An 89,512-nucleotide genomic window follows, 5' to 3' on the forward strand; every position below is an offset into this window, starting at 1 on the left:
TGTTAGATGTCATGATGCCGGGAATGGATGGCTTTGAAGTTACTAAGCGCCTCCGTGAAAATACTAAGCTGCCTTTTATTCCCATCCTCTTGATTACCGCTCACGATAAACCCAGTGTCGCCCAGGGCTTAGACATGGGAGCCGATGATTTTATCCGCAAGCCTGTAGAAGTAGATGAGTTATTGGCACGAGTACGAAGTTTACTGCGTCTCAAACACAGTGTAGACGAGCGCGACAGCATTGCCCGTCAAAGAGAAGATTATGTCTCTCGTCTTACTCACGACTTGCGTACTCCCTTAGTAGCCGCCGACCGGATGTTGATGCTATTTCAGCAAGGTGCTTTGGGAGAGCTTTCGTCTACTATGTTAGAAGCGATCGCTACTATGCAAAGGAGCAATCAAAACCTTTTGCAAATGGTCAATACTTTACTTGAAGTTTACCGCTTTGAAGCTGGGCGCAAAACTCTTAGCTTTTTCCCCATCGATTTACGTGCGTTGCTGCAAGAAGTTATCAATGAACTCACTCCCCTCGCTGCGGAGAAAAAATTAGCCATAATTGCCGAATTTAACCAACAAACACAGATTAACAAAGTTATGGGCGATCGCTTAGAACTTCATCGCTTATTTACTAATTTAGTTGGCAATGCTATTAAGTTTACCGATACAGGTTCTATTACTGTTCGTTTCAATCCGATTATTGAGCCGAAAAATCTTCCCCCCAGACAGCAAGCTACAGCTTACGTTGCCATTGAAATTGAAGATACAGGCGTAGGTATTGCAATTGGCGAACAAGCAACTATGTTTGAGCGCTTTCGCCAAGGCAGTCACAAGCGTTCGGGCAGTGGATTAGGTTTATACCTGTCTCGGCGCATTGTTGAAGCCCATCAAGGTACAATTCAACTTAGTTCAGAACTAGGCAAAGGTAGTATATTTACTGTTTATCTCCCTGCTTAGTAACTTGAAATAAGTATTTTTATTCTTTTTATAAAAAAAATATTTGATTAGGGGGGTTTTGGGTAGACAAATAGAACTATTTTTGTTAAAATGTTATAATGGGAGTGGTAATAAAAATAATATTTTAGTTAAACTTTCCAGTATAAATATACTACCAAAAAAGTCAAGACATTGCAAGGGTTTTCGTAAAATAAATTAATAAAATTTTCATCTCAAAATGCTTGCTCAAACAGAAGTCGCTCAAATTATTTCTAAACAACGCGAGTATTTCGGCAGTGGCAAAACAAAAGAAATAGATTTTAGGATTCATCAACTCAAAAAGTTAAAGAGCGCGATCGCCGAGAACTTTGAAACAATTACTCAATCTCTAAAAGCAGACTTAAATAAGCCCCAGTTTGAAGCATATCTGACCGAGCTTATAGTTACAAAAGAAATCGACTACGCCCTAAAAAAGATTAAATCATGGACTAAGCCCAAAAAAGTCTCAGTTTCTTTAGAGCAATTTCCAAGTTACGGCAGTATTTGCGCCGAACCTTTGGGAGTAGTGTTAATAATTGGCGCGTGGAATTATCCCCTGCAACTAATAATATCGCCTTTAGTAGGTGCGATCGCAGCAGGCAATTGCGTAGTAGTGAAACCGTCAGAAAATGCGCCCTACACATCTAAATTACTAGCAAAGATTATTCAACAATATTTTGACGAATCTTACATAGCCTTAGTAGAAGGAGATCGAGAGATAAGTCAGCAGCTATTGGCTCAAAAATGGGATCGAATCTTTTTTACAGGTAGTACCGCCATCGGCAAAATTGTCATGACAGCCGCCGCCAAACACTTAACGCCTGTGACTCTAGAACTTGGTGGCAAAAGCCCTTGTATTGTTGATAGTGATATTGATTTAGACTGTACTGCTAGGCGCATTGTGTGGGGAAAATTTGTGAATGCGGGGCAAACTTGCATTGCTCCCGATTATCTATTAGTAAATAGGGCAATTAGGCAAGAATTGTTAGCGGCTATTGCTAGGTACATCAAAGAATTTTTTGGTGATCGCCCCCAAAATAGCCCCGACTACGCCAGAATTATCGACGACAAGCAATTTTTTAGGTTAACTAACCTACTTGAAGAAAGTGAAATAGTTATTGGTGGCGAAACTAACGCTTTTGACCGATACATCGCGCCGACAGTGATAGACAATGTATCGTTAGAAGATGGGGTAATGCAAACTGAGATTTTTGGCCCAATTTTACCGATTATTGCCTACGATAATTTAATTGATGCGATCGCACTTATCAACAAGCTGCCCAAACCTCTAGCTATATACATTTTTTCTAGAAATAAAAGTTTGCAACGGCAAGTATGCAGTCAAACCTCGTCGGGGGGCGTTTGTATCAACGATACACTAATGCAATTTGGAGTTTCATCCTTACCTTTTGGTGGTGTCGGCGATAGTGGAATTGGTAGCTATCATGGCAAAGCAAGTTTTGACACCTTTTCTCACTACAAAAGTATTTTAAATAAATTCTTCCGCCTTGACTTCAACTTGCGCTACCCTCCCTACCGAGACAAACTAGCACTGCTTAAGAAAATACTTTTTAATTAAAGCGGTTTATTTAGTAACTGCTACAAGCTTGTTAAGCCTGTCCCCGTGCAAGAGATGAGCAAATAGAAAAAATGCAACTACAGCCCTCTCTCACCAATTACCAATTACCAATTCCCAATTCTAGTTAGTCACCGTACAACAGGGAACTAAAGGTTCTCTGGCAACAGTGTCTAAGCCAACAGAATCTAATAAATCTGCCCATTGGTTGACTAAAGCAGAATTATTTGGGCTAGATTTGCGGGTTTCAAATAGCGCTGTGAGGCTGTCATACCAAATACCATTGACTGCATATAGCGCGGCGCGGCTTTCTAGGGATGCTTGTTTTAATTCGCTTTGTAAGGCGGGATCGGGATTAATTCTTTGCACCCAACTATCGACAAATATATCTGCGGAGCGGTCTTGAGCATTACACACAATCGACAAATACCAGTGGTAACTTTTACCTACTTGCAAAGGTTTTAAACCCGGCAAATCACGGAAATTTATACTAGCTACACCACCAGTTTTAATTGGTTTGAGGTTTTTTTGATAAATCTCGTTATCGTTCTCATCTACTAAAGATAGTTCGAGGATATCTGCGGAAGTTTGCGGTACATAAAAGAAAATTACCGGATACTGCGAGGTTGTCATGCCTAAATTATTAGCGGGAACTAATGCTGTTAAAGTGCGATCGCTACTAGAACACCCTCCCCTAGTTGCACCTCCTTGTCTTGTCCCTGGTGCGCCTCGGTTTGAAGCTATAAAGATAGTTTTTGATGAGCCGCGACGAGCGTATTTACTCACGTTATTAATTGCGGCGGTAGCATAGCCATCGCCGGGACGCACGCTTAAAGCTCGTCTAAAATTAACCAAAGCGTTGCGATAATCTCTTTTAGCGGTAGCTGAATAGCCCCTCCGCATATATGTGTTGTACGCAGTGGTAGCTTGAGCAATAACTGTTGGCGTTTGGGGAGCAGCTATTATTGGCATTACAGGCGTTAAAAAAGTTGCAGCTATTATTGCAGGTAAGTATTTCAACCAAATATTGCATTTCATTAGAACCACTTTGTTTATTATTTTTGCTAGTTTTAGTAAAATTATCAGTAATAGTTATTAGTTAGATTGGTATCAAACTTTACCTTAATTTCATTATATCTTCTATCTAAACTTAGAATTGAGTCCGCTTAAGAGCGTGATATTTAATTAAACATGGTTGTTAAGGCAAATTTCGGATAAATAATAAATCTAGTTAAATATTATTTATCTGCTACTTGACTGTTAACAATTCTCTGATTTGTCAACAATAGCGCAACGGCAGCCTTTATAACCCAGTTTTATCGATATTTAGGTAGGGATCAATTAAGGCGGATCCAATGCGACAGGCGCAAGTAGCGATCACTAAAAGACAAATTTTGATTAAAGACGGACGTTTGCAAGGCTTAGGATTGTTGAATGGTTTACCTTTCTCTCAAGCAATGGTTGGCAATCCTTGGTAGTAGCGCTTTTTATTATTAACAGCTAAATTTTTAACATTAACTCAATATTTATGCAACTATATAGCAGTATATTTTTATTTTGTATGCTGTTGTACTTTGCTAGTGGTAGTAAACCTTTAGGAGCTGAGCAAATTGGCTAAAACAACCTTATAATCAGATTTTTTAAAGCAGCGCGCTCTGCATTTTTGGGTTGATTTCAGGAATTGCCGCCGATTTAGTTGAATAAGTTAAATAACGAACAATCAATCATCTCTATTGCATCGCCTAAATAAAAACACTTTCGGGAGCATCCCACACTATGCACAAAATAACATTGGAATGGGTGGAAGAAGGTCGCAACCGTTCTCAAACCTTTTCTTTTGACAAACCAAACGAGCCACCAATCCGTATTGGTAGAGATGAAAGTCAGTGCGATGTCATTGTCAAAGATCCAGCAAAAACTATTTCAGGCTTACACGTAGAAATAGTTTTTGACGTAGCAAGACATATTTTTTACCTGCGTAATCTTACTAAAAATAGGGACAAACCAAACCCTGCTTGGGTAAACGGGCAAAAAGTTGTGGGAAAAGACGTTGTTCTCTCTCGTCGCGCCATGATTCAACTGGGCAAGATCACACTGACAGCAAATGTTACTTCCGATGCGCCGGAAGATGTACCTGTAAACGGATTAAAATGCCATGTCTGCAATCATATTTCTCCCCAGGCAAGTTTGTCTCTAGTGTGTCAGTGGTGCGGAACTTCCTTAGCTTCAGCGCCAACGGCTGTTTACTTTCCCAACGAAAAACCCTAGTTAAATCTTTGCACTAAATACAGAAGCCTGATGGAAATTCAATTAAGCTGGGAAGACCCCACTTCCGGGGAGTTATTTGAACCACGTTTATCTGCGCCGATCGCTTTTGGTAGAGAAGCAGGTCAAATTCCGCCAACGATTAACGATGAGCAAGTCTCGCCGATTATTCTTGCTAGTAAGCAAGTTTCACGCTTTCATGCCTTAATTACCGTCAATAACGGGCAACTAACCATTGAAGATCGTAGCGCCAACGGTACTTTAATAAATGGACTTCGCATCACGCAATCAAGTCGTCCCCTAAATAGTGGCGATACCATTAAACTAGGCGCTTACGAAATTACCGTTACTATTGAGTCGATGGTAAATAATGTTGAGGCGACAGAAGTTGTCCTCACCGACCCTTCGGCAACAGAATTTATAGTTCCGTCTTCAACCATTGTCTTTAATCCAGAAACAGACATTTTAGAAGCTCAAGCTAGTATCCCGCAGGAAATAAGCATTCCTGGTCGTGCTTTTCCCCCAGCGTGTTTTGCTGCTGAGAGAGTATCTATTGCCGATATAAATGCCGCCGGATTGCCTATTGAAGAAAGCGACTATGTAGGCTTGGGCGCGGGGATGGGTAGTTTTACTTGGGCTGATACAATGCGCTGCTTCGGCGTAAAAGCCGAGCAAATTGTGATTTTAGGGATTGAGAAAAAGCCCTACGGTCGCTATCAACGTTTATGCCAAAACTCGCAAATTCCCTCCCACGAACGGCTGCGCTCCGGTTCTGACTCTTGCCCAGACAATATTTGGGGTTGGCCGGGCTATGCTTGGCGAGAGTCGTTTAAAGAGTTTTTTAGAGGACAAGTTAGTTCGTCAATTAAGCATCTGTGGCAAGTATTTTCTGAGCCAGTGTTAGCCGATACTTATACGCCCAAATCCGGCGATGTATTTGCCTCGGTAGACCGAGAAGCGGCGCGAATTGGCTGGGAAAAAATGTTACGTTACGGTCGCTTTCGGGCAATTCGTAAAACTGAAGATGGGCGTTATGTTATTGCTTATTCTCGCACTCAAGGCGATCGCCAAGATCACCGCTTTTTAATTACTCGTTACATCCACATGGCTCCCGGCTATCCAGCAATTAAGTTTTTACCAGACTTGCAAGCCTACCGGGAAAAGTACCGCGATTTTAAATCAGTAGTCAATGCTTACGAAGAACACGAACACGTCTACAAGCAATTAATTAGCAAAGGTGGGAGCATTATTGTCAGAGGTAGAGGCATTGTTGCTTCTCGAATTATTCAGCGCGTATCAGAAATTCGCCGCCAAAACCCTAAAGTAACAGTTTTGCATTTAATGCGATCTCCCAAACCTGAAGGTAACAAATTTGGAGTCGCCCAACGTAAAACCGAAAATCAGTGGGAATTTCAGCCCTACAACTGGCCCAAAGGTACGTGGGGGGGTGATATGAAGAAACGCTTAGAAGAAGGCAGTCCCGTCGAACGCCAGCGCTTGCTCACCGATTGGGGCGGCACTACTACCGCCGACCGCTCCGACTGGAAGCAAATTGTTAGTAAAGGATTACAAGAAGGGTGGTATGCGATCGCATTTGGGAAAGTAAATAGAGTCGAGCAAGACGATCAAGGGCGTTTAGTTACTTACTTAGAAAGCAGCAATATCAAGGGCGAAAGCAAGCTCAATGCCGACTTTATTATCGACTCTACAGGACTTGAAGCCAAACCCTCAGAAAGTCCTTTTCTCAACGATTTAGTTACTCATTACAGCTTACCGCTCAACCCCCTCGGACGGCTTTCCGTCGCTAATGACTTTGAGCTTGTAGAGATGCGAAACGATCGCGCGCGGATGTATGCAGCCGGGGTAATGACTCTCGGCGGCCCCTATGCTCCCGTAGATACATTTTTAGGGTTGCAGTACGCGGCGCAGTGCGCGGCGGATGGTTTAGCGAGAAATCGCGCGCCAAAAGCAAGCCGTCTCAATGGTTTGGGTTCTTTCATTCAATGGATCAAGTGGGCAACTAATCAAACACCATGACACCTATTTTATTTGGACGTTGGCAAACTCGGATATTTCTCCTTGCTACAATTGGATTAATTGTCAGCTTACCTTTTGCTTTGGGCATTATTGGGCCCACTCCCGACGGTAATTTTCACCCGATTTTCTTTTGGGTAGTATTTTGGGTAGGGGTTTTAGGCTTGCTGTGGGACATCCTGTACAACTATTTGCAACAGTATTTGTGGGATCACGATTGGCCCGGTGCGTTTCAATTTTTTGCCTGCATTGCCGAAGGTATTGTTTTAGGGTTGCTACTTAAGTTTGTTGGCTTACCTTTTGTAGTCCGCGATGTATTTAACCTGCCTTGGTTTATCGTTCATTATACGGCGGTTTCTATAGTCGCTTATTTCTTATCTTGGACTGTTATGCGAATATTATTTCCCCGGTGGCGCTTTAGAGGCGGTAAATGGGTTTGAAAGTTTATTTTTGATCTTCTTTGTAGAGACGTTGCAGTGCAACGTCTTTATTTTTTCGCTGATATGTTAAGAAACCTTAACTATATTAAAGTTTTTAGACTTTTATGTGTAGAGCTGCAAGCAACCTGATAAATTTAATGTTATCAGTACATTTACTTAAAAGTCTTTTATGAAACCTACACAACAATCAACTAACTTAGGCTCCACAATAGCTATGGGCGTTGCAGTGGCTTTAACAAGTGTCAGTATTATTACAATCATGTCCGCTTTTTAGGACTAAATCAATCTAATAGTTTTAATATTACTTTACAATACCTTCTCATGAATGAGAAGGTATATTTTTTGGAGAAATCCAAGCATGATTAAAGACGCTGAAGTAAGTTGCGTCCGTGAGTATCTGTTCCGCAGGTACTTAACAAATTATGAATAGCAGCAAGGTTTTGTACTTGTTGCGTTTCGGTGGGGCTAGGTTTCCAAGGATTGGGATTATTGTAGGCATAGTAAGTTTCTACCCCATCAATACCTAATTGGGCTACAGCCGGGATCAAATCGAAGTGAGACTTCTTATAACGTGCTGGGTGAGCGAGGACTGCAAGCCCTCCCGCTTGGTGAATAGAATCAATAACATTCTCCGCTTGATAACCCTCTCCTTTGACAGCGCCTCTTTGCAAATAAGGTTGTAAGCTAGGGTGTGATGGTTCAAAGCCATAGCCCAGAATATGTACTTCAACATTCAAAATCCGGGCATTAATTTCTACCCCACTCCAAAGTTGTGGCGCGGGTTTGTCGGTTTGGGGGTGACTCCATTTCCAATCTTCTAAATAACGTTGCGCCGTTTTATAGCCTAAAATAGTATGGTGATCGGTAATGGCTAAAGCTTGTAAACCAATAGCAATAGCGCGATCTATTAATTCTTCCGGCTGAAATTTGCCATCAGAATATACCGTGTGCATATGAAAGTTAAACCTGTAAGGACAACTTTCAGCATCAATAGTTGTAAAAACTTGCTGCAAACATTGAATTGAAGTAGAAGTTCGGGCAAAATTCACCGCCATAACCGCCTCTGAAGGAATAAATACCTCCCTCTACTAGCTCTAACACTCTGCTTTTGAGCAAAGATTGGTGGGGTAATTAGCCGCCACCCAACAAGTGCATTGCAAACCTTTGTGGCAAAGGCTAAATACAAATAACTAAGTTATCTGAAAACGCGAAGTCAAGTATTAGGGTAAAGGTTTATATATTTTAATAACTATATCTATTCTAAGAGGTTTCGTAAGCAACTTCTGAGGATAGATGCAAAAAATTGTCAGCCCCAATACTCTGCTCTCGTTATAGGGAGGAGTTTTAAGCTAAATAAAAATATGAAAATATTAGTATTAAACGCAGGTTCTAGCAGTCAAAAAAGTTGTTTGTATCAAATAGACGATAATTTACCAGATTTGCCTTTAAAGCCATTATGGTCAGCAAAAATTGACTGGACTTACTCCAAAGGGATAGCAAAGCTTAAAGTTAAAAGTAATAAAGGAGAATTGATAGAAGAATTATCAAGTAGCGATCGCATGGCGGTAATGTCTTGTCTGCTCGATAGTTTATACAAAGGCGAGACGCAAGTAATTGATAATTTATCAGAAATTAATATTGTCGGTCATCGGGTAGTACACGGCGGCGAACATTACCGAGAAGCTACGATAATTACACAAGCAGTAATTGATGCAATTTCTCGTCTTGCTAGTTTTGCACCTGTCCACAATCCGGTTAATTTAGAAGGAATTACCGCTATTGAACAAATATTACCCGATGTGCCGCAAGTAGCAGTATTTGATACAGCTTTTCATAGCCAATTACCAGCAATGGCGGCGGTTTATCCAATACCTTATGTATTTTTTGAGCAAGGTATTCGCCGCTATGGGTTTCACGGGATTAATCATGAATATTGCGCCCATCGTACTGCTCAATTGTTGAATAAAGATATAGAGTCATTGCGATTAATTACTTGTCATTTGGGTAATGGCTGCTCAATTGCGGCGATTCGCGGTGGAATTAGTATTGATACAACAATGGGGTTTACGCCTTTAGATGGGTTAATGATGGGTAGCCGCTCCGGTAGTGTCGATCCAGGGATTTTAATTCATCTACTGCGACAAGGTTATGACGCGGATAAGTTAGACGAAATGCTAAATATTGCTTCTGGATTAAAGGGTATTTCTGGTTTGTCTAACGATATGCGCCAGATTATTACAGCTAAAAAAGATAATTATCGCGCGGGGTTAGCTTTTGATATGTACGTGAAGTCGCTTTGTCAGCATATAGGCGCTATGTTAGTTACTTTAGGGGGCGTAGACGCGATCGCATTTACGGGCGGTGTGGGAGAATATCAGCCGCCGATAAGAGCCGCCGCTTGCGAAGCACTGGCATTTATGGGCATAAAAATTGACCCTGATAAAAATGCCGATTCGCCAATTGATACAGATATCGCTACCAATGATTCTAATGCAAGGGTTTTAGTTATTGAAGCTCAAGAAGATTGGGCGATCGCAAGTCAATGTTGGCAACTAGCTAAAGGGCAATAAATTATAGTTATTACCGATGCTTTCATTGTTTCTAACCACTATCTAAGCAGCACGGAAAAGATAATTGCTAGGCTATTTACTAACGTTGCCAAAATAAACTCATGTGTACTCAAGAGTTGTTAAAGCTAGAGTTGTTTCAAGTATTGCCCCCAGAACGGCTAAATTGGGTGTGCGATCACGCTGAAGCTATTGACTTGAAAGCGCAAGAAGTATTAGTCCGCGAAGGTGACGCAGCGCTAGGCTTTTTGATTTTGACCAAGGGACGAATTGGGGTAACTCGCTACAGTGACGGTGTGGAAATGCCCATCGGACAGCACGAAGCACCAGCATTTTTTGGCGAAACGCAGATTCTTACAGGTGAAGTTGTCCCTGTGACGCTGCGAAGTTTTACTGATTGTCGGTTGTATCGACTCAAAGAGGAGGATTTTTTAAGCTTATTGCACGAGTGTCGCGCCTTTGAAAAAATTATCTTTCAAACTGTAACAGTGAGATCGCGCGGTTTAGAATCTTTTATCCGCAGCCGAGAAAAAATGGCAGCATTGGGAACTTTGGCGGCGGGACTTGCTCACGAACTCAACAACCCCGCCGCCGCCCTTGTCCGCGCCCTTAAAGACGTAACTCCGGCTTTGATCGAGTTGCAACGCATGAATTTGGTAACAGGACAAGCAGGGCTTAGGGAAGCAGAAATTGAGCAATGGATCGGGGAGCGCGATCGCGGTTATGAGGCAATTGTTAATAAGCTTGTCGATCCTGTAACAATAGGAGATCGTGAAGATGAGCTTTTAACTTGGCTTGAAGACTACGGGATTGAAGATGCTTGGAATTTGGCAACACCTTTAGCGGAGGCGGGAGTTGAGATTAAAACTTTAGAACAATTAACTTCTCCTTGGCGCAACGACTCTGGCGAACTGCGAGAAATGGGCGTGCGTTGGTTGGGGTTATCCTTTGAAGTCATGTCAACAATTAAAGGCGGTTTACGCAGTGCAGAACGAATTTCTGAACTGGTGCAGTCGATGAAATCTTACTCTTATCTCGACCAAGGAGCGCAACAACTTGTAGATGTACATCAAGGAATTGAAGATACAATTCGGCTGTTTTCCGGCAAGTTAAAACAAGGCATTACAGTAAAAAGGTCGTATGACGACACAGTTCCCCAAATTTTGGTGTATGGGAGTGAACTAAATCAAGTATGGACAAATCTAATTGATAATGCCATTGATGCTATGGATAACAAAGGTATTCTCGAACTAACAACCAAAAATAAAGGCGATCGCCTAGTTGTAACTATTACCGATTCAGGATCGGGAATTTCGGTGGAGATGCGATCGCGGATTTTTGAGCCATTTTTTACTACAAAACCCGTAGGTAAAGGTACAGGACTAGGTTTAGATATGGTACGGCGCATTGTCGAAAATCGACATCATGGTTCAATTTCTCTAGACTCTAACCCTGGTAGAACTACCTTTAGCGTGTGTCTGCCTTTGCATTAATAAATTTAGCTTGACACTTTTACTTAAAATTTATTAATATCAAGTTAACGTTAACGTCAATGTTGTTGACGAAGTAAAGTGACTGACAAAATGCGGATTGGAGAACTATCACAAATTGCTGGGGTAACTCCTCGAACAATTCGCTACTACGAAAACTTAGGGCTATTAAGTCCTAACGAGCGGGAAGGTAAGGGCTTTAGATATTACAGCCAAACTGAGCTTGCCAAACTGCAAAAAATTGATTGTTTAAAGTCATTAGGGCTGACACTAGAAGAAATTACCACCTTTATTGACTTGTATTTTCAAGATTCTACAGATATAAGAGGTAAACAAAAGGTACTAGAAATCCTGCAATTTCATCTCAAAGAAACCGATGAAAAGATTGCCGCCTTAGAAGATTTTCGCTCAGACTTAAAAGCAAATATCTTAAAAATTCAACAGCAAATTCAAGAACTTAGCAGCCAGTAATTTTTTTAAAAGCAAATTGACGTTAACGTTAAGATTAACAAAAGGTAAAGGATCAATGAAGGCATTTGAGATTCAAAATAGCTTTGGGTTAGATGCTCTAAAGCTAATAGAACGACCCGATCCGAGTCCAAGATACGGACAAGTGTTAATTAAATTGCGGGTAGTTTCCTTAAATTACCGAGATTTGATGGTAGTAAAGGGTTTATACAATCCCAACATACCTTTGCCTTTAATTTCTTTTTCGGACGAGGTAGGGGAAGTTGTAGCGCTGGGTGAAGGAGTAACGCGAAAAGTAGGCGATCGCGTAGCGGGGATATTTTTTCAGGAGAAGTGGGCGGCGCGGGAACTTTGAACGAGTCATTAAAAGCGGTTAATTATGGCGGACAAATTAGTTTAATTGGCGTTTTGACAAGTGGGAAAGGTGAAATTAGTACCGGAGCCATTTTGATGAAAAACGTGAGAGTGCAGGGCATTTATGTAGGCTCTAGAGAGATGTTTGAGGATATGAATAGAGCGATCGCCTTGCACAAAATTCGTCCAATATGCGACCGCGTATTTCCTTTAGAGTCTGTTAGATACGCCTTGAAATATATGGAAACTGGCGCGCACTTCGGCAAAATTTGTATTCAACTTTAATAGGAGAAAATCAATGCAACAACGTAAACTAGGCAACCAAGGATTAACCGTATCTGAACTAGGACTTGGATGTATGGGAATGTCAGAGTTTTACGGAAAGGGAGACGAAACCGAATCAATAGCGACAATTCACCGGGCTTTGGAACTAGGAGTAACCTTTTTAGATACAGCAGATATGTATGGAAGGGGTGAAAACGAGGAACTGGTAGGGAGAGCGATCGCGCAGCATCGAGAGCAAGTAATAATAGCAACAAAATTCGGCATCCAGCGCGGCGAAGACAATAGTTTTAGGGGAATTAGCGGTAGTCCTGAGTACGTCCGCAGCGCTTGCGAAGCATCCTTGAAACGGTTGAATACTGATTATATAGACTTGTATTACCAACACCGAGTAGATCCCAAAGTGCCGATAGAGGAAACCGTAGGGGCAATGGCGGAACTTGTACAGCAAGGAAAAGTACGTTACATCGGCTTATCGGAAGCCAGCGCCGCCACAATTAGACGGGCTGCAAAGGTACATCCAATTAGTGCATTGCAGTCTGAGTATTCGTTATGGAGTAGAGATATAGAAGATGAAATTATCCCAACAATTGCGAAATTGGGAATTGGGTTAGTAGCTTATAGTCCGTTAGGGAGAGGATTCCTGTCAGGAACAGTTACGAAAGTGGATGATTTAGCCGCCGATGACTACCGGAGAAATTCGCCCAGATTTCAGGGAGAAAACTTCGACAAAAACTTGCAATTAGTAGAACGAGTAAAAGAGATAGCTAGTTCAAAAGGAGTAACCCCAGGACAACTAGCATTAGCGTGGTTGCTGGCAAAAAGTGATGAGATTATTCCCATTCCCGGAACAAAACGCCGAACTTATTTAGAAGAAAACGTAGCCACCACTGAAATTAAACTTACAGAAGGCGAGTTGCAGAATTTAGAAGAAGTAGCACCAAAAAATAGTGTAATGGGCGATCGCTACTCAGACATGAGCGCAGTAAACGGCTAAACCCTTAAAACCAGACTTACCAAAAACTTGTTGATGTACCGAGAAAGAGGTCTATTGCCGAAAGCTACCGTACCCCAAGAAAAGACCCTTTTGCAGGGGGTTTGGGGGAGGTAAGCCGTCCCCCAATGGGGGGTCTGCCCCCCAAACCCCCCATATTCGGTTTTTCTTAAGACAAGCCTAATAAAACAAAGATCCCAACCAGAAAAAGAACAATGACACACCTATTCGCTCCTTACCAAATCGAAGACATCACCCTCCGCAACCGCATCGGAGTTTCCCCAATGTGCCAATACAGTTCTATTGACGGCGTAGCAACCGATTGGCACTTAGTAAACCTAGGTTCTCGCGCCGTAGGCGGAGCGGGACTAATCATCGCCGAAGCCACCGCCGTAGAACCAAGAGGGAGAATATCCCCAAAAGACGCAGGAATCTGGGCAGACAAACACATAGAACCACTGTACCGCATCAATAAATTTGTTAAAGACCAAGGAGCCGTACCAGCAATTCAAATCGCTCACGCCGGGAGAAAAGCCAGCACCGCCCTCAAGAAGGCAGCCAATCGCTCAAAGACGACGAAGGCTGGGAAACCATCGCCCCAGTGCGATCGCCATTGGAGATGAAGTATAGCGTACTCCAAAAGAAATGACTCGCGAAGATATTAAAGACGTACAAAACGCCTTTCGTGCCTCCACCGTGCGGAGTTTAGAAGCAGGCTACGAGTGGTTAGAACTGCATTTCGCGCACGGCTACTTGGGACACAGCTTTTACTCACCGCTATCAAGCAAACGCACCGACGAATACGGCGGTAGTTTTGAAAACAGAATTCAGTTTATTATCGAAACTACCCGCGCCGCCAGAGAAGTTTGGCCCGAAAGATTGCCATTTACCGCAAGGTTATCTTGTTCCGATTGGGTAGAAGGTGCTGGACAATAGAAGACTCGGTAGAACTATCTAAAAAGCTCAAAGCCGAAGGCGTAGACTTAATTGATTGCAGTTCCGGCTTTAACACTCCCGACTACAAAAACTATCCTTTTGGACCCGATTGGCAAGTACCTTTTGCTGAAAAAGTCCGCACCCAAGCCCAAATAGCCACCGCCGCCGTAGGTTCGATTATTGAAGCCACCCAGGCTGAGCAAATTGTGCAAAACCAGCAGGCGGATAGTGTACTTTTAGCAACTCAAATGCTCCGCGATCCTTATTAGTCATACCATGCAGCTTTAAAACTGCAACCCAAAGATACAGCTAAAGCTATATTACCCGTTCAATACGGAGGTAGAGTGTAAAGCCAGATTGTTGGCAATACAACCACTATTGCCAACAATTTTTTCCCTATAAATTCCATCTTGAGGAAGTATCTTGCATGAAAGGATGTTGAATTGCTAATTATCTGTAAAGATCGTAGTGTGTGGCGCAAACTTAAAAATTGTCAATTTCTATCTTTTAAAATCTTCCTTCTCGCACCTACGAACTAAACTAATATGCACTCGAACTCCTTAAAAGTATTTGACAGTCTACCAATAACTTTAGAGCCAATACCAAAAGATCCTATTGACATCCAACCTAATACCGACTTTCTGCAACCTACGCCCAGCGCCAATATTGAAAATGCTCCCTATTCAGGACAGCGTTGCATCCTATTACCTAGCCAGAAAATAGACGCTCTTAGACAAACCTTTGAAAAACACCAACACCAGCGCCAGTTAGTAATTCTCCAAGATTTTCCCGATCCTGACGCTCTATCCTGCGCTTGGGCGTATCAACTAATCGCCGAGCAATACGATATTCAGTGCGATATTGTTTATGCAGGTACTTTGAGCCATCAAGAAAATATTGCCTTAGTAAAACTTACAGGTTTACCCGCCCAACGGTGGACGCTACAAAACGCTAAAAGCAAAGACTTATCGGTTTATAGTGGTTATGCGCTCATTGATAACCAGGGAACAACCAGCCAATTAATGCCCTTAGTGCAAGAAGCGCAAATTCCTTTAGTAGTATTAGTAGATCACCATAGTTTGCAAGGCGAACTAAAAGCAGAGTTTAGCGACTTGCGCCCCTCAATTAGAGCTACTGCAACGATTTTTACTCAATACTTACAAGCTGGATTGCTGACTTTAGACAATAGTATAAGCAATCATGTTAAATGTGCTACAGCTTTAATGCACGGTTTGCGCTCAGATACTAATCGATTAATGCAAGCGCAAGAAGAAGATTTTTTAGCCGCAGGTTATTTAAGTAGGTTTTATGACTCTCAATTGCTTAACGCCGTACTCCAAGCAAATCGCTCTAAACGAGTAATGGATGTAATTGAGCGCAGTTTGAAAAATCGGATTGTGCAAAATAACTTTTCTATTGCTGGAGTTGGTTACTTACGCTACGAAGACCGCGATGCAATTCCCCAAGCGGCGGACTTTTTAGTTACTGAAGAAAACGTCCACACGGCGGTAGTTTTTGGGATTGTTCACGATGAAGATGAGGAATTAGAAGTCGTAATTGGTTCTTTGCGAACTACTAAGCTAACCCTCGATCCTGATGAATTTATCAAAGAAGCTTTTGGACAAGACAGTCAAGGGCGCTTTTTTGGGGGTGGACGTACTGGCGCTGGCGGGTTTGAAATTCCGATGGGTTTTTTGTCCGGCTTTAATGAAAATTCTGCCTATGCCCGGATGAAGTGGGAAGTGTTTGACGCTCAAATTAAGCAAAAACTTTTGCGGTTAGTTAGTCCCAGAGATAACCCCATTCAAACCGAGTAAATGGAACTGTACTTAATTCGTCATGGTATAGCCCAAGCAAGAGACTTGGCAATTACTGATGACGATCGCACTTTAACAAAAGTCGGGCAAGATAAAACAAAAGAAGTAGCTAAACGCTTGTATAACTTGGGTTTGCGCTTTGATCTAATTTTGACAAGTCCCCTTGTGCGATCGCATCAAACAGCAGAAATTTTCACAGTGCAACTATCTAGCCAATTGCAAGTATCTACCGAACTTGCGCCTAATGGAAACATTCATGCTTGGCTCAATTGGCTAGAACAACAAAACTATCCACCTAATAGCAAATTAGCCCTAATTGGTCATCAACCAAACTTGGGAGAATGGGCATCAATGCTTGTTTGGGGTGAAGCTAAGGAAGCATTAATTTTAAAAAAAGCTGGAATTATTGGTATAAATTTACCAACTATGCGATCGCCTATCGGTCAAAGTCAAATGTTTTTGCTGATACCACCTAAATTTCTGGTTGCTAATTAAATACAGGAATTTTAATGTAGAGACGTTGCACTGCAACGTCTCTACAGGTTTTTAAACTCATTTATCTAAATTAATCTGCAACAACGGTGTAGTAGTTGTATTCTCTACTGTAGCCGCTTGACTGGGGGCTTGAGTACGCTGCTGTTGCTTTTTTCTAAACTCCGTCGCTGCATCATTTAAACTTTGATTTTTATCAGTGTTAAATTCCTCAGCGCTGCGAGAATTTCCTAGTTGAGCGCGATGAATCAAGTCAAACAAGCTTCCTGTCGGATTATCATTTCTAGAGGAAAAAGGATCGCCCTGTTGGGGTTGAAAGTCTTGTAAAGGATTGACATCTGTAGATTGCGCTTTTGCTAATTGGGGAATTAGTAAGGAAAAAAGGCTCATAGAGGCTAAGGTTGTAAAAATGAACTTTTGGGGTGATTTAACTGTAATTTTCATAGGTTTTTAGAAGGTTGTTAAGAAAGTGATTTCTTTAATAGAGGTTGAATGCTAATTAACGCTACAAAACTAAAGCCTAACAAAACTAGCATCGCCCCGCCAAAGCTAACCGCGCCCCAAGGAGCTTGCATTACTATACTAGCCAAAGACCAATCGCTATTTAGATATAAGTAACGAATCGGCTCAATGGCATAACTCAGGGGGTTCAAACTTGCGACTACCTGCAACCATTGAGGCATAAAGGATAAAGGCGCAAGGGCGGTACTGGCAAATAATAAAGGTAAATTCGTTACAAAAATAACAGCAATTAGTTCAATATGTCCGGGTAAAGCAAAAGCTAACCCTAAGCTAATCGCCGTCACCCCTAGAGCTAGTAAAAAGACAATTAAGGCGATCGCACTTAACCCAGCTATATTCGGCAAACCCGCCCCCAACAAGGCTGCTGCACCAACAATTACCGCCGCTTGTAATAAGCTTTGACTAACAATAAATAAAGCTGAAGCCAGAACAATTGAGTACCTAGAAGCAAGTGGCGCAACTAATAGACGGTTTAAAAAGCCAAATTCGCGGTCAAACATTATAGGCAAACCCGCGTTTAAAGCCCCTGCAAAAGCCGTAAACACAATTACCCCCGCACCGAGAAATTGCCCGTAACTGTGACTATTACCAAATAATCCCGATGGTGCGTTTTGAAATAGCGCCCCAAATAAAACCAGCCACATTACAGGCTGAATAATTCCAGCCACTAAAGTTGATGGGCGACGCTGCAATTGAATAAATAAGCGCCGAGTTAAAGCTAAAGTTTCTTGAACCAAATCCGCCAACCCGTTACGGCTAGAAGTGTCTATTTGATAAAATGCTCCTGGTTGAGCAATTGTTTGAGGTTTGGGAGGTGTAATCGTACTACTCATTTTTATTTATCTCTTTACGTTGGAAAAACTTTTATCATCTACTTCATATTTTGCTTGCGCTCTGCCTTTAAATCCCGACTACCAGCCGCCGCAAGCTCTGCATCCATCAACGTGCGCCCCGTAGCAGCTAAGTAGACATCATCTAAACTTGGGCGCGACTGGGCAATGCCAAAAGTAGGTAAACCCGCCTCAATCAGCGATTTTTGAATGCTACTTAGCGCGTCCGATTGAGGTGTAACCACTAGGTTTAAGGAATTACCTTGAGCGCTATTAATTATTACTTCTTGCACAAAAGGCAAAGCTTGCAATAAATCCTTAGCTTTTTCAGCTTCAGGATTTGAGGAAAACTCTCGGATGCGGAGGGTTATGCGATCGCCTCCTAATTTATCTTTTAACTCTGTGGGCGTTCCTGCCGCAATCACTACACCGCGATCGATAATGGCTACTTTGTCGGCTAAAGCGTCAATTTCTTCTAAATAGTGACTGGTAATTAATACTGTAGTTCCGGCGGCTTTGAGTTGGCGCAAAAAGTCCCACACTACAAAACGGCTTTCAATATCTAATCCTACAGTGGGTTCATCCAATACTAAAACATCGGGGGCGTGAAGCAATCCGGCGGCTAAATCTATCCGCTTTTTTACTCCACCAGAATAAGTACCAGTACGTTTATCTGCCCATTCCGCTAAACCTAATAAGCCAATTACGTCATTAATGCGCCCTTTGGCGGCATTATTGGGCAAATGATACAGCGATGCTTGCAACTGCAAGAGTTCTCGCCCTGTGAGTACCTTATCTAAAGCTACTTCTTGAGCTACATAACCTAATTTTTGTCGGGCAATTCTCGGATAATCGACAACGGAAACACCTGATACTTCAACCTTTCCTGCGTCTGGGGTAGATAAAGTACACAATACGCGCAAAGTCGTCGTTTTTCCGGCTCCATTTGGCCCTAAAAGCCCAAATATTTCCCCTGGCTCAATTTGCAATGAAACATTTTTAACTGCTTCTACCGAGCCATAGCTTTTTTGTAAGTTTTCAATTAAAACGGCGGGAGCCATCAGCTTTTCTCCCCAAATATACATTTCTAAACAATTTCTATTTTAACGATCAAAGAGATTAGAGGTGCGACTTCTCATGACGAATTTAGATTTAGGATCGGGGCAACGGCATAAACAATTGGTGACTTATTTGACTATTTTTACATTCTATTGATAGGTCTGTGGGCTATCTTAGTTTGGGTTAAAATGGAACGATTAGTAACATATCTCGAATGAGTGAAACCGTCTACATCGAAACCAGTATAGTTGGTTACTTGACAGCTAGACCTAATAACAACTCGCGACTCATGGCAAACTTGGAGATTACCCAGGAATGGTGGAACACTCGCCGAGAACAATTTGCTCTTTACATCTCCCAAGTGGTGTTAGAAGAAGTGGCTAGAGGAGATGCGGAGATAGCAAGTAAGCGGATGGATATCTTGCGTGACTTTCCATTGCTTGAAGTCAACCAAAGCGTTCAAAGTCTAGCAACTCTGTTTCTTGGAAAAACTAATCTTCCTGCTAAAGCTAGTGATGATGCGCTTCATATTGCAGTAGCGACATTTTACGGGCTAGATTATCTTCTAACTTGGAACTGCAAACATATTGCTAACGCTCAAATTCAAAAGAAACTCGCTCAAATTAGTATTGAAGCAGGGTATGAGTTGCCGACTATTTGTACACCCTATGAACTAATGGGATAGCTATGTGGAAAGATGAAGTTCTTGAGGAAATTTACATAATTCGAGAAGAACACGCCAAGTTTTTTAACTATGATTTGCAGGCAATTTGCGATGATCTGCGGAAAAAGCAAGCGAATAACGGCAGACAGATGATTTCAGCGCCGCTCAAGTCTCGCGGTCAGTTGCATAACAAATCTTTGAAGCCGTCCTTGTAGAGGTTATTGGGATTTCCCAAGTTTAATAGCTACGGTCAAAGCTGAACTAAAATAGTTTTTGCTCCCCAATATTTGAAAGTTACATTTTGATTAAGCGATCGCACTTCTAAATTAAAAGCGCGATCGCATCTCTACTTACAAACCCGTTGCTACAGCGTTAACTATGGTTCGAGTAAAAGGTAATGAGTCAACAATCATCGCCGCGCAAAGAGCCATCATGTAGATAATTGAGTAAAAAAACAAACTTCTAGCTAATTCTTTACTATCTGGTTCACGCCCAAGCGCCCAAGCTTTTTTGATAAAAATAGTTGCCAAAAGTGCCGCCAAAGCGCCGTAAACTATCCCAGAAACATTTAAGGGGTAGATAAGCAAAAACGTAGAAGGGATGAGAACTAAGGTATAAAGCCAAATTTGCTTAGTAGTAGCTTCATTACCCGCAACTACAGGAAGCATTGGTACGCCCACTTTGGCATAGTCATCGCGAATCATTAAAGCCAGCGCCCAGAAATGGGGCGGAGTCCACAAAAACACGATCGCAAATATTACCCAAGCCGCCCAACTCAATGTGCCTGTAACCGCCGCCCAACCTACCAGTGCTGGTATTGCCCCCGCAGCGCCACCAATAACAATGTTTTGGCTGGTATGGCGTTTGAGCAAATGGGTGTAAATAGCCACATAGAAGACGATGCCAGACATCGCTAATAAAGCGCTCAGCAAGTTAGCAAAGACGGTTAATAGAGTGAAAGAGAGAATGGTAAGAGCGATTGCAAATATCAACGCATCGCGCGGCTGTACTTTACCTGATGGCAAAGGACGATGGCGAGTACGTTCCATAGCATAATCAATATCGCGATCGTAAATGCAATTAATTGTTTGGGCTGCCGCCGCAGCTAATGTACCACCACTAAGAGTTACTAACAGCAATAGAGGATCTACTTGTCCAGAGCTTGCAATCCACATACTACTAGCGGTCGTAATTAACAATAGCGGGATAATTCTCGGCTTTGTCAACTGGTAGTAACTGCGAACAACTTCGGCAAAATTTTCATGGCGGCGAGAAATGCTAGTCCCGATCATGCTTACACTCAATCCTTAATCATTGAAACAACAAATATCTAAATTAGCGTGCTGCTAAAAAAGCGCGAAGCCCGGTTATGGGCGCACTAGCGCTATCGCGCCATCCCAAAACTGTAAAAATAACAAGAGAGCCTAGTAATGCTGCTCCTACAGCTTGATGAGCTACAGTAAGCGGCTCTATTTGCAGGTGTAAGCGCAAGGTAGCAATCCCTAACAAAATTTGCAATAGTAATAACCCACCCGTCATATTAGCCAACAGCCGTAAAGTGGGGTGCAAAGCCGGAGTCCGCCAAGACATCCACACTACAGCAATAATTGCCAAACTAGGCAATACTACAAAGCCGATATGACTGTACATAACACTGCATAAAGCTTTAACTGTCAAACACTGATGCAGCGCCCACCGCGACGCAACCAACGCGCCAAGCAAGCTTTGCAAATACACCAAAATCGCCGCCGTTAAGCCCAGCCAAGGCAATTTACCCGCCGTTCCTGTTCCCTGATACGGAGTCAGCGCCGTACCCATAACTAACAGGGTGCTAAAAAATAATAATGCCGTGCCTAGATGAGCCGTTACGATATCAAAACGTAGTAATTGCGTAACTGTTAAGCCACCGAGTACGCCTTGAAACATAATTAAACCTAAAGCAAAAGTAGCCGCCCAAGGTAGCCAACCGGGTAATTGACGGCGATTCCACCAACAAATAACGCTTAAAGAAAGCGCGCCAACTCCAATTAGCGCCGCATCTAAGCGATGAAACCACTCTAAAAATACTTGCAGATTCATTTGCGCTCTTGGTACGAGCGTACCGTAACACAACGGCCAATCAGGACAAGCCAAACCTGCATTCATCACGCGGGTAGTGCTACCAATTGCCATCAAAATTAGAGTAGCAATACACAGTTTCCATACCCAGCGCCGAATTCGATCTTGAGGCGCTGAATGTTTCTGCGCCTTAGCGCTGGTTTGCGGAACAATAAATTCTGTCATGGACGATACCTTATGCCCATCTGTATAAGCCATTAAAGTTTACGTTCTTGTGAGTGCTGGCTTTCTTCCACCCTAGCGCATAGTCTTTAGACAGAAAAATTTATTCCGGCTTAGACTAACTCCAAAGCTTTTCTTTACAACTATTGGGGATTTTTTTATTTGATGTTTACCTAGGTAAACATTACAATATTTACGTTTCTTAACAATAGCTCAAAGCAAGAGTTAGTAGGAAGGGTAAAAAAAAAGAGCAGCGATCCTAAAGAAAATCAGGAGAAAGTATTGTAACTAACTCATTAAGCCGATTAGCTGCATTAACGTGGTAGGTGAGTAAGACTAGAAATAGTAATAAATTCATAAACATAAACAGACCCGTGAAAATCCCAGGTTCTATTTGGACTTTACTAATCGGTATCGTACTGACCTTATTCAGCCTTTGGTACGGTCAAAATCATGGACTACTGCCAGTTGCTGCCACCGATGAAGCTGTACTGGTAGACGGTTTGTTTAATACGATGATGACGGTATCCATCGGGCTATTTTTGCTAGTGGAAGGCATTTTAATTTATTCAGCGTTTAAGTTTCGCCATCGTCAGGGTGACAACACCGACGCAGCACCAGTATTTGGCAACGTACCTTTAGAAATTCTCTGGACGGCTATACCAGCAATTGTTGTGCTAGGAATTTCAATTTATAGTTTTGATGTTTACAACTCTATTGGTGGGTTCGATCCTCACGATATGCACGGAGCGAATCCGCCTCAAGCGGTGAAAATGCCCGGAAGTGCGATCGCAGCAACTTTGAGCGACAGCAATATTGCTCAAGCGCCGAACCTCAATCAGCAAAAGTCTGACGCGGCGATGCAAGACCCAGCAACGGCGGCTGTCCGCAATGCTGACCAAATTCCCCAAAAAAATGATGCCCCAGGTTTAGGGATTGTTTCGCCAACTCTTGGCGCAAGCAAGAATGCAGAAGGTAACTCACCAGAATTTGCAGTAAACATTACTGCGATGCAATACGCTTGGATTTTTACTTATCCTGATACGGGAATTGTTGCTAGCGAACTGCACGTACCAACAGGGCGACAAGTAGTCGCCAACATGACCGCCAACGATGTAATTCATGCGTTTTGGGTTCCAGAATTTCGTTTAAAGCAAGATGTGATCCCCGGTCGTCAAACCACCGTTCGTTTTACTCCCCGGACTGAAGGCACTTATCCTTTAATTTGTGCGGAATTATGCGGCCCCTATCATGGTGCAATGAATACAAAAGTAATTGTAGAACCGCAACAAGCTTTTGATCAGTGGGTACAAGAGCAACAAGTAGCCCAAGCTGATACATTGAATAGTGCGATCGCGCTTAGTCCTACAGACAAATCACCCAACGACTTTCTAGCACCTTATACTAGCGACTTGGGTATCAATTCCCAGATGCTAAACCAAGTTTCTAGCCATCACCATTAAGAAAAATTTGCCCTAAATCTCTTTCCCTAATTTCTATGACTCAAGCACAGTTACAAGAAAGAGCTAATATCCCCGCTCATAACGACGATCCCGCTAATAGAAATTGGCGCGTTTTCTTTACCTTCAATACCGACCACAAAGTAATTGGCATTCAGTACATTGTTACAACGTTTGTTTTTTACTGTATTGGTGGAGTTTTGGCGGATTTAGTTCGCACCGAACTAAAAACTCCAGACCTTGATTTTGTCAGCGCCGAAGTGTACAACAGCTTGTTTACACTCCACGCCACAGTAATGATTTTTCTGTGGATTGTTCCGGCGGGAGCAGGATTTGCCAACTACTTGATCCCGCTCATGATTGGGGCTAGAGATATGGCATTTCCAAAGTTAAACGCTGTAGCTTTTTGGATGATTCCTCCGGCGGGATTATTGCTAATGGCGAGTTTAGCTATTGGCGATGCGCCCGACGCGGGTTGGACTTCTTACCCACCTTTGAGCCTAGTAACAGGACAAGTAGGCGAAGGCATCTGGATTATGAGCTTGCTACTATTGGGGACATCCTCAATTTTGGGCGCGTTAAACTTCCTAGTTACTTTGCTGAAAATGCGGACACCAGGAATGGGAGTGTTTCAAATGCCCTTATTTTGTTGGGCAATGTTTTCTACTTCTGCCTTAGTTTTGGTGTCAACTCCGGTACTAGCAGGCGCTTTAATCTTGTTAGCCTTTGACTTGCTGGCGGGGACGATGTTTTTTAACCCGACTGGTGGCGGCGACCCGGTAGTATACCAACATATGTTTTGGTTCTACTCTCACCCCGCCGTTTACATCATGATTTTGCCATTTTTTGGGGTAATTTCTGAAGTTATACCAGTACACGCGCGTAAACCCGTATTTGGCTACAAAGCGATCGCCTATTCTAGTTTAGCAATTAGCTTTTTGGGCTTAATTGTCTGGGCGCACCATATGTTTACTAGCGGTATCCCTGGCTGGTTGCGGATGTTTTTCATGATTACAACCATGGTTATCGCCGTACCTACAGGAATCAAAGTATTTAGCTGGTTAGCAACTCTATGGGGCGGCAAACTGCGCTTAAATAGTGCTTTATTGTTTGCAATGGGTTTTGTAGGAACCTTTGTAGTTGGTGGAATTAGTGGCGTAATGTTAGCGTCTGTACCGTTTGATATCCACGTCCACGATACTTATTTTGTAGTAGCTCACCTGCACTATGTACTGTTTGGCGGTAGTGTACTAGGCATCTTTTCGGGCTATTACCACTGGTTTCCCAAGGTAACAGGGCGGATGATTAACGAATTTTGGGGTAAAGTTCATTTTGCCCTAACAATCGTCGGTCTTAACCTTGCCTTTTTACCGATGCACAAATTAGGCATGATGGGCATGAACCGCAGAATTGCCATGTACGATCCTAAGTTCGAGACGCTGAACTTTATTTGTACAATGGGCGCGTACTTGCTGGCAATTTCGACTTTCCCCTTCATAATCAATGCAATTTGGAGTTGGCATTACGGGCCAAAAGCTGGCGATAATCCTTGGGAAGCCTTAACCTTGGAATGGATGACAACTTCACCCCCGGCTATTGAAAATTTTGATAAATTGCCTGTATTAGCAACCGGCCCTTACGACTACGGTATGAATAACAAAAAAGCCGTAGACGTACCGTTAGCCGATGAGCGAGAGCCAGTCTTAGCGGCGGGACCAACCTCCGTACTACGAGCCGAGCCTGACCCCTCTGTTGCTGCAAATCCAGAAGACCGCAAATAAATAAAGGCTAAAAGATGATGTTTCCTTAAAAACTCATCTTTTAGCTTTTGACTTAATTACTTTATTCTGTAAAAGATTCATGCAAACTCAAACTATAGATCCAGCTAAGACGGCGCTCAACCATCACCCTACGGCGGAAGTAGCAGGTCATCATGAAGAACATCCTGACCACCGCATTTTTGGCTTAATTGTATTTTTAGTCGCAGAAGGGATGATTTTTCTGGGAATGTTTGGCGCTTACCTAGCTTTTCGGTCTGTATTACCTAGTTGGCCACCGGAAGGAACACCCCGGCTAGAATTGTTGCTACCCGGAGTCAACACTGTCTTGCTAATTTCTAGCAGCTTTGTCATGCACAATGCTGATGTGGCGGTGAAGAAAAAAGACGTTAAAGGAATGCAAAAATGGTTGGCGATTACCGCCGCTATGGGAGCAATTTTCTTAGTTGGGCAACTTTACGAGTACAGCCATTTAGAATTTACTTTAACAACAAACTTGTTTGCTAGTGCCTTTTACGTGCTAACAGGTTTTCACGGATTGCACGTATTTATCGGAGTTACAGCAATTGTTGCCGTATTGTGGCGCAGTCGCACTGCTGGACATTACAGCAGCGAAAAGCACTTTGGCGTAGAAGCTGCCGAAATTTACTGGCACTTTGTAGACATAGTTTGGATTATTTTGTTTGGGTTGTTGTACTTGCTTTAAGTTTTTTACTAGCCATAACAAAAGCCTCCAACTGGAGGCTTTTTTAAATGCGCGATTACTTTTTATAGTAATTATTAGGTTAAAGGCGATCGCTTGAATACTTCAAGGTCTATTAACGAATTTTTCCGTATAGTGAGAAAATAAGATGGAAAGCTAATATAATCTCCATGCCCAGGAAGATTCGAGAGTTAAAATCTCAGATTGCGCGTGAAGGATTTATTTACTTGCCCAAACGTGGCAAAGGTAGCCATGAGCGTTGGCAGCATCCTCTACTAGGAAAAACACTGACAATCTCTGGCAAAGATGGAGATGATGTGCCACTCTACTTATAAAAACAAATAGCAAATTTACTTGCGGCACTGGAATTAAGGGAGGACGAGGATTTATGAATCGGTACAGCATGATTGTTCAATGGTCTGATGAAGATCGGCTTTTCCTAGTTACGATTCCAGAATTTGCCAATCTTGTTGTCATGCCTTGTACTCATGGTAAAAATCGTGAGGAGGCAATTCGTAATGGTGAAGAAATTATTGAAATGTATCTGGAAGCTTGGCAAGCAGAAGGCAAAACTGTTCCTGAACCTAGGACACTTCAGATTGCCTAATGGTTGCAGTTAATTTAATAAATATAGAAAAATTAGCAATGCGCTGAGAGGAGAAGTGCAAAGTGTTTTTGTAATTGTGATTATTTGAAAAGCGATCGCCTGAACACTTCAAACTCTACTAAAGAATTTTTCCGTATAATACCCTTTACAGGGTAGATACACAGAAAACTTCTGTATAGTTTCCAAATAATGTTATTCTCCCGTTTCACTAGCTTGATTAACGAAAAAGCGAGTCACTATTTGGTTCAGCAGATCATGAGGATTGGAGTTAGTATTAGCTGCAACCTGTCTTAATCTAGAAATGTTATCTGAAGATAGACGCAGCGGAGCAAACTGTTCAGGAAAAGCCCAACTGCATATCTCGCACTCTAACTGGCATCCACGACATGATGTACTTTTGAAATTGTTGCACTCATCACAGAGAGGTTGCCAATTACTGAGTTCGTTCCCTCCACCTCTGGTACGCGGCACCTTATGATCCTGCTGAAATCGAACTTCTGGCTCCGATCTGCTACATACTGGACATCTATGCTGATAAGTTTCCAGGATTTGTAGCCAATCTGTATCAGAAAGCTTAATTCGTGGAACTCTTTTTTCACTCAAGGATAGGCTCACGAGTTGGTATGTTTTACCTTCTCTGCCAATCCCAGTGATGCCTTCCTCGCCTTGCAATTCTCGCAAACGCCGAAAAACGTCTACATAGGGTTTATAGGGTTTGCTGCCTGAGTATTGATTTTTTCTAAAGCGTTCAATCGCTTCTCTTAGTTCATCCTCTTTTACACGAGGTCCTGGAATACCATGACCTGCAGGCCACAGTTCTTCCAAAAGAACTCGATAGTAAGACTTATTGGCTTCACTGGGACATACAAATTCTTGGCAAACTTCTTCAAGCCAGACTTCTCGGATAATGTTTCCTAGAACGTCCTGCTCACTAACAGGTGCAAGGGACAAAAACTTTTGCCTCCCACGGCTTTTCCGCTCAGTTGCCATTAGTTATCTCCTCGTAGTAACCAGATGGGGTCAATATCCAGCACTTTTGAGATGGCCTCAAGTTCATAATCTTTCAGAGATCTGACTTGACGCTCAATCTCTGAAATATCGGACTGTTCTAACTTGATTCCATAATCAACGTTGAGAGCCGCCGCTAATTCAACCTGGTCTAAATTGTTTTGCAGCCTGACCTGACGAATTCTTGCTCCACTAATATTCTGCTTTTCTCCCACGGTTAAAGCCTCAACCTCATAGCGAAATGTTATCTAGAAAGAAGCTTGCCGTGTAGACGAAAATCGTCTACACTAGCTTTTAATAATGAAATCACCTATGATTAGCTCCATCATTAGACCCTATATCTAGTTTTGATATGCGTGTCTCCTCCTTCTTCGCTGGCATTGGCGGTTTTTATCTTGGCTTTGAAAGAGCAGGGATGAACGTCGTGTTTCAATGTGAAATAGATCCTTTTTGTCAAAAGATCCTTAAGCGCCACTGGCCACATATTCCCTTACATGAAGACATTACGACCCTCAACCCAACAACTATCCCTGCCTCTGACTTGTGGTGTGCCGGATGGCCTTGCCAAGACCTCAGCACTGCCAACACGGATCGAACAGGACTTGCAGGAAAGCGAAGTGGTCTCTTCTTCGCGTTTATGGATTTGGTTAGAGAAATTCATCCAGCGTGGTTGGTCATGGAAAACGTGCCCGGCGTGCTCTCCGCAGAACAAGGAACCGCTCTTGAGACAGTTATCGACACGCTCGAAGAGAATGGGTATTTGGGAGGATGGGTATCGTGTAACGCTATCCATTCGGGCTTACCCCACAATCGAGACAGAGTGTTCTTTGTCGCAAGTTTTAGATCGGAACGTGCCTATCACTTCTTTGCTGACAGTAGCGAATTGTCTAGGGATACTTCGTCGAGAGAATCGAGCAAAACGCAAGCTAGATCCGATTTTCGTCAAGGCACTCTCGGAGACAATCCGCTTGTGGTACAACGTCGCGGTGGCTTCGGGTATACCATGGCAAAAAGCATCTGCCCCACGTTACGTGCCCAAACTGGAGGACATCAAGGAGGCCATTCAGACAGACCAATACTCTGTGGCGAGAAACTTGACGTGGACAGAGTGGGAGAGGCTTATGGGTTTTCCTCCCGGATGGACGGTCGTAGAGGGAGACTCCTTGGCAACGCCGTCGTCCCTGCAATCAGCGAATGGATCGGAAGACGAATCTTAGAAATTGAAATGATGTCAGATGCCAGCTAGCTAACAAGTCGATGAAACGGACGGTCGATAGATCTCGGTGAAGATGCAAAGGTTATCTGCCGCCGCTTATATTAGTCGTTAGTGTAAATACTTTCTAGGAAGAAGTGCGATCACACAACACCCCAATCTAAGGAACGCCTTTATCCCACACCCACACCCTTCCCGCCCCTACAACTTCTGCCAAAATACTAATTAGACGGTACAAAGCAACAACACTCAAAATAAGTCCTGGAGAAAATAAAGATCCAAGTAGAGCGGTAGCTGTGGCTTCAAATACGCCAATTCCTCCCGGCGCTCCTGGTACAACTAAGCCAAGCAGCCAAGCTAGGCTAAAACTACTAATTAAAATCGGAATTTGATTGAAATTTACGGGATGTAGCGCCCAAAAAGTCAACACAAATCCCGCGCCGCGCAATCCTAAAAAACCTAGTTCGCCTAATAAGGGTAAAAAAGGATAATGCTCGATCTTTTTGACATCATTACCTTTATTTTTGAGCTTGCTAACGAGCTTAAGCCCTTGGTTGAGAATTAGGGGATGAATAGTGATCGCAACTACGGCTAAACTAAAAACTTGCAACAATCTATTTTGCGATGTTCCTAGTAAAGCCACAAGTAAAGCGGCGGCGGCTAGTAAAAGTGGTTCTAGCAAAACGCTCAAAGTAGCGATACTGGTGGGAATATTTGCATCCGTTGCTAAACGTATCCGCCCGTAATAATGCCAAATATTGCCGGGAATATATTTAGCAATATTTGTTTTTAGGTAAACTCGGATTGCCCAAAAACCGCTAACTTTTTGATTGAGAGTCTGAAAAATCCAACTCCATACCCACCCCGTCCAAATATGCGCCAGTAAAGTTACTCCTAAAGCGCTACCCAGGTAAACCCAGCCTTGATTGCTAATTTTGATTTGTACTACTTCTTGCCAATTGTCTTTAAGAGCTTTAGCTAGAAAAAAGAGCATCCCCCCTAAAATTAGCGATCGCACTAAAAATTTCAGCTTCATTTATTGCTTTGAAGACAGCGAATTGCGTCTATTAAACCTCTAGCTTTATTTAAGGTTTCTACATACTCTTTTTGGGGGTCGGAATCTGCTACTATACCTGCCCCTGCTTGGACGCTGACGGCGAGATCGCGTAGTACCATAGTCCGTATTGCGATCGCGCTATTTAACTGTCCTTCAAAGTCGTAGTAGCCGTAAACTCCCGAATAGACACCCCGTCTACTTGTTTCAAGTTCGTTAATAATTTCCATGGCTCTAATTTTGGGTGCGCCGCTCACTGTACCCGCCGGAAAACAAGCTTTAAGTAAATCCCACGCAGTTTTATCAGGCGCTAATTGTCCGACAACATTGCTAACAATGTGCATAACGTGAGAATAGCGCTCGATAACCATTAATTCGTCAACTTTTACTGTTCCATAAATGCAGGCTCTACCTAGGTCATTGCGCCCTAAGTCAACTAACATAACGTGTTCGGCAATTTCTTTAGGATCTTGCAGCAATTCTTTAGCAAGCAAAGCATCTTCTTGGGGAGTTTTGCCACGCGGACGAGTACCAGCAATCGGGCGCAAAGTGGCTAAAGTTCCTCCCATGGGGTCGATTTCTGCTTTTACCATCACTTCAGGACTAGAGCCGATAATTTGCCAAGATTGGAAATTAAAATAAGCCATGTAAGGCGAAGGATTAATTAGTCGTAAGGAGCGATAAAGCGCAAAAGCTTCGCCCGTATACTGTGCCTTTAGTTGCTGAGATAAGACAACTTGAAAAATATCCCCAGCTTTAATGTAGTCTTTGGCAGTTTGGACATTCGCACAAAAATCTGCTTGAGAAATGTTGCTAGTGTATTCTAGAGGCTGAGAAGAACTTTGCGGCGGAGTCCAGTCTAAAACCGTGTTTTTACTATCAAGGGGCGATTGTAGCTTGCTAATTAAGGCTGTAACGCGACTTGCTGCTTGCCCGTAAGCCTGCTGTAAATCAACAGTTGGATCTCTTAAATCTGCGTAAGAAATTGCCCAAATTTTACGCTTTACCTGGTCAAAAATCAGTAATTGATCGATTTGCATCCATAAACCATCCGGCAAATCGGTTTCTGTCGCCGGATGAATGGGAACGCGCTTTTCCATCCATTGGATTAACTCGTAACCCCAAAAGCCAAACAAACCGCCAATTCCGGGCGGTAATTGGGGTAACTTAACTGGGTGAAAAGATTTGATACATTGGGTCAAAGTTACAAACGGATCGCCCGTAAAGGTTTCAGTAGAGCCATCTCTATGAGTTTGGGTCGTGAAGTCGCCTTTATTTTCTAAAATCCACAACGGATCGCAGCCTAAAAAACTGTAGCGCCCGATATTTTCCCCACCTTCTACCGATTCCAACAAAAAACTATAAGGCTGCTCCGCGCAAACTTTATACCAAGCCGAAACCGGGGTATCTAAGTCAGCGACCCATTCTTGATAAACGGGTACAAAATTGCCCAGCGTCGCTAGTTCTGAAAATTGAGAAAAATCCGGGAAAATCATGACGGTTTTTTGAGTGCAAAGAGAGCCAATATAAAAAAAATTAGCCTCGGTAATACTAAACCACCGAGACTAATTTAAACAATGTAAGTATTTACCAAAAAGCTTTAGGAACCAGCTTTTTTAGCTTCTGGTGATTTTGGTAATTCTACGTCATAGTTATATATCCCGCTAAACTTCAATTTGGCTGGATCGGGGTTTCTGCCAATATTACGGTCTACATAACGGACTTTTTCACGTCCTGGATTTACTTTCTCAGGGAATACGCCATCTTTGGGATGCAAGTATTCCACTTCGCCGCTAGGATAAATCCGGTAGATTTTGTAGTCGGTAATTTTGAACTTTGTCCGCAATTGCTGACCACCTATTGCAATTCCATACTCCTTACGAGCCAAGTATAAAAGGTTTTTGCCTTGCCGCATGATGGCTGAACCACCTGTTGGCATTTCAAATACTTGCTCTTTGGGGCTAGTCCAGGTGATAGCGTACTTTTCTTCTCTATCCGCTTTAGTTAGCAAGCCGCCAGTGCTGCCGCCAAATATCGGAGTTTGTCCAGAAAGTTCTTCGGTCATAAATTACTCTCGCAAACCGTTTTAGGGCATCGTATCACTGCGATCGCCCATCTATTACGACTATGTTAGGAACTGTAACAGTTCACTTCTGCACTTTTTTGTAATTACGTGGCTCTACCGGTGTGATCGCAATTGGAATTGTAAAATGAAATTGACTGCCGCGATCTTTTCCCTCTGACTCTGCCCAAATTTGACCGCCCCAACCATTAACAATTTGACGACAAATTGCAAGTCCTAGCCCTGTACCGCCCACTGTACGACGCAAAGATGCTTCCTCTTGATAAAAACGATCAAATACAAGTTCTAGGCGCTGAGGTTCAATCCCTCGCCCGGTATCTGTCACCGTAACTTCGAGTGTGCGATCGTCTAGGCAAGCAGCATTAATAATAATTTTTCCTTGAGGGGGAGTAAATTTACTAGAATTATCAAGCAACTTTGATATTACTTCTACTAGCCAATCGCCATCGGCTCTAACTAAAGGCAACTGCTCGGATACTTGAGTAGTAATTTGGGGACGATCTTCTATTAAAGCACGGCTACGAGTCCGGCTCAAAGCTAGGGTAACGCATTCTTCTAAAGATAACGATTCGGGATGCCATTGTACTTGTCCGCTTTCTAAAGAGGAAAGAGTTAAAAAGTCTTGCACCAGTTTTCGCATCCGCTCGGAATCTGATAAAGCGGTACTAAGCATAATTTCGCGCAATTCCCCAGGCATATCTGGCTCGGTGGCTAGGCTTTCGAGGCAAACTTGAATTGTCGATAAAGGTGTCCGTAATTCGTGACCTGTAATGGCGATTAAATTGCTACGAGTACGATCTAGAGCTTCTAATTGTTGATTGAGGTCTTCTAAGTTAGCATAAGCCTCGGCTTGAATTAGTGCTGCTCCCACTTGGGTTGCAACTTCTTCTATTAATGACACTTCATTTTCTTGCCAAGGGTGAGGCAATTCGCCGCAATGATGCAACTCTATTGTGCCTAGAAAGCGCCTTTGGTACAGTACAGGAACCATTAGCCAAGAACGAAGACTAAAGCGCGTTACAAGCGCTTGCAACGCTACAGAATTTGTAATACGAGCGTCGGCTTGGGTGTCTGTAATGGCAATACTTTCTTGTTGCTGTACTACTTCTTGAAATAAAGGGTGCTGTTGCAGTTGTAAATCTTGTCCAGCAACCGATGATACGGACCCTTTTAAAAACTCGTTAGTAATAGTTGCGGTGGTTTCGGTTGCTCCCGCTCGGTAGATTAAGCAGCGACACACCGACAGCGCTTGTCCTAATTCTTCCACCGCTACCAAGAGAATTTCTTGGGGGTGTAAAGGTTGACCTGTGTTACTTCCGCGCCGAATAGCTGCTGTAATTGAGTTGACGAGCCGCTCTTTGCGTTCTTGCTCGGCGATCGCACCGTAAGCTTTTAATAGTTTATATTGCCCTGCTTGCAAATAAGTAACCAAACGCTGCACAAATGGATCAGGATCGATGTTTGAAAAGCCAAGTTCTGGAGCAGTTTGGGCGATCGCTAATTTTTTAGGCTTTTTTGGCGATTTACGCTTGCTAGGACTTGCTAAACCAAAATTTTCTCGTGCTTGCTCAATTTTGGCGCTTAATTCTGGTCTGTAGCCAAGGATTCTTGTTAATAATAATTCTGCGGCTTTAAAACTAACAGTGCGATCTCTTGTCCATATCCCTTCAAATTGGCGCGACGAGTCGATGTCAAAAGTATTAGGCATTTGCGACTTTTTACTTAGATTCATAAACCGCTCTCTACATACCAAGCAAGTAGCGTATTGTTGCCCAATTATCACCAAATGCCACTCTTGACTCAAAGCATCCTTTAAATCAAAGGCGATCGTTTCATAAAACCCCGAAGCATTAGTGAAATCTGTTTCTAAAGCTGATAGTACATAAACTTGGTCTGTCCTTTGGGCAATTCGCTTGTAACGATGAGCTTCTTGGCGATAGTAGCGTTCCCGTTGAAAACTAGCAATTAGCAAAGGTTGCTCAGTATTAGCAGCTAATACTTGATCTTCCATCGCGTGAGAAAGCGCGGTTAAAGAAGCCTTGAAATAAAGCTGAGATCGAAGTTGGGGTATGGCGTTTAGCAGATCACTCAACATGGAAACCGTAGAAATGCTCATAGCTTGTCTTTCTTTATGTCTAACTACTTTCCCGTTGCCTGCCGCGCCAAGAAGTAGAGCAAAAAACTTACTTTGCTTGTTGTCGCTGTCTGGAATTGGAAATTGTGGCGGTTGCTGGAACCCTTAGACCACCACTAATAATCTTCTTTACTTATCTTACCGAAGAAGCGTTAAGTCTTTTGCTTTATTAAGTCGGCTAAAGTTTCTCAAATTTGATATAAATTCTACATTTGCCGTACCTGTCAATGTTATATCTTCTTTAAGGAAGTGCTTTATTAAAGATGTTTTTCCTATACCTGCTTTTGTGCGATCGCAAGCGAGGATTTTTACCCTGCGTTTTGCTACTTTTTGCCGCTATTAAAATATGAAAATTGCTCAAATTGCTCCATTGTGGGAGCGCGTTCCCCCTTTCCGCTACGGCGGTATAGAACTAATTGTCAGCTTACTTAGCGATGAATTAGTCCGCCGAGGTCATGAAGTTACTTTGTTTGCTTCTGGTGACTCTATTACTACAGCCAAACTCAAATCAGTACACAACCAAGCTCTTAGGCTCGATCCTAGTATCAAAGAGCCAGGGCTTTACGAACAAATGATGCTGCATGATGTTTACAGACAAGCACATCATTTTGATATTATTCATTCTCATGTTGGCTGTGCGGGGCTTCCTTATAGCAGCTTGGTTAAAACTCCCACCGTTCACACCATGCACGGAATTTTTACCCCCGACAACGAAAAAATGTTTCGTCAGTTTGCATGGCAGCCTTACATTAGTATTAGCGAGGCACAAAGAGAACCCCGCCTAGGCTTAAACTATATCCATACGGTTTACAACGGTATTGATACTAAGGCTTATCCTTTTTGTGCTACCCCTACCCAACCTACTTATCTTGCTTTTGTTGGTCGGCTTTCTCCAGAAAAAGGGCCGTTGCAAGCAATTGAAATTGCTCGTGCTAGTGGATTGCCGTTGAAAATGGCTGGTAAAATTGATGCTGTGGATCGTGCTTTTTACTCAGAGCAGTTAGAATCGCACATTGATGGGGAGCAAATTCAGTATTTGGGCGAAGTTTCCCACGATGAAAAAGTTGCGCTTTTAAGCGGTGCTACGGCAACTTTGTTTCCGATTACTTGGCGCGAACCTTTTGGGCTAGTAATGATTGAATCTATGGCGACAGGAACTCCTGTAATTGGGATGGCGTTGGGTTCTGTTCCTGAAGTTATTGCCCATGAAAAGACAGGTTTTGTCTGTCATTCTATCGAAAAGATGGTTGAAGCTGTCCCTTTAGCTGGTAAGCTAGATCGCCAAACTTGTCGAGACTATGTAGTCAACAATTTTAGTGTTGAATCGATGACCGATCAGTATCTCAGAGCTTATGACATGGCGCTAATTGCCTCTAAACGCGATAAAAACTAACGTTTGCGTGTATTTCTACAAGGATTTTGCGATCGCCCAAAATCCTTGTAATCCTTCTAATTTCAATAGAAAAAAATTTAACGGGTTGTGTATAAATATTAAAGATATTTACAATAGTTTATGAGCCTTAATTTAGCAACAGGGATTAAAGTAGAGTAAAAACCTGAGTACATAGTAAAAATTAAGTCAGAACCCGCAGACCAGACTCAAAGACTTAAACTTTCGTCATGAACAAAAATATAGATTTATCACTTTATATTTAAAAAGTAACTATCCTTTAACTTGGCACTTGTCAGGAAAAACAAGTATTTTTACTTATAGTCAAGCGGTTAATAATGTACAGCGAAGATCCATCTTTGGCAGCAAGAAAACAAACTAACCCTAGAAAGCAGAAATCTTGACAATGACAGCAGAAACGATCGCAACACCAGACAAAATTATTGTTGATGGCATCGCCTTTATCCCGGCTCAAGACGCACCAATTACCGAGTGGCCTTGTGTAATCAGCGAACGACCGCAGCCAACACTGACAATTAAAGATGACGATATATTTTTAGTTACAGATACTCTAGGTAATATTTCGGGCTGTTTGATGGACGATCGCACCGCTAGTATGGGGCTATTTTGCAACGATACTAGATTTTTAAGTCGGTTAGAGTTGCAAATAGAAGGAAGAAGTCCGGTATTACTCAGCAGTACCGCCGAAAAAGGATTTTTGCTATCAATTCTCTGTACAAATCCGCACATCGAAGATCGTTTAAAACCAGACACTCTAGGAATTCGCCGCGAAATTGCTGTTAGTGGAGCGTTGTTTGAAGAAATAGAAGTTTCAAATTACAGTACAATCCCTGTCAGCTTTGAAATTAGTATTAGTTTCAACTCTGATTTTGTTGATTTATTTGAAATTAGAGGCACTCACCGGGAAAAACAAGGAAAATTATTAAGAGAATTTGCCTCAAACACTGAAGAAGACACGCCGCGCCACCCAGAATCGTTAAGGCTTGCTTACCAAGGGTTAGACAAATCTTTGATGCAATCAGTTATTGAGTTTCAGCATCGCACCCCAGATAAATTTAAAGGTTATACAGCGTTGTGGCAAATTGAGCTAGGTTCCCACGAAACGCAAAAGTTGGGTTATCGATTGCAAGTGCTGCTAAATAATGGCTCCGCATCGACAATTACCAACGCTCCTTCGACTCTAAAACAAGCTAAAGCGGCGGAATGTTCAGAAGAACAGCACTGGGGCGAACAAATTACGCAAATACGCTCCGATAAAGCAACTTTTAACCGCGTAATTGACAGAGCCGAACAAGACTTATATTTGTTGCGTCAAACCTTTGGCAAACATAAAACTGTAGCTGCCGGAGTACCTTGGTATTCAACATTGTTTGGCAGAGATTCGTTGATTACTGCTTCTCAGACTTTGATGCTGAACCCGCAAATTGCCAAAGAAACTTTAACCCTGTTAGCACTCTACCAAGGCAAAGTAGAAGATGAGTGGCGCGAAGAAGAACCTGGTAAAATTCTTCACGAGTTGCGCCAAGGAGAAATGGCGCGTTGTCAAGAAATTCCCCATACCCCTTACTACGGAACTATTGATGCTACTCCTTTGTGGTTGATGCTGTACGCCGAGTATTACGCCTGGACTTACGACAAAGAAACCTTAGATAGGTTATGGGTAAATGCAATTGCCGCAATGGATTGGATTGATCGCAATAGTAAGGCAACTGGCTATCTTGGCTATATCTGCAAATCGCGGCGCGGACTTGCTAATCAAGGCTGGAAAGATTCTGGAGACTGTATTGTCAACCGTAAAGGCGAACTTGCAACTGGGCCAATTATCCTATCTGAGGTGCAAGGTTATACCTATGCTGCCAAAATTAGGTTAGCAGAAATTGCCCGCATGAAAAAGCGGATTGACTTAAGCGATCGCTGGTTAGAAGAAGCTAGAGAACTTAAATCCCGATTTAACCGTGACTTCTGGATGGAAGATCAACATTTTTGTGCTTTGGCTTTAGATGGCGAAGGAAATCAAGTAGATAGTATTACATCAAATCCCGGTCACTGTTTACATTTGGGTATTCTTACTACTGAGCGCGCAAGTAGTGTCGCCGAAAGACTCCGAGCGCCGGATATGTTCAACGGCTGGGGGATTCGGACATTAAGTAGTTTGTCTCCAGCCTACAACCCGATGGGCTATCATATCGGATCTGTCTGGCCCCACGATAATTCTATAATTGCGATGGGATTGCGAAGTTTGGGACTTGCCGAACAAGCTTTAGAAGTATCTCAAGGCTTGCTAGACATGACTTTGACCCAATCTTACCAGCGTCCCCCAGAATTGTTTTGCGGCTACCAGCGTAATGGCAACAATACCCCCGTACAGTACCCTGTTGCCTGTACTCCGCAAGCGTGGGCAACTGGAAGTATCTTTCAGTTGTTGCATATGATGGTAAATTTAGTGCCGGATGCTGCAAATAACTGTTTGCGAATTATCGATCCGGCGCTACCAGAATCGATTAATCAGTTGTCGTTACATAACTTGCGCGTTGGGAATACAATCCTTGACTTAGAATTTGAACGTTCTGGTCGCACTACCGCTTGTCGGGTTGCGAGAAAACGCGGAAATCTGCGCGTAGTCATTGAAGCATAGGTATAGGTGAAAATCTTAAAACCTACTTTGCTGCGTTTTGTAAAGTTTTCGCAACAATAGCCAAATAGTTTAGCTTCGAGGGAATGCTAGGTAAAGCAATTCACGCACTAAAAAAATTACGGTTGTGAGATAAGCAAGTGATGGATAGAAACGCTTGGAACGTCATTGAAACAGAATTTTTGCCTGCCGAATTACACCATAAAGAAACGCTGTTTACGATTGGGAATGGCTACTTAGCAACTCGCGGCACTTTTGAAGAAGGCTATCCCGGCGCAAACGCTACAACATTTATTCATGGCGTGTATGATGATGTTCCGGTAGTTTATACAGAATTAGTAAATTGTCCTGACTGGCTACAATTACAAATTGCGATCGCTGGGGAAGTTTTTAGCCTAGCTCAAGGCGAAGTATTGGAATACTCCCGCAAATTAGACTTGCATTGGGGCATATTAAGCCGTTACGTGCTGTGGCGTAGTCCCGCAGGCAATACAGTCAAGTTGCACTTTGAACGCCTAGCAAGCATGGCAGACGAGCATTTGTTGATACTGCGATGCTCTGTTACGCCCATAGATTTTACTGGGATAATCGAAGTAAATGCTAGTCTCAGCACTTACCCTGACAACCAAGGCGTAAAACACTGGGAGTTATTAAAGGTCGGAGTCGTGCGTAATAGTGATTGGGTACAACTGCGCTGTTTAAAGTCTGGGATTGAACTAGGTATAGCGACAAAACTAATTTGCGAAGCTAATACAGAGATAGCAGCCAACTTACAAGCCAAATTTACCGCCCAAAAAGGACAAACTACTACTTTAGAAAAGATAGTTACAGTCTTTACTTCAAGGCAGGTTTCGGAGCCTGCTCTAATAGCTTCGCAGCATTTAGCAAGTTTTAAGAGCTATGCAACCCTTCTAGCTGCTCATGGAGCAGTATGGGATGAATTATGGCACGATTGCGATGTTGTAATTGAAGGCGACTTCACGGCTCAATTAGCTATTCGTTACAACTTATTTCAACTTTTAATCGCTGCACCCCGACACGATGACAGAGTAAGTATTCCAGCTAAAACTCTATCTGGCTACGCTTATCGCGGTCACGTATTTTGGGATACAGAAATATTCCTTGTCCCTTTCCTAACTTTTACTCAACCCCAAGTAGCGAAAAACTTGCTATCTTACCGTTACCACAACTTAGATGGCGCAAGACGTAAAGCTACTGAAGCTGGGTACGAAGGCGCGATGTATCCTTGGGAAAGTGCCAGTACAGGGGATGAAGTAACCCCCCGATGGGTAACAGGCCCCGATGGCAACCTAGTACGGATTTGGTGCGGTGATATTGAATTGCACATTACAACCGATGTCGCTTACGGAGTTTGGCAGTATTGGCAAGCAACAGGCGATCGCGATTGGATGCAACAACAAGGAGCCGAAATTATCCTTGATACTGCGGTATTTTGGAGTAGCCGGGTTGAATGGAATGAGCTTCGCAATTGTTACGAAATTAGCGATGTGATTGGCCCCGATGAAAACCACGAACACGTAGACAATAATGCCTTTACTAACCGTATGGTTCAGTGGCATATGGAAACTGCTGTAGCTGTATTAGATTGGCTGCAAACAAACTATCCATCCAAAGCAACAGAACTTGAGCTAAAACTAAATCTTACTCCCCAACGCTTAGAAAGATGGCATCACGTAGCGCAACATTTGCTTGTACCGCACAATCCTGAAACTGGATTAATTGAACAATGCGATGGATTCTTTGATTTAATCGATGTAGATTTGTCCCAGTATGAAGGGCGAAATACCTCAATGCAAGCACTTTTGGGAATTGAAGCTACGGGTCAACGGCAAATTCTCAAGCAGCCCGATGTGTTGATGTTGTTGTACTTACTGCGCCAACTGCCTTTAAAAACTCCATTGGCAAATCGAGAAGACCTTGCCCTACTGCGGACTAATTGGGATTATTACAGCGATCGCACCGATCATACCTATGGATCTTCGTTGGGCCCCGCAATTCACGCTATTTTAGCTTGTGACTTAGACCTGTGCGCCGAAGCCTACGAGCATTTTATGCGTGCAGCATTGGTAGACCTTAAAGATGTGCGTGGCAACGCTGACGAAGGGATTCACGCCGCGTCTACGGGTGGTACTTGGCAGGCGGTAATCTTTGGTTTTGCGGGAGTGCGTTTAACTGAAACTGGGCCAATTATCGATACTCCCCATTTACCCCCTAGTTGGACACGCTTAAATTTTAAGCTGCACTGGCAACAACAATGTTATGAGTTTGACTTAACAAGTACCGACGGAATTACAGAGGTAAAAGTGACAAACATTAATAACAGTGAAGAATCGAGCCTAATTGATGTAGCGGTAACTGTTGCAAAATTACCAATTAAAGGTGTGATTTTTGACTTGGATGGAGTGTTAACAGACACTTCTGAGTATCACTACCGAGGTTGGAAACAGTTGGCGGATGAGGAAGGGATTGCTTTTGATCGCCAAGCTAATGAGGCAATGCGCGGTTTGGCAAGGCGTGATTCTTTACTGCATTTACTGGGCGATGTTTCTATTCCTGAAGCTGACATTCAAGCAATGATGGCACGGAAAAATAGCTATTATGAAGCCTTTATTCAAGATTTGAGTCCGGCGGATTTATTGCCTGGAGTATTGCCTTTGTTAGAGGAATTACAAGCAGCAGGGATTAAAATAGCGATCGGATCGTCTAGCAAAAATGCTCATTTAGTAACAAAATTATTGGGGATAAGCGATCGCATTGCCGCTATTAGTGATGGTTACAGTGTTGATCGCCACAAACCCGCCCCTGATGTGTTTCTTCATGCTGCAATGCAGTTAGGATTAGACTCCTCAGAATGCGTAGTAGTAGAAGATGCGGCGGCGGGTGTTGAAGCTGGTTTAGCGGCGGGAATGTGGGTTGTAGGACTGGGCCCTGTAGAAAGATTTGCCGCCGCCCACGTTATCCGCGATAGCTTGGCTAACTCCTCTTGGAGTGATTTATTAGCGGCGATTGAAAAAACTAAAATTATTTGCTTACCAATGGCGGTTAGCTAATAATAATAGTGAAATACCCACCAAAACTACTAAGGTCTTGGTGGGTATTGCGAGATCGAAGCTTATTTTTGCAATAAATTTAGTTGTTTGCGGCGGTTTGCCTTACGCTGCAAAGCACTACATACAAATAAACCACCAAGTGCTGCTATACCTAACACAGAAGAAGGTTCGGGAACAGGAACATTGGCAGTGGTGAGGTAAGTAGGACTAGATAAACCGCCACTACCAGATGTAACAAAATCTCCCAAATAATTCCCAGTATCACCATCGTACTTTTTGATACTGTTAGTTAAAGAATTACTAACGTATAGATTACCATCCTCTCCAACAGTCAAGCCGATTGCAGAGTTTAAACCGCCGCTACTTGTGTCAACAAAAAAGGAATCGCTCGTATTAGTTGTCAAGTCGATTAAACCAACTTCTCTCCCGTTAGTAAAAAAGAGTTTGTTGTCTTCTAAGGCAAGACCTTGTGGCTTAAAGGGTAGGGTACTCAATGGATGAGGACTAACACTCAATTGCGTGAAATCGCTTATTGTTGGATCGTACTCTCGAATCCCACCAGGATTAAAACGATTGGTACTTTCACTGAAAAATATATTGTTACTTGACCCCCCTACAGCTACATCAATAGGTGCTGGGTTAAAAGCTGGGACACCAGTATAGATGCTACTAAGCAATTCCCCTGTATTTCCGTCGTACTGCAAAATGCCGCTTGTCTGGAAGTTGTCTATTTCAAAGCCAGGAATACGATTGGTAGTTATAAACAAGCTACCATCGGCGGCAAAGCTCAAGCCAGTAAGAGAACTAGGTTGCTCGAAAGACACAAAATTGCCAATATATTCCCCTGTTGTGCCGCTATACTCTTTAACAGTAGAGTCTCCACCGCTAACAACAAATAGATTACCATTTAGCCCTAAAGCTAAGTCTTGAGGAGCCAACAACCCACCACTACCAGCCGTGACAAAATCTCGGATATATACACCTGTTATTTCGTCATACTGTTTGATGGAGTTATCACCACTGCTACTTACAAGCAATGCTGCTTGAGCAGGTATAGTAGCTGCGCTAATTGCGGCAAAAATAGTCATCGCCAGGGAATATTTAGCAATATTACTGTGCATTTGAATGTTCCTAAAATTGATGGTTAAAGTCTATACCTGTCAAATTATTTTCTGAATTAAAATGATGCACTCTTAGAGAAATTATCATCGTTAAATATTTTTGTAAATGAACTTGAAAATAGATATTTTTAAAATCAATAATTAGCAGTAAGCCCAGTTAATTGACTAATAGCTAAGGCTAACTTGTGGGGTTCAATGGGTTTAGATAGGTGCATTTGAAAACCATTAGAAATCGCGCGCTGACGGTCTTCATCTCTAGCGTAAGCTGTGAGCGCGATCGCCCCTATTGGTTTTAGTCCTTGGCTAATTTCCCAATCTCTAATTTTTTTAATTAATTTATACCCGTCTTCGTCAGGCATTCCAATATCACTAATGATCGCATCTAAATTCTCTTGGGTAACTATTTCCATCGCCGCCTTTGCACAATTGGCAGTTATTACTTTAACGTTGTACTTTTGCAATGCCAAAGCAATAATTTCGCGATTATCGTCTTCATCATCGACTACCAAAACTTGCAGCCTCTGAAGCTGAGGTAAGTTATCTAAAGGTAAGTAATTAGAGTTAATTTCCTGACTTGTCTGCGCGATTGGGTTTTCTATATTTTCTAATTGCTCACTTATCAAAGGTATTTCGATTGTAAAAGTCGATCCTTGTCCTTCCCCTTTACTTTGAGCTTGCAACGTCCCGCCGTGCAGTTCTACTAATTGACGGGCGATCGCAAGCCCTAATCCTAAACCGCCATAAGAGCGCGTCATTGAAGCATCAGCTTGACGAAAGCGGTCAAATACATGGGGCAGAAATTCGGCACTAATCCCGCAGCCTGTATCAATTATCTGAATTTGGGCGACGGGAGGAATCACCGATAATCGCACTTCGATAGTGCCACCAGAAGGGGTAAACTTGATGGCATTTGATAGCAAATTCCAAATTACTTGTTGAGTGCGATCGCTATCTGCCGATACCATACCAATTGTTGGCTCAAAATTGGTTACTATTTGAATTTTTTTTGCTTGTGCCGCTAGTAATACTGTTTCAATTGCTGCTTCAATCGGAACTTTTAATTGAATGGGACGAGCAGTTAATCGAATTGTCCCGCGAATAATTCGGGAAATATCTAGCAAATCCTCAATCATTTGGACTTGCAACAAAGCATTACGCTCGATAGTTTCTATTGCCCGATCTCGTACCGAATCTTCTAGTTTTCGTGTCCGCATGAGCCTAGCCCAGCCCAGGATCGCATTTAAGGGCGATCGCAGTTCGTGGGACACAATCGCCAAAAATTCGTCTTTCATGCGGCTATTAGCCTCAGCTTGTTCGCGGGCGGCTTGTTCGCGTTGCAATAGCTCGGTACGCTCGGTAATATCGGTAAAAATTTGGACTGTACCTGTAACGCCACTTTTACTTAAAATTGGATCAACTTTGACTTCAAACCAGCGTTGATTGATTTTGATTTCTTGACTTTGGCGACGGGTAAGACCGAGGCGATCGCCCAAAAACTCGCCCATCGCTTCATTGCCCACATCTTGCCATAACTCGCTGCAGCTACAACCAATAATTTCTTGAGCCGACTTCCCTAAAATATTTGCCATTGCTTGATTGCAACGGACTATTTTGGCTTGATCGAGCAAGCAAACCCCGTCAGAAATAGAGTCAAAGGTTATTTGCCATTGCGTCGCCGAACAAATCGCCGTTTCCTCCGCTTGACGCATCCGTAGCAAAGCATTAACTGTAGCAATCAATTCCCGCGATTCTACAGGTTGAGTTAGATAGCCGTCTGCGCCACCTTCTAAAGCTTCGGCTTTATCTTCCATTTGGATAAAACTAGCGGATAAATGCAGCACGGGAATTGAAGCGGTAGCGGGATCGTTTTTAATTTTTCGGCACACTTCAAACCCATGAATATCAGGAAGTTTGACATCTAGCACAATTAAATCTGGCTTAATTTCTGCGACTAGCTGCAAGGCTTGCGCCCCTGTACTTGCTTCAATAACATTAAATCCTGCCCTTTGAAGCATCCGCGTATGAACGTAACGATTAGCCTCATCATCGTCTACGTGCAAAATACTTATTGGTTGCTGCTTAGGCATAGTTGCTTGTGCTTATATATTTAAATGGAGTCCGGCTTTAAGCAATACTTGACGGATTATTGCCTCAGCATCCGGGCGCTCTAGGTCTTTAGATAATATTGCCACGACCTGAGCATTAATTAAGCGATCGCGTTCTTCTGGCTCTAGTTGCTTTGAAGTATGAATAATTACCGGAATGTGCTTAGTTGTGGGATTAGCTTTTAATTGCTCTAAAACCTCAAATCCGCTCAATTCGGGCATCACTAAATCTAAAAAGATTACCTGCGGCTGCTCTAAGATAGCTTTAATCACGCCTTCACTACCATTAATTGCTTCCGTCACCTTGATAGTGAGACTTTTTAGTAGTTCTTTGAGCAAATAGCGAGAGATTTGCTCATCATCAATTATCAAAACTTTAATCGGCGTTTGTGGTGATACGGTTTCCTTTTCTTCCGCATAAACGCAGGGCAAAGTAACTGTAAAAATAGAGCCTACTTCTAATTTACTCTCTACAGAGATATTACCTCCGAGTAACTGCGCTAGTTGACGGCAAAGTGGCAAACCTAAACCCGTTCCTTTAAATTGACTTTGCAAGGGGTTTTCAATTTGGACAAATTCTTCAAAAATAAGTTCTAGATTGTTAGGTGCAATGCCAATTCCCGTATCAGCAACAGTAAAAACTATCGTGCGCTCTTGTTTCAAAGCACTAACACGTATTTCGCCTTTAGGAGTAAATTTTAGGGCATTAGAAATCAAATTTCTTAAAATTTGCGAAACTTTACCTTCATCAGTATACATCGGCAAGTTTTGGGGTTGATCAAAAACTAGATTAACCTCCGATTGATTAAGTATGGGGCGTAGTATGCCTTTTAAAGCATTAAATAAATCGCTGACTTCAAATTGCTGGGGACGAATAGTTACTTTACCCGCTTCAACTTTGGCTATATCTAATAAATCGTTGACTAATTCCGAAAGCCCTAGCGCCGAAGTGCGAATAAAATTTACTTGTTTTTCTTGCTCCGAATTTAACTCCCCATCTAACCGCTCTAAAAGTAGCTGAGAAAGGCTGAGAATTGCATTTAAAGGAGTACGAAATTCATGACTCATGTTTGATAAAAAACGAGTTTTCATTTCGCTGGCTTTTTGCCAAGACTCCGCGCGATCATCTAATTCGGCATAAAGAGTTACTACACCGCGATTTGTATCTTCTAGTTGACTATTTAGACGCGCAAGTTCACTTGACCTGCTTTGCAACTCCTCCATAGTGCGTAAAAGCTCTTGATTTTGCTGCTGTACTTCTTGGTATAAATTTTCTGGAGTTTTCTGGGCTAATTCTTGAGCAATTTTCTGTAAAATTTCTGGAGTTATCGGTGTTTGTTTGGGTAGGAATTTGGTTAGCGTTACCGTAGTTTCATTAACGACGGATTCAATTACAAACTTATCCATCAATCGTTTTGCGCCGACAATCCCTAATCCCATCCCTGTCGTAGAAGTATAGCGCCCAGCTAAAATTGCCTCCACATCTTTAATTCCCCCACCTTTGTCGCTAACTTTAATTAGTAACGCCGCATCTTGAACTATAAATTCAACTCTCCCACCACCGCCATACTGAAAGGCATTGCGAGAAATTTCTGATACCGCCGTAGCTATGCGCGTTTGAGATTGCAAGTCAAAACCGAGCAAACTAGCAATTTGACGCGATCGCCCTCTTGCCAATACTACATCTTGTTCAAAGCGCACCTCCACTGTTAAAAGCCTAATATCCATAACATTATTGCCTAACTACTACGACGCTAACATCATCTCGTAGGCGCTTAAAATCTCGATATAATACTCCAGCAATCAAGCTTGGATGTTTGACAATTAAACCGTTATAGCGATCTATTCTCCACCCCGTAGCCAAGCCATCGGAGCTTAAAATTAGCGTTGCGCCGGGGGGAAAAGGATAGGTAAATTCTTTGATTTTGTGAATTTGATAACCCACAATACCATTGTAAGAAACCATGCTGCGACTTTCGGGGGCGATGATACTTGCGGCAATATTGCCTACCCCCGCAAAAAGGACAGATTGTTGATTAAAGTCAAGTTGAGCGATCGCTACTGCCGCACCGCGCGTACTTCGCATTGAACCGTGCATCAATTCTAAAATCTCTTTAGGAGAACATTGAGAATTTTCTTGAGCGACTCTAATCGCCGCAGAAGATGCCTCAAAAGCTAGTTCACCATGTCCTAACCCATCAGCAACAACTACCAACTGTCGCCCAGTATCGGTTTCAATTACTGCCCAAGCGTCGCCACAAGTTTGCTCACTAGCTAAGGGAATATTCACCGCACCGATTTTTAAACTGACTAAATTTTTCGGCGGTGGAGTTGCCCAAAGGTGCGCCATTACTGCTGTACCTACAGGGATAGAATAAATGTCAAAAAAATCTGCCAACCTAGAAATCGATCCTAAGCCTGTCCCAGGAGTTCCACCCGTCGAAAAGCCGTCGCGGAGACACTCGCCCACATTCTCCATCCCCGCACCTTTATCTAAAGCCAAAATTTCTAAGCCGTTAAGATCGCCAACGTGGAGGGAGCGTAGCAGCAATTCACCGTCTTGGGCGTGTTTAATTAAATTTCCGGCAATTTCTGTAACAACAATACCCGCTCTACCGCGCTCGGTTTCTTTAAAATTTAATTGAGAGGCGAAGTCCATAGCCTTGCGGCGCGCTTCTCCAACTTGGCTACTTTCTACCACAGGAATAAGGATATTTTGGATCATTTAGCTATTTCGCGCTATCCCTGGTTTTACTTCCATTTGATAATTTTAACTTGAGTTCCTTCGCCCACACGAGAACTAATCTCAAACTCGCTCATCAACCGTTTTGTGCCGCTTAAACCCATTCCTAAGCCTCCCCCGGTTGTATAGCCATCTTTGAGCGCCAATTCAATATCGCTAATTCCTGCTCCTTGATCGCTAAAAATTAAGCGTAGACCTTGACGATAGCCGACTTCAATTACTTCTAGCGTTAATGTTCCCCCACCGCCATAAGTTAAGGTATTACGAGCAAGTTCGCTAGAAGCGGTAATAATTTTAGTTTGATCTACCAAACTAAAACCTAATTCCACCGCCCAAGTGCGGACAATTTTTCTGACTAAGACAATATCACTAGAAGAATAAATGTCTATTTCCTGCTTTTGTCCTTCGGGGGCTGCCATTTGCCTCCTTTCAGGCGCGATTTACTAGCAAATAAAGCAAATCCATACCTTTTTCGACATTCAAAGCAGTGCGTACACCTTCCAGAGATAGCCCAAGTTCTACTAGCGTAATTGCTACTGCTGGTTGCATTCCTACTACTACCGTTTCCGCATCAAGTAGGCGCGACATAGAGGCAATGTTACTGAGTATGCGCCCGATAAATGAGTCCACAATTTCTAATGATGAAATGTCAATTAATACGCCTTTGGCATTCAATTCAACGATCCGGTTTGTCAAATCGTCTTGCAAAGTCATCGCCAAGCGATCGTGCATATCTACTTGGATTGTCACCAAAAGAAACCCGCCCATTTGCAATATAGGTATGCGTTCCACCTTTAGTCTCCAAGGGTTACAAAGGATTTTGAGGGCGCGAATCGGCAGACGTTACCGCATACCCACTACGTTTTAGAGCAACTTCAAAAGCATCTGCCATTGTCGCTTTAGTAATTACAGCCGTCAAATCTACGCCCAAATGAACGATAGTTTGAGCAATTTGGGGTCTAATACCGCTAATGATGCAGTCTGCACCCATCAAGCGGGTAGCGGCGACAGTTTTAAGTAAGTGCTGGGCCACTAAAGTATCAACCGTTGGTACGCCCGTAATATCAATAATTGCGATCGCGCTTCCCGTTTCGACTATTCGCTGCAACAAGTTTTCCATCACTACTTGAGTACGAGCGCTGTCCAGAGTGCCAATAAGGGGTAAAGCTAATATCCCCTCCCACAACTTAACAACAGGGGTTGATAATTCCAACATCTCTTGCTGCTGGCGGATAATAATTTCTTCACGAGCTTTTTGAAACGCCTCCGTTGTCAGCAAACCTAATCTGTCTATTAAGTCATTGGCGGACATAATTTCTGCGGCTATTTCGCCATCGCTTCCGCATTCTTGGCGCAGAAGGCTAAACAAAGGTTTTTTTAAAGAAAAAATAAATAAGGCTACTTGAGAAGGGCTAAAGCCTTGTTGGACGCGAGTACGGGTTATGCTAGCTAGCAGAGCTTTAATATTATTCCATTCGGAAGCTTGAAAATTAGTTAAATTACCACCTTGGCTGGCATCTCGCAACAAGCGCAGAAATTCTCCAGATTGATCGCGCATTTCGCTTTCGCGCATCAAATCATCGCGCCGGATTCCCGCCGATAGTTGTTCCTTTAACCATTCACTTAACAGCATAGTTTCATGCTTGGCGAGAATCTCTGGAAGATGGCGATCGCCATTTTTGCTCATACCTGCTCCTACCTTTGCCGCAAATTCCCCAGCTTAAGTGTAGAGGATATTGCGGCGTTGCTGAATTGGTAATGGGTAATGGGTAATTGGTAATTGGTAATAATTTTAATGAACAATTCCCAATGCGGTATGAATGAGGAAGAGACAGGATTGCAGAAAGGAGAAATCATCATAATTTCAGCAACGCTGATATTGCCTAGTTGACTGACAAAACTAATAATTAGGGGAAATACCTCCAAGCGGAAGTCAGCTACTTTTGCGACACCCGTTAAAAGTACAAAGACACAAACTCTCGTCTGTGTCTGTTGCAACTATCAACTATAACGTTCTTCTGCCCAAGGTTCGCCGCGACTGTTGTAGCCATTGCGTTCCCAAAAACCTAATTCTTCTTTATCCAAAAACTCTAAACCATTAATCCATTTAGCGCTTTTCCAGGCATAAATGTGTGGAACTACTAGCCGCATTGGGCCGCCGTGTTCGGCGCTTAGAGGTTCGTCAAATACTGTATGGGCAAAAAAGTTTTCTTCCCTCAAGAAGTCAGACATCGCAATATTGGTAGTATAACCGCCGTAACAGTGTTCCATCACATGAACGGCTTTCGAGTCTACCTCAATCAATTTCATGAACTCAGTAACTTTAATACCTGTCCACTTGACATCAAGTTTAGACCAGCGCGTGACGCAGTGAAAATCGGCGGTAAACTGCTGTTGGGGTAAAGCCATAAAGTCAGCCCAGCTAAACGTTACCTCTTTTGCCAAACCCCAAACTTTAAATTGCCAAGTTTCTATACTGACTTGGGGAGTTTGCCCGTAAGTAAGTACCGGAAACCCCTTAGTTAAGTATTGACCGGGAGGAACGCGATCGCTCTGTTCCTCATTAGGTTTTTTAAAAAATTTTCCTAGCATTATTTCAGTTGCTTCAGCTTCCTACTTTATTGTGGAATAAAATCTTTTAAAGACAAAGTTTATTCTTCTGTCTCGTCTTCTTCCTTAGTTGGGTATACAAACTTAGAGCGTCCGCTCAAAATTGATTTCCCTAAAGACAGAGCTTTTCTCGCTTCTACTACTGCTTTATGTTTCCAGGTTGCTTTGCGCTTATCTCGTTTTGACTTTGATGTTTTCTTCTTAGGAACTGCCATAATAGCTAATACAATTTTTGACAACCTTTCTAGTATAAGCCCTTCCACAAAAAATGTTGCCCCAGCAAGTCTGCTAAGGGTAAAAATATCAAGGTTGATTGGGGGTAGTATTGGCTGGATTTATTTGAGGTAAGCTTTGCGGCGTGGGAGTAGTTACCGGAGTTTCAGGGATTGGTGCAGTATTAAAATTATTCCCAGGAGAAGTTACAGGGGTTATTCCGGGCGATTGAGGGCGCGGCGTAGGATTAGTTACCGGAGTCCCCGAGGATGGAGCAGCATTAAAATTATCTCCAGGAGAAGTTACAGGGGTTATTCCGGGCGATTGAGGGCGCGGAACTAAAGCCGGACTCCCAGGAAGTGGAGCCGTGCTAGGGAAAGGATTTACTGGTTGAACAGGGGCATTATTCATAATTTCTCTCGCACTACCCGCAGGATTGTTTGGTCTTTGTCCGGGGGGTGGTGGTGGGGTTCCTTCTCCCCCTTCAGTAGACTCCACAGCTAAGGGTTGTTCCTCTAAACGTAATAGGCTGCGCGCACTATTGAAATAGGTGAATTTATCACTACCGCCACTCCATTGCGGGCGACTTAAGCCTATAGCCAAAACTGGGGCAATTACACCCTGATTTTGACCTAAAATAACTACCGAAACGTCAGTTATTTGCGAATTGCGGTTAAATCCTTGTAAAAGGGCAGTTCGGGCGGCAGTTTCTGCCCGTTGAATTAGGCTATCGTAGGTTTCATCGGGTTGGCGGTCGATAGTAATGTCATCAATTCGAGCCGTTTCAGCTTGCGCCGTGGGTTGAAAAAGAAAACCAACTCCTATAAGTGTTAAAGATAAGGCAGTTAGTTTAGTTACCTCCGTCAGCCATTGTCCAAAAGTAGGTTTAACCTTACTTTGGTGCTGCTTGGTTTTTGAGGCTTGCAGGCAAAAAATCACCCTCATTACTGCAATTGCTCCTTAAATTGGTGACTTGAAATTAATTGCTTATGTCTAACTGTATTAACATTACTTTGTTAGTTATTGTTAACTATAGATAGATTTTTTAAAAATATTTATCAGATTAAAAGCTCAAAAAGCGGTTATTTTGGCTGGAAATTTTATATTTAACCTATTTTGTTAATTAGCTCGTAGAGAAAACAGGATTTTATACTAAAAAAATCAATAATATTTGAGAACCCAGTCAGGGCATAATTTGGCAAGAGTGAGGAGCAAATAAAAGTTTTTAGCAGTAAGGTGTAACATCTTCGCCGCATTCGTCAGCCAAAAAGCATAGCGCCCGAAAACGTAAAGCGACAACTTCCTCGTACAGTGGGTTGAGTTTGCACATGGGGGGAATGTGAAATTTGCGCCCAAAAACTGTAATATCGCGTTCAAAGGGGCATTGAGCAGGAATTAGTTGACATAAACGGTGAGCTAGTTTTGGGCTGGATACTTGAATTCGGTCTAGGCGTTGACGTAAAGCTAAGAAAATATCAAAATTTACTTTTTCGCCTAGCATCCAGTTGTTGAGAAGGAAGTCTTGGGTTGTGTGTTGTGATAAGTTCATAACGTCTCTACTTTAGTTGGGTAAGGTGGGTGTTCTAAAAGTATCTACAGTTTGCAAACGAGTTTTTCGCAAGAAAGAGGAAAAGTTGATTCTTTATCATCTTGCCTAAAATCTCCTAGATTCGGAATTAGAGACATCACTGAACTTTTTAGCTATACATTTTTAATTTCCGTAAATGCACTCAGGAAAGTCAGCAAAAAATCAGGGTGGGAAGAAGCTGATAACTTCTTCCCACCCTGCCTAACTAATAGGAGTCGCCTATATTAAGAGGCGGCAATTTGTGGCGCTGTCGTGCGTCGTCGTCTTCTCCCATCTAAAGCTTTAACGGGTTCGTCAGGAGATTGTAGCAATAAAGTAACTGTCGGTTGGGTTTGCAGTTCTCGACGAATTTGGCGTTGTAGTTCTCTCTCTAGCTGTACTTGTACCCCTATCCAGTCTACTTCTACAAGTTCTCCATTGACCGATTGCGTAAAGCTCGACCAGCGATCGCCTAATACCCTTTCCATCCGCTCTTGCACCCATTGTTGTAGCATCGGGCGCTCCATAGACGAAACTACACCGCGCAGGTGAATTTCTGGTTTCATCATTAGTTTGCCTTGCCAGTCTACCGCCGCCGCAATGGTAATAATTCCTTCTCCTGCCAATTGCTGCCGCTCCTTGAGGATGCGATCGCTCACTATTCCCGTGCGTGACATATCCACAAGTTCAATTCCCGCAGGCACTTTCCCAGTGACGCGCATTGCCTCTTGTGATACTTCGATCACGTCGCCGTTTTGGATAATCAACATATTTTCGGCGGGAATGCCTGTACTTTGAGCGGTTTGGGCGTGTTTAAGTAGCATCCGATGTTCGCCATGAACAGGCAAGAAAAACTTAGGCTTAGTTAGTCCGATCATCAATTTTTGGTCTTCTTGGCAACCATGACCAGATACGTGCAATCCTTTGTCTTTGCCGTAAATAACGTTCGCACCCTGCATCATTAAGCGGTCAATAGTATTCATAACAGCAATGGTGTTTCCCGGAATCGGGTTAGCCGAAAATACCACCGTATCGCCGGGACGAATTTTTATTTGCTGGTGTTCGCCGTTAGAAATCCGGGTCATGGCTGACAATGGTTCGCCTTGAGAACCAGTTGTCAAAATCAATACTTTTTCTTCCGGTAAGTTCCGCAAGGCTTGCAATGGTTGCAGTAAGTTGTCTTCGCACTTGATATAACCCAAGTTACGGGCGTGAGCAATCAAGTTTAGCATTGAGCGCCCTACTATCCCTACCACGCGATTTTGTTTTCTGGCTATATCCAAAATCATGTTGATGCGGTGGACAGAAGACGCAAAGGTTGTAATTAAAATTCGTCCTTTAGCTTGACTAAATACCCGTTCTAGGTTTGGATATACCGATCTCTCCGAGGCGGTATATCCTGGTACTTCAGAATTTGTCGAATCGCTAAGGAGACAAAGTACACCTTTTTCGCCGTGTTCTGCTAATCTCTGGATGTCAAAAAATTCGCCATCAACAGGAGTATGGTCAAACTTGAAGTCTCCAGTATGGACAATTACCCCGGCGGGTGTGTGCAAAGCAATGGTATAACTATCGGCAATAGAGTGAGTATTGCGGATAAATTCGACAATAAATTGCGAACCTAGCCTTACTGTCTCACGAGGTCTAACACTGCGTAATTCTGTGCGATCGCGCATTCCAGCTTCTTCAAGTTTACCTTCTAGCATTGCTAGTGCTAACCTTGGCCCATAAATTACCGGAATTTCTAGCTGTCTAAGGTGAAAAGCTATCCCGCCAATATGATCCTCATGTCCGTGAGTCACAATCATGCCTTTTATTTTATGGCGATTGTCGCGCAGATAAGTCATATCAGGAAGCACAATATTTACTCCGTGCATTCCATCAGTGGGAAAAGCTAATCCCGCATCTAATAAAATTATTTCGTCATTGCACTCAAATACGCAGGTATTTTTACCAATTTCATGCAAGCCGCCAAGGGGAATAATTTTTACTACTGGTGATGTATTTTTTGCCATGTTAATCCTTTGAACGATAGGTTAATTGTGTTTAATATAAAAACTGTAGAACTTTTCATTTTTCCCATAAGGAGCTAAGTTTCTAGCAAATTTTTTATGTAAATATTCTGCAATTAAAGGGTGATTAAAACCTTCATTGTATTTATATCTGCCTTGATTAAAAGGTAGTTAATAAGCCAAATCTTTAGTTTTGGTATCAATATCTTGCAAAACTTTTTCTAAAGTTTTAATTATCTTGTCTTCTTCTTCGCATTGCAATGGTAAACGAGTCGAACCCACATCCCAACCTTTGAGTTTAAGCGCCATCTTTACAGGTATTGGATTAGCAGTAATAAACAAAGCCTTAAATAAGGGAAATAATCGTAAATGAATGTCAGTTGCCAGCCCAACTTTGCCTGTTTCAAAAGCTTCAATCATTTGCTGCAACTGTGCGCCTACTAAATGACTTGCAACACTAACTACCCCTTTAGCACCCACCGCTAACATTGGCAGAGTTAGAGAGTCATCACCAGAATAAATTTGAAATTCTCTAGGTGTCAATCGGCTAATTTCACTTGTTTGGTCTAAGCTTCCCGCCGCTTCTTTGATACCTACAATATTATCAATTTCCGCTAGACGAGCTACCGTCTCAGGAAGGAGATTTTGGCTGGTACGACTGGGGACGTTATACAACACTATAGGTAAATCGGGGCAAGCAGAAGCAATTTCCCGAAAGTGATGGTATAGTCCGGCTTGGGGTGGCTTGTTATAGTAAGGAACAACTTGTAAAGCTCCATGTACTCCTATTCTAGCTGCTTTTTGGGTTGCAGCGACAGCTTCAGTAGTCGAATTTGACCCCGTACCTGCCATTACCAGAGCTTTTCCCGCTACCGCCTGCAACACTACTTGAAATAGCTGATATTCTTCATCCCAAGTTAGGGTTGGCGATTCTCCGGTTGTCCCACACACAACAATTGTATCGCTGCCATTGGCGGCTAAATGTGCTGCTAATTGTTCGGTTACAGCATAATTTACGCTCCCGTCGGCTTTAAACGGCGTAATCATTGCTGTAATTACTCTGCCAAAATCTACCACCCGTTTTTACTCCTCACCGTAGCTCTTTGCTGTTTGATATTCTTTTGCTGACAGTAGATTTTTTTCTACTAATAATTCTGCAATTTGTACGGCGTTGAGGGCTGCACCTTTACGAATTTGGTCGCCACACAACCATAGTTCTAAACCACACTCGTGGGATAGGTCTTGACGGATGCGACCTACTAATACTTCATCAATGCCTGTAGCGTCTATAGGCATGGGAAAATAGTTTGCTTGCCAATCTTCCACAACTCGCACGCCGGGAGATGTGCTTAATATTTCTTTCGCTTCCCTGGCACTTAAAGGCGATGCAAATTCTATGTTAATTGCTTCAGAATGCGCTCGAAGTACGGGAACCCGAACACAGGTAGCACTAATTTTTAGTTCTGCGGCGTTAAAGATTTTCCGAGTTTCATTAACCATTTTCATTTCTTCTTCACAGTACCCATTAGCAGTCATGGGAGAGTTGTGAGGAAATAAATTAAAAGCTAAGGGATAAGGGAAAATTTCTGGCGTGGGGGATTTTCCTGCTAAAATTTCTTTGGTTTGGTTTAATACTTCTGTCATTGCCATCGCTCCCGCACCACTAGCCGATTGGTAGGTTGCGGCAATAATTCGCTTAATTTTTCTAACTTTATACAATGGATACACCGCCACCGCCATCAATATTGTTGTGCAGTTGGGGTTTGCTATTATCCCTTGATGGTTTCTTACTGCGTCAGGATTGACTTCTGGGACTACTAAAGGAACGTGAGGGTCTAAACGAAAAGCACTAGAATTATCTATTACTATTGCTCCTTGAGCTACAGCTACAGGAGCGAAGGTTTTGGAGATAGAACCGCCAGCCGAGGCTAGTACCAGGTCTATGTTATCAAAAGAGCGATCGCCTGCTGACTCAATTACTAAGTCTTCCCCCTTAAACTTCATAGTTTTTCCCGCACTGCGAGGAGAAGCTAATAGCTTTAGTTCGGCTACCGGAAAGTTACGGCTTGCTAATAATTCTAGTAATTCTGTGCCTACAGCCCCGGTTGCGCCTAAAATTGCTACGCGATAGGATTTTGTCAAGTTTTGCTCCTAGTCAATGTATTGATTTTCTTTCTTTAAAACAGATAACCAGCTTAAATAATTTTTGATAATAGTAGATTATATTAGTTAAAAAATTAAACTTTTAATAGTGATAATGCTTTGACTAAAGACTTTGGTTACTAGCCCAGCAGATGGTTTGTTAAGTCAAGACTAGAGGTACAGGTAGTATAGAACAAAAGTGGTAAAGATTAGGCGATCGCGTCAAATTATCGCTAAACTAAGAACTGCTCTAAACGCCACAAAATTTATCTACTCAACTAAGATATCACGGTGTCGTTGAACCTGCCCTGCCAAAAACAGAGCTAAGGAAGGCAAAAAATTAGTTGCTAACGCCATACAGCTTTGGTTGTCAGCAATTTAGTTCCCTTTAGTCAAATTGTCAGATAAAACTCTAAACATGAAAGTCACCCAGGAAAAACTCCCCGCAAGTCAAATAGGTTTGGAAATAGAAATTCCCCCCGAAAAGTCCAAACAGGCTTACGAGCAGGTAATTGCGAACTTTGCTCGCTCTGCCAATATTCCTGGGTTTCGTAAAGGCAAAGTTCCGCGCCAAGTATTGATTCAACGGCTAGGAGTAGTCAGAATTAAAGCCGCCGCCTTAGAAGACCTCATCGAAAGCGGTTTAACTGAAGCCCTCAAGCAAGAAGAAGTTAAAGCCATCGGTCAACCCCAGCTACGCACCTCCTTTGACGAATTAATCGACCAGTACCAACCCGGCAACCCATTGACTTTTAAAGCGGCGGTAGATGTACAGCCAGAGCTAAATCTGAGTCAATACACGGGCTTACAAGTGCAAGCTGAGGAGGTTAAATATGACCCCGCCAGCGTCGAAAAAGTTATCGAAGAAAATCGTCAAGAATTAGCAACATCGATTCCTGTAGAAGGACGCGCGGCTCAAATGAATGATGTCGCGGTAGTAGATTTTAAGGGTGTTTTGGTCAACGACGACCCGGAAGCCGAAGTAGAGGAAATTCCTGGAGGGGAAGGGACAGATTTTCAAGTAGAACTACATGAAGGTAAGTTTATTGAAGGTTTCGTTGATGGGATTGTTGGGATGAACATTGGCGAAACTAAAGAAGTTGATGCTAAATTTCCTTCCGAGTATCCGCAGCCAGAATTTGCTGACCGCAAAGCAAAGTTTACAATAACTTTGAAGGAACTAAAAGAAAAAGAACTTCCAGAAGTTAATGATGAGTTTGCTCAAGAAGTTAGCGAATTTGAAACCTTAGAAGAATTAAGAGTGTCCTTAGAAAAAAGGTTTAATGAAGAAGCTGACAACAAAACCAAAGCCAACCAGCAACAGGCTTTAACGAAGGAATTGGTAAAAAATGTAGAGGTCGATTTACCCGAAACATTAATTAACCAAGAAATAGATACAATGATTACCCAGACTGCCATGCAGTTAAGCAGACAGGGAATTGATGTCAAGAAATTATTTACCCAAGATACTATACCTCAACTAAGAGAGCGATCGCGCCCCGAAGCTATCGATAGCATCAAACGAACTTTGGCATTGCAAGAAGTAGCAAAACGCGAATCGATTGAAGTAGAAAGCGCGGCGATTGAAACGCGGTTTACTGAAGTGATAGCACAGTACGCTGATAAAGATGTAGACCAAGAAAGACTGCGCGAAGTTATCGCTGATGAATTGCTCACTGAGAAAATTCTTGATTGGCTGCAAGCAAACGCTAGTATTGAACTTGTCGCCGAAGGTAGTTTAAACAAGCCAGAAGCGGAGATTGAAGACGATACCGCCGAAGAAACTAGCGCCGAATAAATACTAAAGAAGTCACCCTAATTAGGGTGACTTCTCCATCTGTAAATAGATAAGCCATAATAGGTTACAGATAGGTTATCTAGAGTTGTAGCCTACTACGTGCTAACAGCACTGTGTCGGTTCTATTTTTTAAGTTTGTGATTTATGCTTGAATCAAAATCTATGTATCCTCCCATTAGCAGCGCCAACTACCTAGAGATTAATAACATCGTTCCTACCGTTGTAGAACAGTCGGGCATGGGAGAACGGGCTTTTGATATCTACTCCCGGCTGTTAAGAGAGCGGATTGTATTTTTGGGTACACAAGTAGATGATGCTGTCGCCGACTCAATTGTGGCTCAGTTATTATTTTTAGATGCTGAAGACCCAGAAAAAGACATCCAGTTATATATCAATTCGCCTGGTGGCTCGGTAACTGCTGGCATGGCAATTTACGATACAATTCAGCAAATTCGCCCAGATGTTGCTACTATTTGTTTTGGATTGGCTGCAAGTATGGGAGCATTTTTACTAACTGCTGGCTCGAAGGGTAAAAGGATGTCATTGCCTAGCGCTCGAATTATGATTCACCAACCATTGGGAGGCGCTCAAGGTCAAGCTGTGGATATCGAAATTCAAGCCAAAGAAATTCTTTATCACAAAAGTAGACTAAACGAGTTGTTAGCTCATCACACTGGTAAGCCCCTAGAAAGAATTGAAGCTGATACAGAGCGAGACTTTTTTATGTCCGCCGAAGAAGCAAAAAACTATGGCTTAATCGACAGCGTGATTTCTCGGCAAAATATCCCCCAAGTAGGCGCTACAGTTACTCCAGTTAACTAATTTGAGGCTTTTTATGGTAAAGTACGACTCCCATCTTAAATGTTCATTTTGCGGCAAGTCTCAAGAACAGGTACGCAAGTTGATTGCCGGGCCGGGAGTCTACATTTGCGATGAGTGCGTTGATTTGTGCAATGAAATTCTTGATGAAGAATTAATCGAACACAACACAAGTAGCGCCGCCACCGCTCCCGCATCTCGTCCCGAACCTCCTCAAAAGCGCCGCCCTCGTTCGGCAAACCTATCTTTTAGCCAAATACCCAAGCCAAGAGAGATTAAAAATCACTTGGACGAACACGTAATTGGTCAAGAGGAAGCTAAAAAAGTCTTATCAGTAGCAGTATACAACCATTACAAGCGCCTGAGCATACTACAAAATAAAACCAATAGTAAAGGCTCGGAAGAGGTAGTAGAACTGCAAAAATCAAATATTTTGTTAGTTGGGCCCACAGGTTGCGGTAAAACTTTGTTAGCTCAAACTTTAGCAAAAATATTAGACGTGCCTTTTGCGGTAGCTGATGCTACAACCCTAACAGAGGCGGGGTATGTGGGAGAAGATGTGGAAAATATCTTGCTGCGCTTACTCCAAGTTGCGGATTTGGATGTAGAAGAAGCGCAACGAGGAATTATTTACATTGATGAAATCGATAAAATTGCCCGGAAAAGTGAAAATACTTCTATTACCCGCGATGTGTCTGGAGAAGGAGTACAGCAAGCTTTATTGAAGATGTTGGAAGGCACAATTGCTAATGTACCACCCCAAGGAGGGCGCAAGCATCCTTATCAAGACTGCATTCAAATAGACACTAGCAATATTTTGTTTATTTGTGGCGGTGCTTTTGTTGGTTTAGACAAAGTTGTCGAACAGCGCATTGGTAAAAAATCAATGGGCTTTATTCAACCAGGGGAAGGGCAATCGAAAGAAAAACGCGCGGCGGACGTACTGAAGAACCTAGAACCGGGGGATTTAGTCAAGTTTGGCATGATTCCCGAATTTATCGGACGTATACCTGTAGCGGCGGTAGTAGAGCCGTTAGATGAAGATACTTTAGTGGCAATTTTGACTCAGCCGCGTAGTGCTTTAGTTAAGCAGTACCAAAAGCTGCTAAATATGGACAATGTGCAGCTAGAATTTAAACCAGATGCTTTAAAAGCGATCGCTATTGAAGCTTATCGCAGAAAAACTGGTGCTAGAGCCTTACGTGCCATTGTCGAAGAATTGATGCTAGAAGTAATGTACGAATTGCCCTCAAGAAAAGATGTTACTTGCTGTACAATTACGCGAGAGATGGTAGAAAAACGCTCTACTGCGGAATTGCTCGTACATCCATCTTCTTTACCCAAGCCAGAATCTGCTTAAATCATGCCTTACATTTGCGTTCGTGGTGTTGATCATTATTACGAATGGGTCAAAGTCGAAGAAGATACTAAAGTCAAGCCAGTAATGGTGTTTATTCATGGTTGGGCTGGCTCGGCTCGTTATTGGGAAAGTACAGCTATTGCGCTGAGTAGAGACTTTGACTGTCTGCTGTACGATATGCGGGGCTTTGGGCGCTCGAATGGCAAAATACCTGTGCTGTCGGTCTTAGAGGCAGTGGAAGAGTCGCCAGCGTCCGCAGATAAAGCTATAGAGGAGTTAACCTATGAGCTTGATGAGTATGCGCGAGATTTGGCAGCTTTATTAGATGGATTAGAGCTAAAAAAAGTTTATCTCAACGCTCATTCAACGGGTGCATCGGTGGCGACAATATTTCTCAACTTGTATCCAGAGCGAGTAGAAAAAGCCATCTTGACTTGTAGCGGTGTTTTTGAGTACGACGAGAAAGCCTTCGCTGCTTTTCATAAGTTTGGCGGTTATGTAGTCAAATTTCGCCCTAAGTGGTTGGCAAAAATTCCCTTTGTTGATCGGATGTTTATGGCGCGATTTTTGAAACGTTCAATTCCAAAGAGCGATCGCCAAGCGTTTTTAGATGACTTTTTAATGGCAGATTACGCCGCCGCAATTGGTACAATGGTTACGGCGGTAAGTGAAAATGCTGCCAAATTTATGCCACAGGAATTTACAAATTTAACTGTATCCACACTTTTAGTTGCAGGAGAATACGACCAAATTATTCCGCCTGCTATGGGTCGTCAAGCTGCATCTTTGAGCGATAAAGTAGAATTTGTTTTGATGCCAAATACGGCTCATTTTCCCATGCTGGAAGATCCGATTACTTATTTAAAGTCGGTACGGCAATTCTTACAAGTAGCTTAGGTGAATCAGCACTCGCGATCGCCAGTGCTGATTTTGCAATTAAACTTTGCTTGCTCGTGCTAAACGATTATTGACTTCATCCCAATTAATTACATTCCACCAAGCTGTCAAATAGTCAGCACGACGGTATTGGTACTTAAGATAATAAGCGTGTTCCCAAACATCATTACCCATAATTGGATAGTTACCATCCATTAAAGGGCTATCTTGGTTGGGTGTAGTAGTAATTTTTAGTTTGCCATCAGCACTTACTAGCCACACCCAGCCACTACCAAAACGTTTAGTTCCAGCTTCGTTAAACTGCTTTTTGAAGGTAGCAAAATCGTTGAAGTTTGCCTTAATCGCCAAGGCGATCGCCCCTGTTGGCTCTCCGCCACCTTGGGGCTTCATTATATTCCAAAACATAGTATGGTTGACATGACCCCCGCCATTGTTGCGGACAGTGCTGCGAATCGCCTCTGGTACGCTTTTGAGATTGGTTAGCAACTGTTCTACACTTTGGGCTTTTAGGTTGGGGTATTTTTCTAAAGCAGCATTCAAGTTTTTGACATAGGTTGCATGGTGGTTATCGTGATGAAACCGCATGGTTTGAGCATCAATGTGTGGCTCTAAAGCATTGTAGTCATAGGGTAGAGGTGGTAAAGAAATATTACCTTTAGGAGCCGATTGAGCTAACACTACATCCATTAATTCTGATGAGCGCCAAGAATTTAGGGCGACAATTCCCCCCGTTGCTCCAAGTAAAAATAATACTTTGCGTCGATTTAAGGTCATATTTTTAGGAAAAAGTGCGATCGCTTTTGACAATAGCAGAGGAACTGCCACAGTCTCCATGCTACGCCACAAACTAGTTGAAAATATACATTTTTTCCGATAAATTGGGTTTTAACTTTCTGCACTCTGGCGTAGTGCGATCGCAAAAATTTAATCTTTTTGTCTAGTAACTGTTAGTTTGCGGTTTTGATGGGGAATACTATCAGCAAAGATTTATAGCGCGATATATTCCATAAATAGAAATAATCGCTCAAAAAAAACGATTATTTTTTCAGCTAAAAGCCTCAAAGCCATCGCTATGAATTTGGAGCGCAGGTTGTTCTACAGGGGAAGAAATTTATTCTATAGTTATTGTTATTAAGGAATTAATTCCTGGCTTACATAATTGGCATATTTTAATTTTAGGCACAGATATCAACTTAGAATCTATAGCCAAAGCTCAACAAGGAGTTTACGATTCTTGGTCTTTTCGCATGGTAGAACCAGAACTTATTAAACGTTACTTTAAACTGCATCTGCAAAGTTATAGAGCAAATTCGATCTATAGTTCAATTTCGAGCGGGTAATTTAATTAAAGATAACTTCCCCCAACCCTTTGTCGATCTTCATAGTAGGAATATTGTTATTTGTTGTAATGTTTTTATTTATTTTGATTCTAAGGCAATTGTAATGACCTTAGACAAATTTTATTATATCCTGAATTTTGGAGGCTATTTAATTACTGGACACGCCGAACTGCACCGTCAAAAACTGGGTAGATTGCAAACAAAAGTGTTTCCCGAATCTTTAATTTATCAACGGCAGGATTTGCCTGTAAAAAAGTATATAGTTGCTGAAAAACTATTAACTACTGTAATTAATATAAACCAGAGCAAGATAGTTTAGTTAAACTGCAAAAATTGCCATCAAAACTAGAATTATCAAATTTTCAACCCCTAAGCAAAGCTAAGTTACAAGCCAATATAACTAAAGCAGAAATACTATTTTATCAAGGAGCTTATACTGTCGCCATTCAAGAAGCGGAGCAATTAATTGAGCAGAAACAGCTTCATTTTGATGCGTGTTATCTTCTTGCTCAAGCTTGGGCAAATTTAGGGAAAGCTGACCAAGCTACTTTTTTACTGTAAACAAGCAATAGAAATAGATTCTTTGTCTACATCACCTTACTATTTGTTAGCGTATATTGCTGAAGAAAATGGCGATATAAATTCGGCTAAAAAGCTATTTAAAAAAATTACTTACTTGCGCCTATTTCTATTAATGCCTACTTAGAACTGGAAGATATTTATTAACGGGAAGGCGACAAGAGCAGAGCAAAAAAGTAGTTATTTTTTAAAGAAATAAAATTTTCAGTAATAATACAGATAACAAATTAGATAGTTTTAAACTTCAGTAATTTTATGTATAAACTTACAAACTCGTTTTAATATACTAATAAACTTAGGGTAAGGAGTTGGGGAAAAGCAATTATAAAAAAGTTTTAAATAAATAAACTACTGCCAAGGATTATGATTTCAATTTTCTATCAAGAGCGGGAACTAGCCAATATTTTAAAAACCTTTCAAACCAATCGATCCAGTGGGTTTTTATATTTAGATGCTGAGGTAAATTTTCAAAACAAAAAAAAGTCGCGTGTCTTAGTTTTGCAAAATGGTCAAATTGTCTACGGCGATATAATCTTGCCTACAAATAAAAAAAATGCCCAAACTCAAGGACAAAAATTAAATCGGGAATGGTCAGAAAGTGCGATCGCACTTACAACTTGAAAAGCAGTAAATAAAACTTCTATTCGGGTGCTTTTAGACTTACTGATAAAAATGTAATTGCGCCGCCAAGGAAGTCTAAGCTGAACAACAAATATTATGTTTTTCTTGCCGCACCAATTGTTAACATCAACACTAACAAGATAACTGGTGTAGTACGAACCCGAATTTCTGTAGATAGCTTAGATCCTATTGTAAAAGCTAGCGCTTTTACTTCGTCAGAGAACAAACAGGCCGCCGCAGAGTACCACCTAGTTGATGCTGAAGGTCAATTCTTCGCTGCTGCTGCAAAAAATCAAATAGGTCGAGATGCGAAAAAAGATTCTAAAAAGTTTGCTACTTTGCAGAAAAATAACCAGGTAGCAAGTACCGTAGATACAGACCAAATTGACAACAAGTAACAACTTATATCTTATCCCATCACTAAAGTCTAGGGAACGCCCAATCTTAACTGGGGTGTGATTTTAGCTGAAGATACAGCAATAGTTTATGCAGGGGAAGGTTGATTACTGCTAAATCTAATTTTGGGTATGGGATTAACAGCGTTAATTGCGAGTGGACTTGCGGTATTGTTTGCCAATCGGACTACTAAATTAATTCAAGGAATTGCAAGTAAGAAATAGAGTGACCATTGCTCAACCTTCTTGCTGGTAATCTGTAATTGGAGCGTAAGTCCGCTCTACTCAACAAGAACGCACTAACTCATACTACGATGTGTATCATGTCTACAACACGCGATCGCATTACTCAAATTTACCACCAGCCCTTGCCAAACTTGCTCTTCAATGCACAACAAACTCATCGGTTACATCACGATCCCTGTGCTGTACAGCTATGCACACTCAGCAACATCAAGACAGGTCTTTGCCCAGAAGACTGCGCCTACTGCTCCCAAAGTGTTCATAATAAAACGGGACTTATCCCTCAAGAACTGATGAGTGCTGAGGCGGTTGTGGCTGAAGCGCAAGCAGCTAAAGCCAATGGTTCAACCCGCTTTTGTATGGGTGCGGCTTGGCGAGAAGTTAAAGATAATTCCCAGTTTGAGCGGGTTCTAGAAATGGTGCGCCAAGTGGCTGCCCTGGGGATGGAAACCTGTTGTACTCTCGGTATGCTGAAGCCGCACCAGGCTATGCGTCTCAAAGAAGCTGGGTTGACTGCCTACAATCATAACCTCGATACCTCACCTGCCTACTATGGAAAGATCATCACAACACGCACCTACCAAGAGCGTCTGGATACAATCCGCGCTGTTAGTGCTGCTGGTATATCTGTCTGCTGCGGTGGCATCTTAGGAGTGGGCGAGTCAGTTGAAGACCGTCTGGAATTACTAGAAGCTCTATACCACCTCGATCCGGTTCCAGAATCAATTCCGATTAACTGCTTAAATCATGTAGCAGGAACCCCATTACAGGACGTTCCTGCTGTTGAGCCAATAGAACTGGTGCGGATGATTGCAACTACACGCATCCTCTTTCCTCAATCGACGGTGCGCCTTTCAGCAGGTCGAGTGAAGATGAGTGACGAGCTACAGGCACTTTGTCTACTTGCAGGTGCTAACTCGATCTTCACTGGCTCAATTTTGTTGACTACACCCAACCCGGAGCGATCGCATGACGAGCAAATACTAGAGCGCTTAGGAATGATTCCCAAACCTCTCTAGGCTTGATTAAATTACTCCCATTCAATTGTTCCAGGCGGCTTAGAAGTAATATCGTAAACGACCCGATTTACTCCCGCAACTTCGTTGACAATCCGGTTAGATATTGCCTCTAATACATCGTAAGGAACTCGCGCCCAATCTGCGGTCATCCCATCTTCACTTGCTACTAAGCGTAAAACTATCGGGTAAGCGTAGGTACGCTGATCGCCCATTACGCCTACAGTGCGGACAGGTAATAGTACGGCAAAAGCTTGCCAAAAGTCGTGATAAATTCCTCGACGGTTGATTTCTTGACGAACAATAAAATCGGCTTCGCGCAATATTTCTAAGCGTTCGGCGGTAATTTCTCCCAATATCCGAATCGCTAAACCTGGCCCTGGAAAAGGCTGGCGCAAGACTATTTCTTCGGGTAAACCAATTTGTCGCCCAACTTTGCGGACTTCATCTTTAAATAGCTTACGTAAGGGTTCGACGAGCTTAAAGCGTAAGTCTTTGGGTAAACCACCTACATTGTGATGGCTCTTGATTTTTACTGCGACTCGTTCGCCACTTTTGGGATCGACGTTTGTATCGGCGGATTCAATTACATCGGGGTAAAGCGTCCCTTGCGCTAAGTAATCAAAGGGGCCGAGATTTTTGGATGCTTCTTCAAATACTTGGATAAATTCGTGTCCAATGCGGCGGCGCTTTTCTTCAGGATCGGTTACTCCCGCGACTAAAGCCAAAAAGCGATCGCGCGCGTCTACATACTCAACTGGGATATGAAACTGCTCTTGAAACAGCTTAACTAACCGCTCTGGCTCTAATTTCCGCATGAAGCCTTGATCGATAAATACACAAGTTAAGCGACTTCCGATGGCTTTATGGAGTAAAAACGCTAAAGTTGACGAATCTACACCCCCAGATAAGGCTAATAGCACTCGTTTTTCGCCTACTTGACCGCGAATTTCTCTAATTGCTGCTTCGACAAAAGCGGCGGTTGTCCAAGTAGGTTCGCATTCGCAAATGTGGTAAACAAAGTTGCGAATTAAAGCAAGTCCCCCCACCGAATGTACTACTTCGGGGTGGAATTGCACGCCGTAGAGTTTTTGATCGTAATTGGCGATCGCCGCACAAGAGGTATTTTCTGTATGCGCCAGGATTTCAAAGCCTGTAGGCAACTGGGCGCAAGAGTCTCCGTGACTCATCCACATGGTTGTACCGTCTTCAACATTGGTCAGCAAGTCTGTAGGGTCGTCAATTAATAAGGAGGCTTTGCCGTACTCTTTACGGTCGGCTGGTAGAACGTTTCCCCCTAGTTGCTTGACCATGAGTTGCATTCCATAACATACCCCTAAGACTGGGATACCTAAGCTCCAGATTTCAGGATCGCATTCTGGAGCGCCGGGAGCATATACCGAACTTGGGCCGCCAGAAAAAATAATTCCTTTAGGATTAAGTTGGCGCAACTGTTCGGCGGTGGTGCGATAAGACAAAACCTCAGAATACACTTGAGTTTCTCTAATTCTACGGGCAATTAGCTCCGAATACTGAGAACCAAAGTCAAGGATCGCAATCATTTGGCGATTCAACTGGGACAATTCTGCATTTGGCGGCAAAGTTTCGGTCTGTACCACTTAATTTCTTCCTATTAATTGCAAGTAGTGGATGAAAAATAGAGACATTTTCGGGTAAAGCGATCGGCAGTTGCTCACCCTATAGATAGAGACTTAAAAATTTATTTATTGGTAAGACAATTATGATTCCTAAGTTAACACAACCTAGAGAGCAAGGCGATGGCTGTGGGGCTTTTAACAATGATTGTGCGATCGCCGTCAAAGAGAACCGAACCAATACTAACATGGCGATTTGTCAGCTTGAATATATATTCGGTGGAACGAAAATCAATAGCTTGGGCGATCGCATTGTAGAGCTGATTTACCCAGTTACTCCCGGTTAGAGCGTCGTAAGAACGAAGATATTGTAAGGCGGCTTCGGTGGTCGAACTATTAAAAATGCTTTGTAATACAGGCGTTGGTAGACCTAACTGAGCAGCATGAGCGGTAAAAATTTCTAAGCGTCCATCAGCTAAATGATGGTGAGTATGAAAAATTCCCCCGGCAAGTTTGACGAGTTTACCATGATAGCCAAACAATAAAATTGATTTAACTTCTTGACTTGCGGCTTCTACTAACAACGAGCCTAACCAATTCGCAGTTTTAACTAATTGCTGCGAATTAATCCCTAACTTTTGAGCTAGATCCAAGCCATTTTCGCCGATACAAAACACTACTGAATCGGTAGATTTAGCTTTTAGTCGTACTTGTTCTAAACAAGCATCTAATTGTCCAGGGGCGCTTAATGGTTGAGAAATCCCGGTTGTACCGAGGAGGGAAAGCCCTTCAACTACACCAAAAGCAGCGTTGGAAGTCCGCTCGGCTAAGGCTCTACCTTCAGGAAGAATTATTGTTAATTTAATATGTTCGTTTGGTTGCAGTAGCTTTAGTAAATTAACCTGTAGTAATTGTTGGGCGTAACCATACACCGCCGGATCGCCATTTAACTTGTGTCCTAAACCTTCACCGCCAACAATTGTAATTGGTTGGGGAGAATCCAGCCATTCTACCAACGCCCAAATCGGCGTATTGCGTGTCAAATCTAAGTTATCACCAGGATCACTACGAGTTATTGCTAGAGCCATATTTGGCTGCAATCCAGCTACTTGTTCGATCTCAATCTCTACAGTTTGATCGGGGGTAATTAGATCGACAGATACAGTTTGGCAAGAAGTACGGGTTTGCAACCATTGCACTGCTGCGATCGCACTGGCGCAGGCAAAAACAGGTAAAGTATAACCAGAACGAGGCATTAGGGACGACACATTGCACCAGTAAGAGTTAAATCAATCTTTGGTTTGAATAGATAAAGCAACTATTCTCTTTCTGCTGACTGTTGTTTGGGGCAGCATTTTTAGCCTATCCTCCAAGATTATAGAAGCAAACCAGATTTGCCTAAATACTGACCTTTTTTTTAACATCAACATTTATTGGACTAGGCTTTGGTGGAAACCATTACTCAACCAGTTTTAGATTCAACAGAAAACCCTGGGACATCATCGGTAATTTTACCTGATAGCCAAAACCAGAACGGTAATAAACCATCAATTCGTACTAGTCTCAAAGCTTCTACTATTGACGGTGTATTTGCGGCTATTTTTATTAGTATTACAGGCGGCGTATTGCTGACTAATTTCTTACTCCAGGTAGGAGCAAGCCCGATAGAAATTGGCATGGTGTCGTCAATTCCGATGCTATTAAATTTATTACAACCATTAGGGGCTTACATAGGCGATCGCACAAATAGCCGTCATTACTATTGTTTGTGGATTTTTGGCACAGCGCGGTTATTGTGGTTGATTTTAGTTGCAGCGATTGGGTTTATTAGTTGGTCGGGTGGCGATCTCCATCAGCTAATAATTTGGACTTTGGGGATAGTTTTAGTTACCCATATATTAGAGTCTTTGGGTGGCTCGGCGTGGCTAAGTTGGATGGCGGTACTTGTTCCCCATCGCTTGCGGGGGCGTTATTTTGGCTTGCGTAATAGTGCGGCTAGTTTAACTAATTTAGTCGGCGTACCCCTGCTTGGATTTGCGGTAGAGGCTTGGCCAAGTGGCACAGTTAGCGGCTACGCAGTGGTTTTATTTTTAGCAGTGGTGGTAGGGATAATTAGCTTAGGATGTCAATTTTTTATGATTGATGTCAATCCCCAGCTAACAGCCATAAAGCAAGTAGAAGCGGAGGAAAAAAACTTTTCACTTTTAGGCAACTTTTCGCCTAATTTTTTAAGATTTTTGTTGTACTTTGGTGTGTGGACGTTTGCAGTTAACCTTAGTTCGCCGTTTTTTAATCTTTATTTGTTAGACAACTTGCATTTAGATTTATACTGGGCAACGCTTTACGGCAGTTTGACGGCGGGGGCAAACTTAATCATGCTGATTTTGTGGGGTAAGATTGCCGATAGAATTGGCAATCGTCCGTTGTTGTTATTGGTGGGTATTTTAGCTGGAATAACGCCGTTATTGTGGTTGGGAGTAGGTGCGGATAATATTTCCTTGTGGGTATGGCTACCGCTAATTCATATATTTACGGGCGGTACTTGGGCAGCAATTGAATTATGTAGTAGTAATATTCAAATGGAAGTTGCCCCCCAGGAGCATCCTTCTACTTATTTTGCGGTGGCGGCGGCGGTGGCTGGGGTCTGCGGGGCTTTGGGAACAACGGCGGGGGGGTTTTTTTGTGAAATTCCTGCCCTTGGTGGTTTTCAAGGGTTGTTTGCGCTGTCTATACGTTAGCGAACCTCGTAGCCAAAGAGTTAGTCAGATTGTGAGTAGTTGGCTAAATAATTTTAAAGCGCGATCAATCAAAGCGGATATGTGACAAATGCACCAAAATAGAAGTAAGAGGAATTGCGATCGCCCAGGCGTAAACACTGCATGAATACCGTTGATTATCTCCGCATTAGTTTAATTGACCGTTGTAATTTTCGCTGTCAATACTGTATGCCAGAAGGAGCAGAACTAAACTATATTTTGCAGCAACAGATATTAACTGATGAGGAATTACTTGTTCTCATCAAAGAAGTATTTATTCCTGTGGGTTTTACTCGTTTTCGCTTGACCGGGGGCGAACCCTTATTGCGTCCGGGGGTGGTAGATTTGGTAGGAAAAATTGCCGCAATTCCCGAAACTCAAGACCTTTCCATGACAACTAATGGTTTTTTATTAGCTGGAATGGCGCAGCAGCTACACGATGCGGGATTACGCCGGGTTAATATTAGTTTGGACTCGTTGAACGCTGAAACTTTCGATCGGATTATTGGCAATCGTGGGCGTTCTCAGTGGGAGAAAGTATGGAATGGAATCCAGGAAGCTTATAAAGTAGGTTTTGACCCTTTAAAACTAAATGTAGTTGTAATTCCGGGTGTAAATGATAGCGAAGTGCTAGATTTAGCGGCTTTAACTATTGACAAACAGTGGCACGTCCGGTTTATTGAATTTATGCCTATTGGTAACGATCGCTTATTTAACGAGCAAGGCTGGATATCTTCAGAGCAATTACGCGATCAAATTTGCCATAAGTACGGTTTAACTACAGCTTTTGTAAGCGGTAATGGGCCAGCCGATGTATTTAAAATTCCTCACGCCAAAGGAACTCTAGGCTTTATTAGTCAGATGTCAGAGTGTTTTTGCGATCGTTGTAACCGAATGCGATTATCCGCCGATGGTTGGCTGCGTCCGTGTTTGTTGAATGAAAGCAACCAAATAGATTTAAAAACAGCGTTGCGGAGTGGAGTTAGTTTAGACCAGTTGCGGAGTCTTGTGAGCGACTTACTGGCACTCAAACCCGAAATCAACTACAAAGCTAGAGTTTCGGGTACTACAGGGGCTTACAGCCGTACTATGTCGCAAATTGGCGGCTAGTTATAGGCAAGGTAGGTAATTTAAGAGGCGCGATCGCACTTTAGCAACTTATATAAGTTATTGCCCTTTATACCCAATGGTAAACAGCACAATACTTTCTAGATTAGCGATTACTTCTAGTTCTAGTTGTCCTAATTTTTTAATCAATCGAGTTTTGTCAATTACGCGGAGTTGGTGACAGAGTGCAACAGAATCTTGATTTAAGCCGCCTTGACCGCTAGAAATCATCAAGCACGTTGGTAGAGAAGCGCGTCTTAAGTTGGTTGTGAGGGGAATTGAGATAGCGTACTTTCTTGAAAAATGATAACAGGACGAGTGCCAGCTTGTTCCGAGCCTTTTATTGGATCAAGATTTGCTAACCATATTTCACCGCGTTCTATTTTCATCTTTATCCTCATTATTTAAGAGTTCGGCATACTCAGAAATACCTGCCTCGGCTAGTTCTCGATCTTCTTGGGCAAATTCCTGATAAAGGTTTGCAAATTGGCTAACATCGGTTATTTGTTTACTGAATTTTGCCTGAAATTTGATGAAAGCAATAAAATCCGCGACTTGTTTGAGTTGCTGATCATTAAAGCTATCTATTTCTTGTTTAAGAGATTCCTTCGTAACTCCTATCATTATTTTTCTCCTTTTAAATTTGTTAATTTTAATTATTGACGTATCTAAGCGATCGCTTATTTCTAATTTTCTGCGATCGCACAATTCCACAATATTTTAGCATTATCCCTATTCTCCCTATTCTTCCCTTTTTTTAAGGGGGGCTGGGGGGGATCAACCGTTGAGTCGCGCCACAAACCCTCTCAAAATCACTCTTAATTCGTCTCTCCTTCCACAATCTTAATTTCTGCTTCTGTCAACTCATAAAGTTGATAAACCAGTCGATCTATTTCGGTTTCAATGTCCTTAATATCTTTCTCTTTAGCATCAAGACATTTTTTTACAAGAGTTTCTATCTTTTTTTGCTCTAATTTGGTAGCAATAAAAATAGGAATCTGTTTCATATAGTCGCTAAATGATCTCAGATAACCACCTCGAATAGAATTAGAAATCATCGAATAGAACCACTCAACTAATTGAGAGTTTAAAAGCCCACAAAGCCACATTTCATTAGTTGGAATAAAGTAGCAAGTATTGCCTGCATAAAAACCTAATCGATCAATTGAAAAACTTTGATGCTCATAAATATCAGGATAGATAATTTTAGGTTTCTCAAATTCTTGCCAGTAAATACAAGAGCGTAATTCCCAAAAATATTTACCTTGGTCGCATCGCTTGATTAATGATTCTTTAAATTGAAAAAAATATTGATAAATTGCCGGATATGTTTCAGCAAAAATTTTCTCTGCCTCTTTTTCTGGTCGATCAGACCAGGGATGTTTTTTGTTTTCAGAAGATTCAATTTTGATGATATATTGCTCGGTAAAATCAATATGCCATCGCTTAATATCTCGACCACGTAAAAAAGGCTTTAACACTTCAGCCGAAGAAGTATTTTCAGTAATCAATCTGTCGTGGGTAACTTTATCTACAACAAATGCTTCATTAAAACCTGTTAAAATACCTCGATGAAATCTGCCGTTTATATACTCCCCTAACGGCGTGCCAGAATTTTGCAGTTTTGCTAATAAGTTTAAGGTTTGAAAAGACTCTAGCCGCCAACCGTCAGACTTCAAGTTTCTCTGCGAAATTGTCAAACTATCTTGTTCTAATTCCGTTGCAAAATGTGCAATATTTTGTTTTTTCGCTTCATCCCATGACAAAGTTTGTACTTGATTTGCATCAGATTGAATTTTACTTAAAATGATGATACTAGGATAGGCGATCGCTTCTTCAAAAACTGGAAAATCACCGAAATCAATTAAATAGTGAATTGTTGTTGAATCCGTCAAAAGTTGGCGTAATTTCTTACCATAACCTGCTCTAAAATATTTGTTAGAAGATATATAAGTTAAATGACCGTTTGCTTTTAATAAGTGCAGACTTAATTCATAAAAATATACAAATAAGTCAGCAACCCCTGTATAGCATTGATAATTTTGCTGTAAACTTGTTTTCAATTCCTTAATTTCTTCCTGTCTAATATAAGGAGGGTTCCCAATTACTACATCAAAGCCAATAAAATCACCTTCATTATTCAAAACTTCAGGAAACTCAAACCGCCACTCTAGAGCATTTTCATAAAGTCTACCGCTTTCTATATCCTCAATTTCAACCCTTAATCTATCAATTTCATTATTTAACTTAGCGCTCTTTTGCTCCCGCACTTTTTTAGCCGCCTTTGTTTCTTCAAATAACAAAGTTTGATTTTCCAAATTATAGAGGTCAATATCTATTAAAATTCTTAACTTGGTTTTATTTGGATCGATTCCTTGCAGTGTTGTCTTAAAACTGCCTTTAATATCTTTAATTAATCTTTCCATTTCCCGTTTCTGCTCTTTACTTTCAGCATTGCGGTAAGTTTGTACAGCATTTCGATAAATATCTATACTGTGTTTCTTTTTATTCAAAGCTTGTTTCAAATCAGCATCTAACGCAAATCGACTAACTAAAGAATTACCGCACTTGATATTGATATCAATATTTGGTAGAGTCTCCAATTCTGTACAATTACTTTCTACCCGATAATAAGCATTTTTCAAAAGCTCAATCCATAGCCGCAAACGACAAATTTTTACTGAGTTTGGATTAATATCGACACCAAATAAACAGTTTTCAATAATTTTTTGCTTCTCGTGAAAAAGTGTTTCTTGTATACGCTGACTTTCTTTGCTTTTTGGATTGTATTCAAATAACTTTCCATCATCATCAATGACAATTAACTCATCATTGACAACTTCAACCTGATAATCTCTTAAGGTTTTCCCACTTCTATCAAGCAGAATCTTTAGTTCACTTTTGATTGCAATTATTTCATTAAGAGCCGAAACTAGAAAATGTCCTGAACCTACCGCCGGATCGCAAATTTTTAAACTATTAATAATTGTATTGGCGGCTTTTTTGTCGGTAATTCTTTCATTCAAATCATCAATGTTTTGACAATTTAAGCCATTTACTTCATTAAATTTCTGTACCACCGCTCTACGAATTGTTTCACGACACATATACATCGTAATAAAGCCTGGTGTAAAGAAAGAACCATCTTTATAGCCGTTAATCTTTTCAAAAATTAATCCAAGCACCGAAGCATTAATCAGTGTTTTATTTTCTTCTTGAATCTCCTCGGAACCTTCACTACTAAAATCATAAGCATTAAGAAACTCAAATAAATACTCTAAAGCATTGAAATTACCTAATCGCCTTTTGCCATTACTATCTTTTAAAACACTAGATGAAAAAATAGGCAGCTTTTCATCTCTGAGATTGCTAATAAAAATAGTTAACTGCTCGATATCCGTTGGCTCAAACAGCGAACTATTAAGATAAGGAATATTAGCAAAAATGGCTTTTATACTTGCATTACGATCGCTCTGCTTACGAGCTAATACATCAAAGAAAAGCCTATTAACGTCACCATAACTTTGTACTTTTGTCAAGCTTAAAAAAGCAAAAGACCGATCACCTTTATGATATTTAATTAATTGAGCTTCTAGTAACTTAAGGAAAAGAACACGATTTATCCAAGTGATTACTAACTCTAAACCAACATTAAATAGTCTTTCTCCTTCAGTATCTCCAAACTGTTCCGGCTTCTCTATTCGAGAAATTTTGTCTAAACTATCAAGCTGAGTGATGGCATTTTCAAGCAAAGAACCTGCAATGCGATCGCTCTCTTTTTTGCGTCCGATCAGCTTTTTGCTACCTTCTTTTGTTTCGGTCAAGCCGATAATATACAATAACTCGTTATAAAAAGCCTTATCCAGTCGGTTGCTATCATTGGCAAAAGGCAGTTTTAGTAAGTGTTCTGGGGAAAACAGCTTAAATAGCACAATTAGTTTGCGATCGCCTTCTTCGTCACTATTCCTCAAAAATCCGTCATAGTCGCGGATATCAAGATGGGTAAACTCAATCTCATTTTCAAGGAGTGCGATCGCTCTTTTGGCAATTTGTTTATAGAAAAACTCAGTTTTTGTACTACTTAGTCTCCCTGCTTCAAAATCAATAAATTGATTTACCAGCGTTTTATCTTGGACAAATAGCTGTTCAAACATTGCTGCATCAAAAATAAACCACTCATAAATATTGGTTGCAACTAGATATCTAATTTCAAGATTATTACCTGTAATTCTTTCTCGCAAAAAGTATAAAACTAATTCCTGAAAAGCCTTAGTGTTTAGATTGTCAACCTCTAGCATTTCGGCTTTGTTGGTTGGTTTTTTGGCTTCTACAAGTACACCAACACTGCTTTTAGAATCTTTGCCATTATGAATAACAAGGTCGTTACGCCCTTTGGTATTGATAAAATGACTTGGACTATAGTAAGTGTTCTTTAAAAAATCAGCAACAAGATTTTTATGAAATTCCTCAGATTCAGTCTCATTGATTTGGTCAATTAGTTTAACTAGATTCGTTTTGAAAGTTTCAATATTTTCTCTAATTGGCTTAACTTTAAGGAACGCTTTATTTAATGCTTGTCTTGGCGATAATTTTTTGGGTGTCATGAAACTAGGAGCAACCAATAGATTTACTCCAGTATGCCCAATTATTACTGTATTGCCTGTATTTGCTTAAGTCCTTTTTTAATGGAGGAAATATTTAAAAAAGGGGTTCAGATGGGCGATCGCTACCCTAAATTAACCAAGCGTTGATTCAAGGCGTTTTTGGCTTGTTCTCGGTCGTCGAAATGGATTTTTTCTGTACCAAGGATTTGATAATCTTCGTGACCTTTTCCGGCAATTAGTACGCCATCGCCAGGTTTTGCAAGCAAAATTGCTTCATTAATTGCCGCCGCGCGATCGCTTATTACTATTGGTTTAATAGTTGATGGGATACCCGCTAAGATATCAAGCAAAATTTGTTCGGGGTTTTCGGTACGAGGATTATCAGAAGTTACAACGGCGATATCGGCAAGTTCGGCAGCTATTTTACCCATTTTTGGGCGTTTGGTGCGATCGCGATCACCTCCACAACCAAAGACGCAAATCATTTTACCGCTAATAAATGGACGGGCGGCTTTAAGTAAGTTTTCTAAACTATCTGGCGTATGTGCGTAATCTACAATTGTGCTGATGTCTTGAAGGGGCGATATCTGCACTCGTTCCATGCGTCCGGGTACGCCAGGAAAATCTGGCAATACTTGGGCAATTAATTGTAAATCTACACCTAAATGTAAGGCTGTTCCTACGGCTGCTAGAAGATTGGCTAGGTTGTACTGACCAACTAAAGGCGATTCAAAAGCGATGTCACCTTTGGGAGTGTGGAGAGTGCCGCTAACCCCCGATGGTTGGTATTTTAGGTCGGTTGTATGCAATTCTGCGGTGCGATCGCCCACACTGTAACGCCATACTGGAGATTGAATTTGCTTAATTAGGCGATCGCTAATTGGATCGTCAATATTAATTATTGCTAATCCTTGCAGATATTCAGGGCTAAATAACAAAGCTTTGGCTTTAAAGTAATCCTCCATATCTTTGTGATAATCAAGGTGATCTTGAGTCAAGTTAGTAAATACTGCAACGTCAAACTCGCAGCTTTTTACCCTTCCTTGCGCCAAAGAGTGGGAACTAACTTCCATAACTCCAAACTTACAGCCAGCATCACGGGCTTCGGCAAATTGCTGTTGTAATTCCACTGCAAAGGGCGTTGTATGCGCCGCAGTTTTTTCAAAACCCGCCCAACGAGTGTAAAGCGTACCCATTAAAGCTGTAGATAAATGCGCCTCTGTCAAGAAAAACTCGATTAAATGCGTCGTCGTAGTTTTACCATTAGTCCCGGTAATGCCCACAAGTTGCATTTGCTTAGTAGGATGCCCATAAAAAGCCGATGTGATCGCCGCGCAAGCCTTTACCATGTCTGTAGCACCAATTAAAACAGGGTTATTGACATCATTGGCTATTTGAGTAGAAACTATAGCTGCAATTGCCCCCGATGCGATCGCGCTTGACCAAAATTCTCCACCATCAACCCGCGTTCCGGGCATTCCTATAAACAAATCTCCCGGTTGACAAGCATGAGAATTAGTAGTTAAGCCTTTTACTTCGTCATCTATTGCTGGATGTTCGGGCGACAGGGAAAGATCGCTAACTTGAGATAACAATTCGCCTAATTTCATATTAATTAAACCTCACCTAATTGCGCTGATTGTCCATCACTCGATAAATATTTCTGTAACATTTGTTGCAATTGCATTGTACTAGCGCGAGGCGAAGGACGAGGTAAAAGTTGTTCTTTACCCGCAGACAGCTTACAAATTACGGGAACTTCGTATTGATAGACATTAAACCAGTCGGGGCGACTTGTAATATCACGAATTTCTAAGTCAAAATTTAAAATAGCGCGAATTTGCTGTAATTTCTCCTCTAAGCCTTCGCACAAGTGACAACCCGGTTTACTGTACATAATTAATTGCATTATTATCAGCCGATTGTAAAACTACTACTCTTTCTAGATCGGGGCATATTTCGATATTCTGGAATAAGAAGTAACAAAAATAATTATGAGCCTTTCCACCGATTCGCCTAACCTAGCCGCCAAGTTCGATTTAGCTGAACTAAATCAAAAGTATGATACCGCCCATCCACAAGATGTTTTAGCTTGGTGTGTTGAAAACATAAACACTGGATTAGTTCAAGCCAGTGCCTTCAACGTAGATGATATAGTAATTACCGATATACTTTACCGCGATCTTAAGCATCCAATTCCGGTAATATTTCTCGATACTTTGTACCACTTTCCCCAAACTTTAGAATTAGTAGGCAAAGTTAAAGAGTTATACAACGTAGACCTGCAAACCTACAAAATGCCCGACCTTGATAGCCGCGAAGCCTTCACAGCTAAGTACGGAGACTCATTGTGGGACAAAGATATTAGCCAATTTCACCAAATCACCAAAATTGAACCCTTGCAACGGGGACTAGCAGAATTGAATACAACGGCGTGGATTACTGGACGGCGACGAGATCAAGCCAATACTCGCCAAGTTATGCCAATATTTGAAGTAGATGGCAAACAGCGTCTCAAAGTCAATCCTATTGCTAGTTGGACGCGCAAAGAAACCTGGGCGTATGTATTTGAACACGGCGTTATCTACAATCCTCTCCACGACCAAGGTTATCCCAGTATTGGCGACGAACCTATTACAACCCAAGTAGGCGAAGGCGAAGACGAACGCGCCGGACGCTGGCGGGGAATGGGCAAAACTGAATGTGGTATTCACATCTAATAATTTTCTGCTTCTAAAAACTCGCGCTTGGTACGGTAAGTTATAAATGCTAAAAATCCTCCATCTGTCTGATATCCACATGGGAAGCGGCTTTACTCATGGCAAGCTTAATCCCGAAACTGGTTTGAATACACGTTTGGAGGATTTTGTCAATACTTTATCTAAATGTATTGACTATGCCTTAGCCGAGCCAGTAGATTTAGTATTGTTTGGCGGCGATGCTTTTCCCGATGCTACACCGCCGCCTTACGTTCAAGAAAAATTTGCTACTCAATTTCGCCGTTTAGTTGATGCTCAAATACCTACGGTGTTGCTAGTAGGCAACCATGACCAGCATTCGCAAGGCATGGGTGGGGCAAGTTTATGTATTTATCGTACCTTGGGCGTACCGGGATTTTTAGTAGGAGACAGATTAACAACTCACCACATCCAAACTCGTAATGGTGCAGTGCAAGTAGTTACCCTTCCTTGGCTAACTCGTTCAACCTTGCTAACACGCCCGGAAACTGAAGGTTTATCAATTACCGATATCAACGATATGTTAATTGATCGCCTGCGGACGGCAATGGAAGGAGAAGTTCGCCGTTTAGATCCCGAAATCCCCACAGTGCTGTTAGGACACCTAATGATTGACAGCGCTAATTTGGGTGCTGAACGCCTGTTAGCTGTAGGAAAAGGGTTTACTATTCCTTTATCGTTAATCACTCGCCCTTGCTTTGATTACGTGGCGCTAGGTCACGTCCACCGTCACCAGAACCTTAATAAATCTAATGACCCGCCTGTAATTTATCCTGGTAGTATTGAGCGGGTTGATTTTAGCGAAGAAAAAGAAGATAAAGGCTATGTCAAAGTCTCTTTAGAAAAGGGTAAAGTAGAGTGGGAATTTTGCCCATTGCAAGTACGGAAGTTTCAGACTATCAAAGTAGATATATCTAAGGCAACTGAACCTCACGAGCAATTGATGAAAGCGATCGCCAAACATACTATTGAAGATGCGGTAGTAAGGCTAATTTATCAACTTGGCTCTGAGCAAATAGATAAAATTGATAGTGCTGCTGTTCATAGCGCCCTGAGTGCAGCCCATAGTTATACAATTCAACCAGAATTAATTAGTCAGTTAGCTAGACCGCGTTTGCCAGAATTAGGGGCTAGTAGTGCAATTGACCCAATGGAAGCATTGACAGCTTACATAAATAATCGCCAAGACCTGAAAGAGATATCAAGTTTAATGCTGGAAGCCGCCAATAAATTGCTATCTGCTAAGACTGAGGAAGTCTGGTTTGATACTACGGTTAGCGAACCTACCGCTAATAACCAAAATAGCCAGTTAAGGTTGCTCTGATTGTTCGCGGATTTTTGGCACTACTCAAGTCCAACCAATATCACCTCATTATTCTCGTCTGCTGAAAGATATAAATCTTTCAAATCCTCTAAGTGATTGAGACACCACCCTTCCCGACCTTCCTCTGTTGAAAACAGTGTTTTAGGATCGATGTGTCGAAAAATGCTGGCTCCTTGACTAACTAGTTCGCGCGATATAAGTCCTAATGATTCATCTACTGATAGCAAATTTGGGGCAAAAGTGCGATCGCCTAATAGGAGCTTTTGAACAATCTCATCAGCATTGGCAACCTGTCTTCTCGATAGCTCCAGTGTTAAACGTTTTTCAATCTCCTCAGATGATTTTTCTAGCATTGCTGTCCGGTCTTCAATTCCTGGAAAGGCTTGACGAGTAAGCGTCAACTGAGAGCGAAGTTCAGCTATTGCCCGCTCTGCTTCTAACTTTGACTCAAATACCTCTTGATGTATTTCGATAACATTTTCAATTATTTCATCAATTTCTTCAGGCTCAATTTCAAAAAAGCGGAAAATGCCGCAACCGTAGGGAAAAAGAGAAGCGACAAGAATGCTGAGTGCTTTTTCACTTTGAAGGCGTAGATATAGACTACTGTTGGGCGGAATTGCGCTGTAAAGTATGGAACAACCCATAAATAAGCTCACCTCGTTTTAATGCTTTTAAGATTTCACTAATTGTATAATCCGCCCGTCACCTTACGCTTTAAACTGGAGTTTACGATTGGTATTGTCTTTAATTGAGTTAGCTGTGCGGAAAATTGTTATTGCCGGAAATTGGAAAATGTTTAAAACTCAGGCAGAGTCCCTAGAGTTTTTAAAAGGATTTATGCCGAGTTTGGAGCATACCCCAGAAGATCGGGAAGTTGTATTATGCGTTCCTTATACCGATTTAAATCAGCTATCAAAAAATCTGCATGGTAGCCGTATTCAGCTAGGCGCTCAAAATATCCACTGGGAAAATAGCGGCGCTTACACTGGGGAAATTTCTGGAGAAATGCTGGCAGAAATTGGCACTCGTTATGTTATTGTCGGTCACAGCGAACGACGACAGTATTTTGGCGAAACTGACGAAACTGTTAAGAAACGGCTGTTGGCGGCTCAAAAGTCTGACCTTACGCCGATTTTGTGCGTAGGAGAAACTAAGCAGCAAAGAGACGCTGGAGAAATTGAAAGCACTGTTACAAGGCAGCTAAAACTAGGTTTAGTCGGTGTAGACCAAGATAATTTAGTTATTGCTTACGAACCAATATGGGCAATTGGGACGGGGGATACTTGCGAAGCAACCGAAGCTAATAGAGTAATTGGTTTAATTCGCGCTCAATTAAGCAATCCTAACGTTTCTATTCAGTATGGCGGCTCGGTAAAGCCTAGTAATATTGATGAAATTATGGCGCAACCAGAAATTGATGGGGCTTTAGTTGGTGGTGCGAGTTTAGAACCAGATAGTTTTGCTCAGTTGGTTAATTACAAATAGCTGCTGCAAAAAAATGATTGTTCCAGCTTGGGAAATTTGCGACTTCTCTTTTGAGTGGGGAAAACGTACCTATCTGATGGGAGTGGTTAATGTCACGCCAGACAGCTTTAGCGATGGTGGCGAGTTTTCTAAACCTTTAGAGGCTTTAGCGCAGGCTCAGAAGCTTGTAGCCGCCGGAGCAGACATTATTGATATCGGCGGACAATCGACGCGACCGGGATCTGTACAAATCTCTGTAGAGGAAGAATTAGAGCGGGTGCTGTCAGTAATTGAGGTACTGCGAAAAGAAATAGCCGTCCCCATTTCTGTAGATACAACCCGCGCCAGTGTAGCTTTTTCTGCGGTGACGGCGGGAGCAGATTTAGTTAATGATATATCTGGCGGTACTTTTGACCCCGATATGTTGGCTACCGTTGCTCAATTAAATGTACCTGTTATTTTAATGCACTTGCGCGGTACGCCGCAAACTATGCAACAAATGACTGATTATCAAAATCTGTTAGCCGAAATTTACCAGTTTTTAGAGCGTCAAATTGAAAGTGCGGCTTTCTGTGGCATTAATCCTTCTAAAATAATTATCGATCCAGGCATTGGGTTTGCTAAAAATCAATCACAAAATCTAGAAATCCTGAGAAATGTAGGTTTTTTTAAATCTCTCAATTGTCCGATTTTGGTGGGAGCATCTCGTAAAAGCTTTATTGGACGCATCCTCAATCAACCAGACCCCAAAGAGCGCGTATGGGGAACCGCCGCCGCGTGTTGTGCGGCGATTTCGACGGGGGCGGATATCTTACGAGTTCACGATGTAGCCCAAATGCGCGATGTCTGCCGCGTTGCCGATGCTATATTTAGGCAAATGTAGAGACGTTGCGCTGCAACGTCTTCATACCAAAATTTATATATTTAATCAGCAACACCATTTAAAGTTCTCTAACCTTTGGTTGTCCGTCAACAATTTCGCCAATTAAAACTAGGTCAGTAACGCCGACAAATATACCGTTTTCTAGCACTCCAGGGATATTATTTAAAATTTTTTCTAAGTCGGCGGGGTCGTCTATAGAATCAAACTTGACATCAATTACCATATTGCCTTGATCGGTGATTACTGGGCCAGCTTTTCTAATTCCCATCCGCAACTCTGGCTTCCCGCCGAGTTTTTCAATCGCTCTCATTACTGGAGAAAGCGCCATGGGGATAACTTCTACAGGTACAGGAAAGCTAGAACCTAAACGGTCTACTATTTTTGAGCTATCGACTACGACAATAAACTGCTCGGCTAAATAGTCTACAACTTTCTCGCGGGTGTGGGCTGCACCACCACCTTTGATTAAATTTTTGTGCGGATCTACTTCATCGGCTCCATCAATTGCTATATCAATATGGTCTACCGCGTCTAGAGTAGTTAAAGGGATACCATACTGTTTTGCCAAAACCTCTGATTGAAAAGAGGTAGGAATCCCGACAATGTTTGTTAGTTCGCCAGACTTGAGAAAGTCGCCGAGAAATTGAATTGTATAAGCTGTAGTTGAACCCGTACCCAATCCGACTATAGAATTTGACTTGACGCGCTGCGCTGCGGCTTTACCGACTTGTTCCTTCATCAACTTAGCTAATTCCGTCATACCATACCCTTATTAAACGCAGTGTCTAGTATATATTTGCATTGGTCGGTATAGATTAAAGAAAGCGTTGTCAGCTACGAAAGTTAGTACATGAATTTACCTGTTTGGTTAACACCCAGTCATTTTATTATTTTGGGTCTTTTGCTGGGATTTGCGATCGCACATAGCGGGTTAGCAGCTTGGCGCACTTCTGCGGAAAAGCTGATTGGCGCTCGTTTGTACCGCGTTATTTTTGCTTTAGTTAGCTTACCAATAGCTGTCGTATTAGTTATCTATTTTTTTAATCACCGCTACGATGGCGCTCAACTCTGGCAAGTCCAAGGAGTTCCGGGTGTGGGAAACTTTGTTTGGATAGTGTCGGCAATTTCTTTTTTGTTTCTTTATCCAGCAACCTTTAATTTGCTAGAAATTGCCGCGATTCAAAAGCCACAAGTTCATTTATTTGAGACGGGGATTATTCGGATTACTCGCCATCCGCAAATGGTGGGACAAGTTTTGTGGTGTATAGCCCATACTCTATGGATTGGGACGAGTTTTACTTTATTTACTTCTATTGGGTTAGTATTGCATCATCTATTTGGAGTTTGGCATGGCGATCGCCGTTTACAATCCCGTTACGGTGAAGCTTTTGAAGTTGTTAAGTCTCGCACTTCCATTGTGCCTTTTTTAGCGATGGTGCGCGGACAGCAGACTTTTAAGATTTCTGAATTTCTCCGCCCATCTTATCTAGGGGTAGCTATTTTTATCATTGCCTTATGGTACTCTCACCCGCTTTTAATTAGCTCAACAGGGCGCGTTAATTGGTAGAGAAGGCGCTACTGTGCAATGTCTGAGTTAAATATTATGCCAATAAAATCTATGTTGGTACGAACATAGATAATTTCTATAGTTTAATGTTCGTTTTTGATACTGACATTGATCCTAAATAGATGTAGCATGATCCACAATAAGTTATCAGGCAGAAGCAGCTAAGGGTAATGCTGCTCTTGTCAACTAAAAACTGATAGCTTTGGTTGCCTAAAAAATATCTATAAATTTAAGGTTTAAAGCTTATGGTGTTGTCAGTTAGCGATCGCACGTTTGAGCAAGAAGTATTAGCATCACCCATTCCGGTTTTAGTCAGTTTTGGCGCTCCTTGGTGTGGTTTATGCCACCTGATTCAGCCGCTACTACTGCAATTTTATAGCCATTGTCATAGTCAGATTAAATTAGTAAAAGTCAATGCTGACGAGAATTTTAAGCTCTCTAACACTTATCGATTGACTAACTTGCCCACCCTACTTTTAATTGAAAATGGTCAGGTACGCGATCGCCTTGAGGATTTTCATAGTCCTAGGGAGTTGCAGGTAATTTTAGAAGAAATTAGAACTAGCTACCTAGATTCAGCCAATAATGTTGAAAAAATCGACTATTGGCAACATCAACGTTCGGCTTAGATGGTTGAAAATAAGTCAAGCTTTCTTGTAGATTTAGGATTTTTTACTAAATGTCCCGCTCCGATTCTTTCGGGCGGGACATTTTATAGCAAAACCTGTATGTTACAACTATTAACAGTTTGCTCAATACTAATACAAAACTCTCAAAGTAGTTGTCAGTGATGGAAACAATCTATCAATATGTCTGGCTAATTCCAGTATTACCTCTATTAGGGGCAATGCTAGTCGGTCTAGGGTTAATCTCAGTAAGCGAAGTAACAAACCGTTTGCGGCAGCTAAACGCTGTATTCATTGTGTCGCTGCTTAGTGGTGCGATGGCGCTCTCTATTGCCTTGTTATGGAGTCAAATTAAAGGACACCCAACTTATACCTATACGTTGGAGTGGGCAGCAGCAGGAACCTTTCACCTCAACATGGGCTACACTATCGACCATCTAACAGCTCTGATGTTAGTAATCGTAACTACAGTAGCTTTATTAGTCATGGTTTATACCGATGGCTACATGGCTCACGATCCTGGCTATGTGAGATTTTATGCGTATTTGAGCTTATTTAGCTCCTCAATGTTGGGTTTAGTCGTTAGTCCCAACTTAGTGCAAGTTTACATTTTCTGGGAATTGGTGGGGATGTGTTCGTACCTATTAGTAGGTTTTTGGTATGATCGCAAACCCGCCGCCGATGCAGCCCAAAAAGCTTTTGTAGTCAACCGTGTAGGTGACTTTGGCTTATTGTTGGGCATTTTGGGCCTATATTGGGCAACCGGAAGCTTTGAATTTGAAATTATGGGCGATCGCCTCCATTCTTTAGTAGAATCCGGTTCAATTAGCAATTTTCTAGCGATCGTGCTGGCGATATTGGTATTTTTAGGCCCGGCGGCGAAATCGGCACAATTTCCTTTGCACGTTTGGCTACCCGACGCGATGGAAGGTCCAACACCGATTTCAGCCCTAATTCACGCGGCGACAATGGTAGCGGCGGGAGTGTTTTTAATTGCCCGGATGTACCCGGTATTTGAAGGCGTACCCGCAGCAATGAATGTAATTGCTTATACGGGAGCATTTACAGCATTTTTGGGGGCAACGATCGCTATTACCCAAAATGACATCAAAAAGGGCCTAGCTTATTCCACGATTTCCCAGCTTGGCTATATGGTAATGGCAATGGGCATCGGTGCTTACAGTGCGGGGTTATTTCACTTGATGACTCACGCCTACTTTAAAGCAATGCTGTTTTTGGGTTCTGGTTCGGTAATTCATGGGATGGAATCGGTAGTAGGTCACGATCCGGCGCTGGCGCAAGATATGCGGACAATGGGCGGATTACGTAAATATATGCCTTTTACCGCGATTACTTTTTTGATTGGTTGCTTGGCAATTTCGGGTGTACCGCCTTTTGCTGGTTTCTGGTCAAAAGACGAGATTTTAGGACAAGCTTTTGCAGCGAATCCTTTGCTATGGGCTATAGGCTGGCTGACGGCAGGAATTACGGCATTTTATATGTTTCGTATGTACTTCAGCACCTTTGAAGGCTCTTTTCGCGGTAACGATGAGCAAATTAAACACAAACTTCAAGCGGGAGTTAATACCCTTACTCCTAATTTTGGACCGGGGGCGATGGATACTAGAGAACTTGCCGCCGTTAGTCACGATACCCACCACAGTAGCAGCCCCCACGAATCGCCGTGGACGATGACTTTACCATTAGTTGTTTTGGCGATTCCTTCGATGTTGATTGGCTTAGTAGGCACGCCTTATGCTAATTATTTTGAGGAGTTTATTCATCCTCCGAGTGAAAGCGCGGTTTCTATTGCCCAAAAAGCAGCAGAATTTAACCAATCTGAGTTTTTTGTGATGGCGGGGAGTTCAGTAGGTATATCTTTAATAGGGATTACCTTGGCTTCTTTAATGTACTTGTGGGGCAAAATTGACCCCAGTGCGATCGCCCAAAAATTCCCATCCCTTTACGCCTTATCTTTAAACAAGTGGTACTTTGATCAGATTTATGATCGCGTATTTGTCCAAGGATTGCGCCGATTAGCACGTCAAGTTATGGAAGTTGATTTTCGCGTAGTTGATGGCGCAGTCAACCTCACAGGCTTCTTTACGCTAGTTAGTGGCGAAGGGCTGAAATATTTAGAAAGCGGTCGCGCCCAATTCTACGCCTTGATTATATTTGCCGCCGTACTCGGTCTTGTAGTTGTTTTTGGAGTGACTTAGGAGGAGAGGAGTTAGGGAGTTGAAAAGCGCAGATATTTCTCTTCCTAGCTTCCAATTACCATGAATTTATCAACTTTTCCTTGGCTTTCTACGATAATTCTCTTTCCTATAGCGGCATCGCTACTAATTCCGATCATTCCCGATCAGCACGTCCAAAAGATACGTTGGTACGCCTTAATTATCGGATTGATTGACTTTACTTTGATTGTTTACGTTTTTGGTTCTCAATACGACTTTGCAAATCCCAATTTGCAATTAGTAGAAAGTTATCATTGGGTTCCCGCCTTAGACTTAAATTGGTCAGTAGCTGTTGATGGTATATCGATGCCTTTGGTCATTTTGACGGGTTTTATTACTACGTTGGCAGTTTTAGCCGCGTGGCCCGTCACCTTAAAGCCAAAGCTGTTTTACTTTTTGATTTTGGCAATGTATGGCGGACAAATTGCTGTATTTGCTGTTCAAGATATGCTGCTATTTTTCCTGGTTTGGGAATTAGAACTTATCCCGGTTTACTTACTACTAGCAATTTGGGGCGGTAAAAAGCGCCAGTATGCAGCTACAAAGTTTATTCTTTATACTGCGGGTGGTTCTTTGTTTATTTTAATCGCTGCTTTGACGATGGCGTTTTACGGCGATACAGTAACCTTTGATATGCAGGCGTTGGGGCTTAAAGATTACGCGCTCAATTTTCAGCTATTTATCTATGCTGGTTTTTTGATTGCTTACGCTGTCAAGCTGCCGATTTTCCCTTTGCATACTTGGCTTCCCGATGCTCACGGAGAAGCTACAGCGCCCGTGCATATGCTACTAGCTGGTATTCTCTTGAAAATGGGCGGTTATGCCTTAATTCGGATGAATGCCCAAATGCTACCTGATGCCCACGCTTATTTTGCCCCGGTGCTGGTAATTTTGGGGGTAGTAAACATTATTTACGCTGCTTTGACATCTTTTGCCCAAAGGAATTTAAAGCGAAAAATTGCTTATTCCTCAATTTCTCATATGGGATTTGTGCTAATTGGAATTGCCTCTTTTACCGATTTGGGTTTAAGTGGGGCAGTTTTGCAAATGGTATCTCATGGTTTAATTGGGGCAAGTTTGTTTTTTCTCGTTGGTGCAACCTACGATCGCACTCATACATTGATGTTAGATGAAATGGGTGGAGTGGGGCAGAAGATGCAGAAAATCTTTGCGATGTTTACTACCTGTTCGATGGCATCTTTGGCTTTGCCAGGAATGAGCGGTTTTGTAGCTGAATTGATGATATTTGTAGGTTTTTCTAACAGCGATGCTTACGATCCAACTTTTAAGGCGATCGTGGTATTTTTGATGGCAGTGGGCGTAATTTTAACCCCGATTTATTTGCTGTCTATGCTGCGAGAAATCTTCTACGGACAAGAGAATCAAGAGCTAATTTCTCACGAAGAATTGATTGATGCAGAACCAAGAGAAGTGTTTATTGTTGCTTGTTTGCTCGTACCCATTATTGGGATTGGCTTGTATCCTAAGTTACTAACTCAAATATATGATGCGACAACAATTCAGCTAACTCAAAGGTTGCGCGATTCTGTCCCAACTTTGGCGCAAAAGTCTATACCTACTGTGTCTTATACTGCGCCAGAAATTGGGGTGAGGTAAAGAGCGAGATTAAATATGTTACTTTTGGGCAGGTAAAAAACCTGCCTTTTTTAATCAAAGTTTCTACTGATTTACAATGGAGCAAATTAAATTCCTTCAGCTTAACAGCTTCAAATTTCCCTAGGCGCATTAAAACATTGCAAATAGTTCATCTTCCAAGTCGTAACCTAACATTAGCGCCATTGCTTTTAACCGCGATGTACTGTTAATACCGTATTGAGGCAGCCAGTCGCCCAAAACAAAAAGTTTGTGCATTAAAAATATCTCTAAAGACTCTGGATTGTATTGGAGTCCTTCTTTAGCACTAAATTGATGGGGTACAAGCATCGCTGTGTAACGCGCAAGTTCTCCATCTTTCCAGTCAAGCAAAAATGGCAGCCAAGGATAACGGGAATCTAAGCGGATAAACCATAATCGAATTTCAGGAATTTCTGGCAGTTCGCGCGGATCTTCAGGATCTTGGGGATAGTCTATAGTAAAGCTTAGTTGCTGCTCGTAAGCGGCAATAACTCCTGTAGTCAGCAAGTTATCAATTACTGTTTGTACGGGAGCAAGATCCAAACTGTTGATAATTTCCGCGTTGAGTGCGATCGCGATTGTCATATTGCCTCATTAATTGTATTTTGAACAGCTCCTCGCAGATTTGCCCCGGTAAGGTTAGCGCCAGTAAGATCAGCACCTCGAAGATTAGCCCAGCGTAAATCAGCATTTATTAGTTTAGCTTGGCTCAAGTTTGCACTAAATAAATAAGCCTTATGTAAGTAAGCATTGTTTAAATTAGCTTGGCTAAGTTCGGCTTTGTACAACATTGCGCCAATTAAAGAAGCGCTGCCAAGGTTAGCATGACTCAAATCGGCATAATTAAGATGAGCTTCAGTTAAAATAGCCTCGCTTAAGTTAGCGCGAATTAGTTTTGCCTCACTTAAGTTAGCGCCAGTAAGATTTGCACCGCGCAAGTTAGCCCCGATTAAATTAGCATTTTCAAAATCTGCATTACTTAAATTCGCTCCTTGCAAATCAGCCCCAATTAAATTAGCTCCCCGTAAAACAGCCTCTTTGAGATTAGCGTCGCGCAAGTTGGCAATGCTCAAGTTTGCACCAATTAAATTAGCTTGCATTAAAAGAGCAGAGGAAAGATCCGCAAGCGTAAAACTAGCCTTTTCAAAATTAGCTGTAATCAAGATTGCATTGCTAAGATTGGTATTTGCTAAGTTAGTGTTATTTAGGTTTCTACCCCTTAAATTTATCCCCTTTAAGTCTGCGGCCCTCAAATCTGGCGATATTTCTGGATGATTTTCTCTCCACTTTGTCCATCTCACTGCTCCCGACTTTAATAAGGCGAGATGCTCTAAATTTGCCATAACTTACTCTGCGCCAAATTGGGGCTGTTCTCGCCCGTTTATGTTCTCAATTGCTGCCAGCGCTGCTTTTGAACCTGCTAATATATCTTGTTCTTGTCCGCCTAGGTAAAGTCTGCCAAAGCTACCAACGGCAAGCACGTCAAGAATGTTAATTAGCGCCGCTTTCTCAGCTTCATTGGCTGCTAAAGCAGCGTAGGCGGCGGGTTGAACTTCTAATACGTAAAGGGTTTGCCCTGCTAAAATCATTTGTCCCCGGCGGGTACGGTTGATAAGTTGAGTATGGTGGGGATCGAGGTTGCGGATAATTTGACTTGAAATTACGCGCGGCTTAAGACCTTCTTCTTTGCGGACTCCTAGGGCTTGTAAAATCGCTCTCCCGGCTTCTTGCGTCTCGCTTTGGCGGCTGGAATGTACTTCAAGTAGTCCATATAGCCTCTCAACAATTTGCACCCCAGGACGAACTCCAGTGGCTTTGAGGGCGATATCGGTAATGCGATTAATTTCAATTCCTGGTGAAATTTCTACCCACAGCGATGTATCTCCCGGTAAAGGTAAAAACCCCAGCGCTATAGTTCCTAAGTAAGCTGCGTGTTGAGGTTGTAAATTGTCTAGAAATACATAACTGCGTAACTCTATGCCCAAAATTCTGCTCTCCGTAAATATGGCAAATATTCATCCTGCCTCACCTATTGCAGAATACCAGCCCTGGGGAGCTTTTAGGTAGATAAGTCGAGGGTTTTGGCGTACTTGTTAAACTAGGAATAAAAAACTATTGAGTTGAATTGTTTATGCTGACTCAAATGCGAAAATTACTATTAATTGGTCAGGTAACAGCTTTAAGCAACGTCCCAATT

At 42.1% G+C, this 89,512-nt stretch carries 85 protein-coding genes and 2 pseudogenes (1 of these 87 running past the window's edge); 47 read left to right on the forward strand and 40 right to left on the reverse strand.

What is annotated here, in order from left to right:
- Positions 1 to 953 carry the 3' portion of a hybrid sensor histidine kinase/response regulator gene (locus C7B70_RS04345; protein WP_106367848.1) on the forward strand. 166 nt of this gene lie to the left of the window's left edge, so the window shows 953 of its 1,119 coding nt (coding positions 167-1,119); its start codon lies off the left edge, out of view; its stop codon occupies positions 951 to 953.
- Between the two features lie 217 nt (positions 954 to 1,170).
- The gene (locus tag C7B70_RS04350) at positions 1,171 to 2,550 is read left to right on the forward strand and encodes an aldehyde dehydrogenase (protein ID WP_106367849.1); all 1,380 of its coding nucleotides are present in this window, start codon (positions 1,171 to 1,173) and stop codon (positions 2,548 to 2,550) included.
- A 120-nt stretch (positions 2,551 to 2,670) separates the two neighbouring features.
- Here C7B70_RS04350 and C7B70_RS04355 read toward each other — a convergent pair whose 3' ends face one another.
- Positions 2,671 to 3,585: a DUF928 domain-containing protein gene (locus C7B70_RS04355; protein WP_106367850.1), complete on the reverse strand. Its 915-nt coding sequence runs from the start codon at positions 3,583 to 3,585 to the stop codon at positions 2,671 to 2,673.
- 317 nt (positions 3,586 to 3,902) lie between these two features.
- On the opposite strand from C7B70_RS04355, the gene C7B70_RS28240 reads away from it, so the two are divergent.
- The 4 genes from C7B70_RS28240 (at position 3,903) to C7B70_RS04370 (ending at position 7,286) form a co-directional block, all read left to right on the forward strand.
- A complete protein-coding gene (locus tag C7B70_RS28240) occupies positions 3,903 to 4,025 on the forward strand; it encodes a hypothetical protein (protein WP_255409308.1) in 123 nt (40 codons plus the stop codon).
- Between the two features lie 298 nt (positions 4,026 to 4,323).
- On the forward strand, positions 4,324 to 4,815 hold the full coding sequence (locus tag C7B70_RS04360) for an FHA domain-containing protein (RefSeq protein ID WP_106367851.1): 492 nt from the start codon (positions 4,324 to 4,326) through the stop codon (positions 4,813 to 4,815).
- Between the two features lie 30 nt (positions 4,816 to 4,845).
- Positions 4,846 to 6,849: an FHA domain-containing protein gene (locus C7B70_RS04365; protein WP_106367852.1), complete on the forward strand. Its 2,004-nt coding sequence runs from the start codon at positions 4,846 to 4,848 to the stop codon at positions 6,847 to 6,849.
- Positions 6,846 to 7,286, forward strand: a complete 441-nt coding sequence (locus tag C7B70_RS04370) for a hypothetical protein (RefSeq protein ID WP_106367853.1) — start codon at positions 6,846 to 6,848, stop codon at positions 7,284 to 7,286. The genes C7B70_RS04365 and C7B70_RS04370 overlap by 4 nt, the downstream gene beginning before the upstream one ends.
- Before the next feature lie 362 nt (positions 7,287 to 7,648).
- Here C7B70_RS04370 and C7B70_RS04375 read toward each other — a convergent pair whose 3' ends face one another.
- Positions 7,649 to 8,341, reverse strand: a complete 693-nt coding sequence (locus C7B70_RS04375) for a PHP domain-containing protein (protein WP_106367854.1) — start codon at positions 8,339 to 8,341, stop codon at positions 7,649 to 7,651.
- A 306-nt stretch (positions 8,342 to 8,647) separates the two neighbouring features.
- On the opposite strand from C7B70_RS04375, the gene C7B70_RS04380 reads away from it, so the two are divergent.
- The 11 genes from C7B70_RS04380 (at position 8,648) to sixA (ending at position 16,689) form a co-directional block, all read left to right on the forward strand.
- A complete protein-coding gene (locus tag C7B70_RS04380) occupies positions 8,648 to 9,856 on the forward strand; it encodes an acetate/propionate family kinase (RefSeq protein ID WP_106367855.1) in 1,209 nt (402 codons plus the stop codon).
- Between the two features lie 101 nt (positions 9,857 to 9,957).
- Complete coding sequence (locus C7B70_RS04385; protein ID WP_106367856.1) at positions 9,958 to 11,346, forward strand: ATP-binding protein; 1,389 nt, start codon at positions 9,958 to 9,960, stop codon at positions 11,344 to 11,346.
- Between the two features lie 78 nt (positions 11,347 to 11,424).
- Positions 11,425 to 11,814: a MerR family transcriptional regulator gene (locus tag C7B70_RS04390; protein WP_233220824.1), complete on the forward strand. Its 390-nt coding sequence runs from the start codon at positions 11,425 to 11,427 to the stop codon at positions 11,812 to 11,814.
- Positions 11,815 to 11,869: 55 nt separating this feature from the next.
- Positions 11,870 to 12,166, forward strand: a complete 297-nt coding sequence (locus tag C7B70_RS26820; protein WP_199192049.1) for an alcohol dehydrogenase catalytic domain-containing protein — start codon at positions 11,870 to 11,872, stop codon at positions 12,164 to 12,166.
- Positions 12,163 to 12,450, forward strand: coding sequence for a zinc-binding dehydrogenase (locus C7B70_RS26825; protein ID WP_199192050.1), 288 nt, complete (start codon positions 12,163 to 12,165; stop codon positions 12,448 to 12,450). The genes C7B70_RS26820 and C7B70_RS26825 overlap by 4 nt, the downstream gene beginning before the upstream one ends.
- A 13-nt stretch (positions 12,451 to 12,463) precedes the next feature.
- The gene (locus tag C7B70_RS04400; RefSeq protein WP_106367858.1) at positions 12,464 to 13,444 is read left to right on the forward strand and encodes an aldo/keto reductase; all 981 of its coding nucleotides are present in this window, start codon (positions 12,464 to 12,466) and stop codon (positions 13,442 to 13,444) included.
- A gap of 212 nt (positions 13,445 to 13,656) precedes the next feature.
- A complete protein-coding gene (locus C7B70_RS28245) occupies positions 13,657 to 14,064 on the forward strand; it encodes a hypothetical protein (protein WP_199192051.1) in 408 nt (135 codons plus the stop codon).
- Positions 14,065 to 14,086: 22 nt separating this feature from the next.
- Entirely contained in the window at positions 14,087 to 14,377 is a 291-nt protein-coding gene (locus C7B70_RS28250; RefSeq protein WP_199192052.1) for a hypothetical protein, read from the forward strand.
- Entirely contained in the window at positions 14,353 to 14,646 is a 294-nt protein-coding gene (locus tag C7B70_RS26840) for a hypothetical protein (protein WP_199192053.1), read from the forward strand. The genes C7B70_RS28250 and C7B70_RS26840 overlap by 25 nt, the downstream gene beginning before the upstream one ends.
- 276 nt (positions 14,647 to 14,922) lie before the next feature.
- Positions 14,923 to 16,194 (forward strand): bifunctional oligoribonuclease/PAP phosphatase NrnA, encoded by a 1,272-nt coding sequence (locus C7B70_RS04410; RefSeq protein ID WP_106367859.1) that lies wholly within the window; start codon positions 14,923 to 14,925, stop codon positions 16,192 to 16,194.
- Positions 16,195 to 16,689 (forward strand): phosphohistidine phosphatase SixA, encoded by a 495-nt coding sequence (gene sixA, locus C7B70_RS04415; RefSeq protein WP_106367860.1) that lies wholly within the window; start codon positions 16,195 to 16,197, stop codon positions 16,687 to 16,689.
- Positions 16,690 to 16,746: 57 nt separating this feature from the next.
- Here sixA and C7B70_RS04420 read toward each other — a convergent pair whose 3' ends face one another.
- The 3 genes from C7B70_RS04420 to C7B70_RS04430 are packed head-to-tail and all read right to left on the reverse strand — an operon-like array spanning position 16,747 to position 19,099.
- The gene (locus C7B70_RS04420) at positions 16,747 to 17,130 is read right to left on the reverse strand and encodes a hypothetical protein (protein WP_106367861.1); all 384 of its coding nucleotides are present in this window, start codon (positions 17,128 to 17,130) and stop codon (positions 16,747 to 16,749) included.
- A gap of 17 nt (positions 17,131 to 17,147) precedes the next feature.
- A complete protein-coding gene (locus C7B70_RS04425) occupies positions 17,148 to 18,041 on the reverse strand; it encodes an ABC transporter permease (protein ID WP_106367862.1) in 894 nt (297 codons plus the stop codon).
- A gap of 38 nt (positions 18,042 to 18,079) precedes the next feature.
- Entirely contained in the window at positions 18,080 to 19,099 is a 1,020-nt protein-coding gene (locus tag C7B70_RS04430; RefSeq protein ID WP_106367923.1) for an ABC transporter ATP-binding protein, read from the reverse strand.
- 212 nt (positions 19,100 to 19,311) lie between these two features.
- Here C7B70_RS04430 and C7B70_RS04435 point away from each other — a divergent pair, with 212 nt between their 5' ends.
- Together C7B70_RS04435 and C7B70_RS04440 are read left to right on the forward strand one after the other, a co-directional pair.
- A complete protein-coding gene (locus tag C7B70_RS04435; RefSeq protein ID WP_106367863.1) occupies positions 19,312 to 19,782 on the forward strand; it encodes a type II toxin-antitoxin system VapC family toxin in 471 nt (156 codons plus the stop codon).
- Positions 19,783 to 19,784: 2 nt separating this feature from the next.
- A complete protein-coding gene (locus tag C7B70_RS04440) occupies positions 19,785 to 19,976 on the forward strand; it encodes a hypothetical protein (RefSeq protein WP_106367864.1) in 192 nt (63 codons plus the stop codon).
- Between the two features lie 135 nt (positions 19,977 to 20,111).
- Here C7B70_RS04440 and C7B70_RS04445 read toward each other — a convergent pair whose 3' ends face one another.
- Positions 20,112 to 21,053: a heme o synthase gene (locus tag C7B70_RS04445; protein WP_106367865.1), complete on the reverse strand. Its 942-nt coding sequence runs from the start codon at positions 21,051 to 21,053 to the stop codon at positions 20,112 to 20,114.
- Between the two features lie 43 nt (positions 21,054 to 21,096).
- Complete coding sequence (locus C7B70_RS04450) at positions 21,097 to 22,044, reverse strand: heme A synthase (RefSeq protein ID WP_106367866.1); 948 nt, start codon at positions 22,042 to 22,044, stop codon at positions 21,097 to 21,099.
- Between the two features lie 371 nt (positions 22,045 to 22,415).
- On the opposite strand from C7B70_RS04450, the gene C7B70_RS04455 reads away from it, so the two are divergent.
- From C7B70_RS04455 to C7B70_RS04475, 5 genes are all read left to right on the forward strand, one after another.
- Entirely contained in the window at positions 22,416 to 23,504 is a 1,089-nt protein-coding gene (locus C7B70_RS04455; RefSeq protein ID WP_106367867.1) for a cytochrome c oxidase subunit II, read from the forward strand.
- A gap of 35 nt (positions 23,505 to 23,539) precedes the next feature.
- Positions 23,540 to 25,282 (forward strand): cytochrome c oxidase subunit I, encoded by a 1,743-nt coding sequence (gene ctaD / locus C7B70_RS04460; protein ID WP_106367868.1) that lies wholly within the window; start codon positions 23,540 to 23,542, stop codon positions 25,280 to 25,282.
- Positions 25,283 to 25,361: 79 nt separating this feature from the next.
- On the forward strand, positions 25,362 to 25,985 hold the full coding sequence (locus tag C7B70_RS04465) for a heme-copper oxidase subunit III (RefSeq protein WP_106367869.1): 624 nt from the start codon (positions 25,362 to 25,364) through the stop codon (positions 25,983 to 25,985).
- Between the two features lie 167 nt (positions 25,986 to 26,152).
- Positions 26,153 to 26,317, forward strand: a complete 165-nt coding sequence (locus C7B70_RS04470; protein ID WP_106367870.1) for a type II toxin-antitoxin system HicA family toxin — start codon at positions 26,153 to 26,155, stop codon at positions 26,315 to 26,317.
- A 53-nt stretch (positions 26,318 to 26,370) separates the two neighbouring features.
- A complete protein-coding gene (locus C7B70_RS04475) occupies positions 26,371 to 26,589 on the forward strand; it encodes a type II toxin-antitoxin system HicB family antitoxin (protein ID WP_106367871.1) in 219 nt (72 codons plus the stop codon).
- 192 nt (positions 26,590 to 26,781) lie between these two features.
- Here the strand turns inward: C7B70_RS04475 and C7B70_RS04480 are convergent, their stop codons facing one another.
- Together C7B70_RS04480 and C7B70_RS04485 are read right to left on the reverse strand one after the other, a co-directional pair.
- Positions 26,782 to 27,579, reverse strand: coding sequence for an HNH endonuclease (locus C7B70_RS04480; protein ID WP_106367872.1), 798 nt, complete (start codon positions 27,577 to 27,579; stop codon positions 26,782 to 26,784).
- A complete protein-coding gene (locus tag C7B70_RS04485) occupies positions 27,579 to 27,812 on the reverse strand; it encodes a helix-turn-helix domain-containing protein (protein WP_106367873.1) in 234 nt (77 codons plus the stop codon). The genes C7B70_RS04480 and C7B70_RS04485 overlap by 1 nt, the downstream gene beginning before the upstream one ends.
- A gap of 137 nt (positions 27,813 to 27,949) precedes the next feature.
- Between C7B70_RS04485 and C7B70_RS04490 the strand changes: the two genes are divergently transcribed.
- Positions 27,950 to 28,843 (forward strand): DNA cytosine methyltransferase, encoded by an 894-nt coding sequence (locus C7B70_RS04490; RefSeq protein WP_106367874.1) that lies wholly within the window; start codon positions 27,950 to 27,952, stop codon positions 28,841 to 28,843.
- 127 nt (positions 28,844 to 28,970) lie between these two features.
- Here the strand turns inward: C7B70_RS04490 and C7B70_RS04495 are convergent, their stop codons facing one another.
- The 4 genes from C7B70_RS04495 to C7B70_RS04510 form a co-directional block, all read right to left on the reverse strand.
- Positions 28,971 to 29,846 carry a lysylphosphatidylglycerol synthase domain-containing protein gene (locus C7B70_RS04495; RefSeq protein ID WP_106367875.1) on the reverse strand — a complete coding sequence of 292 codons (876 nt, stop codon included), beginning with the start codon at positions 29,844 to 29,846 and terminating at the stop codon, positions 28,971 to 28,973.
- A complete protein-coding gene (trpE, locus tag C7B70_RS04500; protein ID WP_106367876.1) occupies positions 29,843 to 31,360 on the reverse strand; it encodes an anthranilate synthase component I in 1,518 nt (505 codons plus the stop codon). Before trpE ends, C7B70_RS04495 begins: the two co-directional genes overlap by 4 nt.
- 104 nt (positions 31,361 to 31,464) lie before the next feature.
- Complete coding sequence (locus C7B70_RS04505) at positions 31,465 to 31,929, reverse strand: photosystem I reaction center subunit II PsaD (RefSeq protein ID WP_106367877.1); 465 nt, start codon at positions 31,927 to 31,929, stop codon at positions 31,465 to 31,467.
- An 82-nt stretch (positions 31,930 to 32,011) separates the two neighbouring features.
- On the reverse strand, positions 32,012 to 34,063 hold the full coding sequence (locus C7B70_RS04510) for a DICT sensory domain-containing protein (protein WP_106367878.1): 2,052 nt from the start codon (positions 34,061 to 34,063) through the stop codon (positions 32,012 to 32,014).
- 364 nt (positions 34,064 to 34,427) lie between these two features.
- Between C7B70_RS04510 and C7B70_RS04515 the strand changes: the two genes are divergently transcribed.
- From C7B70_RS04515 to pgmB, 3 genes are all read left to right on the forward strand, one after another.
- On the forward strand, positions 34,428 to 35,474 hold the full coding sequence (locus C7B70_RS04515) for a glycosyltransferase family 4 protein (protein ID WP_106367879.1): 1,047 nt from the start codon (positions 34,428 to 34,430) through the stop codon (positions 35,472 to 35,474).
- A 403-nt stretch (positions 35,475 to 35,877) separates the two neighbouring features.
- Positions 35,878 to 38,127, forward strand: coding sequence for an amylo-alpha-1,6-glucosidase (locus C7B70_RS04520; protein ID WP_106367880.1), 2,250 nt, complete (start codon positions 35,878 to 35,880; stop codon positions 38,125 to 38,127).
- A 140-nt stretch (positions 38,128 to 38,267) separates the two neighbouring features.
- Positions 38,268 to 41,195 (forward strand): beta-phosphoglucomutase, encoded by a 2,928-nt coding sequence (gene pgmB, locus C7B70_RS04525; protein ID WP_106367881.1) that lies wholly within the window; start codon positions 38,268 to 38,270, stop codon positions 41,193 to 41,195.
- 62 nt (positions 41,196 to 41,257) lie between these two features.
- On the opposite strand, the gene C7B70_RS04530 is transcribed toward pgmB, so the two are convergent.
- The 14 genes from C7B70_RS04530 to C7B70_RS04595 all read right to left on the reverse strand — a co-directional run bounded on the left by C7B70_RS04530 (position 41,258) and on the right by C7B70_RS04595 (position 55,708).
- A complete protein-coding gene (locus tag C7B70_RS04530; RefSeq protein WP_106367882.1) occupies positions 41,258 to 42,316 on the reverse strand; it encodes a PEP-CTERM sorting domain-containing protein in 1,059 nt (352 codons plus the stop codon).
- A gap of 134 nt (positions 42,317 to 42,450) precedes the next feature.
- On the reverse strand, positions 42,451 to 44,403 hold the full coding sequence (locus C7B70_RS04535; protein WP_106367883.1) for a response regulator: 1,953 nt from the start codon (positions 44,401 to 44,403) through the stop codon (positions 42,451 to 42,453).
- Between the two features lie 12 nt (positions 44,404 to 44,415).
- Complete coding sequence (locus C7B70_RS04540; RefSeq protein WP_106367884.1) at positions 44,416 to 46,149, reverse strand: ATP-binding protein; 1,734 nt, start codon at positions 46,147 to 46,149, stop codon at positions 44,416 to 44,418.
- Positions 46,150 to 46,153: 4 nt separating this feature from the next.
- The gene (locus C7B70_RS04545) at positions 46,154 to 47,146 is read right to left on the reverse strand and encodes a SpoIIE family protein phosphatase (protein ID WP_106367885.1); all 993 of its coding nucleotides are present in this window, start codon (positions 47,144 to 47,146) and stop codon (positions 46,154 to 46,156) included.
- A gap of 26 nt (positions 47,147 to 47,172) precedes the next feature.
- The gene (locus C7B70_RS04550; RefSeq protein ID WP_106367886.1) at positions 47,173 to 47,583 is read right to left on the reverse strand and encodes an anti-sigma regulatory factor; all 411 of its coding nucleotides are present in this window, start codon (positions 47,581 to 47,583) and stop codon (positions 47,173 to 47,175) included.
- 10 nt (positions 47,584 to 47,593) lie between these two features.
- Positions 47,594 to 47,956, reverse strand: coding sequence for an STAS domain-containing protein (locus C7B70_RS04555; protein ID WP_106367887.1), 363 nt, complete (start codon positions 47,954 to 47,956; stop codon positions 47,594 to 47,596).
- A 16-nt stretch (positions 47,957 to 47,972) separates the two neighbouring features.
- Positions 47,973 to 48,851, reverse strand: a complete 879-nt coding sequence (locus tag C7B70_RS04560) for an STAS domain-containing protein (protein ID WP_106367888.1) — start codon at positions 48,849 to 48,851, stop codon at positions 47,973 to 47,975.
- Between the two features lie 314 nt (positions 48,852 to 49,165).
- A complete protein-coding gene (locus C7B70_RS04565) occupies positions 49,166 to 49,756 on the reverse strand; it encodes a sulfite oxidase-like oxidoreductase (RefSeq protein WP_106367889.1) in 591 nt (196 codons plus the stop codon).
- 59 nt (positions 49,757 to 49,815) lie between these two features.
- Positions 49,816 to 49,989 carry a 50S ribosomal protein L32 gene (locus C7B70_RS04570; RefSeq protein WP_106367924.1) on the reverse strand — a complete coding sequence of 58 codons (174 nt, stop codon included), beginning with the start codon at positions 49,987 to 49,989 and terminating at the stop codon, positions 49,816 to 49,818.
- Positions 49,990 to 50,077: 88 nt separating this feature from the next.
- Positions 50,078 to 50,932 carry a hypothetical protein gene (locus C7B70_RS04575; protein WP_106367890.1) on the reverse strand — a complete coding sequence of 285 codons (855 nt, stop codon included), beginning with the start codon at positions 50,930 to 50,932 and terminating at the stop codon, positions 50,078 to 50,080.
- A gap of 280 nt (positions 50,933 to 51,212) precedes the next feature.
- Positions 51,213 to 51,536, reverse strand: a complete 324-nt coding sequence (locus tag C7B70_RS04580; RefSeq protein ID WP_106367891.1) for a Mo-dependent nitrogenase C-terminal domain-containing protein — start codon at positions 51,534 to 51,536, stop codon at positions 51,213 to 51,215.
- A gap of 263 nt (positions 51,537 to 51,799) precedes the next feature.
- Positions 51,800 to 53,569 carry a ribonuclease J gene (locus C7B70_RS04585; RefSeq protein ID WP_106367892.1) on the reverse strand — a complete coding sequence of 590 codons (1,770 nt, stop codon included), beginning with the start codon at positions 53,567 to 53,569 and terminating at the stop codon, positions 51,800 to 51,802.
- 168 nt (positions 53,570 to 53,737) lie between these two features.
- Positions 53,738 to 54,643 carry a 4-hydroxy-tetrahydrodipicolinate synthase gene (gene dapA / locus C7B70_RS04590; protein ID WP_106367893.1) on the reverse strand — a complete coding sequence of 302 codons (906 nt, stop codon included), beginning with the start codon at positions 54,641 to 54,643 and terminating at the stop codon, positions 53,738 to 53,740.
- Positions 54,644 to 54,649: 6 nt separating this feature from the next.
- On the reverse strand, positions 54,650 to 55,708 hold the full coding sequence (locus C7B70_RS04595) for an aspartate-semialdehyde dehydrogenase (protein WP_106367894.1): 1,059 nt from the start codon (positions 55,706 to 55,708) through the stop codon (positions 54,650 to 54,652).
- A 418-nt stretch (positions 55,709 to 56,126) separates the two neighbouring features.
- On the opposite strand from C7B70_RS04595, the gene tig reads away from it, so the two are divergent.
- From tig to C7B70_RS04615, 4 genes are all read left to right on the forward strand, one after another.
- Positions 56,127 to 57,506: a trigger factor gene (gene tig, locus C7B70_RS04600; protein ID WP_106367895.1), complete on the forward strand. Its 1,380-nt coding sequence runs from the start codon at positions 56,127 to 56,129 to the stop codon at positions 57,504 to 57,506.
- A gap of 144 nt (positions 57,507 to 57,650) precedes the next feature.
- Positions 57,651 to 58,328: an ATP-dependent Clp endopeptidase proteolytic subunit ClpP gene (gene clpP / locus C7B70_RS04605; RefSeq protein WP_106367896.1), complete on the forward strand. Its 678-nt coding sequence runs from the start codon at positions 57,651 to 57,653 to the stop codon at positions 58,326 to 58,328.
- Positions 58,329 to 58,341: 13 nt separating this feature from the next.
- Positions 58,342 to 59,685, forward strand: a complete 1,344-nt coding sequence (gene clpX / locus C7B70_RS04610; RefSeq protein ID WP_106367897.1) for an ATP-dependent protease ATP-binding subunit ClpX — start codon at positions 58,342 to 58,344, stop codon at positions 59,683 to 59,685.
- A 3-nt stretch (positions 59,686 to 59,688) separates the two neighbouring features.
- Entirely contained in the window at positions 59,689 to 60,582 is an 894-nt protein-coding gene (locus C7B70_RS04615; protein ID WP_106367898.1) for an alpha/beta fold hydrolase, read from the forward strand.
- A 39-nt stretch (positions 60,583 to 60,621) separates the two neighbouring features.
- Here the strand turns inward: C7B70_RS04615 and C7B70_RS04620 are convergent, their stop codons facing one another.
- Complete coding sequence (locus tag C7B70_RS04620; protein WP_106367925.1) at positions 60,622 to 61,356, reverse strand: superoxide dismutase; 735 nt, start codon at positions 61,354 to 61,356, stop codon at positions 60,622 to 60,624.
- Positions 61,357 to 61,712: 356 nt separating this feature from the next.
- On the opposite strand from C7B70_RS04620, the pseudogene C7B70_RS04630 reads away from it, so the two are divergent.
- From C7B70_RS04630 to bioB, 5 genes and pseudogenes are all read left to right on the forward strand, one after another.
- Positions 61,713 to 62,241: pseudogene (locus tag C7B70_RS04630) on the forward strand (CheR family methyltransferase).
- Positions 62,242 to 62,255: 14 nt separating this feature from the next.
- On the forward strand, positions 62,256 to 62,483 hold the full coding sequence (locus C7B70_RS04635; RefSeq protein ID WP_106367901.1) for a hypothetical protein: 228 nt from the start codon (positions 62,256 to 62,258) through the stop codon (positions 62,481 to 62,483).
- A 43-nt stretch (positions 62,484 to 62,526) separates the two neighbouring features.
- The gene (locus tag C7B70_RS28675; RefSeq protein ID WP_369831809.1) at positions 62,527 to 62,628 is read left to right on the forward strand and encodes a hypothetical protein; all 102 of its coding nucleotides are present in this window, start codon (positions 62,527 to 62,529) and stop codon (positions 62,626 to 62,628) included.
- 236 nt (positions 62,629 to 62,864) lie between these two features.
- Positions 62,865 to 63,122 carry a hypothetical protein gene (locus C7B70_RS04640; RefSeq protein WP_106367902.1) on the forward strand — a complete coding sequence of 86 codons (258 nt, stop codon included), beginning with the start codon at positions 62,865 to 62,867 and terminating at the stop codon, positions 63,120 to 63,122.
- 718 nt (positions 63,123 to 63,840) lie between these two features.
- Positions 63,841 to 64,779 (forward strand): biotin synthase BioB, encoded by a 939-nt coding sequence (bioB, locus tag C7B70_RS04645; RefSeq protein WP_199192054.1) that lies wholly within the window; start codon positions 63,841 to 63,843, stop codon positions 64,777 to 64,779.
- A gap of 11 nt (positions 64,780 to 64,790) precedes the next feature.
- Here the strand turns inward: bioB and guaA are convergent, their stop codons facing one another.
- On the reverse strand, positions 64,791 to 66,338 hold the full coding sequence (gene guaA / locus C7B70_RS04650; protein WP_199192059.1) for a glutamine-hydrolyzing GMP synthase: 1,548 nt from the start codon (positions 66,336 to 66,338) through the stop codon (positions 64,791 to 64,793).
- A 191-nt stretch (positions 66,339 to 66,529) separates the two neighbouring features.
- Positions 66,530 to 67,639, reverse strand: coding sequence for a cobalt-precorrin-5B (C(1))-methyltransferase CbiD (cbiD, locus tag C7B70_RS04655; protein ID WP_199192055.1), 1,110 nt, complete (start codon positions 67,637 to 67,639; stop codon positions 66,530 to 66,532).
- Between the two features lie 180 nt (positions 67,640 to 67,819).
- Between cbiD and C7B70_RS04660 the strand changes: the two genes are divergently transcribed.
- Both C7B70_RS04660 and moaA read left to right on the forward strand, forming a co-directional pair.
- Positions 67,820 to 69,109, forward strand: a complete 1,290-nt coding sequence (locus C7B70_RS04660) for an MFS transporter (RefSeq protein WP_199192056.1) — start codon at positions 67,820 to 67,822, stop codon at positions 69,107 to 69,109.
- Between the two features lie 141 nt (positions 69,110 to 69,250).
- Positions 69,251 to 70,237, forward strand: coding sequence for a GTP 3',8-cyclase MoaA (gene moaA / locus C7B70_RS04665; RefSeq protein ID WP_106367906.1), 987 nt, complete (start codon positions 69,251 to 69,253; stop codon positions 70,235 to 70,237).
- 57 nt (positions 70,238 to 70,294) lie between these two features.
- On the opposite strand, the pseudogene C7B70_RS04670 reads toward moaA, so the two are convergent.
- The 5 genes and pseudogenes from C7B70_RS04670 to C7B70_RS04690 all read right to left on the reverse strand — a co-directional run bounded on the left by C7B70_RS04670 (position 70,295) and on the right by C7B70_RS04690 (position 76,747).
- Positions 70,295 to 70,623: pseudogene (locus C7B70_RS04670) on the reverse strand (type II toxin-antitoxin system PemK/MazF family toxin).
- Positions 70,604 to 70,858: a hypothetical protein gene (locus tag C7B70_RS04675; protein WP_106367926.1), complete on the reverse strand. Its 255-nt coding sequence runs from the start codon at positions 70,856 to 70,858 to the stop codon at positions 70,604 to 70,606. The pseudogene C7B70_RS04670 and the gene C7B70_RS04675 overlap by 20 nt, the downstream one beginning before the upstream one ends.
- A gap of 194 nt (positions 70,859 to 71,052) precedes the next feature.
- Entirely contained in the window at positions 71,053 to 74,838 is a 3,786-nt protein-coding gene (locus C7B70_RS04680) for a TaqI-like C-terminal specificity domain-containing protein (RefSeq protein WP_106367907.1), read from the reverse strand.
- 122 nt (positions 74,839 to 74,960) lie between these two features.
- Positions 74,961 to 76,448 (reverse strand): UDP-N-acetylmuramoyl-L-alanyl-D-glutamate--2,6-diaminopimelate ligase, encoded by a 1,488-nt coding sequence (locus C7B70_RS04685; protein WP_106367908.1) that lies wholly within the window; start codon positions 76,446 to 76,448, stop codon positions 74,961 to 74,963.
- A 5-nt stretch (positions 76,449 to 76,453) separates the two neighbouring features.
- Positions 76,454 to 76,747, reverse strand: coding sequence for a glutaredoxin family protein (locus C7B70_RS04690; RefSeq protein ID WP_106367909.1), 294 nt, complete (start codon positions 76,745 to 76,747; stop codon positions 76,454 to 76,456).
- Between the two features lie 85 nt (positions 76,748 to 76,832).
- Between C7B70_RS04690 and cysH the strand changes: the two genes are divergently transcribed.
- Complete coding sequence (cysH, locus tag C7B70_RS04695; protein ID WP_106367910.1) at positions 76,833 to 77,558, forward strand: phosphoadenosine phosphosulfate reductase; 726 nt, start codon at positions 76,833 to 76,835, stop codon at positions 77,556 to 77,558.
- 46 nt (positions 77,559 to 77,604) lie between these two features.
- Positions 77,605 to 78,900 carry an exonuclease subunit SbcD gene (sbcD, locus tag C7B70_RS04700; RefSeq protein WP_106367911.1) on the forward strand — a complete coding sequence of 432 codons (1,296 nt, stop codon included), beginning with the start codon at positions 77,605 to 77,607 and terminating at the stop codon, positions 78,898 to 78,900.
- Positions 78,901 to 78,920: 20 nt separating this feature from the next.
- Here sbcD and C7B70_RS04705 read toward each other — a convergent pair whose 3' ends face one another.
- Positions 78,921 to 79,547, reverse strand: a complete 627-nt coding sequence (locus C7B70_RS04705; protein ID WP_106367912.1) for a hypothetical protein — start codon at positions 79,545 to 79,547, stop codon at positions 78,921 to 78,923.
- 115 nt (positions 79,548 to 79,662) lie between these two features.
- Here C7B70_RS04705 and tpiA point away from each other — a divergent pair, with 115 nt between their 5' ends.
- Complete coding sequence (gene tpiA, locus C7B70_RS04710; protein WP_106367927.1) at positions 79,663 to 80,388, forward strand: triose-phosphate isomerase; 726 nt, start codon at positions 79,663 to 79,665, stop codon at positions 80,386 to 80,388.
- A 13-nt stretch (positions 80,389 to 80,401) separates the two neighbouring features.
- The gene (gene folP, locus C7B70_RS04715) at positions 80,402 to 81,250 is read left to right on the forward strand and encodes a dihydropteroate synthase (RefSeq protein WP_106367913.1); all 849 of its coding nucleotides are present in this window, start codon (positions 80,402 to 80,404) and stop codon (positions 81,248 to 81,250) included.
- Between the two features lie 58 nt (positions 81,251 to 81,308).
- Here folP and rpiA read toward each other — a convergent pair whose 3' ends face one another.
- Positions 81,309 to 82,010, reverse strand: a complete 702-nt coding sequence (gene rpiA, locus C7B70_RS04720) for a ribose-5-phosphate isomerase RpiA (protein WP_106367914.1) — start codon at positions 82,008 to 82,010, stop codon at positions 81,309 to 81,311.
- A 90-nt stretch (positions 82,011 to 82,100) separates the two neighbouring features.
- On the opposite strand from rpiA, the gene C7B70_RS04725 reads away from it, so the two are divergent.
- From C7B70_RS04725 to ndhD1, 4 genes are all read left to right on the forward strand, one after another.
- Positions 82,101 to 82,817, forward strand: a complete 717-nt coding sequence (locus tag C7B70_RS04725) for an NnrU family protein (protein ID WP_106367915.1) — start codon at positions 82,101 to 82,103, stop codon at positions 82,815 to 82,817.
- Positions 82,818 to 83,062: 245 nt separating this feature from the next.
- Positions 83,063 to 83,446, forward strand: a complete 384-nt coding sequence (locus C7B70_RS04730) for a co-chaperone YbbN (RefSeq protein ID WP_106367916.1) — start codon at positions 83,063 to 83,065, stop codon at positions 83,444 to 83,446.
- 161 nt (positions 83,447 to 83,607) lie between these two features.
- Positions 83,608 to 85,662, forward strand: coding sequence for an NAD(P)H-quinone oxidoreductase subunit 5 (locus tag C7B70_RS04735; RefSeq protein WP_106367917.1), 2,055 nt, complete (start codon positions 83,608 to 83,610; stop codon positions 85,660 to 85,662).
- 60 nt (positions 85,663 to 85,722) lie between these two features.
- Positions 85,723 to 87,297 (forward strand): photosynthetic/respiratory NAD(P)H-quinone oxidoreductase subunit D1, encoded by a 1,575-nt coding sequence (ndhD1, locus tag C7B70_RS04740; protein ID WP_106367918.1) that lies wholly within the window; start codon positions 85,723 to 85,725, stop codon positions 87,295 to 87,297.
- Positions 87,298 to 87,426: 129 nt separating this feature from the next.
- Here ndhD1 and C7B70_RS04745 read toward each other — a convergent pair whose 3' ends face one another.
- Genes C7B70_RS04745 through C7B70_RS04755 form a run of 3 tightly spaced genes read right to left on the reverse strand, consistent with a single transcriptional unit; the run spans position 87,427 to position 89,300 of the window.
- On the reverse strand, positions 87,427 to 87,900 hold the full coding sequence (locus C7B70_RS04745) for a CRR6 family NdhI maturation factor (protein WP_106367919.1): 474 nt from the start codon (positions 87,898 to 87,900) through the stop codon (positions 87,427 to 87,429).
- Positions 87,897 to 88,658 carry a pentapeptide repeat-containing protein gene (locus C7B70_RS04750; protein ID WP_106367920.1) on the reverse strand — a complete coding sequence of 254 codons (762 nt, stop codon included), beginning with the start codon at positions 88,656 to 88,658 and terminating at the stop codon, positions 87,897 to 87,899. Before C7B70_RS04750 ends, C7B70_RS04745 begins: the two co-directional genes overlap by 4 nt.
- Positions 88,659 to 88,661: 3 nt before the next feature.
- Positions 88,662 to 89,300 carry a hypothetical protein gene (locus tag C7B70_RS04755; protein ID WP_106367921.1) on the reverse strand — a complete coding sequence of 213 codons (639 nt, stop codon included), beginning with the start codon at positions 89,298 to 89,300 and terminating at the stop codon, positions 88,662 to 88,664.
- Positions 89,301 to 89,512 lie beyond the last annotated feature (212 nt).

Source organism: Chlorogloea sp. CCALA 695, assembly GCF_003003885.1.
Lineage (GTDB): Bacteria > Cyanobacteriota > Cyanobacteriia > Cyanobacteriales > Chroococcidiopsidaceae > Aliterella.

Coding starts and splice junctions, on each gene's coding strand:
- C7B70_RS04350 (WP_106367849.1), top strand. CDS start 1,171: ATGCTTGCTCAAACAGAAGTCGCTCAAATTATTTCTAAACAACGCGAG.
- C7B70_RS04355 (WP_106367850.1), bottom strand. CDS start 3,585: ATGAAATGCAATATTTGGTTGAAATACTTACCTGCAATAATAGCTGCA.
- C7B70_RS28240 (WP_255409308.1), top strand. CDS start 3,903: ATGCGACAGGCGCAAGTAGCGATCACTAAAAGACAAATTTTGATTAAA.
- C7B70_RS04360 (WP_106367851.1), top strand. CDS start 4,324: ATGCACAAAATAACATTGGAATGGGTGGAAGAAGGTCGCAACCGTTCT.
- C7B70_RS04365 (WP_106367852.1), top strand. CDS start 4,846: ATGGAAATTCAATTAAGCTGGGAAGACCCCACTTCCGGGGAGTTATTT.
- C7B70_RS04370 (WP_106367853.1), top strand. CDS start 6,846: ATGACACCTATTTTATTTGGACGTTGGCAAACTCGGATATTTCTCCTT.
- C7B70_RS04375 (WP_106367854.1), bottom strand. CDS start 8,341: ATGGCGGTGAATTTTGCCCGAACTTCTACTTCAATTCAATGTTTGCAG.
- C7B70_RS04380 (WP_106367855.1), top strand. CDS start 8,648: ATGAAAATATTAGTATTAAACGCAGGTTCTAGCAGTCAAAAAAGTTGT.
- C7B70_RS04385 (WP_106367856.1), top strand. CDS start 9,958: ATGTGTACTCAAGAGTTGTTAAAGCTAGAGTTGTTTCAAGTATTGCCC.
- C7B70_RS26820 (WP_199192049.1), top strand. CDS start 11,870: ATGAAGGCATTTGAGATTCAAAATAGCTTTGGGTTAGATGCTCTAAAG.
- C7B70_RS04400 (WP_106367858.1), top strand. CDS start 12,464: ATGCAACAACGTAAACTAGGCAACCAAGGATTAACCGTATCTGAACTA.
- C7B70_RS28245 (WP_199192051.1), top strand. CDS start 13,657: ATGACACACCTATTCGCTCCTTACCAAATCGAAGACATCACCCTCCGC.
- C7B70_RS28250 (WP_199192052.1), top strand. CDS start 14,087: ATGACTCGCGAAGATATTAAAGACGTACAAAACGCCTTTCGTGCCTCC.
- C7B70_RS04410 (WP_106367859.1), top strand. CDS start 14,923: ATGCACTCGAACTCCTTAAAAGTATTTGACAGTCTACCAATAACTTTA.
- sixA (WP_106367860.1), top strand. CDS start 16,195: ATGGAACTGTACTTAATTCGTCATGGTATAGCCCAAGCAAGAGACTTG.
- C7B70_RS04420 (WP_106367861.1), bottom strand. CDS start 17,130: ATGAAAATTACAGTTAAATCACCCCAAAAGTTCATTTTTACAACCTTA.
- C7B70_RS04425 (WP_106367862.1), bottom strand. CDS start 18,041: ATGAGTAGTACGATTACACCTCCCAAACCTCAAACAATTGCTCAACCA.
- C7B70_RS04430 (WP_106367923.1), bottom strand. CDS start 19,099: ATGGCTCCCGCCGTTTTAATTGAAAACTTACAAAAAAGCTATGGCTCG.
- C7B70_RS04435 (WP_106367863.1), top strand. CDS start 19,312: ATGAGTGAAACCGTCTACATCGAAACCAGTATAGTTGGTTACTTGACA.
- C7B70_RS04440 (WP_106367864.1), top strand. CDS start 19,785: ATGTGGAAAGATGAAGTTCTTGAGGAAATTTACATAATTCGAGAAGAA.
- C7B70_RS04445 (WP_106367865.1), bottom strand. CDS start 21,053: ATGATCGGGACTAGCATTTCTCGCCGCCATGAAAATTTTGCCGAAGTT.
- C7B70_RS04450 (WP_106367866.1), bottom strand. CDS start 22,044: ATGACAGAATTTATTGTTCCGCAAACCAGCGCTAAGGCGCAGAAACAT.
- ctaD (WP_106367868.1), top strand. CDS start 23,540: ATGACTCAAGCACAGTTACAAGAAAGAGCTAATATCCCCGCTCATAAC.
- C7B70_RS04465 (WP_106367869.1), top strand. CDS start 25,362: ATGCAAACTCAAACTATAGATCCAGCTAAGACGGCGCTCAACCATCAC.
- C7B70_RS04470 (WP_106367870.1), top strand. CDS start 26,153: ATGCCCAGGAAGATTCGAGAGTTAAAATCTCAGATTGCGCGTGAAGGA.
- C7B70_RS04475 (WP_106367871.1), top strand. CDS start 26,371: ATGAATCGGTACAGCATGATTGTTCAATGGTCTGATGAAGATCGGCTT.
- C7B70_RS04480 (WP_106367872.1), bottom strand. CDS start 27,579: ATGGCAACTGAGCGGAAAAGCCGTGGGAGGCAAAAGTTTTTGTCCCTT.
- C7B70_RS04490 (WP_106367874.1), top strand. CDS start 27,950: ATGCGTGTCTCCTCCTTCTTCGCTGGCATTGGCGGTTTTTATCTTGGC.
- C7B70_RS04495 (WP_106367875.1), bottom strand. CDS start 29,846: ATGAAGCTGAAATTTTTAGTGCGATCGCTAATTTTAGGGGGGATGCTC.
- trpE (WP_106367876.1), bottom strand. CDS start 31,360: ATGATTTTCCCGGATTTTTCTCAATTTTCAGAACTAGCGACGCTGGGC.
- C7B70_RS04505 (WP_106367877.1), bottom strand. CDS start 31,929: ATGACCGAAGAACTTTCTGGACAAACTCCGATATTTGGCGGCAGCACT.
- C7B70_RS04510 (WP_106367878.1), bottom strand. CDS start 34,063: ATGAGCATTTCTACGGTTTCCATGTTGAGTGATCTGCTAAACGCCATA.
- C7B70_RS04515 (WP_106367879.1), top strand. CDS start 34,428: ATGAAAATTGCTCAAATTGCTCCATTGTGGGAGCGCGTTCCCCCTTTC.
- C7B70_RS04520 (WP_106367880.1), top strand. CDS start 35,878: ATGACAGCAGAAACGATCGCAACACCAGACAAAATTATTGTTGATGGC.
- pgmB (WP_106367881.1), top strand. CDS start 38,268: ATGGATAGAAACGCTTGGAACGTCATTGAAACAGAATTTTTGCCTGCC.
- C7B70_RS04530 (WP_106367882.1), bottom strand. CDS start 42,316: ATGCACAGTAATATTGCTAAATATTCCCTGGCGATGACTATTTTTGCC.
- C7B70_RS04535 (WP_106367883.1), bottom strand. CDS start 44,403: ATGCCTAAGCAGCAACCAATAAGTATTTTGCACGTAGACGATGATGAG.
- C7B70_RS04540 (WP_106367884.1), bottom strand. CDS start 46,149: ATGGATATTAGGCTTTTAACAGTGGAGGTGCGCTTTGAACAAGATGTA.
- C7B70_RS04545 (WP_106367885.1), bottom strand. CDS start 47,146: ATGATCCAAAATATCCTTATTCCTGTGGTAGAAAGTAGCCAAGTTGGA.
- C7B70_RS04550 (WP_106367886.1), bottom strand. CDS start 47,583: ATGGCAGCCCCCGAAGGACAAAAGCAGGAAATAGACATTTATTCTTCT.
- C7B70_RS04560 (WP_106367888.1), bottom strand. CDS start 48,851: ATGAGCAAAAATGGCGATCGCCATCTTCCAGAGATTCTCGCCAAGCAT.
- C7B70_RS04565 (WP_106367889.1), bottom strand. CDS start 49,756: ATGCTAGGAAAATTTTTTAAAAAACCTAATGAGGAACAGAGCGATCGC.
- C7B70_RS04570 (WP_106367924.1), bottom strand. CDS start 49,989: ATGGCAGTTCCTAAGAAGAAAACATCAAAGTCAAAACGAGATAAGCGC.
- C7B70_RS04575 (WP_106367890.1), bottom strand. CDS start 50,932: ATGAGGGTGATTTTTTGCCTGCAAGCCTCAAAAACCAAGCAGCACCAA.
- C7B70_RS04580 (WP_106367891.1), bottom strand. CDS start 51,536: ATGAACTTATCACAACACACAACCCAAGACTTCCTTCTCAACAACTGG.
- C7B70_RS04585 (WP_106367892.1), bottom strand. CDS start 53,569: ATGGCAAAAAATACATCACCAGTAGTAAAAATTATTCCCCTTGGCGGC.
- tig (WP_106367895.1), top strand. CDS start 56,127: ATGAAAGTCACCCAGGAAAAACTCCCCGCAAGTCAAATAGGTTTGGAA.
- clpP (WP_106367896.1), top strand. CDS start 57,651: ATGCTTGAATCAAAATCTATGTATCCTCCCATTAGCAGCGCCAACTAC.
- clpX (WP_106367897.1), top strand. CDS start 58,342: ATGGTAAAGTACGACTCCCATCTTAAATGTTCATTTTGCGGCAAGTCT.
- C7B70_RS04615 (WP_106367898.1), top strand. CDS start 59,689: ATGCCTTACATTTGCGTTCGTGGTGTTGATCATTATTACGAATGGGTC.
- C7B70_RS04620 (WP_106367925.1), bottom strand. CDS start 61,356: ATGACCTTAAATCGACGCAAAGTATTATTTTTACTTGGAGCAACGGGG.
- C7B70_RS04640 (WP_106367902.1), top strand. CDS start 62,865: ATGATTTCAATTTTCTATCAAGAGCGGGAACTAGCCAATATTTTAAAA.
- bioB (WP_199192054.1), top strand. CDS start 63,841: ATGTCTACAACACGCGATCGCATTACTCAAATTTACCACCAGCCCTTG.
- guaA (WP_199192059.1), bottom strand. CDS start 66,338: ATGATTGCGATCCTTGACTTTGGTTCTCAGTATTCGGAGCTAATTGCC.
- moaA (WP_106367906.1), top strand. CDS start 69,251: ATGAATACCGTTGATTATCTCCGCATTAGTTTAATTGACCGTTGTAAT.
- C7B70_RS04675 (WP_106367926.1), bottom strand. CDS start 70,858: ATGATAGGAGTTACGAAGGAATCTCTTAAACAAGAAATAGATAGCTTT.
- C7B70_RS04680 (WP_106367907.1), bottom strand. CDS start 74,838: ATGACACCCAAAAAATTATCGCCAAGACAAGCATTAAATAAAGCGTTC.
- C7B70_RS04685 (WP_106367908.1), bottom strand. CDS start 76,448: ATGAAATTAGGCGAATTGTTATCTCAAGTTAGCGATCTTTCCCTGTCG.
- C7B70_RS04690 (WP_106367909.1), bottom strand. CDS start 76,747: ATGCAATTAATTATGTACAGTAAACCGGGTTGTCACTTGTGCGAAGGC.
- cysH (WP_106367910.1), top strand. CDS start 76,833: ATGAGCCTTTCCACCGATTCGCCTAACCTAGCCGCCAAGTTCGATTTA.
- sbcD (WP_106367911.1), top strand. CDS start 77,605: ATGCTAAAAATCCTCCATCTGTCTGATATCCACATGGGAAGCGGCTTT.
- C7B70_RS04705 (WP_106367912.1), bottom strand. CDS start 79,547: ATGGGTTGTTCCATACTTTACAGCGCAATTCCGCCCAACAGTAGTCTA.
- folP (WP_106367913.1), top strand. CDS start 80,402: ATGATTGTTCCAGCTTGGGAAATTTGCGACTTCTCTTTTGAGTGGGGA.
- rpiA (WP_106367914.1), bottom strand. CDS start 82,010: ATGACGGAATTAGCTAAGTTGATGAAGGAACAAGTCGGTAAAGCCGCA.
- C7B70_RS04725 (WP_106367915.1), top strand. CDS start 82,101: ATGAATTTACCTGTTTGGTTAACACCCAGTCATTTTATTATTTTGGGT.
- C7B70_RS04730 (WP_106367916.1), top strand. CDS start 83,063: ATGGTGTTGTCAGTTAGCGATCGCACGTTTGAGCAAGAAGTATTAGCA.
- C7B70_RS04735 (WP_106367917.1), top strand. CDS start 83,608: ATGGAAACAATCTATCAATATGTCTGGCTAATTCCAGTATTACCTCTA.
- ndhD1 (WP_106367918.1), top strand. CDS start 85,723: ATGAATTTATCAACTTTTCCTTGGCTTTCTACGATAATTCTCTTTCCT.
- C7B70_RS04745 (WP_106367919.1), bottom strand. CDS start 87,900: ATGACAATCGCGATCGCACTCAACGCGGAAATTATCAACAGTTTGGAT.
- C7B70_RS04750 (WP_106367920.1), bottom strand. CDS start 88,658: ATGGCAAATTTAGAGCATCTCGCCTTATTAAAGTCGGGAGCAGTGAGA.